This window comes from Streptomyces sp. NPDC048370 (assembly GCF_043200825.1).
Lineage (GTDB): Bacteria > Actinomycetota > Actinomycetes > Streptomycetales > Streptomycetaceae > Streptomyces.
The window spans coordinates 1-115,343 of record NZ_JBICYI010000018.1 but is presented as its reverse complement, the minus strand read 5'-3'; the positions used below and the strand labels follow the sequence as shown (position 1 = coordinate 115,343).

Here is a 115,343-nt window from a genome sequence, read left to right as displayed (position 1 = left end):
GCGACGCTGTACATGGCCCTGCTGGCCGCCTTCGACATCGTGCTCTCCCGCTACGCGCGGACCGACGACGTGGCCGTGGGCTCGCCCACGGCGGGCCGTACGCACGCCGAGGTCGAGGCGCTGATCGGCTTCTTCGTCAACGTCGTCGTGGTCCGCACGGACACCTCCGGCGACCCGACGTTCCGCGAACTCCTCGGCCGCGTACGGGAGGCGGCCGTCGGCGCCGTCGAGCACCAGGACGTGCCCTTCGAGCACCTGGTGGAGCGGCTCCGCCCGGAGCGCGACCTCTCCCGCAACCCCTTGGTGCAGGTGGCGTTCCAGCTGCTCACCGGCGCCCCGGGGTGGCCCTCGTGGGCGGACGCCGAGGTCGAGCACTTCGACCTCGACCACGCGTACACCCGGATGGACCTCGAAGTGCACGCCGTCGAGGTCGGCGACGACGTCACCGCGACCGTGCTCTACGCGGCCGACCTGTTCGACGCCGACACCGTCCGCCAGCTCATGCACCACGTCACCGTGGTCCTCGGCCAGGTGCTCGCCGACCCCGACCGGCCGATCTCCGCGGCGACGATGCTCGACGACGCCGACCGGCACCGCGTGCTCGTCGAGTGGAACGACACCGCCGCGCCGCTCCCGGACGGCTCCGTGCCACGGCTCTACGCCGAGCAGGCCGCCCGTACGCCCGACGCCGTGGCCCTGGTCTGCGGCGACGAGCGGGTGACGTACGCCGAACTCGACCGGCGCGCCAACCGGTTCGCGCATGTCCTCCTCGCCCACGGCGTCGGCCCGGACGAGCCGGTCGGCGTGGCCACCGGCCGCTCCGTCGACATGGTCGCGGCCGTCCTCGGCATCCTGAAGGCGGGCGGCGCCTACGTGCCGCTCGACCCGCGCAACCCCTCGGGCCGCACCGAGCGGATCGTGGCCACCTCCGGTCTGCGCGTCGTCGTCGCCGACCGGCCCGTGCCCGGCACCGCCGGCGTGACGGTCCTCGACGCCGCCCACCCGGGCGACGCGCCCGACACCGACCCCGGCATCGACCCGGACCGCGACGCGACGGCGTACGTGATCTACACGTCCGGATCGAGCGGCGAGCCCAAGGGCGTCGCGGTGACCCACGACAACATCGTGGTCCTCGCCGCCGACCGCCGGTGGCGCAACGGCAACCACGAACGGGTGCTGCTGCACTACCCGCTGGCCACCGACATCTCCACCTACGAACTGTGGCCGTTCCTCCTCGCGGGCAAGCAGATCGTCATCGCCGCCGACGAGCACGTCGAGCCGCAGACCTTCGACCGGCTGATCCGCGAGCACGGCGTCACCGCGATGTGCCTGCCCGCGCCGCTCTTCAGCCTCCTCGTCGAGGAGTGCCTGCCCTGCTTCGAGGGCCTGCGCGAGGTGCTGACCGGCGGCGAGGCCGTGTCGGGCGAGACCGTCGCCCGTGTCATGGCCGCCCACCCGAAGCTGACCGTGGTCGACGCCTACGGCCCGACCGAGGCGACCGCGTTCGCCACCCTCTTCCCGATGGAACCCGGCTTCACCCTGGCGGGCTCCCGGGTCCCGATCGGCGCGCCGATCGACAACACCCGCGTGTACGTCGTCGACGGCGACCTGCGTCCTGTGCCGCTGGGCGTCGCGGGCGAGCTGGTCATCGCCGGGCCGCGCGTGGCGCGCGGCTACGTGGGGATGCCCGAGCTGACCGCGGAGAAGTTCGTGCCCGACCCGTGGGGCCCGGCCGGCGCGCGGATGTACCGCACCGGCGACGTCGTGCGCTGGCTGCCCGGCGGCGCCCTGGAGTTCCTGGGCCGCGGCGACGCGCAGGTGAAGATCCGCGGCTTCCGGGTGGAGCTGGGCGAGATCGAGGCCGTACTGCTGCGCCACCCCGTCGTCTCGCAGGTGACCGTCGCCGTCCGCGAGGACGTGCCCGGCGACAAGCGCCTGGTGGCGTACGTGGTGCTCGAACCCGGCCACGGCGAGGACGTGCTGCCCGCGCTCCGCGCCCACGCGGTCGGCGGCGTGCCGGACTACATGGTCCCCTCGGCGTTCGTCGCCCTCGACGAGTTCCCGCTCTCCACCACCGGCAAGATCGACCGCCGGGCGCTGCCCGCTCCCGACGCGCGCTCCGTCGCCGAGGCCGCGTACGTACCGCCGACGACCGAGCCCGAGAAGGCGCTCTGCGAGATCTTCGCCGAGGTCCTCGAAGTGCACCCGATCGGCGCCGACGACGACTTCTTCGCCCTGGGCGGCCACTCGCTGCTCGCCACCCGGGCGATCGCGAAGATCCGTGCCCGCTTCGGGCCCGACGCCGAGCTGAAGTCGCTGTTCGAGCTGCGCACCCCCCGCAGGCTCGCCGAGGCGGTGGGCGAGCTCGCCGCCGAGGTGGACGTGATCCGGCCCGTGCCGCGCGATGGCGCGCTGCCGCTCTCCTTCTCCCAGCAGCGGCTGTGGTTCCTCGACCGGCTCACCCCGGACAGCGGCTTCTGGAACGTGGCGATGGGCGTCCGCGCCCGCGGCGCGTTCGACGTCGACGCCTTCCGCTCCGCCCTGTCGGTCGTCGTCGCCCGGCACGAGGCGCTGCGCACGGTCTTCCCCGACGACGGGGGCGGCACGCCGGTCGCCGTCGTCCAGGACGTACGGGAGATCCCCCTCGCCGTCACCGACATCGCCGACGAGGCCGAGGCGCTGGCGCTCGCCGCCGCGGACGCGGCCCTGCCGTTCGACCTGGCGCGGGGCCCGCTGCTCCGCGCCCGCGTGCTGCGGCTCGCGCCGCGGGACCACGCCGTCCTGATCACCGCGCACCACGCCGTCACCGACGGCTGGTCGCACGCGGTCTTCTGGGGCGAGCTGGCCGAGGCGTACACCGCCGCGCTCGAAGGGCGCGAGCCCGTCCTGCCCGAACTGCCCGTGCAGTACGGCGACTTCGCCGTCTGGCAGCGCGCGCACCTCGACGGTGCCGTGCTCGACCGGCACGTGGAGTACTGGCGCGACCGGCTCGCAGGCGTACGCCCGCTGGAACTGCCGCTCGACCACCCGCGTCCCGCCCTGGCCACCTCGGCCGGCGCCTCCCAGTCGTGGGAGCTGCCCGAGGACCTGGTCCGCGCCGCGCGGGCACTCGGCGACGACGAGGGCGCCACGCTCTACATGACGCTGCTCGCCGCGTTCTCCCTCACCCTCGCGCGCTTCGCCGGCACCGAGGACGTCGCCGTCGGCACGCCCGTCGCGGGCCGCACCCGCGCCGAGGTGGAGCGGCTGATCGGCTTCTTCGTCAACATGCTCGTGCTGCGGACCGACCTGTCCGGCGACCCGACCTTCCGGGAACTGCTCGGCCGGGTACGCGAGTCGGCGGTCGGTGCCATGGAGCACCAGGACCTGCCGTTCGAGAACCTGGTGGAGGCGCTCGCACCCGAGCGCGACCTCTCCCGCAACCCGCTGGTGCAGGTGGTCTTCCAGCTCATGCGGGCCCCCGGCGACAAGGGCGACCGGCTCGGCGGGGCGCGGCTCGAACCGCTGCTCGACGAGCACGCGTTCACCCGCGTCGACCTGGAGGTGCACCTGACCGAGGACGGCGACCGCGTCCGCGGCACGGTCCTGCACGCCACGGCGCTCTTCGAGGCCGAGACCGTACGCAGGCTGCTGCACCACCTCACCGTCGTCCTGCGCGCCGCGCTCGCCGACCCGGACGCGCCGCTGTCCACGGTCTCCCTCCTGGACGACGCCGACCGCCACCAGCTCCTGGAGGGCTGGAACGACACGGAGGTGCCGTACCGGGACGCGTCGCTCGCCGAGCTCTTCGACGAGCAGGTCGCCCGCACGCCGGACGCACGCGCCGTGGAGTACGGCGAAGACACCCTCACCTACGCCGAACTGGGCCGCGCCGCCGACCGGGTCGCCCGACGGCTGCGCGCCCGAGGGGTGCGCCCGGACGACCTCGTCGGGCTCTGCCTGGACCGGAGCACCGCGATGATCGTGGGGCTCGTCGGCATCCTGAAGGCGGGCGCGGCGTACGTGCCGATCGACCCGACCCACCCCGCCGAGCGGGTCCGGCTCATCGTGGACGACGCGGGGATGGCCGTGGCCGTCACCGAGCGCGCCCACGCGGGCGTGTTCGCCGACGACACCGCGCTGGTCCTGCTGGACGGGCCGGACGGCCTGTCCGAGACCGGCACCGACGCCGAGCCGGGTGCCGTCCCCGGGCCCGACTCACTCGCGTACGTCGTCTACACCTCGGGCTCCACCGGCACCCCCAAGGGCATCGCCATGCCCGCGCGGTGCGTGGTGAACATGCTGGCCTGGCAGAAGAAGGCCGTCCCCGGCGGCCCCGGCACGCGCACCGCGCAGTTCACCGCCCTCACCTTCGACGTCTCGGTGCAGGAGGTCCTCTCCGCGCTGCTCTACGGCGAGACGCTGGTCATCCCCGCCGACGAGGTGCGCCGCGACCCGGCACGCTTCGCCCGCTGGCTGGACGAGCGGGCCGTCGAGCAGGTCTTCGTACCGAACCTGATGATCCGCGCGCTCGCCGAGGAGGCCAACGCGGGCCGCGCCCGGCTGACCTCCCTGCGGCACATGTCGCAGGCCGGCGAGCCGCTGTCGCTGGACGCCGCGCTGCGGGAGTTCTGCGCCGCCCGGCCGGAGCTGCGCATCCACAACCACTACGGCTCGACCGAGATCCAGGTCGTCACCGCCTTCACCCTGCCCGCCGACGTCGCCGACTGGCCCGACACCGCCCACCTCGGGTGGCCGGTCGACAACTCCCGTGCGTACGTGCTCGACCGCGAGCTGCGGCCCGTGCCCGTGGGCGTGGCGGGCGAGCTGTGCTTCGCGGGCCCAGGCCTCGCGCGCGGCTACGTCGGCAAGCCGGAGCTGACCGCGGCGAAGTTCGTGCCCAACCCCTTCGGACCGGCGGGATCCCGCCTCTACCGCACGGGCGACCTGGGCCGTTGGCGGGCGGACGGCAGCCTGGAGTTCCTGGGCCGGCTCGACCACCAGGTCAAGGTCCGCGGCTTCCGGGTGGAACTCGGCGAGGTCGAGGCCGTGCTGCTGCGCCACCCCGAGGTGGCGCGCGCCGTCGTCGTCGCCCGCGAGGACGCCCCGGGCGTCAAGCGGCTCGTCGGCTACGTCGTACCCGCCCCCGGGGTCGACCGCGACCTGCCCGCGCGGCTGCGCGCGCACCTCGCCGAGGCCGTACCGGACTACATGGTGCCGTCCGCGTTCGTCGCGCTCGACGCGTTCCCGCTGACCACCACCGGCAAGGTCGACCGTGGCGCGCTGCCCGCGCCCGACCTGCGCACCGCCCTCGACGTGGGCTTCGCCGCGGCGGGCAGCCGCGAGGAGGAGGCCCTCTGCGGCATCTTCCGCGAGGTCCTCGAAGCCGAACGGGTCGGTGTCGACGACGACTTCTTCGCCCTGGGCGGGCACTCGCTGGTCGCGGCCCGCACGGTCGCCCGCATCCGCGAGGTGCTCGGCGTCGAGGTGTCCCTGCGCGAGCTGTTCCACCACCGCACGCCGCGCGCGCTCGCCGAGGTCGCGGCCACCGCGCCGCGCTCGGCCGTGCCGCCGCTGGTGCCGGTGGAGCGGGACAGGCCGCTGCCGCTCTCGCTGACCCAGCGCCAGCTGTGGAGCCTGCACGAGGCGGACCCGGACGACGCGATGTGGACGATCCCGCTGGCCGTACGGATCCGGGGCGCCCTGGACGTGGAGCTGCTCGGCCGCGCGGTGACCGAGGTCGTCCGCAGGCACGAGGTGCTGCGCACGGTGTTCGTACCGGGCGACGAGCCGACGACGGTCGTGCTGCCCGCCGTCGGGATCGAACTCCTCGCCGTGGACGTACCGGACGAGGCGGCCGCGCGCGCCGCGGCGGGCGAGGAGGCCGCCCGGCCCTTCGACCTGGTCAGGGGCCCGGTGCTCCGGCCGTCGCTGCTGCGGATCGCTCCCGACGACCACGTCCTGATGCTGACGGTGCATCACATCGCCACGGACGGCTGGTCGCAGGGCGTGCTCTGGTCGGAGCTGTCCCGGGCGTACGAGGCGCTGCGCGAGGGCCGCGCACCGGAACTGCCCGAACTGCCTGTCCAGTACGGCGACTTCGCCGCATGGCAGCGGTCCTGGCTGACCGGAGCCGTACTCGACGAGCAGCTCGACCACTGGCGCGACCGGCTCGGTGGGCTTCGGCCCCTCGTGCTGCCCGGCGCCCGGGCCGTGACGGCCCGGGACGACGCCGGTGTGCTGACCGAGTGGCGGCTGCCCGCCGAACTGGTCGACACCGCCCGGCAGGTCGGCGCCGCGCACGGGGCCACGCTCTACATGACCCTGCTCGCCGCGTTCACCGCGACGCTCGCACGGCACACCGGCTCCGACGACCTCGCCGTGGGTTCGCCCGTGGCGGGCCGCACCCGGGCCGAGGTGGAGGGCCTCATCGGCTTCTTCGCCAACTTCGTGCCCCTGCGCGTCGGCTTCGGCGGCGACCCGACCTTCGCCGAACTCCTCGGCCGCGTCCACACGACCTCGGTCGACGCGTACGCCCACCAGGCCCTGCCGTGGGAGCGGGTCGCCGAGGGCCTGGGCCTCGACCCGGAGCAGCCGCTGGTGGACGTGGTGTTCCAGCTCGTCAACGTCGAGCTGGGCGAGCTGCGCCTGCCCGGAGTGCGCGTCGAGCCGTTCGCCGGCGAGCGCGTGTACGCCCGCTGGAACCTCGAAGTACACCTCGTCGAGGACCCCGACGGAGGCCTCACCGGGCACGTCGTGCACCGCGCCGCCGTACTCGACCAGGCCACCGTCGACGTCCTCCTCGCGGACACCGCCGCGCTGCTTGCCGCCGCGCTCACCGATCCCGCCCTGCCCGTTTCCACTCTCCCGATCTCGGACCCGCTGGAGGGGACCACCCATGCCTGAGTCGCTGGACGCCTCACCGGCCGGTCAGTTGCCCGCACTCGCCCACCGTCTCGGCGGTCTGCCCGAGCCCGAGCGGCGCCGCCTCGTGCTCGACCTCGTACTGGCCCAGGTCGCCGAGGTGCTCGAGATCGGCACCGCCGATGACGTGCACCCCGACCGCGCCATCCGCGAGCTGGGACTGCGCTCCCTGACCGCCGTACAGCTGCTGCTGCGGCTCAGCCGGATCACCGGCGTCAAGCTGCCGACGACGGCCATCTACGACTACCCGACCGCGCGCGCCCTTGCGGACGTGCTGGTCGACGCGGCGGGCGGGAAGCACGTCGCCCTCGCCGACGACGACGAGCCCGTGCGGCGCGCCGACGACGACGATCCGATCGCGGTGGTCGGCATGGCCTGCCGCTACCCGGGCGGGATCACCACGCCCGACGAGCTGTGGCAGGTCGTCGCCGAGGGGCGCGACGCGATCTCGTCCTTCCCCGAGGACCGAGGCTGGGACCTCGCCGGGCTCGCCGACCGGTCGGGACCGGCGGCCAGCCTCACCCGGCACGGCGGCTTCCTGGAGGACGTCGCCCTCTTCGACGCCGGGTTCTTCGGCATCAGCCCGCGCGAGGCGCAGCTGATGGACCCGCAGCAGCGGCTGCTCCTGGAGACCTCCTGGGAGGCGCTGGAGCGCGCGGGCGTCGAGCCCGGCTCGTGGCGCGGCGGCAAGGTCGGCGTGTTCGTCGGCGCCAACGCCCAGTCGTACTCCTCGCTGCTCTCGGGCATCCCCGAGGGCGGCGACGGCCACGCGCTGACCGGCCGTCTCTCCAGCGTCCTCTCCGGGCGCATCGCCTATGTGCTGGGCCTGGAGGGTCCCGCGGTCACGGTCGACACGGCGTGCTCGTCCTCGCTGGTGGCCATCCACATGGCCGTACGCTCGCTGCGCTCGGGCGAGTCCACGATGGCGCTCGCGGGCGGCGTGACCGTCATGCACACCCCCGAGCTGTTCGTCGACTTCACCAAGCAGGGCGGCCTCTCCGCCGACGGCCGCAGCCGCTCCTACGCCAAGGCCGCCGAGGGCCTGGGCTGGTCCGAGGGCGTCGGCGTGCTGCTGCTCGAACGCCTCTCCGACGCGCGCCGCAACGGACACGAGGTCCTGGCGCTGCTGACCGGCAGCGCGACCAACCAGGACGGCGCGTCCAACGGCCTGACCGCGCCGAGCGGCGCGGCCCAGCAGCGCGTGGTGCGGCAGGCGCTCGCCGACGCGGGCCTGCGCGCCGCCGACGTGGACACGGTCGAGGGCCACGGCACCGGCACCAAGCTGGGCGACCCGATCGAGGCGCAGGCACTGCTCGCCTCGTACGGGCAGGACCGCGACCGGCCGCTCTGGCTGGGCTCGCTCAAGTCCAACCTCGGCCACATGCAGGCCGCGGCGGGCGTCGGCGGCGTCATGAAGATGGTCCTCGCGCTGCGGAACGGCGTGCTGCCGAAGACCCTGCACGTGGACGCGCCGTCGCCGCACGTGGACTGGGTGTCGGGTGCGGTGGAGCTGCTGACCGAGGCCCGGGACTGGCCGCGCACCGACCGGCCGCGCCGGGCGGGTGTGTCCTCGTTCGGCGTGAGCGGGACCAACGCCCATGTGATCGTGCAGGAGGCCCCGCAGCCCGTACCGGCGGAAGCGCCCGAGACCCCTGAGGCCGGAGCTCCCGAGACCGGCGCGGGGGCGGAGGCCGTGACCGTGCCCGTGCCGTGGACGCTGTCCGCGCGCACCGAGGACGCGCTGCGCGCCCAGGCCGCCCGGCTGCGCACCTTCGTCGCCGCCGACCCCGAGCTGACCCCCGCGGACGTGGGCCTGTCGCTGGTGACCCGACGCACGGCGTTCGACCACCGCGCGGCGGTCGTGGGCCGTGACCGCGCCGAACTCCTCGCCGGCCTCGACGTGCTGGCCTCCGGCGGCGCCGACCCGGCCGTCGTGCGCGGCACCGCGGGGGCCGACGGCCGCGTGGTCTTCGTCTTCGCCGGCCAGGGCGGGCAGTGGCTCGGCATGGGCGTGGAACTCCTCGACACCTCACCGGTGTTCGCCGAGAAGATGGCCGCGTGCGAACGCGCCCTCGCCCCGTACCTCGACTGGTCGGTCGTCGACGTCCTGCGCGGCGTCGAGGGCGCGCCGCCGCTGCGCCGCGTGGACGTGGTGCAGCCGGTGCTCTTCGCGCTGATGGTGTCGCTGGCCGAGGTGTGGCGGGCCCATGGTGTCGTGCCGTCCGCCGTGGTCGGGCACTCGCAGGGCGAGATCGCCGCCGCGTGCGTCGCCGGCGCCCTCACCCTGGAGGACGCGGCGAAGATCGTCGCCCTGCGCGCGAAGGCCGTCGTCGACCTGCCCGGCCGCTGCGGCATGGGCTTCGTGTCGGCGCCCGCCGCCGACGTCGAGAAGATGGTGGAGCGCTGGGCGGGCCGGCTCGGCGTGGCCGCGGTCAACAGCCCCCGGTCCCTGGTGGTCGCGGGCGAGCGCGAGGCGCTGGAGGAGCTGCTCGACCTCTGCGACGACGAGAACCTGCGCGCGGGCCGCGTCGCCGCCGACTACGCGTCGCACTCCCCGCAGGTCGAGGCCGTCCGCGAGCGGCTCCTCGGCGAGCTGAAGGGCATCAGGCCCCGCGACAGCGAGATTCCGCTCTACTCCACGGTGACCGCCGACTGGGTCGACGGCAGCGAGCTGGACACCCGCTACTGGTACCGGAACCTGCGCGAGCCCGTGCGCTTCGCCGACGCCGTACAGGGACTCCTGGCCGAGGGCTACCGCGGCTTCGTCGAGGTGAGCCCGCACCCCGTCCTGACCGTCGCCATGCAGCAGACCGCCGAGGCCGAGGGCGTGGAGCTGCACGTCGCCGCGACCCTGCGCCGGGACGAGAGCGACCAGCAGCGGTTCACCCTGTCCCTGGCCGAGGTGGCCGCGGCAGGCGTGCCGGTCGACTGGCGGCCGCTGTTCGACGCCTCCGGCGCGCGACCGGTCGAGCTGCCCACGTACGCCTTCCAGCGCGAACGCTACTGGCTCACCCCCGGGACGGCGGGCGCCGGCGACCTCGCCGCCGTCGGCCTCGTCGCGGGCGGACACCCGCTGGCCGGTGCCGAGGTCGAACTGCCCGACGACGGCGGCCTCGTCCTCTCCGGCCGGATCACCCCCGACGCGTACCCGTGGCTGGCCGACCACGCCGTCCTGGGCACGGTCGTCGTGCCGGGCACGGCCGTCCTCGAACTGGTCGCCCACGCGGGCGCCCGGCTGGGCTGCGGCCGGATCGAGGAACTCACCCTCGCCGCCCCGATCGGCGTGCCCGCCGACGGGCTCGCCCTGCGCGTGACCGTCCGCGGCGCCGACGAGGGCGGCCGGCGCGCCGTCGCCGTCCACGCGCTCGCCGACGGCGACTGGACCCCGCACGCCTCGGGCGTGCTTGCCCAGGACGAGCCGCTCGCGGCCGTCGAGGGACCGTGGCCGCCCGCCGACGCGCAGCCCGCGTCCCTGGACGGGGTGTACGACCGGTTCGCCGGACGCGGCTTCGGCTACGGCCCCGCCTTCCGCGGGCTGCGGACGCTGTGGCGCCGCGCCGCCGAGAACGTGGAAAGCCCTGAGAGCGCCGAGGTCTTCGCCGAGGTCGAGCTGCCCGAGGGCGTCGACGCGGCGGGGTTCGCGGTCCACCCGGCGCTGCTCGATGCCGCCACCCAGGCCGTCCTCGCCGCCGAGCCCGACGACTCCCCGGTGCTGCTGCCGTTCTCCTGGAGCGGCGTGACGGTGCGGCCGAGCGCCGCCCGCGTGCTGCGGGTGCGCGCCGCACGCGTCGGCGGCGACGAGGTACGACTCACCGCGACCGACACCGACGGCACGCCCGTCGTGGAGCTGTCCGCGCTGCGGCTGCGGCCCGCGTCGGCCGACCAGCTGCGCGCCGCGACGGCCGCGGGCACCCGGGACGCGCAGTTCCGCGTGGACTGGGTGGCCGCCGAGCCGGGCACCGCGACGAGCCGCGCCGTGGTCGGAGCGGACGCGGCGGGCCTCGAAGGCCCCCTGCACGCCACGCTCGCCGACCTCACCTCCGTACCGGAGCTCGTCCTCGCTCCCGTGACGACCGGCGCCGATGCGGTCGGTGACACCCACCGGGTGACCGCCGAGGTGCTCGGCCTGTTGCGGGAGTGGCTCGCCGACGAGCGGTTCGCCGCCGCCCGGCTCGCCGTGGTGACGCGCGGCGCCGTCGCGGTCCTGCCCGGCGAGGCGCCCGACCCGGCCGCCGCCGCCGTCTGGGGCCTCGTACGGTCCGCGCAGACCGAGCACCCCGACCGCTTCCTGCTCGTCGACACCGACGGCGCGGCCGACTCGCTACGCGCCGTACCGACCATCGGCGACGAGCCGCAGTCCGCGCTCCGTGAGGGGCAGCTGTCCGTCGCACGCCTGGCCCGCGCGGCCGACGACACGCTGCGGCCGCCCACCGGGGCGGACGCCTGGCGCGTCGACGTCGTGCGGCCCGGCTCCATCGACGGCGTCGACGCCGTCGCCGCGCCCGACGCCACCGCCCCGCTCGCACCCGGTCAGATCCGCATCGCCGTACGGGCGGCGGGCCTGAACTTCCGCGACGTGCTGTGCGCCCTCGACATGTACCCCGACGAGGTCGACGCCATCGGCTCCGAGGCCGCGGGCACCGTGCTCGAAGTCGGCGCCGACGTGACCGACCTGGCCGTGGGCGACCGCGTACTCGGCATGGTGCCGGGCGGGTTCGGACCGCTGGCCGTCGTGGACCGCCGCCTCGTCGTACCGGTCCCCGAGGGCTGGACCTGGGTGGAGGCCGCGGCACTGCCGTCCGCGTACGCCACCGCCCGCTACGCCCTGGTCGACCTCGCCGACGTACGGCCCGGGGACCGCGTCCTCGTGCACGCCGCCGCAGGCGGCGTCGGTCTGGCCGCGGTCCGGCTCGCCCGGCTGCTCGGCGCGGAGGTCTTCGCCACGGCGAGCCCGGCCAAGCACGGGGTGCTGCGCGCGGAAGGCCTGGACGAGGAGCACATCGCGTCCTCGCGGACCACCGAGTTCGCCCAGCGGTTCCCGGCCGTGGACGTCGTGCTCAACTCGCTGGCGGGCGAGCTCACCGACGCCTCCCTCGAACTGCTCGCCGACGGCGGCCGGTTCGTCGAGCTCGGCAAGACCGACCGCCGCGACCCCGCGGCCCTGCCCGGCATCACGTACCGCGCCTTCGACCTGATGGAAGCGGGCCCCGAGCGCATCCAGGGCCTGCTGACCGAGGTCGTCGCCCACGTCGCCGCCGGCGAGGTGCGCGGCCTGCCCACCCGCACCTGGCCGCTCTCCGACGCCCGCGCCGCGCTGCGGTTCATGGCGCAGGCACGCCACACCGGCAAGATCGTGTTCACCGTCGCCCCCTACGCCGACGGCACCGTGCTGCTCACCGGCGCGGGCGTCCTCGGCGGCATGCTGGCCCGGCACCTGGTCGCCGAGCACGGCGCACGGCACCTGGTCCTCGCCAGCCGCCGGGGCGCCGACGCGCCGGGAGCCGCCGAACTGGTCGCGGAACTGGCCGAGTCGGGCGCCACCGCCCGGTTCGCGCGGTGCGACGTCACGGAGCGCGCCGACGTCGACGCGCTCCTGGCGAGCCTGCCCGCCGAGCAGCCGCTGACCGCCGTCGTGCACACCGCCGGCGCCCTCGACGACGGCGTGCTCACCGCGCTGACCGCCGAACGGCTGCCCGCCGTACTGCGCCCGAAGGTCGACGCCGTCCAGCACCTGCACGAGGCGACCCGGGACCGCGGCCTGTCCTCGTTCGTCCTGTTCTCCTCCGCGGCCGCCACCCTCGGCACGCCCGCCCAGGCCAACTACGCGGCCGCGAACGCGTTCCTCGACGGCCTCGCCGAGCGCCGCCGCGCCGAGGGACTGCCCGCGACCTCGCTCGCCTGGGGCCTGTGGGCCGACGCCACCGGCCTGACCGGTCACCTCGACGCCGCCGACGTGGCACGGGCGGGCCGGGGCGGCATCGTGGCGATGGCCTCGGCCGAGGGCCTGGCCCTCTTCGACGCGGCCACCCGCACCGGGGACGCGGTGACCGTCACCGCGCGACTCGACCTCGCCGCCCTGCGCGCCGGAGCGGCGCCCCGGCTGCTGCGCGGCCTGACCGGAGCCCCGGCCGGGCCGGCCGCCTCCCAGGCCGCACGCCCCGTCGACGACGCCGCGGCCCTCGTCGCGCGGATCGCCGCGCTGCCGGAGACCGAGCGCGCGCACGCCCTGCTCGACGTCGTCTGCGGCCACGCCGCCGACGTACTCGGGTACGCGGGACCGGGCGCCGTGGACTTCGCGCGCGGCTTCAAGGAGCTGGGCTTCGACTCGCTGACCGCCGTCGAGCTCCGCAACCGGCTCGGCGCGGCCACCGGGCTGCGCCTGGCGACCACGCTGGTCTTCGACCACCCGACGCCGGCCGCGCTCGCCGACCACCTGCTCGCGTCCCTGATGCCGAGCGAGGCCGAAGGGGCGGCCGCCGACCGGCTCATCGCCGAACTGGCCCGCCTGGAGGGGGCGTTCGCCGCGCTGCCCGCCGACGGAGCCGACCGGACGCGCGTCGCGGAGCACCTGCGCCGACTGGCCTCCCGCTGGGACGCCGCCGAGTCCGCAGAAGCATCCGACGCGGCCGCGCTTGACGCCGCCACCGCAGACGAGTTGTTCGACCTGATCGACCGGGGGATCGCATGACCGAGCAGACCGACCGACCTGGGGGTGCGCCCAAGGCCGACGAGGCGAAGCTGCTCAGCTACCTCAAGCAGGTCACCGGTGACCTGCAGACCACCCGGCGCAGGCTGCGGGAGGTCGAGAGCCGCGACAGCGAGCCCATCGCGATCGTCGGCATGGCCTGCCGCTACCCCGGCGGCGTCGCGTCCCCCGAGGACCTGTGGGAGCTGATCGCGAACGAGACCGACGCGGTCTCGGCGTTCCCCACCGACCGCGGCTGGGACATGGCATCGGTCTACGACCCGGACCCCGACCGGCCGGGCACCTCGTACGCCCGTGAAGGCGGCTTCCTCACCGACGCCGCCGGGTTCGACGCGGGCTTCTTCCGGGTCAGCCCCCGCGAGGCGCTGGCGATGGACCCGCAGCAGCGGCTGGTCCTGGAGACCGCGTGGGAGGCGCTGGAGCGCGCCGGGATCGACCCCGACGGCCTGCGCGGAACCGCGACCAGCGTGTACGTCGGATTCAGCAGCGAGGACTACTCCGACATCGCCGGTGCCGCCGGCACCCAGCTGGAGGGCTACGTCGTCACCGGCACCTCGCCCAGCGTGCTGTCCGGCCGACTCGCCTACACCCTGGGCCTGGAGGGCCCGGCCGTGTCCATCGACACGGCCTGCTCGTCGTCGCTGGTCGCGCTGCACCTCGCGGTGAGGTCGCTGCGCTCCGGCGAGTCCACGATGGCGCTCGCGGGCGGCGCGACCGTCCTGTCGACCCCTGCCGTGTTCACCGAGTACAGCCGCCAGCGCGCGCTGGCCGCCGACGGCCGCTGCAAGGCGTTCGCCGCGGCCGCCGACGGCTTCGGCTTCGGCGAGGGCGTCGGACTGCTGGTCCTGGAACGGCTGTCGGACGCGCGCCGCAACGGCCACCCCGTCCTGGCCGTCGTGCGCGGCAGCGCCATCAACCAGGACGGTGCGAGCAGCGGCCTCACCGCCCCCAACGGCCCCTCCCAACAGCGCGTGGTGCGCCAGGCGTTGGCGGACGCGGGTCTCGCGTCCTCGGACGTGGACGCGGTGGAGGCGCACGGCACGGGGACGCGCCTTGGCGATCCCATCGAGGCGCAGGCGTTGTTGGCCGCGTACGGTCAGGACCGGGAGCGGCCGTTGCTGCTCGGCTCGGTGAAGTCGAACATCGGCCATGCGCAGGCTGCTGCGGGTGTGGCGGGTGTGATCAAGATGGTGCAGGCGATGCGGCATGGTGTGCTGCCTCGGACGCTGCATGTGGACGAGCCGTCGCCGCACGTGGACTGGTCTGCGGGCGCGGTGGAGCTGCTGACCGAGGCGCGGGAGTGGCCCGAGACGGGAGCTCCGCGTCGGGCGGGTGTGTCGTCGTTCGGTGTCAGCGGCACGAACGCGCATGTGGTGCTGGAGCAGGAGCCGCCGTTCGAGGCTCCGCCCGTGGAGCCCGCGGTGCGGGATCTGCCGGTGGTGCCCTGGATCCTGTCGGCCGATTCGGCCGCGGGTCTGCGTGCGCAGGCGGAGCGTCTTGCCGCGCACGGCTCGGCGCTCGATGCCGATCCGCGCGATGTGGCGTTGGCGCTGGGTACGACGCGTTCGGTGCTGGGGCATCGTGGTGTGGTGCTCGGTGGGGGCCGGGCCGAGCTGTTGGCCGGTCTTTCCGCGCTGGCATCGGGTGTTGAGGCGCCTGGTGTGGTGCGGGGTGTCGCGGGCGGCGATGGCCGGGTGGCGTTCGTCTTCCCTGGTCAGGGTTCGCAGTGGGTGGGTATGGGGGCGGAACTCCTCGATTCCTCCCCGGTGTTCGCCGCCCGGATGGCGGAGTGCGCCGAGGCCTTGGCTCCGTACGTCGAGTGGTCGCTGCTCGATGTGGTCCGGGACGGGGTCGACCTGGACCGGGTCGACGTCGTCCAGCCGGTGTTGTGGGCCGTGATGGTGTCGCTGGCCGAGGTGTGGCGGGCGCACGGTGTGGTGCCGTCGGCCGTGGTGGGGCACTCGCAGGGTGAGATCGCCGCCGCGTGCGTCGCCGGCGCCCTGTCGCTGTCGGACGGCGCGCGGGTCGTGGCCCTGCGCGGGCTGGGCCTGGTGAGCCTCGCGGGTTCGGGCGGGATGCTGTCCGTCGCCGCGCCGGAGGCCACGGCGCGGGAGCTGCTGGAGCCCTGGGCGGGCCGCGCGGTGGTCGCGGCGGTGAACAGCCCGGGTTCCGTCGTCGTCGCGGGCGAGGCGACCGCCCTCGACGAACTGGCCGCCCTCTGCGGGGAGAAGGGGGTGCGTGCCCGGCGCATCGCGGTGGACTACGCCTCCCACTCGCCCGCCGTCGACGTGCTGCGCGACCGTTTGATCGCCGACCTCGCCGACGTCGTCCCCACGGCGGGAACCGTCCCGCTGTTCTCGACCGTGACGGGCGGCTGGATCGAAGGCACGGCGCTGGACGCCGAGTACTGGTTCCGGAACCTGCGGGAGCCGGTGCGGTACGCCGACGCGGTGGCGGGCCTTCTCGCCCAGGGCTACCGGGGCTTCGTCGAGTCCAGTCCCCACCCGGTCCTTGCCGTCGGCACGCAGGAAGCCGTCGAGGCCGCCGACGCCACCGCTGTCGTGGTGGGCTCGCTGCGGCGTGACAGCGGCGGCCTGCCGACCCTCCTCGGCAATCTGGCCGAGGCCCATGTCGGCGGCGTACGGGTCGACTGGGCCGCGTTCCACGCCGGTACGGGCGCGCGGGCGGTCGAGTTGCCGACGTACGCCTTCCAGCGCGAGCGCTACTGGCCTCCGGTCGACGGCATCGTCCGCCCGACGGCCGTGGCCGCCCCCGTGGAGCTGCCCGCCGAAGCCGACTCCACCACGACCTGGCGCGACGGCCTCGCCGGGCTGCCCGCGGCCGACCGCCGCCGCAAAGCGCTCGACCTGGTGCGCGCCCGGACCGCCGTGGTGCTCGGCCACGCCGACCCGGCGGCCGTCGAGCCGCAGCGCGGCTTCAGCGACCTCGGCTTCGACTCCCTGGCCGCACTGCGCCTGCGGACCGCGCTGAACGAGGCGACCGGCCTGAGCCTGCCGACGACCGTCGTCTTCGACCACCCCGACCCCGCCGCGCTCGCCGCGCACCTGCTCGCCGAGCTGGAGAGCGCCCCGGCGACGCCGCCCACCACGGCCCGTACCCCCGTACGCACCGCCGTTCCCGCGCCTGCCGTTCCCGCGCCCGCCGCCACCCCGGTACGCGCCTCCGTTCCCGCCCCCGTCCGCGCGACCGCCACGGACGAGCCGCTGGCCGTGGTCGCCATGGCCTGCCGGTTCCCCGGAGGCGTCGAAGGCCCCGACGACCTGTGGCGCGTACTGGCCGAGGGCCGCGAGGTCATCGGCGACTTCCCCGCCGACCGGGGCTGGGACCTCGACGGCCTCTACGACCCCGATCCCGACAAGGCGGGCAGCAGCTATCTGAGCAAGGGTGGATTCCTCGGCGGTGCCGCCGACTTCGACGCCGCGTTCTTCGGCGTCAGCCCGCGCGAGGCGCTGGCGATGGATCCGCAGCAGCGCCTGTTCCTGGAGATGGCGTGGGAGGCGTTCGAGCGCGCGGGCATCGACCCGCTCGGGCTGCGCGGCTCCGCCACGGGCGTGTTCGCCGGCGTCACCGACCAGCGCTACGACACGCGTCACGGCGTGGTGCGCAACGGCGTGGACGAGGGGCTGCTCGGCACCGGCAACTACGCCAGCGTGCTGTCCGGACGGGTCTCCTACACCCTCGGACTCGAAGGCCCGGCGATCAGCGTCGACACCGCCTGCTCCTCGTCGCTGGTCGCGCTGCACCTCGCGGGGCAGTCGCTGCGCAGCGGCGAGTCCTCGCTCGCGCTCGCCGGCGGCGTGATGGTCATGTCGACCCCGCGCGCGTTCGTGGAGTTCTCGCGGCAGCGCGGTCTCTCCCCCGACGGCCGCTGCAAGGCGTTCGCCGCTGCGGCCGACGGCATCGGCTGGTCCGAGGGCGCGGGTGTCGTGCTCCTGGAACGGCTCTCGGACGCGCGCCGCAACGGCCACCCCGTCCTGGCCGTGGTGCGTGGCTCTGCGATCAACCAGGACGGCGCGTCCTCCGGGCTCACCGCGCCCAACGGCACGGCGCAGCAGCGGGTCATCCGCGCCGCGCTCGCAGCCTCGGGCCTCGCCGCGTCCGACGTGGACGTCGTCGAGGCACACGGCACCGGTACGACCCTGGGCGACCCGATCGAGGCCAACGCCCTGCTGGCCACCTACGGGCAGGACCGCGAACGGCCGCTGCGACTCGGCTCGCTCAAGTCCAACATCGGCCACACCGGCCCCGCCGCCGGAGTGGCGGGAGTCATCAAGATGGTGCTCGCGCTCCGCGAGGGCGAGGTCCCGAGGACGCTGCACGTGGACGCGCCCTCCCCGCACATCGACTGGGCGTCCGGTTCCGTCGAGCTGGTGACCGAGGCCGAGTCGTGGACCCGGTCCGACCGGCCGCGCCGCGCGGGCGTCTCGTCCTTCGGCGCCAGCGGCACGAACGCGCACCTGGTCCTCGAAGAGGCCCCCGAGGAGCCGGCCGCGCCGGCCGAGCGTGATGTCGCCCCGCGCTGGGTGCCCTGGACCCTGTCCGCGCGGTCGGACGCGGCCCTGGCCGCGCAGGCCGCCCGGCTCGCCGAGCGGATCGACGCCGAGCCCGGGCTCGAACCGGTGGACGTGGCCTGGTCGTTGGCCGCCTCCCGGGCGTCGCTGCCGCGCCGCGCGGTCGTCGTCGCCGCCGACCGCGCGCAGGCGCTGCGCGGCCTGACCGCGCTGGCGGCCGGGGAGCCCGCGGACTCCGTGGTCACCGGCACCGCCGACGCCGCGGACCCGGGCGTCGTGTTCGTCTTCCCCGGACAGGGCGCGCAGTGGCGCGGCATGGCCGTGGACCTGCTCGATTCTTCCCCGGTGTTCGCGGCGCGGATGGCGGAGTGTGCCGCCGCGCTGTCCCCGTTCGTCGACTGGTCGCTGCTGGACGTGGTCCGGGAGACCGAGGGAGCACCCGGCTTCGACCGCGTCGACGTGGTGCAGCCGGTGTTGTGGGCCGTGATGGTGTCGCTGGCCGAGGTGTGGCGGGCGCACGGTGTGGTGCCGTCGGCCGTGGTCGGTCACTCGCAGGGTGAGATCGCCGCCGCGTGCGTCGCCGGTGCCCTGTCGCTGTCCGACGGCGCTCGGGTCGTGGCCCTGCGGTCGAAGGTGATCGGTGAGCGGTTGGCCGGTCAGGGCGGCATGTTGTCGGTCGCGCTTTCGGCCGACGCCGTGGCGGAGCGGATCGTGCCGTGGGCCGGTCGTGTCTCGGTCGCCGCGCTCAACGGGCCCGCCGCGACGGTGGTGTCGGGTGATCCGGACGCGTTGGACGAGCTGACGGCCGCCTGTGCGGCCGAGGGTGTGCGGACGCGACGGATCCCGGTGGACTACGCGTCCCACTCGGCCCACGTCGAGTCGATCGAGGCCGAACTCCTGACCGTCCTCGCGGACGTGCGGCCGAGCTCCTCCGACGTCCCCTTCCACTCGACGCTGACCGGTGGACCGCTCGACACGGCCTCGCTCGACGCGGGCTACTGGTACCGGAACCTCCGTGAGACCGTCCGGTTCGAGCCCGTCGTCCGCGCCCTGCTCGACGACGGCCGTACCGTCTTCGTGGAGGTCAGCCCGCACCCCGTGCTGACCTCGGCCGTCCAGGAGACGGCGGACGCCGTCGACGCGTCCGCCACGGCGATCGGTTCGCTGCGCCGCGACGAGGACGGCCCGCGCCGCTTCCTCACCTCGCTCGCCGAGGCCGCCGTACGCGGTGTACCCGTCGACTGGGCCACCGTCTGCCAGGGCGGCCGCCACGTCGAGCTGCCCACGTACGCCTTCCAGCGCCGCCGCTTCTGGCCGGAGGGACCGGTGGCGGCGGGCGATGCCTCCGGCCTCGGCCTGGCCGACGCCGGACACCCGCTGCTCGCCGCCGCCACCGCCCTCGCGGACCTCGGCGGCCAGGTGTTCACCGGCCGGGTGGCCTCCGGCACCACGCTGTCCGCCGCCACGTCGGTGGAGCTCGCGCTCTGGGCCGGCGGGGGTCGTGCACTGGCCGAACTCGTCGAGGACGCGCCCCTGGCGGCGACCGACGGCGCCCTGCGGCTGCAGGTCACCGTGGGCACCGAGGAGGCCGACGGTACGTGCTCGGTCGCCGTGTTCTCCCGGCCGGAGGACGCCTCGGACGACCGGCCCTGGACCCGGCACGCGACCGGCGCGCTCACCGGCCGAACCGCCGCCGGAACCGCCGTCGGAACCGCCGTCGACGCGGCCGGGGAACCGGCACGCGCCGATGACGTCGTCGCCGAGGTGACCGCCGAGGGCGCGGGCGACTGGGGCGTGCACCCCGCACTGCTCGACGCCGCCCTCGCGGAGGTCCGCCCCGGCCTGGTGCCCGGTGCCTGGCGCGGTGTCACCCTGCACGCGGTCGGCGCGAGCCGACTGCGCGTACGGCTCTCTCCCAAGGGCCCGGACACGTTCGCCCTGTACGCCACCGACGGCACCGGGGCACCCGTACTGACGGTCGACTCCGTCGAGTTGCGGCAGCCCCGCGCCACGGAGTCGGCCAGGGACCGCGAGCTGTACCGCGTCGAGTGGACGCCCGTACCGCTCCCCGCCGCCACCGCCGACGGGATCGCCGTCCTCGGCGATCTCCCGCTGCCCGGCTTCCGCCTCCACGCGGACGTCGCCGCCGTCGCCGCCCTGGACACCGTCCCCGACGTCCTGGTCCTGCCGTGCAGGCCGCCGCAGGTCGAGGACGTCGTCGGCGCCGCGCACGCCGCGACGCACCGCGTGCTCGCCGTGCTCCAGGAGTGGCTCGCCGAGGACCGGCTGGCCGCCACACGGCTCGTGGTCCTCACCCACGGCGCGGTCGCCGTGGGCGAGGAGGACGTCACCGACCTGGCGCACGCACCCGTCTGGGGCCTGATCCGCTCGGCCCGCGCCGAGCACCCCGGCAGGCTCGTCCTCGTCGACGTGGACAGCCCGGACGCCCTGCAGGAGCTGCCCGGGACGCTCGCCGTCGACGAGCCGGAGATCGCCGTCCGGGCGGGACGCGCCTCCGTACCCCGCCTGGTCCGCGCCCCGCTGACCGACGCGCCCGCGCCCGCATGGGACCCCGAGGGCGTCGTCCTCGTCACGGGTGGCACCGGCACCCTCGGCGCCCTGTGCGCCAGGCACCTGGTGACCGTCCACGGCGTGCGCAGGCTCGTGCTCGCCGGCCGGCGCGGCGCCGCCGCGCCCGAGGCCGTCGCGCTCGCCGAGGAGCTGCGCGCCCTCGGCGCCGAGGTGTCCGTCGCCGCGTGCGACGCCGCCGACAGGACGGCCCTTGCCGCGCTCATCGCGGAGATCACCGCGGAGCGGCCGCTGACCGGAGTCGTCCACACCGCCGGCGTCCTCGACGACGGCGTCATCGCCTCCCAGACCCCCGAGCGGGTCGACCGCGCGCTGCGGCCCAAGGTCGACGCCGCCTGGCACCTGCACCGGCTGACCCAGGGTCACGACCTCGCCGCGTTCATCCTGTTCTCCTCCACCTCAGGCCTCTTCGGGGCGCCGGGCCAGGGCAACTACGCGGCGGGCAACGCGTTCGTGGACGCGCTCGCCGAGCACCGCCGCGCCCTCGGCCTGCCCGCCGTCTCCCAGGTCTGGGGCCTGTGGGCGCACGCCAGCGGAATGACCGGCCACCTCGGCACCGCCGACCTGCGCCGCGCCGCCCGTGACGGCGTGGTGCCGCTGCCCACCGCCGACGCGCTGTCCCTCTTCGACCGGGCAGCCACCGGCGGCGCCGACCCCGTCCTCGTGCCCGCGTGGCTGGACCTGACGTCGTTCGCCACGGGCGGCACGCCCGTCCCCGCGCTGCTGCGGGGCCTCGTCCGAGGGCCCGCGCGCCGCGCCGCCGACGCCGCTTCCGGGCAGGACACGCTCGCCCAGCGGCTCGCCGGGCTCGGCGCCGCCGAGCGCGACCGGCTCCTGCTCGACCTGGTCCGCAGCCACGCCTCCGTGGTCCTCGGCCACGCGGACGGCGACGCCGTGACACCCGGTCACGCCTTCAAGGAGCTGGGCTTCGACTCGCTGACGGCGGTGGAACTGCGCAACCGCCTCGCCGCCGCGACCGGTCTGCGGCTGCCCGCGACCCTGGTCTTCGACCACCCGAACCCGCGCGCGCTCGCCGAGCACCTGCGCGGGGAGCTGCTGGGCGAGCGGGTCGCGCCGGTCGCTGCCGTCGCCGTCGGCACGGCGGGCGACGACCCGATCGCCGTCGTCGGCATGTCCTGCCGCCTCCCGGGCGGCGTGGAGACGCCGGAGGACCTGTGGCGGCTGCTCGCGGAGGGCCGTGAGGCGCTGTCCCCGTTCCCGGGCGACCGGGGTTGGGACACCGAGGGCCTGTACCACCCGGATCCGGAGCACGCGGGTACGTCGTACGTGCGTGAGGGCGGGTTCCTCGAGGGCGCGGCGGAGTTCGACGCCGGGTTCTTCGGGATCTCGCCGCGTGAGGCGCTCGCGATGGACCCGCAGCAGCGGCTCGCCCTGGAGACCGCGTGGGAGGCCGTGGAACGGTCGGGCCTCGACCCGAAGTCGCTGCGCGGCAAGGACGTCGGCGTCTTCCTCGGCACCAACGGCCAGGACTACGTGTCCCTGCTGCGCCCGAGCGTCGAGAGCGCCGAGGGCTACGTCGGCATCGGCAACTCCGCCAGCGTGCTCTCCGGCCGCATCTCGTACGTCCTCGGCCTGGAGGGCCCGGCCGTCACGGTCGACACCGCGTGCTCGTCCTCGCTCGTCGCCCTGCACTGGGCCGTCCAGTCGCTGCGTACCGGCGAGTGCTCGATGGCGCTCGTCGGCGGTGTCACCGTCATGGCGACCCCGGACGTGTTCGTCGACTTCTCCCGCCAGCGCGGCCTGGCCGCCGACGGCCGGTGCAAGGCCTTCTCCGGCAGCGCCGACGGCACGGGCTGGTCGGAGGGCGCGGGCATGCTGCTCGTCGAGCGGCTCTCGGACGCGCGCAGGAACGGACACCAGGTCCTGGCGGTCGTCCGCGGCACGGCGATCAACCAGGATGGCGCCTCCAACGGCCTCACCGCGCCGAACGGCCCCTCGCAGCAGCGGGTCATCCGCCAGGCGCTGGCCAACGCCGGCCTCGAACCGTCCGACGTGGACGCCGTCGAGGCGCACGGCACGGGCACCACGCTCGGCGACCCGATCGAGGCGCAGGCGCTCCTGGCCACGTACGGCCAGGACCGCGCCGAACCCGCGTGGCTCGGCTCGGTCAAGTCGAACCTGGGCCACACCCAGGCCGCCGCCGGTGTCGCGGGCGTCATCAAGATGGTGCTCGCGCTGAACGCGGGCGAACTGCCGCGCACCCTGCACGTCACCGAGCCGTCCCCGCAGGTCGACTGGTCGGCGGGCGCGGTACGGCTGCTCACCGAGCCGCAGCCCTGGCCGGCGGGGCAGCGTCCCCGCCGCGCCGGTGTGTCGTCGTTCGGCGTGAGCGGGACCAACGCGCACGTCGTGATCGAGGAGGGCGAGCCGACCGGGCCCACCGAGCCGACCGGGCCCACGGAGCCGACCGGGCCCACCGAGCCGACCGGGCCCACCGAGCCGACCGGGCCCACCGAGCCGGTCGCACCCGTGGCGGCCGAACCGCCGCACGGCGATGCCGTGGTGCCGTGGCTGCTCTCGGCGCGTACGGAGCCGGCCCTGCGGGCGCAGGCCGAGCGGCTGCACGCCTTCGTGACGGCCCACCCCGAGGTGCGTCCGGCCGACATCGGTCTGACCCTCGCCACCGCGCGGTCCCGCTTCGAGTACCGCGCCGTGGTGACGGGCGCCGATCACCACGGGCTGCTGGCCGGTCTGGCCGACCTCGACCCGGTCGCGGCCGGGGAGGACGGTTCGACGGCGTTCCTCTTCACCGGCCAGGGCGCGCAGCGCGCGGGCATGGGCGAGGAACTGGCAGCCGTGTACCCGGTGTTCGCGGAGGCGTTCGACGCGGTGTGCGCCGAGTTCGACGCGCTCCTCGACCGTCCGCTGCGCGAGGTGATCGCCTCGGGCGAGGGCCTGGACGACACGGAGTACGCGCAGCCCGCGCTGTTCGCCGTCGAGGTCGCCCTCTACCGGCTGCTGGAGTCGTGGGGCGTACGCCCCGACTTCCTGGCCGGCCACTCGATCGGCGAGCTGGTCGCCGCGCACGTCGCTGGTGTCTGGTCGCTGCGTGACGCGGTGACCGTGGTCGCCGCGCGGGGTCGGCTCATGGGAGCGCTGCCCCAGGGCGGCGCGATGGTGGCCGTGGAGGCCTCCGAGGAGGAGATCGTCCCGACGCTCGTCGAGGGCGCGGGGATCGCGGCGGTCAACGGGCCGTCGTCGGTCGTCGTCTCCGGCGACGAGGACGCGGTCCTGGCCGTGGCGGCCCACTGGTCCGAACTCGGCCGCAGGACCAAGCAGCTGACGGTGAGTCATGCCTTCCACTCGCACCGGGTGGAGCCGATGCTCGCCGAGTTCGCGCGCGTCCTCGACACCGTCGCCTTCGCCGCGCCCGGTATCCCCGTCGTGTCCACCGTGACCGGGGCCGCCGAGGACATGGGTGCGCCCGGGTACTGGCTGCGCAACGCGCGGGAGGCCGTACGGTACGCCGACGGTGTCGCCGCGCTGCGGGACGCCGGGGTCACCACCCTCGTCGAGGTCGGCCCGGACGGTGTGCTCGCCGCGCTGACCGAAGGTGCCGTGCCCCTGCTGCGCAAGGGCAGGCCCGAGGCGCTCGCGCTGGTCGACGGGCTCGCCCGGTCCGGCGTGGCCGTCGACTGGCCGGCCTTCTTCGCCGGCGCCGGGGCGCGCCGGGTCGACCTGCCGACGTACCCGTTCCAGCGCACCCGCTTCTGGCCGGAGACCCCCGAGCGGCCCTCGGCCGACCCCGTCGCGTCGTGGCGCTACCGCGTGCGCTGGGAACGGGTCGACGGAGTGGCCGACAAGCCGCTGCTCGGCCGCTGGGCGGTCGCCGTCCCGGCCGCCCGCGCGGATCACCCGCTCGTACGGGCGTCACTGCGCGGTCTCGCCGAACGGGGCGTGGACGCCGTCGAGTTGGTCGTACCCGAGGCTCCCGAGCGGGCCCGGCTCGCCGAGCAGGTCGCGGGTCCCGTGGACGGTGTCCTGTCGCTGCTCGCGCTCGGCGGGGACGGCACCGCCGCCACCCTCGTGCTCGCGCAGGCGCTGGGTGACGCCGACACGTCCGCACCGCTGTGGTGCGTGACCGCCGACGCCATGGGCGTGGCCGAAGGCGATGTCGCCGACCCGGCTCAGGCGCAGGTCTGGGGCCTCGGCCGGGTGCTGTGCCTGGAGGCACCGCACCGCTGGGGCGGCCTGGTCGACATGCCCGCCGACCCGGACGCCCACGCCGTCGGCCTGCTGTGCGACGTGCTCGCCGGGATCGAGGGAGAGGACCAGGTGGCCGTGCGCGCCACCGGCGTCCTCGGCCGCAGGCTCGTCCGCGCGACCACCCCCGCACCCGAGGGATGGCGTCCCACCGGCACCGTCCTCGTCACCGGCGGCACGGGCGCCCTGGGCGGGCACGTGGCCCGCTGGGCGGCCCGCTCGGGCGCCGACCGTGTCGTCCTGGTGAGCAGGCGCGGACCGGCCGCCGAGGGCGCCGCCGAGTTGGTGGCGGAGCTGACCGCGCTCGGCACCCAGGCCGTGGCCGAGGCCTGCGACGCGGCCGACCGCACCGCGCTCGGCGCGCTGCTCGACCGGATCGCCGCCGACGGGCCGCCGTTGACGGCGGTCGTGCACACGGCGGGCGTCCTGGACGACGGCGTGCACGATTCCCTGACCCCGCGGCGTCTTGCCACGGTGCTGCGCGCCAAGGCCGACGCCGCGACCGCGCTGCACGAGCTGACGGAGGGTCTGCCCCTGGACGCCTTCGTGCTGTTCGGCGCGCTCGGGGGTGTCGTCGGCGGCGCGGGCCAGGCGAACTACGCCGCGGCCAACGCCCACCTCGACGCCCTCGCCGAGCGCCGCAGGACCGCGGGCCTGCCCGCCACCTCGGTGGCGTGGGGCGCGTGGGCGGGCGGCGGCATGGCCGACGCGGACGAGGTGCGCAGGCGCCTGGACCGCGACGGCCTGCGCTCCATGGACCCCGAGCGGGCCATCGAGGCGCTCAGCCGGGAGATCGCCGGCGGCGACCCGGCCGTGGTCCTCGCGGACGTGGACTGGGCGCGGCTCGCGCCCTCCCTGCACGCCGTGCGGCCCAGCCCGCTGATCTCCGGCATCCCCGAGGCCCACCGGGCCGTCGCGCCGGGTGCGGGGGCGGCCCCCGCCGAGGCGGAGCTGCGGCAGCGCGTCGCGGGCCTGTCTGCCGCCGAACGCGGTCGGGTCGTCCTCGACCTCGTCCGTACCTCGGTCGCCGCCGTACTCGGGCACCGGGACGCGGCGGCCGTAGACACCGAACGCGGCTTCCTCGACCTCGGGTTCGACTCGCTCACCGCGGTGGAGCTGCGCAACCGGCTGACCCGGGCCACCGGGCTCACGCTGCCGCTCACGCTGGTCTTCGACCACCCCACGGGGGACGAACTGGCCGCGCACCTCGCGGCCGGGCTCGCCCCCGCGGAGACGGCGCCGTCGGTGGCCGACCTCGACCGGTTCGCCGGGCTGGACCCGGCCGGGGCGGACGAGTCGACCCGCGCGAAGGTCACCGCCGAGCTGCGCCGCCTGCTGGGCGAGTGGACGCCGGTGACCGCCGGTTCCTCGGCGGCCGCCGCCGACCAGCTGAGCACGGCATCCGCCGACGAGATCTTCGATTTCATCCAAAACGAGCTCGGGAAGTCCTGAACGTGGAGAACGAGAGCAAGCTGCTCGACCACCTGCGGTGGGTCACGGGCGAGTTGACCCAGGCGCGCCAGACGCTGCGCGAGACGGCCGAACGCGCCGCCGAACCCGTCGCGGTGGTCGGCGCGGGCTGCCGCTTCCCCGGCGGCGTCGCGTCCCCCGAGGACCTGTGGCGGCTGCTCGCGGACGGCCGAGACGCGCTCTCCCCGTTCCCGGACGACCGGGGCTGGGACGTGGAGGGCCTGTACCACCCGGACCCGGAGCACGCGGGTACGTCGTACGTGCGTGAGGGCGGGTTCCTCGACGGCGCGGACGAGTTCGACGCCGGGTTCTTCGGGATCTCGCCGCGTGAGGCGCTCGCGATGGACCCGCAGCAGCGGCTCGCCCTGGAGACCGCGTGGGAGGCCGTCGAGCGCGCCGGGATCGACCCCAAGTCGCTGCGCGGCAAGGACGTCGGCGTCTTCCTCGGCACCAACGGCCAGGACTACATCTCCGCCGCGCGGCCCGTCCTCGACCGCGTCGAGGGGTACGCCGGCACCGGGAACGCGGCCAGCGTCCTGTCCGGGCGCCTCGCCTACGTCCTCGGGCTCCAGGGCCCGGCGGCCACCGTCGACACGGCCTGTTCGGCGTCGCTCGTGGCGCTGCACCTCGCGATGCGGTCCCTGCGGTCGGGGGAGTGCGCGATGGCCCTCGCCGGCGGTGTGACGGTCATGTCCTCGCCCGCCACGTTCGTGGAGTTCTCCCGCCAGCGCGGCCTCGCCCCCGACGGCCGGTGCAAGCCGTTCGCGGCCGCCGCCGACGGCACCGGCTGGGGCGAGGGCGCGGGCGTCCTCCTCCTCGAGCGGCTCTCCGACGCCCGCCGCCTCGGCCACCCGGTCCTCGCCGTGCTGCGCGGCTCGGCCGTCAACCAGGACGGCGCGAGCAGCGGCCTCACCGCCCCGAACGGCCCGGCACAGCAGCGGGTCATCAAGGCGGCGCTCGCCGACGCCCGGCTCTCGCCCGCCGACGTGGACCTCGTCGAGGCGCACGGTACGGGCACGGTCCTCGGCGACCCGATCGAGGCGCAGGCGCTGCTCGCCGCCTACGGCGCCGACCGGGCCGAGCCGCTGTGGCTGGGCTCGGTGAAGTCCAACCTCGGCCACACGCAGGCCGCGGCGGGTGTCGCCGGCGTGCTCAAGGCCGTACTCGCGCTGCGTCACGGCGTGTTGCCGAAGACCCTGCACGTGGACGCCCCCACGCCGAAGGTCGAGTGGTCGGCGGGCAACGTACGGCTGCTGGCGGAGGCCCGCGCCTGGCCCGCGGGCGACCGTCCGCGTCGGGCCGGTGTGTCCGCGTTCGGCGTCAGCGGCACCAACGCGCACGTCATCGTGGAGGAGGCGCCCGCCGCCGAGCCGGAGCCCGAGCGCGCGGCCGCGGCCGGGCCGGTGCCGTGGGCGCTGTCCGGCCGCACCGAGGACGCCCTGCGCGGCCAGGCCGCCGCGCTCCTCGCGCACCTGGCCGAGCGGCCCACCGCCGAGCCGCGCGACATCGCCCTCGCCCTGGCCACCACCCGGTCCTCCTTCGAGCACCGCGCCGTCGTCGTCGGCGCGGACCGGGCGGAGCTGCTGCGCGGTACCGCCGCCCTCGCTGCCGGGAACCCCGCCGCGGGCGTCGTCCGCGGCCTCGCGGGTGGACCCGGCCGGGTCGCCTTCGTCTTCCCCGGGCAGGGGGCGCAGTGGGTCGGCATGGCCCTCGAACTGGCCGCCTCCTCGCCCGAGTTCGCCCACCGCCTCGACGAGTGCGCCGCCGCGCTCGCCCCGCACGTGGACTGGTCGCTGCGCGAGGTCCTCGCCGACCCGGCCGCGCTGGAGAACGTCGACGTCGTCCAGCCCGCCCTGTGGGCCGTGATGGTGTCCCTCGCCGCGCTCTGGCGCGCCCACGGCGTCGAGCCCGCGGCCGTCGTCGGCCACTCGCAGGGCGAGATCGCCGCCGCCTGCGTCGCGGGCGCGCTGTCCCTGGAGGACGCCGCCCTGCTGGTCACCGCCCGCGCGCGGGCCCTGCGCGCGGTCGCGGGCCTGGGCGGCATGGTCGCGCTGCCGCTCGCCCAGGACGCCGCGCGCGAGCTGCTGGCGCCGTGGGGCGAGCGGCTGTCGGTGGCCGCGGTCAACGGCCCCGCCGCCACCGTCGTGTCCGGCGACGCCGCGGCCCTGGACGAACTGATGGCCGCGGCCGAACGCGACGGACTGCGGGCCCGGCGGATCCCCGTCGACTACGCGTCGCACTCCGCCCAGGTCGAGGCCGTACGCGCCGAGGTCCTCGCCGCCACCGCCGCGATCCGGCCGCGCGCCGCCGACGTCGCGTTCGTGTCGTCGGTGACCGGCGGCTTCCTCGACACGACCGGTCTCGACGCCGCGTACTGGTTCCGCAACCTGCGGGAGCCGGTCCGCTTCGACACCGCCACACGCACCCTCCTCGACGCGGGCTTCGGTACGTTCGTCGAGGTCAGCCCGCACCCCGTGCTCACCGCCGCCGTGCAGGAGGCCGACGAGAGGGTCCTCGCCTTCGGCTCCTTGCGCCGTGACGCCGGGGGCCCCGCCACGTTCCTCGCCTCGCTCGCCGAGGCCGCGGTACGGGGCGTGCCGGTCGACTGGACGGCCGCCCTGCCCGACGCGCGCCCGGTGCCCCTTCCGACGTACGCCTTCCAGCGCGAGCGCTACTGGCTCGACGTACCCGCCCAGGACCAGGGCGGGGACGCGGAGTTCTGGACCGCCGTGCGCGGCTCGGCCGACGACCTCGCCGCTGCGCTCGGCGCGGGCGACACCGACCGGGAGCCGCTCGCCGCCGTCCACCCGCTCCTCGCCGCCTGGCACGAGCGGCACGCGGACGAGACCGCCGTCGACTCGTGGCGCTACCGCGTCGACTGGACGCCCCTGACCGTCTCCGGCGCCCCGGCCGGCCGCTGGCTCGCCGTGCTCCCCGAGGGCGACACCTGGGCCGACACCGTGGCCACCGCCCTGTCCGCCCGCATGGACCTCGTCCGTACGACGGCCGAACTGCCGGCCGACGTGGGTGACCTGGCCGGCTACGCGGGCGTCCTGCTCCTTGTCGCGCCCGGCGATCCCGAGCCGCTTCCCGGGGTACTCGCCCTGGTACAGGCCCTCGACGGCGTTCCGCTGTGGTGCGTGACCAGCGGCGCGGTCGCCGTCGGGCCCTCCGACGCCGTGGGGGACCCGGCGACGGCGCAGGTCTGGGGTCTCGGCCGGGTGGCCGCCCTGGAGCGGCCCCGGGCCTGGGGCGGCCTCGTCGACCTGCCCGCCGACGTCGACGGACGTGTGGCCGACCGGCTCGCGGCCGTCCTGGCAGGCGACGAGGACCAGGTGGCCGTCCGCGCCTCCGGCGCGTTCGGCAGGAGGCTGCGCCGCGCCCCGGGCGGCCCCGTCGGCGCCGAGTGGCGACCCGAGGGGACCGTCCTGGTCACCGGCGGCACCGGCGGCCTCGGCGCGCAGGTCGCCCGCTGGCTCGCCGGCGCGGGCGCCGAGCGGCTCGTGCTCACGAACCGGCGCGGCCCCGACGCGCCCGGCGCCCGGGACCTCGTCGCCGAACTGACCGCGCTGGGCGCGGCGGTCGACGTCGTCGCCTGCGACGCCGCCGACCGTGACGCGCTGGCCCGGCTGCTCGCCGAGCACCCCGTCACCGCCGTCTTCCACCTCGCGGGCATCGAGCGGTACAAGGCGCTCGCCGACGTGACCCCGGCCGACCTCGCCGAGGTCGCCGCCGCCAAGGTCGCGGGCGCACGCCACCTGGACGAGCTGACCCGCGATCAGGAGCTCTCGGCCTTCGTGCTCTTCACCTCGGGCGCGGGCGTCTGGGGCAGCAGCGGCCAGTCCGCGTACGCCGCCGCCAACGCCCACCTCGACGCGCTGGCGCTGCGGCGCCGCGCCGAGGGCCTGCCCGCCACCGCCGTGGCCTGGGGCCACTGGGGCGGCGCGGGCATGTCCGATGGACCCGCACGTGAGCAGATGGCCCGCTGGGGCCTGCCCGCCATGGCGCCCGAGCGTGCCGTCGCGGCGCTGCGCGGGGCCCTCGGCCGGGACGAGACCGTACTGGCCGTCGCGGACATCGACTGGCCGGTCTTCGCCTCGACGTTCACCGTGGCCCGCCGCAGCCCCCTCCTCGCCGACCTGCCGGAGGCCGCCGAGCCCGCCGCGCCCGAGCCGGCGCAGGACGGCCCCGTACCGCTCGACCGGGCGGGGCTCCTGGAGCTGGTGCTCGGTGAGACCGGGGCCGTACTGGGCCACGCGTCGGCCGCGTCGCTCCCCGAGGGCCGCGCGTTCCAGGAGCTGGGCTTCGACTCCCTGACCGCCGTCGAGCTGCGCAATCGCCTGCGTGACGCGACCGGTCTGAAGCTGCCCGTCACGCTCGTCTTCGACCACCCCACGCCCGAGGCGCTCGTCGACCACCTCCTCGACCAGCTGCCCGGCGCCGACACCGTCGTCACCGGCGCTGTCGCCGGCGCCGCCGAGCCGGTCGCCCGGACCGCCGCCGAGGACGACCCGGTCGTCATCGTCGGCATGGCCTGCCGCTTCCCCGGCGGCGTCGACTCGCCCGAGCGGCTGTGGGAGCTGGTGCTCCAGGGCCGCGACGCGATGGGCGGCTTCCCGGCCGACCGAGGATGGGACGTCACCGACGCGGGGTACGCGAAGGTCGGCGCCTTCCTCGACTCCGCGGGCGCCTTCGACGCCGGGTTCTTCGGCATCAGCCCCCGCGAGGCCGTCGGCATGGACCCGCAGCAGCGGCTCCTGCTGGAGACCGCGTGGGAGGTCCTGGAGAACGCGGGCATCGACCCCCGCTCGGTACGGGGCAGCAGGACCGGTGTGTTCGTCGGCTACGGCGGCCAGGACTACCTGACCAGCCTCTACGGCACACCCGACGAGCTGCAGGGCCATCTGCTCACCGGCACGTCCGGCAGCGTGGTCTCCGGCCGACTCGCCTACGTACTGGGCCTGGAGGGCCCCGCGGTCACCCTCGACACCGCCTGCTCCTCGTCGCTCGTGGCCCTGCACTGGGCCGCCGCCGCGCTGCGCTCCGGCGAGTGCGACCTCGCCCTCGCCGGCGGCGTCACCGTGATGGCAACCCCCGGCGTCTTCGTCGAGTTCGGGCGGCAGGGCGGCCTGGCCGCCGACGGGCGCTGCAAGGCGTTCGCCGACGCCGCCGACGGCACCGGCTGGGGCGAGGGCGTGGGCCTGCTGCTCGTCGAGCGGCTGTCCGACGCACGCCGCAGGGGCCACGAGGTCCTCGCCGTGCTGCGCGGCTCCGCCGTCAACTCCGACGGCGCCTCCAACGGGCTGACCGCGCCCAACGGCCCGTCGCAGCAGCGCGTCATCCGCGCCGCCCTGACGGGTGCAGGACTCGCGCCGTCCGACGTCGACGCCGTGGAGGCCCACGGCACCGGCACCGCCCTCGGCGACCCCATCGAGGCGCAGGCGCTGCAGGCGGCGTACGGGCAGGACCGGGACCGTCCGCTGCTGATCGGCTCGGTGAAGTCCAACCTCGGCCACACGCAGGCCGCGTCCGGCGCCGCCGGCGTCATCAAGACCGTGCTCGCGCTCCGCCACGGCACCCTGCCCGCCACCCTGCACGTCGACCGCCCCTCCACGGCCGTCGACTGGACCAGGGGTGCCGTCTCCGTCCTCACGGAGGAGACACCGTGGCCCGAGACGGGTGCGCCGCGCCGCGCGGGCGTGTCCTCGTTCGGAGTCAGCGGCACCAACGCGCACGTCATCCTCGAACAGGCCCCGCCCGTCGAGGACCTCACGCCCGCCGCGCCGGCAGGGGACGGCGGGGACGTCCCGTGGGTGGTGTCCGGCCGGTCGCCCGAAGCGGCGCTCGCCCAGGTCGAGCGGCTGCGGGCCCACGTCGCCGCGCACCCGGACGCCGACCCGGTGGCGGTCGCCCGTGCGCTCGCCACCACCCGTACCGCCTTCGAGTACCGCGTGGCCGCCGCCGGTTCCCGCTCCGACGACCTGCTCGCAGGACTCGCCGGAGCCCGGCCCGTCGCCGCCCGCCAGGGGCGTACGGCGTTCCTGTGCACCGGCCAGGGCGCGCAGCGCGTGGGCATGGGCGCCGACCTCTACACCGCCCACCCCGCCTACGCCGACGCGTTCGACGCGGTCTGCGCGGAGTTCGACCGGCTGCTCGACCGCCCGCTGCGTGACCTGGTCCTGACCGGCCCTGCCGAGGTGCTCGACCGCACGGAGTACGCGCAACCCGCGCTGTTCGCCGTCGAGTTCGCGCTCGCCGCGCTGCTGCGCTCATGGGGCGTCGTCCCCGACCTGCTCGCAGGACACTCGCTCGGCGAGATCACCGCCGCGACCCTGGCGGGCGTGCTCACGCTGCCCGACGCGGCGGTGCTCGTGGCCGCGCGGGGGAAGCTGATGGGCGCGCTGCCCGAGGGCGGCGCGATGATCGCCGTGGAGGCGACCGAGGAGCGGCTGCGGCCCCTGCTGAGCGACGAGGTCGCCCTCGCCGCCGTCAACGGACCGCGTGCGCTCGTCCTGTCCGGCGCCGAGGCCGCCGTCTCCGACGCGGCCGCGCGGCTGGCCGCCGAGGGCAGCCGGACCAGGCGCCTGCGCGTCTCGCACGCCTTCCACTCGCCCCTGATGGAGCCGATGCTGGCGGAGTTCCGTTCGGTCGTGGCGGGCCTCGAGTTCCGTACGCCGACGGTGCCCGTGGTCTCCGCGCTGACCGGTCGCCCGCTGACCGCCGACGAGGTCCGCTCGCCCGACCACTGGGCGCGCCACGTGCGGGAGACCGTGCGGTTCCACGACGCGGTGCTCGGTCTGCGCGCGGCGGGCGCCGTCCGCCACCTGGAGATCGGCCCGGACGGTGTCCTCACCGCGATGGCACAGGGCACCCTGGCCGAGCCCGGCTCGGACTCCTCCGCCGTCGACGGTGCCGGCGAGGAGCGCGAGCCGCTGACCGTGCCGCTGCTGCGCGCCGGCCGCCCCGACACGACCGCGCTCACCGACGCGCTTGCCCGCGCCCACGCCGACGGTCTCCCGCTCGACTGGGCCGCGTACTTCGCCGGCCGGGGCGGCGCCCGCGTCGCCCTGCCGACGTACGCCTTCCAGCGCGAGCACTACTGGCTGCCCGCCGCTCCCGCCGCGGACCTCCGGAGCGCGGGCCTGTCCGCCGCCGGGCACCCGCTGCTGGCCGCCGCGGTCGACCTGCCGGACGGCGGCGCCGTGCTCACCGGACGGCTGTCCCCGTCGGCGCGGCCCTGGCTGGCCGAACACGTCGTGCGCGGCACCGTGCTGCTGCCCGGCACGGCCCTCCTCGAGCTCGCGCTCGCCGCCGCCGACCGGACCGGCGCGGGCGGTGTGGAGGAGCTGACGCTCGAAGCGCCGCTCGCCCTGCCCGTGGACGGCGCGGTGGAGGTACGCGTCACCGTCGGCGCCGCCGAGGACGACGGCCGCCGGTCGGTCGCCCTGCACGCGCGCACCGACGGGGACTGGACCCGCCACGCCACCGGCGTGCTGGGCGAGGTGGCGGAGACCGCGCCTGTGGCGGGGGAGTGGCCGCCCGCGGGCACCGAGCCCGCCGACGTCGCCGCGATGTACGCGGGTCTCACCGACGCCGGCTTCGGCTACGGGCCCGCGTTCCAGGGCCTGCGCGCCGCGTGGCGACGCGGCGAGGGCCCGGCGGCCGAGGTGTTCGCCGAGGTCGAGCTGCCCGCCGGGGTCGCCGACGCGGACCGCTGCGCGGTCCACCCGGCCCTGCTCGACGCCGCCCTGCACGCCATCGGCGTCGGCGGCCTGATCACCGACCCCGCGCACGGCGGCCTGCCGTTCGCGTGGACCGGCGTGCGGGTGTTCGCGCGTGGCGCCCGGGCCGTCCGCGCCCGTCTCTCCCGTACGGGTGACGCGGGCGCCCTCGCGGTGGAACTGTCCGACGCCGACGGTCTGCCGGTGGCCGCGATCGGGTCGCTGCGCCTGCGGCCCGCAGCGGCGCCCGCCGTGCCCGACGCGCTCTTCGAGACCCACTGGGTGCCCGTCGAGCCCACCGGTACCCCGGCCCGTCGCTTCTCCCTGACCGGCACTTCGGCAGGTACGTCGACCGACGTCACCACCCTCGTGGAGGGACTGCGGGCCGCGGGAGCCGAGGTCGGCGCACAGGCGCCCGACACCGTACTCCTCCCGGTCACGACGGAGCCCGGTGCCGAACCCGTGGCCGAGACGCACCGGGTGACGGCCGAAGTCCTCGCGGTCCTGCGGGACTTCCTCGCCGACGAAGGGGCCGGCGCCCGGCTCGCCGTGGTCACGCGCGGCGCCGTCGCCGTCTCCGCCGACGAGCCGGCCGACATCGCCGCGCGCGCCGCGTGGGGCCTCGTGCGGTCCGCCCAGACGGAACACCCCGACCGGATCGTCCTCGCCGACCTCGACGGCACCCCCGAGTCGGCGCGCGCCCTCGCGGGCGCCCTCGCCTGCGGGGAACCCCAGGTCGCCGTCCGGGCGGGCGCGGTCTCCGCGCCGAGGCTCGCCCGCGCGGGCTCCGACGCGATCGTCCTGCCCGCCGGCGGGTGGAGCCTGGAGCCCGGTGCGAACGGGACGGTCGACGCTCTGACCGCCGCCCCCTGCCCCGAACCGCCGCTCGCGGCGGGCGAGGTACGGGTCGCCGTCCGGGCCACCGGCGTCACCTTCCGCGACGTGCTCACCGTGCTCGGCCTCTACCCGGGCGACCCCCAGCCGCTCGGTGTCGAGGCGGCCGGCGTGGTCACCGAGGTCGGGCCGGACGTGGACGACCTGGCCCCGGGCGACCGGGTGTTCGGCCTGCTGCCCGGATCCATGGGCTCCTCCTGCGTGGCCGACCGGCGACTCGTCGTGCCGGTCCCCGCCGGGTGGGGCTTCGCCGAGGCGGCCGCCGTGCCGTCGGCGTTCCTCACCGCCTGGTTCGGCCTGCGCGACGTCGCCGACGTACGCCCCGGGGACCGGGTGCTCGTCCACGCCGCCGCCGGCGGTGTGGGCATGGCCGCCACCCAACTCGCCACGCTCTGGGGCGCGGAGGTCTTCGGCACCGCGAGCCCCGGCAAGCACGACGTGCTGCGCGCCGCCGGTCTCGCCGACGACCACATCGCCTCCTCGCGTACGACCGACTTCGCCGAGCGGTTCAAGGCGGCGACCGGCGGACGCGGGATGGACGTCGTCCTCAACTCGCTCGCGGGCGAGTTCGTGGACGCGTCCCTGGGCCTGCTCGCGCCGGGCGGCCGGTTCGCGGAACTCGGCAAGACCGACATCCGTACCGGTCTCGACGTCTCCTACCGGGCCTTCGACCTGGTGGACGCGGGACCCGACCGCATCCAGGAGATCCTCGCCGAGGTCGTCGAGCTCTTCGCGGCCGGCGCCCTGACGCCGCTGCCGGTCCGTCAGCTGCCCTTCGGCCGCGCCAAGGAGGCCTTCCGGCTGATGGCGCAGGCCCGGCACGTCGGCAAGGTCGTGCTCACCACCGCCCCCTACGGCGACGGCACCGTCCTCGTCACCGGCGGCACCGGCACGCTCGGCGGGCTCGTGGCGCGCCACCTCGTCGCCGAACACGGCGTACGGAACCTCGTCCTCACCGGCCGACGGGGCGCGACCGCCCCCGGCGCCACCGAGCTCGCGGCCGACCTGACCGCCCTGGGCGCCGACGTACGCCTGGCGGCCTGCGACGTGGCCGACAGGGACGCGCTCGCCGCACTCCTCGCGGACATCGAGCCGCCGCTGACGGCCGTGGTGCACGCGGCGGGCGTCCTCGACGACGGCGTCGTCGGATCGCTCACCCCCGAGCGGCTCTCCGCCGTGCTGCGGCCGAAGGCGGACGCCGCCTGGCACCTGCACGAGCTGACCCGTGCGGCGGACCTCTCCGCGTTCGTCCTCTTCTCGTCGGCCGCCGGCACCTTCGGCGGCCCCGGCCAGGGCAACTACGCCGCCGCCAACACCGCCCTCGACGCGCTCGCCGAACACCGCAGGGCCCTCGGACTGCCCGCCGTCTCCCTGGCGTGGGGCCCGTGGGCCGCCGAGAGCGCCATGACCGGCGGTCTCGGCGACGGCGACCGCGCGCGGATGTCCCGCGGCGGGATCCGTCCGCTGGCCTCCGCCGAGGCGCTGGCGCTCCTCGACGCCGCCTGCCGCACCGGCTCCGGCGCGCTCGCCGCGATCCGCCTCGACACCGCGGCGCTGCTCCGGCAGGCGGGCCCGCTGCCCGCCCTCCTCGGCGGCCTGGTCCGCCCGCCCGCACAGGCGCCGCGCACCGACGCGGCCGCACTGCCCGCGCGCCTCGCCGGACTCGGCGAGGAGCAGCGACGGCGAGCGGTGCTCGACGTCGTCCGCGGCCACGCGGCGGCGGTGCTCGGCCACGCCCGGGCCTCGGCCGTGGACAGCACCCGCGGATTCCTCGACGCGGGCTTCGACTCGCTCACCGCCGTCGAGCTGCGCAACCGGCTCAAGGACGCCACCGGCCTGCGGCTCGCCGCGACCGTGGTGTTCGACCACCCGACCCCGGACGCCCTGGCCCGGCACATCCTGGCGGAACTCGCGGTGCCGCCGCAGGCCGACCGGACACCGGCCGGCGCGGGTCGAGGTGCCGGTGGAGGCACCGCCGGCGGCGAAGGGGACGGCGACCCGGACGGCGCGGTGCGCCGCGCCATCGCGGCCATCCCGCTCGACCGGCTCCGATCGGCCGGACTCCTGGACGAGTTGGCCCGTCTCGCGGGAGTCACGGTGCCGCCGCCGTCCCGCCCGGCCGACCCGGACGGCACGCAGGGCGGCACGCAGGACGACCCCGCCGCGCTCCTGGACTCGCTGGACTCCATGGGCATCGACGACCTGCTCAAGATCGCGAACGACAATCAGCTCCGCAGGGATTGAGGGACAAGCACCAATGAGCACCAACAACGAGGAACTCGTCTCTGCACTGCGCGGATCCCTGCGTGAGGCCGAGCGGCTGCGGCAGCGCAACCGCACGCTCGTGGAGGCGGCGGCCGAGCCGATCGCGATCGTCGGCACCGCCTGCCGCTTCCCCGGCGGCATAAGCTCCCCCGAGCAGCTGTGGGCCGCGGTCGAGGCGGGTACGGACCTGGTGTCGGGCTTCCCCGAGGACCGGGGCTGGGACCTCGACGTGCACGACCCCGACCCCGAGCGGTCCGGCCGCAGCTACACGGACCGGGGCGGATTCCTCACCGGAGCGGCCGACTTCGACCCGGCCTTCTTCGGCATCTCGCCGCGCGAGGCGCACGCGATGGACCCCCAGCAGCGGCTGCTCCTGGAGACCTCGTGGGAGGCGTACGAGCGGGCGGGCATCGACCCGCACAGCCAGCGCGGCAGCCGCACCGGCGTGTTCGCCGGCACCTGGGGCCAGGGGTACGGCCTCGGCGCCCGCGCCCCCGAGGACGCCGAGGGCTACCTCGTGACCGGCGCCGCGACCGCCGTCGTCTCCGGCCGCGTCGCCTACGCCCTGGGCCTGGAGGGCCCGGCCGTTACGGTCGACACCGCCTGCTCCTCGTCCCTGGTGGCCCTGCACTGGGCGGTGCGGTCGCTGCGGGCGGGCGAGTGCACGATGGCCCTGGCGGCCGGCGTGACCGTCATGGCCACGCCCGGCGTGTTCGTCGAGTTCTCCCGCCAGCGCGGCCTCGCCGCCGACGGCCGCTGCAAGGCGTACTCGGCCGACGCGGACGGCACCGGCTGGGGCGAGGGCGTCGGCGTCCTGCTCCTGGAGCGGCTCTCCGACGCGCGCCGCAACGGCCACCGCGTCCTCGCCGTCGTCCGCGGCTCCGCCGTGAACTCCGACGGCGCGAGCAGCGGCCTGACCGCGCCCAACGGCCCCTCGCAGCAGCGGGTCATCCGGCAGGCGCTCGCCGACGCCCGGCTCTCGCCCTCCGACGTCGACGTCGTGGAGGGACACGGCACCGGCACCCGGCTCGGCGACCCGATCGAGGCCCAGGCGCTCCTGGCGACCTACGGGCAGGAGCGGGACCGGGAGCGGCCGCTGCTGCTCGGCTCGGTCAAGTCCAACCTCGGGCACACGCAGGCCGCGGCGGGCGTCGCGGGTGTCATCAAGATGGTCGAGGCGATGCGGCGCGGCGTCGCGCCCAAGACCCTGCACGTCACGGGGCCGACACCGCAGGTCGACTGGTCGGCGGGGGCGGTCGAGCTGCTGACCGAGGGCCGCGACTGGCCTGTGACCGGCGCGCCGCGCCGCTCGGCGGTCTCCGCGTTCGGCGTGAGCGGCACCAACGCCCACGTGGTCCTGGAACAGGCCCCGGAGACCACCGGCGTGCCCGAGGATGCTCCCGAGTCCGGGCGGCTCGCGCACCCGAGTGTGCCGTGGCTGCTGTCCGGTCATACCCCGGCCGCGCTCCGCGCGCAGGCCGAGCGGCTGGCGGCCGGTCTGCCCGACGACGCCGAACTCCTCGACGTCGCCTCGGCGTTGGCCACCGAGCGGGCCGCGCTGCCCTTCCGCGCGGCCGTCGTCGGCGCCGACCGCGAGCGCCTGGTCGCCGGTCTCGCCGCGCTCGCGGCCGGAGCGCCCGCCGCCGTCGCGGGCGAGGCGCGGCCCGACCGTACCGTCGCGATGCTCTTCACCGGCCAGGGTTCCCAGCGTGTGGGCATGGGCGAGGAACTGGCCGCCGCGTACCCGGCGTTCGCCGCCGCCTGGGCCGAGGTGTGCGCCGAGTTCGACACCGTACTTCCCCGGCCGCTGCGCGAGGTCGTGGCCGAGGGCGGCGACGACCTCGACCGGACCGTCCACGCGCAGGCGGCCGTGTTCGCCTTCGAGGTCGCCCTGTCCGCGCTCCTCGACTCCTGGGGCCTGCGTCCCGACCTCGTCCTCGGCCACTCCGTCGGTGAGCTGGCCGCCGCCCACGTCGCGGGCGTGCTGTCGCTGCGGCACGCCGTCGTCGTGGTCGCCGCGCGCGGCAGGCTCATGCAGGCGCTGCCCACGGGCGGCGCGATGGTCGCCGTCCAGGCGAGCGAGGCCGAGGTCGCGGGCGACCTCGGCCCGGCGGTGGCCCTCGCCGCCGTGAACGGTCCCACGTCGGTCGTGCTCTCGGGCGACGAGGACGCCGTGCTCGTCGCCGCCGAACGGTTCGCCGCGCTCGGCCGCAAGACGCGGCGGCTGCGGGTCAGCCACGCGTTCCACTCGCACCGGATGGAGCCGGTCCTCGACCGCTTCCGGCAGGTCCTGGGAGCGGTGGCGTTCACCCCGCCCCGGGTGCCGTTCGTCTCCGCCGTGACCGGAGCACCGGTGGGCGAGGAGCTGTGCGACCCCGAGTACTGGGTGCGCAACGTCCGCGACACGGTCCGCTTCGCCGACGGCGTCCGCGCGTCGGCCGACACCGGCGCGGACACCTTCGTCGAGGTCGGCCCCGACGCGGTGCTCAGCGCGCTGGTCGCCGACGCCCTGCCGGAGGACTCCGACCGGCCCGAGGTCCTCGCCGTGGCCGCCGCCCGCGCCGAACGGCCCGAGGCCGAGAACCTGGTCACCGCGCTCGCCCGCGTGCACGCCCACGGCGGACGCGTGGACTGGGCCGCCTTCTTCGGCCCCGGCACGCTCCCCGTGGACCTGCCGACGTACGCCTTCCAGCACGAGCGCTACTGGCTGGCCGCCGAGCCCGCCGACGACCTCGGCACCGCCGGTCTCGCCGCCGCCGGCCACCCGCTGCTGCGGGCCGCCGTGGAGCTGCCCGCCGACGACTCCGCCGACTCCGACCGGCCGGACGCCCCGGGCGCCGTGGTGTTCACCGGTACGTTCTCCCTGCGTACCCACCCGTGGCTGGCCGATCACGCCGTCCTCGGCACGCCCCTGGTGCCCGGCACCGCGTTCGCCGAACTCGCCGCCGCCGCGGGCGACCGGATCGGCTGCGGCACGGTCACCGAACTCGTCCTGACCGCCCCGCTGGCCCTCCACGGCTCCGGCACCGTCCGTCTGCGGGTCCGCGTCGACTCCCCCGACCGTGACGGCCTGCGCGCGGTCACGATCCACTCCCGGCCCGACGACGCCCCCGGCGACGGCACCGGCTGGACCCGCCACGCGACCGGCACGCTCGCCCCCGCCGACCCCGAGCCCGCCGCCGTCCTCGCGACGTGGCCGCCCGCCGGCGCGGAGCCGGTCGCCGTCGACGCGCTCTACGACGACCTCGCGGCCGCCGGCTTCGGCTACGGCCCCGCCTTCCGGGGCGTGCGCGCCGCCTGGCGCCACGACGGCGCGATGCTCGCCGAGGTCGACCTGCCCGAAGGCACCGACGAGGCCGGATTCGGCCTGCACCCGGCCCTGTTCGACGCCGCCCTGCACGCCCTCGGCCTCGGCGGTGTGGTGGAGCGCGGCGGGCTGCCCTTCACCTGGACCGGCGTACGGCTGCATGCCGTCGGCGCGCGGTCCCTGCGCGTGCGGCTGACGCCGACAGGACCGGACGCCGTCGCCGTCACCATGGCCGACGCCGAGGGCAGGCCGGTCGCCACCGTGGCCGACCTCAGGCTGCGCCCCGCCGTCGAGGTCGGCGGCAGCACGGGCGCCGACGCCCTGCACCGCGTGCAGTGGGAGCCGCGCCCTGCCGGGCAGTCGACCGCCGCCCGCTGGACCGTCCTCGGCGCCGACGCGGACGGCATCGCGGCCGCGCTGACCGACGCGGGAGCCGAGGTCACCGGCGCGGACCTCGCCTCCGTCGACACCCTCGACCTCCGCGAGACCCTCGCCACCCTCGACACGACCGGCACGGACGCCGTCGTGGTCACCGTCTCCAAGCCCACGGCCAAGGCCACGGCCGGGTCCGCGGCCGGGTCCGTTCCCGAGGAGGTGCGGGCCGCGACGCACGAGGCCCTCGCGCTCGTCCGCACCTGGCTTGCCGAGGACCGTACGGACGTCCCGCTCGTCGTGGTGACGCACGGATCGGTCACCGCCGACCACGGCGACACCGTGCCCGACCTGGCCGGCGCCGCCGTGTGGGGCCTGCTCCGCAGCGTCCAGTCCGAACACCCCGGCCGGGTCGTCCTGATCGACCTGGACACCCCCGAGGCCGCCACCGCCCTCCCCGGCGCGCTCGCCACCGGCGAACCCCAACTCGCCGTACGGGGCGGAGCCCTGCGCGTTCCCCGGCTCGCCAGGGCCGCCGCACCGGAGGACGGCACCGTCGGCTTCGACGGCACCGTGCTCGTCACCGGCGGAACCGGTGCGCTGGGCCGCCTCGTCGCCCGGCACCTGGTCGAACACCACGGCGTACGCGGGCTCCTGCTGCTCGGCAGGCGCGGCGCGGACGCTCCGGGCGCCGCCGAGCTCGTGGCCGAGCTCGCCGCGCTCGGCGCCACCGCCGACGTCGTCGCCTGCGACGTGACGGACCGCGAAGCGCTCGCGGGCGCCCTCGCGACCGTCCCGGCCGAACGCCCGCTGACCGCCGTCGTCCACGCGGCGGGCCTGCTCGACGACGCCACAGTGGAGTCCCTGACCCCCGAGCGGCTCGACACCGTGCTCCGCCCGAAGGCCGACGCCGCCTGGCACCTGCACGAGCTGACCGCCGACCTCGACCTGCGCGCGTTCGTCCTCTTCTCCTCCCTCGCCGCCACCGTCGGCAGCCCGGGCCAGGGCAACTACGCCGCCGCCAACGCCTTCCTCGACGCCCTCGCCGCCCACCGGCGCGCCCTCGGCCTGCCCGGCACCTCGATCGCCTGGGGCCCGTGGTCCGACGGCATGGCCGGCGGCCTCGACCGCGTCGACACGGCCCGCCTCGCCCGGGGCGGCGTCGCCCCGCTGCCGCCCGCCGACGGCCTCGCCCTGTTCGACGCGGCCTGCGCCGCCCCCGCCTCGCTGACCGTCGCCGCGCGCCTGGACCTTCCCGTACTGCGCGCGCAGCACGGGCTGTTGCCGGCCGTCCTGCGGGGCCTCGTCCCCGCCCCCGACCGCCGTACCGCGGCGGCCGCACGGACCGGCGACTTCGCCGACCGGCTCGCCGCGCTCCCCGAGGCCGACCGGCGCCGCGCGGCGGTGGAACTCGTCCGCGAGAACGCGGCCGCCGTCCTCGGCCATGCCGGCTCCGACGCGATCGCCGTCGACCGGGCGTTCCTGCAGCTGGGCTTCGACTCGCTGACCGCCGTCGAGCTGCGCAACCGGCTCGGCGCCGCGACGGGCCTGCGGCTCGCGGCGACCGTCACCTTCGACCACCCCACCCCCACCGCCCTGGCGGACCACCTGCTGGCCGAGACGCTCGGTACGGGCCGAGGGGCACCGCAGGTCGTGACGGCCGGCGCACCGGTCGACGAGCCCATCGCGATCGTCGGCATGGCCTGCCGCTACCCCGGCGGCGTCGCGTCCCCCGAAGACCTCTGGCGGCTCGTCCTCGACGGCACCGATGCCGTCACCGGCTTCCCCGAGGACCGCGGCTGGGACCTCGGCGGCGTCTACGACCCCGACCAGTCCCGCGCGGGCACCAGCTACACCCGCGAGGGCGGCTTCCTGCTCGACGCCGCCGAGTTCGACGCGTCCTTCTTCGGCATCTCGCCGCGCGAGGCCCTGGCGATGGACCCGCAGCAGCGCCTGCTCCTGGAGACCTCCTGGGAGGCGATCGAGCGCGCGGGCCTGGACCCCGCGACCCTGCGCGGCAGCGCCACGGGCGTCTTCGCCGGCCTGATGTACCACGACTACGGCAGCGGCGCGGGCACGCTGCCCGAGGGCGTCGAGGGCTACCTCGGCCTCGGCACCGCGGGCAGCGTGCTGTCCGGCCGCGTCGCCTACACCATGGGCCTCGAAGGCCCGGCGGTCACGGTCGACACGGCGTGCTCCTCGTCCCTGGTCGCGCTGCACTGGGCGATCCAGGCGCTGCGCTCGGGCGAGTGCTCGATGGCGCTCGCGGGCGGCGTCACGGTGATGGCCACCCCCGGCACCTTCGTGGAGTTCTCGCGGCAGCGCGGCCTCTCCCCGGACGGCCGGTGCAAGTCGTTCGCGGCATCGGCCGACGGCGTCGGCTGGGCCGAGGGCGCGGGCGTGCTCCTCGTCGAGCGGCTGTCGGACGCCCGCCGCAACGGCCACCCCGTCCTCGCCCTCGTGCGAGGCAGCGCCGTCAACCAGGACGGCGCCTCCAACGGCCTGACCGCCCCGAACGGCCCCTCGCAGCAGCGGGTCATCGGCCGCGCGCTGGCGGACGCGGGTCTCGCGTCCTCGGACGTGGACGCGGTGGAGGCCCACGGCACCGGCACGACGCTGGGTGACCCGATCGAGGCGCAGGCACTGCTCGCGACCTACGGTCAGGACCGGGAGCGGCCGTTGCTGCTCGGCTCGGTGAAGTCGAACATCGGCCATGCGCAGGCTGCTGCGGGTGTGGCGGGTGTGATCAAGATGGTGCAGGCGATGCGGCATGGTGTGCTGCCTCGGACGCTGCATGTGGACGAGCCGTCGCCGCACGTGGATTGGTCTGCGGGCGCGGTCGAGTTGTTGACGGAGGCGCGGGAGTGGCCCGCGACGGGAGCTCCGCGTCGGGCGGGTGTGTCCTCGTTCGGTGTGAGCGGCACGAACGCGCACGTCGTTCTCGAAGAGCCCCCGCTCGCGGCCGAACCTGAGGCCCGGCCCGCGGAGAGGGATCTGCCGGTCCTTCCCTGGATCCTGTCGGCCGATTCGGCGGAGGGTCTGCGTGCGCAGGCGGAGCGTCTTGCCGCGCACGGCTCGGCGCTCGATGCCGATCCGCGCGATGTGGCGTTGGCGCTGGGTACGACGCGTTCGGTGCTGGGGCATCGTGGTGTGGTGCTCGGTGGGGGCCGGGCCGAGCTGTTGGCCGGTCTTTCCGCGCTGGCATCGGGTGTTGAGGCGCCTGGTGTGGTGCGGGGTGTCGCGGGCGGCGATGGCCGGGTGGCGTTCGTCTTCCCTGGTCAGGGTTCGCAGTGGGTGGGTATGGGGGCGGAACTCCTCGATTCCTCCCCGGTGTTCGCCGCCCGGATGGCGGAGTGCGCCGCCGCGCTGTCCCCGTTCGTCGACTGGTCGCTGCTCGACGTGTTGAGGGAGGCCGAGGGCGCCCCCGGCCTGGACCGGGTCGATGTCGTGCAGCCGGTGTTGTGGGCCGTGATGGTGTCGCTGGCCGAGGTGTGGCGGGCGCACGGTGTGGTGCCGTCGGCCGTGGTGGGGCACTCGCAGGGTGAGATCGCCGCCGCGTGCGTGGCAGGCGCTCTGTCGCTGTCCGACGCGGCCCGTGTGGTCGCCCTCCGCTCCCAGGTCATCGGTGAGGTGCTGGCCGGTCAGGGCGGCATGTTGTCGGTCGCCCTTTCGGCCGACGCCGTGGCGGAGCGGATCGTGCCGTGGGCCGGTCGTGTCTCGGTCGCCGCGCTCAACGGGCCCGCCGCGACGGTGGTGTCGGGTGATCCGGACGCGTTGGACGAGCTGACGGCCGCCTGCGCGGCCGAGGGTGTGCGGACGCGACGGATCCCGGTGGACTACGCGTCCCACTCGGCACACGTCGACGTACTGCGTGAGCGGCTGCTCGCCGACCTCGCCGACGTCGTCCCCACCGCCGGAACCGTTCCGCTGTTCTCCACGCTGACGGGGGACTGGATCGGGGGCACGGCGCTGGACGCCGAGTACTGGTTCCGGAACCTGCGGGAGCCGGTGCGGTACGCCGACGCGGTGGCCGGTCTTCTCGCCCAGGGCTACCGGGGCTTCGTCGAGGTCAGCCCGCACCCGGTGCTGACCGTCGGCACGCAGGAGACGGTCGACGCGGCCGACGCCACGGCCGTGGTCGTGGGCTCGCTCAGGCGCGACCAGGGCGGCGTGGCCACTCTCCTCGGCCACCTGGCCGAGGCCCATGTCGGCGGTGTACGGGTCGACTGGGCCGCCTTCTACGCCGGTACGGGCGCGCGGGCGGTCGAGTTGCCGACGTACGCCTTCCAGCGCGAACGCTTCTGGCTCGCGCCGACCGGACCCGCCCTCGGTGACCTCGCGAGCGCCGGTCTGGCCGCCGCGGGGCACCCCTTGCTCGGCGCGGCCGTCGACCTCGCGGAGGACGGCGGACTCGTCCTGACCGGGCGTCTGGCCCCGGGCACGCCCGCATGGTCGGCCGACCACGTCGTCCTCGGCGCCGTGCTGCTGCCCGGCGCCGCGGTGGCCGAGATCGTGCTCGCCGCGGGCGACCGGCTCGGCTGCGGAGTCCTCGACGAGCTGGTGATCGGCGAGCCGCTGGCGCTGCCCGAGCACGGCACCGTCCAGCTCCAGGTCCGGGTGGGCCCCGCCGAGCCCGACGGCCGCCGTGCCGTCGGCGTCCACACCCGCCTCGCCGGCGACGACGGCCCGTGGACGCGGCACGCCACCGGCGTCCTCGCGCCGACGGGCACCGACACCGGTACGCCGCTGACCGAGTGGCCGCCCGCCGGCGCCGAGCCGGTGGACGTGTCGGAGCTCTACGCCGACCTGGCCGACCGCGGTCTCGACTACGGCCCCGTCTTCCGGGGCGTGCGCGCCGCGTGGCGGCGGGGGACAGGACAGCGCGCCGAGGTGTTCGCCGAGGTCGAGTTGGAGGCGGAGGACCCGGCGGGCTTCCTGCTGCACCCCGCCCTGCTCGACGCGGCCCTGCACCCCATCGGCCTCGGCGGTCTGGTCGGCACGGGCGGGCTGCCCTTCGCGTGGCAGGGTCTGCGCGTGTACGCCGTCGGTGCCCGCGCGGTGCGGGTCCGGCTGGCCGCCCTCGGCGGTGACGCCGTGTCGGTCGACCTCGCCGACGGCACCGGCGCGCCCGTCGCGGGCGTCGAGGCGCTGCGGCTGCGTGCCGTCACCGCCGCGCAGGTCGCCGCGGCCCGCACGGCGGGCGACCCCCTTCTGCACCTCGACTGGCTCCCGGTGTCCACGCCGGAAGCGCTCGAAGCGTCCGGAGCGTCCGAGGCGCCGGGAGCGCCCGAAGCGCCCGCCGACGCCGATGCCGACTTCGTACTGCTGCGTCTCGACGAGGCCGACAGGTCCGGCGAACCCGGCGACGTCCGCCGCGCCGTGCGTGAGGTGCTCGCCGAGGTCCAGCGCTGGATCGCCGACGACAGGGCCGAGCGCCTCGTCGTCGTCACCCGCGCCACGGACCTGGCCGGTGCCGCCGTCGGCGGTCTGCTGCGTGCGGCCCAGGCCGAGCACCCCGGCCGGTTCGGCCATGTCGAGATCGACGAGCACGCCGACTCCTCGGGGGCCGTGGAGACCGCGGCGGCCCTGGCGGAGGAGCCGCGGGTCGCCGTGCGCGCGGGCGAGGTGTTCGTCCCGCGCCTGGCTCGCACCACGGCCTCCGACGACACCGGTTCCGTCCCCTTCGGACCGGACGACACCGTCCTCGTCACCGGCGCGGGCGGCACGCTCGGCGGCCTCGTCGCCCGGCACCTGGTGACCGCGCACGGCGTGGGCGGCCTCGTCCTGGTCGGCAGGCGGGGCGCGGAGGCGCCCGGCGCCGCCGACCTGGTGGCCGAACTGACCGCGCTCGGCGCCCGGGTCTCCTTCGCCGCCTGCGACGCCGCCGACCGCGACGCGCTCGCCCAGGTGCTCGCCGCGCACCCGGTCACCGGTGTCGTCCACGCGGCGGGCGTCCTGGACGACGCGACCGTGGAGTCCCTCACCCCCGAGCGGGTGGACGCGGTGCTCCGGCCCAAGGTCGACGCCGCCTGGCACCTGCACGAGCTGACGGCGGAGCTCGGTCTCCGCTCCTTCGTGCTCTTCTCGTCCCTCGCGGGCGTCCTCGGAGGCCCCGGCCAGGGCAACTACGCCGCCGCCAACGCCTACCTCGACGCGCTCGCCGAGCACCGCAGGACCCTCGGCCTGCCCGGCGTCTCGATCGCCTGGGGCCTGTGGGCCCCGGCCAGCGCCATGACGGGCCGCGCCGACACCTCGCGCATGGCGCGCGGCGGCGTCCTGCCGCTGCCCGCCGACCGAGGCCTGGCCCTCTTCGACACGGCCGTCGCGGGCGGCGGCCTGACCGTCGCCGCCCGGCTCGACCCGGCCGCCCTGCGCGACCAGGGGACCCGTCTGCCCGCCGCGCTCCGAGGCCTGGCGGGCGCGCCGCGCCGCCGGGTCGCCCGCGACGGGGACCCGGGCGGGCTGCGCGCCCGCCTCGCTGCCCAGCCGACCGCCGAACGCACCCGGACCGTACTGGACCTGGTGCGCGGTCAGGCCGCCGCCGTACTCGGGCACGGCTCGGCCGACGCCGTCGCCGCCGACCGGCCGTTCCTCGAGTTCGGCTTCGACTCGCTGACCGCCGTGGAGCTGCGCAACCGGCTCGGCACGGCCACCGGCCTGCGGCTGCCCGCCACGACCGTCTTCGACCACCCGACGCCGGCCGCGCTCGCCCGGCACATCCTCGCCGAGCTGCTCGGCGCCGCCTCGGCCGACGGGCCCACGGCCCCGAGCACCCTCGCGCGGCTGGACGAGCCGATCGCCATCGTCGGCATGGCGTGCCGGTTCCCCGGCGGCGTGGCGTCGCCGGAGGACCTGTGGCGCGTCGTCGCCGATGGCCGCGACGTCATCTCCGCCTTCCCCGCCGACCGGGGCTGGGACCTCGACGCGCTCTACCACGCCGACCCGGACCACGAAGGCACGAGCTACACCCGCGAGGGCGGCTTCCTCGCCGACGCGGGCGAGTTCGACGCCGGGTTCTTCGGCATCTCGCCGCGCGAGGCCCTCGCGATGGACCCGCAGCAGCGGCTCCTCCTGGAGACGGCGTGGGAGGCCGTGGAGCGGGCGGGCATCGACCCCACCGCGCTGCACGGCAGCCGGACGGGCGTCTTCGCCGGAATGATGTACCACGACTACGCGGCGCGCCTCGGCACGACGCCCGAGGGCCTCGAGGGCTACCTCGGCATGGGCAACTCCGGCAGTGTCGCGTCCGGCCGCATCGCCTACACCCTCGGTCTCGAGGGCCCGGCGGTCACCGTCGACACAGCCTGCTCGTCCTCCCTGGTCGCCCTGCACTGGGCGACCCGTGCGCTGCGCTCCGGCGAGTGCGACCTCGCGCTCGCGGGCGGTGTCGCGGTGATGGCCACCCCTGGCACCTTCGTCGAGTTCTCCCGTCAGCGCGGCCTCGCCCCCGACGGCCGCTGCAAGTCCTTCGCGGGCGCCGCCGACGGCGCGAGCTGGTCCGAGGGCGTCGGCATGCTGCTCGTGGAGCGGCTCTCCGACGCGCGCCGCAACGGCCACCGCGTCCTCGCCGTCGTCCGCGGCTCCGCCGTCAACCAGGACGGCGCGTCCAACGGCCTCACGGCACCGAACGGTCCTTCGCAGCAGCGGGTCATCCGCAGCGCGCTCGCCGACGCCGGACTTGACGCCGCCGACGTGGACCTGATCGAGGGCCACGGAACGGGTACGACGCTGGGCGACCCGATCGAGGCCCAGGCGATCATCGCCACCTACGGGCAGGACAGGGACCAGGACCGGCCGCTGTGGCTGGGCTCGGTCAAGTCGAACCTGGGGCACACCCAGGCCGCCGCCGGCATGGCGGGCGTGATCAAGGCCGTCGAGGCGATGCGGCACGGCGTGCTGCCCAAGACGCTGCACGTGGACGAGCCGTCGTCGCACGTCGACTGGTCGGCGGGCGCGGTCGAGCTGCTGACCGACGCACGGGAGTGGCCGGAGACCGGCGCGCCGCGCCGAGCGGGCGTCTCGTCGTTCGGCGTCAGCGGAACCAACGCGCACGTCGTCCTGGAGGCCGCACCGGACGCCCCCGAGGGCCCGGAGCCCGCGCGGGCACCGGGCGCCGTGCCGTGGGTGCTCTCGGCCCGCACCGAGACCGGGCTGCGGGCCCAGGCCGCGCGGATCCTGGACTGGGTCCGCGACGACACCGACGTCCTGGGCACCGGCTTCTCGCTGGCCACCGGCAGGGCCGCGCTCCCGCACCGCGCCGTCGTCGTCGGCGCCGACCGGGACGAGCTCGCCGACGGCCTGGCCGCCCTGGCTGCCGACCGGCCCGCCGCGCACGTCGAGTCCGCGCGGGCCCGCGCGGACGCGGTCACCACGCTCCTGTTCACGGGGCAGGGCGGCCAGCGGATCGGCATGGGCGAGGAGTTGGCGGCCGCGCATCCGGTGTTCGCCGAGGCCTACGACGCGGTGTGCGCCGAGTTCGACGCGGTCCTCGACCGTCCGCTGCGTGAGGTGATCGCCTCGGGCGAGGGTCTGGACGACACGGAGTACGCGCAGTCCGCGCTGTTCGCGGTCGAGGTCGCCCTCTACCGCCTCTTCGAGTCCTGGGGCGTACGTCCGGACTTCCTGATCGGCCACTCCGTCGGCGAGTTGGCGGCCGCGTACGTCGCCGGTGTCTGGTCGCTGCGTGACGCGGTGACCGTGGTCGCCGCGCGGGGCCGGCTCATGGGCGCGCTGCCCGAGGGCGGCGCGATGATGGCCGTGGAGGCCTCCGCGGAGGAGATCGTTCCGACGCTTGTCGAGGGCGCCGGGATCGCGGCGGTCAACGGGCCGTCGGCCGTCGTCGTCTCCGGCGACGAGGACGCGGTCCTCGCGATCGCCGCCCACTGGTCCGAACAGGGCCGCAGGACACGCCGACTGACGGTGAGTCACGCCTTCCACTCGCATCGCATGGAGCCGATGCTCGCGGAGTTCGCACAGGTCCTGGAGTCGGTGGGCTTCGCCGCGCCGAGCATCCCGGTCCTGTCGACGGTGCCCGGTGGGGGTGACCTCACCGAGCCCGGCCACTGGCTGCGCAACGTCCGCGAGGCCGTACGGTTCTCCGACGCCGTGCGGACCGCCGCCGAGGCGGGCACCACCCTGTTCCTCGAACTCGGCCCCGACGCCGTGCTGTCCGGCCTGGTCGCCGACTCGGCCGGCGCGGATGCCGTGGCCGTCGCCGCCCAGCGCGACGGCAGGCCCGGCGAGCGTACGGCCGTCGCCGCGCTGGCCCGCCTGCACGCCGAGGGCGTCCCGGTCGACTGGTCCGCGTTCTTCGCGGACAAGGGCGGCCGATGGGTCGACCCGCCGACCACCGCCTTCGAGCGCACCCGCTACTGGCTCGACGTCCCGGCGCCGCAGACCGCCCTCGCGGACGACACGTTCTGGGCCGCCGTCGAGCGCGGCGACGTCGCCGACCTGCTCGGCGTCTCCGCCGACGCGGGCCTCGACGCGCTGCTGCCCGCCCTGTCGTCCTGGCGCGACCGGGACCGTACCGCCGCGACCGTCGACGGCTGGCGCCACCGGGTCCGGTGGACGCCGTCGGCCGACCGGTCCACCGCGACGCCGACCGGCCGCTGGCTGCTCGTCGTCCCGGAGGGCGACCTGCCGCTCGCCGCCGACTGCGCGGCCGCGCTGCGCGAGCACGGCGCCGACGTCACGTACGTCGCACTGCCCGAAGGCGCCGACCGCGCGACCGTCGCGGCTCTGCTGAACACACCCGATGCCGCCGGTGTGCCGGACGCGTCCGACGTCGCCGGTGCGCCGGACACGTCCGATGTCGCCGGTGTGCCGGACACGTCCGAGATCGCGGGTGTGCTCTCCCTGCTCGGCCTCTCCGCCGACCCGGTACGGGCCACCCTCACCCTCGTCCAGGCCCTGGGAGACGCCGGGGTGGGCGCGCCGCTGTGGTGCGCCACCTCGGGCTCCGTCTCCGTGGGTTCCTGGGACGGGATCCCGGACGCCGCCGTCGCCGCCGCGGGCGTGTGGGGGCTCGGCCGGGTGGTCCGCCTGGAGGCCCCGGACCGCTGGGGCGGCCTGGTCGACCTGCCGGGCGCCCTCGACGAGCGCGCCCGACGCCGCCTCGCCACCGTCCTCGCGGGGACCGAGAACGAGTGCGCGGTCCGCGCGAGCGGCACCTTCACCGCCCGGCTCGTCCACGCCGCCGACAGCCCCCGCCACGAGTGGCGGCCCCGGGGCACCGTCCTGGTCACCGGTGGCACCGGCGCGCTGGGTGGCCACGTCGCCCGGGGCCTCGCCGAGCGCGGCGCCGCCCACCTGCTGCTCGTCAGCAGGCGCGGCCCCGCCGCCGAGGGCGCGGACGAACTGGTCCGCGCCGTCGAGGCCGCGGGCGCCCGGGTGACCCTCGCCGCCTGCGACGTCGGCGACCCGGCCGATCTGGCCGCCCTGCTGGCCCGGTTGCCCGAGGACGAACCGCTGACCGCCGTCGTCCACGCCGCCGGCGTCCTGGACGACGCGCCGCTGGACTCCCTCACCCCCGACCGCGTCGCCGGCGTGCTGCGCGCCAAGGCGGACGCGGCGCTCGCGCTCCACACGGCGACCGCCGGTCTCGACCTCGACGCGTTCGTGCTGTTCTCCTCGCTCGCGGGCACCCTCGGCAACCTGGGCCAGGGCGCCTACGCCGCCGCGAACGCCGTCCTCGACGCGCTCGCGGCCCACCGCCGCGCCCTCGGCCTGCCCGGCACCGCCGTGGCATGGGGCCCGTGGGCGGGCGGCGGAATGCTCGACGCGGCGGCCGCCGGACGGATGCGCCGCGCGGGCCTGACCCCGCTCGACCCCGACCGCGCCCTCGTCGCGCTCGACCTCGCCGTGGGCGGCGACGACGCGCACCTCGTCGTGGCCGACGCCGACTGGGACCGCTTCGCGGCCGCGCCCCTGCTGGCCGAACTGGCCGCGCCCGCGCCGGTCGAGCCGGCCGCCGAGCTCCTCGGCCCCGACCGCGAGCGGGCCGCGCTCGACCTGGTCCGCGCGCACGTCACCGCCGTCCTCGGCCACGCCGGCGGCGCCGACGTCGACCCCGACGCGGCCTTCCGCGACCTCGGCTTCGACTCGCTCGCCGCCGTCCAGTTGCGCAACCGGCTCACGGCCGCGACGGGCGCTTCGCTCGCCACGACCGCCGTCTTCGACCACCCGACCGCCCGCGCCCTGGCCGCGCACGTCCTCGCCCTCCTGGCGGGCGGCGCCGCCGACCCGGTGCGCCCGACCCCGCCCGTGGCGTCCACGGCCACGGCCACGGACCTCGACGAGCCGATCGCCATCGTCGGTCTGGCCTGCCGGTTCCCCGGCGGCGTCGAGTCGCCGGAGGACCTGTGGCGGCTGCTCGCCGACGGCGTCGACGCCGTCGGCCCGATCCCCGCCGACCGGGGCTGGGAGACCGCCGACGCCTACGCCGAGGGCGGCTTCCTCACCGACGCGGCAGGGTTCGACGCCGACTTCTTCGGCATCTCGCCGCGCGAGGCCCTCGTCATGGACCCGCAGCAGCGGCTCGCCCTCGAGACGGCGTGGGAGGCCTTCGAACGTGCGGGCCTCGACCCGCACGGGGCGCGCGGCACCTCGGTCGGCGTCTTCCTCGGCACCAACGGGCAGGACTACGCGGCCCTGCTCGGCGGGGTCACCGAGGCGCACGAGGGCCACATCGGCACCGGCAACTCGGCCAGCGTGCTCTCCGGCCGCGTCGCCTACGCGCTCGGCCTCCAGGGCCCCGCGGTCACCGTGGACACCGCGTGCTCCTCGTCGCTCGTGGCGCTGCACTGGGCGATCCAGGCGCTGCGCTCGGGCGAGTGCTCGATGGCGCTCGCGGGCGGCGTGACCGTCATGGCGACGCCGGGCGCGTTCGCCGAGTTCGCCCGGCAGAGCGGCCTCGCGGCCGACGGGCGCTGCAAGGCCTTCGCCGCCGGGGCCGACGGCACCGGCTGGGGCGAGGGCGCGGGCGTCCTGCTCGTGGAGCGGCTCTCCGACGCCCTCAGGCTCGGACACCCGGTGCGCGCGGTCGTACGCGGCTCCGCCGTGAACTCCGACGGCGCCTCGAACGGCCTCACCGCGCCCAACGGGCCCGCGCAGCAGCGGGTCATCCGCGCCGCCCTGGACGCCGCCGGGCTGCGAGCGTCCGACGTGGACGCCGTCGAGGCGCACGGTACGGGCACCTCCCTCGGCGACCCGATCGAGGCGCAGGCGCTGCTCGCGACCTACGGTCAGGACCGGGACGAGCCGCTGTGGCTCGGTTCGGTGAAGTCCAACATCGGCCACACCCAGGCCGCCGCCGGCGTCGCCGGTGTGATCAAGATGGTGCTCGCGCTGAACGCGGGCGAACTGCCCAAGACGCTGCACGTGGACGAGCCGTCGTCGCACGTCGACTGGTCGGCGGGCGCGGTGGAGCTGCTGACCGAGCGTCGGGAGTGGCCGGAGACCGGCGCGCCGCGCCGGGCGGGCGTCTCGTCGTTCGGCGTCAGTGGAACGAACGCGCACGTGATCATCGAAGAGGCCCCGGCCCACGCCGACGCCCCCGTCGAGGCCGCCGTCCCCACGGCGCCCTCCGACACCGCCCCCGCGCCCGAGCGGCCGACCGGACCGGTGCCCTGGCTGGTGTCCGGGCGTACGGAGGAGGCGCTGCGGGCCCAGGTCGAGCGGCTGCGGGCGTTCGTCACCGCGCACCCGGACGCCGACCCCGCCGACATCGGCCTCAGCCTGGCCACGGGCCGGGCCGCCCTTGCGCACCGCGTCGCCGCCGTCGGCGTACGGACGGACGAGCTGCTCGCCGCGCTCGACGCGGCCGTGCCGACAGTGGCCAGGGAAGGCCGTACGGCGTTCCTCTTCACCGGCCAGGGCGCGCAGCGCGCGGGCATGGGCGAGGAACTGGCAGCCGTGTACCCGGTGTTCGCGGAGGCGTTCGACGCCGTGTGCGCCGAGTTCGACACGGTTCTCGACCGTCCGCTCCGTGAGGTGATCGCCTCGGGTGAGGGCCTGGACGACACGGCGTACGCGCAGCCCGCGCTGTTCGCGGTCGAGGTCGCCCTCTACCGGTTGGTCGAATCCTGGGGCGTGGTCCCGGACATGCTGATCGGTCACTCGATCGGCGAGCTGGTCGCCGCGCACGTCGCTGGTGTCTGGTCGCTGCGTGACGCGGTGACCGTGGTCGCCGCGCGGGGTCGGCTCATGGGAGCGCTGCCCCAGGGCGGCGCGATGGTGGCCGTGGAGGCCACGGAGGAGGAGATCGTCCCGACGCTCGTCGAGGGCGCGGGGATCGCGGCGGTCAACGGGCCGTCGTCGGTCGTCGTCTCCGGCGACGAGGACGCGGTCCTGGCCGTGGCGGCCCACTGGTCCGAACTCGGCCGCAGGACGAAGCAGTTGACGGTGAGTCATGCCTTCCACTCGCACCGGGTGGAGCCGATGCTCGCCGAGTTCGCCGAGGTCCTGGCCTCGGTACGGAGCGAGGCGCCGACGATCCCGATCGTGTCCACCGTGGCCGATGACGACGACGTCACCGAGCCCGGCTACTGGCTGCGCAACGCCCGGCAGGCCGTACGGTTCTCCGGCGCCGTGCGGACCGCGCGCGCCGCCGGCGTCACGACGTTCCTCGAACTGGGCCCGGACGCCGCGCTCAGCGCGCCGACCGCCGAGACCCTGGACGACGTCCTGGCCGTCCCCGTCCAGCGGGCGGGGCGGCCCGGTGCCGCGACCGCCGTGGCGGCCCTCGCCGCCCTGCACGCCGGCGGCGCGCGGGTCGACCGGGCCGCGTACTTCGCGGGCCGGGACGCCCGCCGCGTCGACCTGCCCACGTACGCCTTCCAGCACGCGCGGTTCTGGCTCACGCCGCCCGCGACCACCCCGGCCGGTCTGGCGGGAGCGGGCCTGACCACCGTCGGGCACCCGCTGCTCGGCGCGGCCGTCGAACTGCCCGGCGCGGACGGGGTCGTCTTCACCGGCAGCCTGTCGCTGCGCACCCACCCCTGGCTGGCCGACCACGCCATCCTCGGTCCCGCGCTGCTGCCGGGCACCGCCTTCCTCGACCTCGCCCTCGCGGCCGGCCGCCACATCGGCTGCCCCCGCGTGGACGACCTCGGCCTCGAGTCCCCGCTGCCGCTGCCCGCGCAGGGCGCGGTGCGCCTGCAGGTCCGGGTGGAGGCCCTGGAGGCCGACGGCCGCCGCCAGATCGGCGTCTACTCGCGGCCCGAGGACGACGAGCACGCCTGGACCCGGCACGCGGCGGGCGTCCTCGCCCCCGACAGCGGCCCGGCCCCCGAGGCGCTGACCGCGTGGCCGCCCCCGGGCGCCGAAGCGCTCCCGATCGGCGACCTGTACGAGGACCTGGCCGCCGCGGGCTTCGGCTACGGCCCCGTCTTCCGCGGCCTGCGCGCCGTATGGGGGCGTGACGGCGCCGTGTACGCCGACATCGCGCTGCCCGACGACACCGGGTCGACCGACGAGTACGGCGTGCACCCCGCGCTGCTCGACGCCGCCCTGCACGCGCTCGGATTCGGCGACCTGGTCGCCGACTGGGGGCGCGGGCAGCTGCCGTTCGCCTGGACCGGCGCACGGGTGCACGCCGTCGGCGCGCGGGCCCTGCGCGTGCGGCTCACCGCCGAGGGCGGCGGCATCACGCTGACCGCCGCCGACCCCACCGGGCAGCCGGTGATCACGGTCGAGGGCGTCCGCCTGCGACCCGTGGCCGACGAGCCCACCACCCGTAGGACCGCGCGACCGCACCGGATCGAGTGGACACCGGTCGCGACCGACATCGTCACCTCCGGAACCGCGGCGGCCGACGACGTCACCGAGCTGCTCGTCCCCGGCGGGACGCCCGGCGGTGACGTGGTGGCCGAGACGCACGCGGCCGTCGTCGACGCGCTGGCCCGGATCCGGGCCTGGCTCGACGAGGACCGCCCCGGACGCCTGGTGTTCGTCACGCGCGGCGCCGTCGCGGCGGGCGCCGACGAGGCGCCCGACCCGGTGGCCGGCGCCGTGTGGGGCCTGGTGCGCTCGGCCCAGTCCGAGCACCCCGACCGGTTCACGCTCGTGGACCTGGCCCCGGACGGCGACCGCTCCGACGTGGCCACCGCGCTCCGCACGGGCGAGGCGCAACTCGCCGTACGCGGTGCGGCCGTCCTGACGCCCCGACTGGCCCGCGCGCTGCCCGCGTCCGCCCCCACGGCGGTCTTCGACCAGGACGGCACCGTGCTCGTCACGGGCGGCACCGGCACTCTCGGCGCCGTCGTCGCCCGCCACCTCGCCGTCGAGCACGGCGTACGGCACCTGGTCCTGACGGGCCGTCGTGGCCCGGACGCCCCCGGCGCGGCCGAGCTCGTGGCCGAACTGGCCGAACTCGGCGCCACGGCCCGGGTCGTGGCCTGCGACGCCGCCGACAGGGACGCGCTCGCCGACCTGCTCGCCGGCATCGAGCCGCCGCTCACCGGTGTGGTGCACGCGGCGGGCGTCCTCGACGACGCGACCGTCGAGTCGCTGACCCCCGAGCGCGTACGGACGGTGCTCCGGCCCAAGGTCGACGCCGCCTGGAATCTGCACGAGCTGACGGCGGGCCTCGACCTGACCGCGTTCGTGCTGTTCTCCTCGGCCGCCGGCGTCCTCGGCGCCCCCGGCCAGGGCAACTACGCCGCAGCCAACGCCTTCCTCGACGCCCTCGCCGCCCGGCGCCGCGCCCAGGGCCTGCCCGGCGTGGCCCTCGCGTACGGACTGTGGGAGGCGCGCGGCGGCATGACCGCGGGCCTCGGCGACGCCGATGTGCGCCGCGTCGGCCGCGCGGGCATGCGGCCGATCGGCGCCGAGGACGGTACGGCCCTGTTCGACGCCGCCGTCCACGGCGGCGACGCCCTGTCCGTGGCCGCGCTCTGGGACCTCCCCGCGCTGCGGGCGGCCGGCGACGCGCTCCCGCCGCTCCTGCGCGGCCTCGTCGGGCAGCCCGCCCGCCGGGCGGCCGCGAGCGCGGGGACCGGCGCGGGCGCCGACCGGTTCGCCGGTCTGTCCCAGGTGGAGCGGGAGCGCGCCGCCGTCGACCTCGTACGCGAGCACGTGGCGGCGGTCCTCGGCCACGCGTCCGCCACGGCGGTGGCCGCCGACCGCGCGTTCCTCGACCTCGGCTTCGACTCGCTGACCGCCGTGGAGCTGCGCAACCGGCTCGGCGCCGCGCTCGGCCTGCGGCTCGGCACCACCGCCGTCTTCGACTACCCGACCCCGGCGGCCCTGGCGGCCCACCTCCTGGAACGCGTCCTCGGCACCACGCCGCCCGTCGAACGGGTCGCGGCACCGCTCGCCCCGGCCGACGAGCCGATCGCGATCGTCGGCATGGCGTGCCGCTACCCCGGCGGCATCGCGTCGCCCGACGAGCTGTGGGCCACGGTCGCCGCGGGCGTCGACGCCGTGTCCGGATTCCCCGCCGACCGCGGCTGGGACCTCGCGACGCTCTTCGCCGAGGACCCCGACCGGCCGGGCAGCAGCCACACCCGCGAGGGCGGCTTCCTGCACGACGCGGGCGAGTTCGACGCCGGCTTCTTCGGCATCTCGCCGCGCGAGGCGCTGGCGATGGACCCGCAGCAGCGGCTGCTCCTGGAGACCTCCTGGGAGGCCGTGGAGCGGGCCGGCATCGACCCGGCCTCGCTGCGCGGCAGCCGTACCGGCGTGTACGCGGGAGTGATGTACCACGACTACGTGGCCGGGGTGGGCACGCTCCCGGCGGGCGTCGAGGGCTACCTCGGCACCGGCAACTCGGGCAGCGTCGCCTCGGGCCGCGTCGCCTACACCCTGGGCCTGGAAGGGCCCGCGGTGACGGTCGACACGGCGTGCTCCTCCTCGCTGGTCGCGCTGCACTGGGCCATCCAGTCGCTGCGCTCGGGCGAGAGCGACCTCGCGCTCGCTGGCGGTGTCACCGTGATGGCGACCCCGGGCGTGTTCGTCGACTTCTCCCGGCAGCGCGGCCTCGCCGCCGACGGCCGCTGCAAGTCCTACTCCACCGGCGCCGACGGCACCGGCTGGGCCGAGGGCGCGGGCATGCTGCTCGTCGAGCGGCTCTCCGACGCGCGCCGCAACGGCCACCCCGTCCTCGCCGTCGTACGCGGCTCCGCGGTGAACCAGGACGGTGCGTCCAACGGCCTGACCGCGCCCAACGGTCCCTCCCAGCAGCGGGTCATCCGCAGCGCGCTCGCCGAGGCCGGTCTGCGGCCGACCGACGTGGACGCCGTCGAGGGCCACGGCACCGGCACGTCGCTGGGCGACCCGATCGAGGCCGAGGCCCTGCTGGCCACGTACGGCCAGGAGCGGGACCGGCCGCTGTGGCTCGGCTCGGTGAAGTCCAACCTCGGGCACACCCAGGCCGCCGCGGGCGTGGCCGGCGTGATCAAGATGGTCCAGGCCATGCGGCACGGCGTGCTGCCCAAGACCCTGCACGTCGACGAGCCGTCGACGCACGTGGACTGGTCGGCGGGCGCGGTGGAGCTGTTGACCGAGGCCCGGGAGTGGCCCGAGGGCGAAGGACCCCGCCGCGCCGCGGTGTCGTCCTTCGGCCTCAGCGGCACCAACGCCCACGTGGTGCTCGAACAGGGCGAGCCGCAGCCACGGCCCGCCGAAGAGCCCACGGAGGCTCCGTCGCAGGGAGACGACGGGCGGACCGCCGTCGTCGTCCCCGTGACCCTGTCGGCACGGACGGACGAGGCGCTGCGCCTGCAGGCCGACCGGCTCGCCGCCGCGCTGACCGCCGACCCGGCGCTCACCCCGCTCGACATCGCCTACTCCGCCGCCACCGGCCGCGGACGCCTCGGACGCGGCGCCACGATCGTGGCGAGCACCCGCGCCGAGCTGCTCGCCGGCCTGGCGGCGCAGGGCGGTCCGGCCACCGAACAGGGCACGGGCCGTACGGCGTTCCTGCTGACCGGCCAGGGCGCCCAGCGCGCGGGCTCGGGCGAGGAACTGGCGGCGGCGTACCCGGTGTTCGCCGAGGCCTACGCCGAGGTGTGCGCGGAGTTCGACACCCGGCTCGACCGGCCCCTGCGGCAGGTCGTCGCCTCCGGCGAGGGGCTGGACGACACCGCGTACGCGCAGCCCGCGCTCTTCGCCCTCGAGGTCGCCCTCGCGCGGCTGCTCGGCTCCTGGGGCGTGGCGCCCGACTTCCTGCTCGGCCACTCGGTCGGCGAGCTGGCCGCCGCGCACCTGGCGGGCGTGTGGTCGCTGCGCGACGCGGTGACCGTCGTCGCCGCGCGGGGCCGCCTGATGGCCGCGCTGCCCGTCGGCGGTGCGATGGCCGCGATCGAGGCACCCGAGGCCGAGGTCGCCGCCGAGCTGGTGGCCGGGGCGGTCGTCGCCGCGGTCAACGGCCCGACGTCGGTCGTCGTCTCCGGCGCCGAGGACGCCGTCCTCGCCACTGCCGCGCTCTGGGCCGAACGGGGGCGCAGGACACGGCGGCTGAAGGTGAGCCACGCGTTCCACTCGCCGCTGATGGAGCCGATGCTCGCGGAGTTCGCGGAGGTCCTCGCCTCCGTCGGGTTCCGGCAGCCGCGCATCCCCGTGGTGTCCACCGTCACCGGTGAGGTCGCCGGTGAGGAGTTCGCCGGCCCCGCCTACTGGGTGCGGCACGTGCGGGACGCCGTGCGCTTCGCCGACGGCGTGCGCGCCCTCGACGCGGCGGGCGTGGACACCGTGGTGGAGCTGGGCCCCGACGCCGTCCTCACCGCGATGGCCGCCCAGCTGCTGCCCGGCACCACCGCCGCCGTACCCGTGCTGCGCGCCGGACGTCCCGAGGTGCCCGCCGCGGTCACCGCGCTCGGCACCCTGCACCACCGGGGCGCCGACGTGGACTGGGCGGCGTTCTTCGCGGGCCTCGGCGCCCGGCGCGTCGAACTGCCCACGACCGCCTTCCGACGCACGCGCTACTGGCTGGAGTCCGCGCCGCGCGTCGGCGACCTCTCCGCCGCCGGGCTCGCCGTCGCGGACCACCCGATGCTGGGTGCCGTCGTGGAGTCCCCCGACGGCGTGACGCTCACCGCCCGCCTCGGCGCGGCGACCCACCCCTGGCTGGCCGACCACGCCGTGCTCGGCAGCGTCCTGCTGCCCGGGACCGCCTTCGTCGAGCTCGCCGTCGCGGCGGGCGGGCACGTCGGCTCGCCCCGGGTGCGCGAACTGACCCTGGCCGCACCGCTGGTGCTGCCGGCGGACGGCTCGGTGCTCGTGCAGGTCCAGGTCGGCGCTCCCGCCGACGGCGAGCGGCCGGTCACGGTGTCCGGTCGCGCCGACGGCGCGCAGGAGTGGACCAGGTACGCGACCGGTGTCCTCGCGGCGAGCGCCCCGGCGCCCGCCCCGGGCGCGGGGGAGTGGCCGCCGGCGGGCGCAGAGCCGGTGCCGACCGACGGCGTCTACGACGACCTGGCCACGGCCGGGTTCGGCTACGGTCCTGTCTTCCGAGGCCTGCGCGCCCTCTGGCGGCGCGGTACGGACGCGACGGCCGAGGTCTTCGCCGAGGTCGAGCTGCCGTCCGTGGCCGAGCCCGCGGGCTTCGGCGTGCACCCGGCGCTCCTGGACGCGGCGCTGCACGCGATCGGCGCCGGTGAACTGCGCGCCCAGGGCGTGCCGTTCTCCTGGACCGACGTCACCGTGCACGCCACGGGCGCCCGCTCGGTGCGGGTACGGCTCGCACCGGTCGGCGCCGAAGAGGTGTCCCTGCACGCGTGGGACCACGACGGCCGACCGGTGGTCGGCGTCGAGTCGCTGCGCCTGCGGCCGCTCGGCCCGGACGACCTGCGCGCCGCGCCCGCCGTGGCCGACGCGCTCTTCGACCTCGACTGGGTGCCCGTCGCCGCCACCGGCGCCACCCCGGGCCGCTGGGCGCTGCTCGGCGGGGAGGAGCACGGTCTGTCCGACGCGCTGCGCCCGGTGGCCGACGTCGAGGAGCGTCAGGACCTCGACGCCGTGGGCGAGGGCGTGGCCGTGGTGGTCGCCCCGCTGCCCGCGAAGAGCTCCGGGGACGTGCCGTCGGCCGTACGGGACGTCCTCGGCGACACGCTGGAGCTGGTGCGGTCGTGGGTGACGGGCGACCGCGCCACCGACGCGCGCCTGGTCGTCCTCACCCGCGGCGCCGTGGCGGCCGAGGACGGCGAACGGCCCGACCTGGCGGCAGCGGCCGCCTGGGGCCTGGTCCGCGCGGCGCAGTCCGAACACCCGGGCCGGATCGTCCTCGTCGACACCGACGACGCCCCGGCGTCGCTCGCGGCCCTGCCCGCCGCCCTTGCGACGGCGGAGCCCCAGCTCGTGGTCCGCGCCGGCGGCGTGCGGGCGGCCCGCCTGGTCCGCTCCGCCACCACCGAGCCGGCCGCGCCGCTGGGCGCGCGCGGCACGGTCCTGGTGACCGGCGCGACCGGTGCGCTGGGCGCGCTGGTGGCCCGCCACCTCGTGACGGAACACGGCGTACGCAGGCTGCTGCTGGTCAGCCGGTCCGGGCAGAACCCGGAACTGGCCCGGGAGCTGGCCGAGTCGGGCGCGGTCGCCGAGTTCGCCGCGTGCGACGTCGGCGACCGGACGGCCCTGGCCGCCCTGCTCACGGGCGTCGACCCCGAGCACCCCGTGACGGCCGTGGTGCACGCCGCGGGCGTGCTCGACGACGGCGTGGTGGAGTCGCTCACCCAGGACCGACTCGACACGGTGCTGCGGCCCAAGGCCGACGCCGCCTGGCACCTGCACGAACTGACCCGCGACCTGGACGCGTTCGTGCTGTTCTCGTCCGCCGCGGGCCTGCTCGGCGGGCCCGGCCAGGGCAACTACGCCGCCGCCAACGCCTTCCTCGACGCCCTCGCGGCGCTCAGGCGGGCCGAGGGCCTGACCGCGACCTCGATCGCCTGGGGCCCGTGGGCCGAGGGCATGGCGGGCCAGGTCGACACGCGCAGGGCGGCCCGGGCGGGCATGCTGCCGCTCGACGCCGCGCAGGGCCTGACCCTGTTCGACGTCGCCCGGGGCGGGGCTCCGGTCACGCTCGCCGCACGCCTCGACCTGCCGGGGATGAGGGCCCGCGCGGCGGAACTCCCGCCGGTCCTGCGGTCCCTGGTCCCCGCACCCGCGCGGCCGGTGAACGAGGCGGCCGAGCCGCTCATGCGGACGCTCGCCGCGCTGCCCGCCGCCGAGCGGGAGCGGGCGGCGCTCGACGCCGTGCTGCGGCACACCGCCGACGTGCTCGGCCACGCGGCGCCCGAGGGCGTCGACCCGGGCCGCGGCTTCCAGCAACTCGGCTTCGACTCACTGATGTCGGTCGAGCTGCGCAACCGCCTCAGCGCCGCGGCCGGGCTGCGGTTGCCCGCCACGACGATCTTCGACCACCCGACCCCCACCGCGCTCGCGGCGCACCTGATGGCCGGTCTCACCCCCGGCCGGGTCACCGTGTCCTCGCTGCGCACCAGCACGCTCGCCGAACTGGAGGGCGCATCGGCCGAGTTGGCCGCCGACCTGGAGCTGCGCGACGCCGTGCGGTCCCGGCTGCGCGCGCTGCTGCGGACGCTGGAGGGCGACGGGGGCGACACGGTCGACGACGCGCGCGGCGACGACGCGCTCGACGAGGTCAGCCTCGACGAGCTGCTCGACCTCGCCGACCAGGAGCTGAGGGACCTCTAGATGACCGACCACGACCGCCCGGACCGTGCTCACGGCACGGCCGACGCCCACCCCACAGACCGTACGAACCGCACAGACCGCAGGGTACGAGGAGCAGAAGCGTTGTCCAACGAACAGAGCGGCGACCAGAAGGTCCTGGAGACGCTGAAGCGGCTCACCACCGACCTCCGCCGCACGAAGCAGCGCCTGCGCGAGGCCGAGGACCGGGGCCACGAGCCCATCGCGATCGTCGGCATGGCGTGCCGCTACCCCGGCGGCACGGCCTCCCCCGACGACCTGTGGCGGCTCGTGGCCGAGGGCCGCGACGCGGTGGCGGGCTTCCCCACCGACCGCGGCTGGGACCTCGGCGCGCTCTTCGCCGACGGCCCCGACCGGCCCGGCACCTCGCACGCCCGTGAGGGCGGCTTCGTGCACGACGCCGGCGAGTTCGACCCGTCCTTCTTCGGCATCTCGCCGCGCGAGGCCCTGGCGATGGACCCGCAGCAGCGCCTCCTCCTGGAGACCGCGTGGGAGGCGATCGAGCGGGCCGGCATCGACCCGGCGTCGCTGCGCGGCAGCCGTACCGGCGTGTACGCGGGAGTGATGTACCACGACTACGGCACGGGCGCGGACCCGCTGCCCGAGGGGGTCGAGGGCTACCTGGGCCTCGGCACCGCCGGCAGCATCGCCTCCGGCCGCGTCGCGTACGTCCTGGGCCTCGAGGGCCCGGCCGTCACGCTGGACACGGCGTGCTCGTCGTCCCTGGTCGCGCTGCACTCCGCCGTACGGGCGCTGCGCGCGGGGGAGTGCACGATGGCCCTCGCGGGCGGTGCGACCGTGCTGTCCACCCCGGCCGTCTTCGTGGACTTCTCCCGGCAGCGCGGTCTCGCCGCCGACGGCCGCTGCAAGCCCTACTCCGCCCAGGCCGACGGCGTCGGCTGGTCCGAGGGCGCGGGCATGCTGCTCGTCGAACGGCTCGCCGACGCCGAGCGGCTCGGCCACCCGGTCCTCGCGGTCCTGCGCGGCTCCGCGGTGAACCAGGACGGCGCCAGCAGCGGCCTCACCACGCCCAACGGGCCCGCGCAGCAGCGGGTCATCCGGCAGGCGCTCGCCGACGCCCGGCTCGACCCGGTCGACGTGGACTTCGTGGAGGGCCACGGCACCGGTACGGCCCTGGGCGACCCGATCGAGGCGCAGGCGCTGCTCGCCACCTACGGCCAGGACCGGGACGAGCCGCTGTGGCTCGGCTCGGTGAAGTCGAACATCGGCCACACCCAGGCCGCCGCCGGCGTCGCGGGGATCATCAAGGCCGTCATGGCCCTCCGCCACGGCGTGCTGCCCGGCACCGTGCACCTGTCCGAGCTGTCCCCGCAGGTCGACTGGGCCTCCGGCGCGGTCGAGCCGCTGCGCGAGGCCCGCCCCTGGCCCGAGGTCGACCGGCCGCGCCGGGCTGCGGTGTCGTCGTTCGGCATCAGCGGCACCAACGCCCACATCGTCCTGGAACAGGCCCCGGCCACCCCGGCCCCGGCGGCCCCCGCGCCGTCCGCACCCGCGTCGGCCACAGTCCCCGCCGCACGTGCCGAGACCCCCGCGTCCACCGAGTCCACCGCGTCCGCCCCGGAGCGGGACGAACCCGTCGCGGTCCCGGTCGTGTTGTCGGGCGCGACGGAGCCCGCGCTGCGCGCGCAGGCCCGACGCCTTGCCGCGCACCTCGCGGACCACCCCGACCTGGCCCCGGTGGACGTGGCGTACAGCGCCGCCACCGGCCGTACCGCCCTGTCGAGCCGCGCGGTCGTCGTGGCCGACGACCGCGCCGGGCTGCTCGAAGGGCTCACCGCGCTCGCCGAGCAGCGGCCGAGCCCGGCCGTCGTCACCGGCACCGCCGGGGTGGGCGTCCGGCGGACCGCGTTCGTCTTCCCCGGCCAGGGCGCCCAATGGGCGGGCATGGCCGTGCCGTTGCTCGACTCCTCGCCCGCGTTCGCGGCCCGCTGGGCCGAGTGCGGCCGCGCGCTCGCCCCGTACACGGACTGGTCCCTCGACGAGGCGGTCCGCTCGCCGGAGGCGCTGGAGCGCGTCGACGTCGTCCAGCCCGTGCTCTGGGCCGTCATGGTGAGCCTGGCCGAACTGTGGCGTACGGCGGGCGTACGGCCCGACGCCGTCCTCGGCCACTCGCAGGGCGAGATCGCCGCCGCCTGCGTCGCGGGCGCACTGTCCCTGGAGGACGGCGCGAAGGTCGTCGCGCTGCGGGCGAAGGCCCTGCTCGCGCTCGCGGGCCGGGGCGGCATGCTGTCCGTACCGCTGCCGGAGGCCGAAGTGCGGGCTCGGCTCGCGCAGTGGCCCGGTCTGGGCGTGGCCGCCGTCAACGGCCCCTCGGCGGTGGTCGTCTCCGGTGCGGTGGCCGCCCTCGACGCGGCCCAGGCCGCGTGGGAGGCCGAGGGTGTCCGGGTGCGCCGCGTACCCGTCGACTACGCCTCGCACTCGCCGCAGGTCGAGGAGATCCGCGAGCGTCTCGCCGCCGACCTGGCCGGCATCACCCCGCGCCGCACCGAGGTCGCCTTCCTCTCCACCCTCACCGGCGAGCCCCTCGACACCACCGGGCTCGACGCCGACTACTGGTACCGCAACCTGCGCGAGCAGGTCCGCTTCGAGGAGGCCACCCGCCGGGCGATCCAGGACGGCTACCGCGTCTTCGTCGAGGCGAGTCCGCACCCGGTGCTCACCGTCGGCGTGCAGCAGACGGCCGACGCCCTCGACGTCCCCGTCGCCTCGGTGGCCACCCTCCGCCGCGACAAGGGCGACCTGGTCCGGTTCCGTACGGCCCTCGCCGAGGCCGCCGTGCTCGGCACGCCCGTCGACTGGGCGGCCGAACTGGCCCCGTACGCCCCGCGCCGCGTCGACCTGCCCACGTACGCCTTCCAGCGCGAGCGGTTCTGGCTCACGCCGCAGCGCCGCGCCGCCGTGGCCGCGGCGGCGGGCGCCGACCCGTGGGAGGCCGGGTTCTGGGACGTCGTGGACCGCGCAGACGTCGAGGCGCTCTCCCGCGCCCTCGGCGTCGACACGGACGAACCGCTCAGCGCCGTCGTGCCCGCGCTGTCCCAGTGGCACAGGGACCGGCACGGACGGTCGACCGTCGACACCTGGCGGTACGCGGTGGAGTGGGAGCGCGGCACCGTCCCCGACGACGCGCGCCTGACCGGCCCGTGGCTCCTCGTCGTGCCCGAGGGGCACACGGGCCCGCTGCCCGCCGACTGCGCCCGCCTGCTCGCCGCACGGGGAGCCGACGTCACCACCCTCACGCTCACCGACGGCGACACCGGACGCGACGCGCTCGCGACCCGCCTCGCGGAAGCCCGCCGCGCCGGATCCCGCGGCGCGGACGTCCACGGCGCGGACGCCGACGGCACGGACACCGGCCCCGCTGATGTTTGCTTCGCCGGCGTGCTGTCCCTGCTCGCCCTCCACGACGAGCCGCACCCCGAACACCCCGCCCTGCCGGTGGGCCTGGCCCTGACGGTCGCGCTCGTGCAGGCCCTCGGTGACGCGGGCGTCGACGCCCCGCTCTGGTGCGCCACCAGCGGCGCGATCGCGGCCGGCCCCGCCGAGCGCGTCACCGCGCCCGCGCAGGCCCAGACATGGGGCCTCGGCCGCGTCGTCGCCCTGGAACACCCCGACCGCTGGGGCGGCCTCGTCGACCTGCCCGCCGCACTGGACGACCGCGCGGCCGGCCGGCTCGCCGCCGTCCTCGCGGGCGACGCCGGCGACGAGGACCAGGTGGCGCTGCGCGACACCGGCCTCTCGGTGCGCCGCCTCGTCCGCGCACCGCTCGGCGCCACCCCCGCCCCCCGCCAGTGGCGGCCCACCGGCACCGTGCTGCTCACCGGCGGCACCGGCGCGCTCGGCCCGCACCTGGTGCGCTGGCTTGCCGCCCACGGCGCCGAGCGCGTCGTGCTGCCCAGCCGGCGCGGCGCGGCCGCCCCGGTCGCGGCGGAACTGACCGCCGAACTCGCCGGTTCCGGCACGGCCCTGGAGTTCCCGGCCTGCGACGTCGCCGACCGCGACCAACTTGCCGCACTGGTCGGCGAATTGGCCGAGGCCGGTACGCCCGTACGCAGTGTCCTGCACGCCGCCACCGCGCTGGAGCTGCGCCCGCTGGCCGACACCCCGGTCGGCGAGTTCGCCGACGAGGTGGCCGCCAAGGTGCTCGGCGCCCGCCACCTTGACGAGCTCTTCGGGGCCGACGCCGACCTCGACGCCTTCGTCCTCTTCTCGTCCATCGCGGGCCTGTGGGGCAGCGGCGAACACGCCCCCTACGCCGCCGCGAACGCCTACCTCGACGCGCTCGCCGAGGACCGCAGGGCCCGTGGCCTGACCGCGACCTCGGTCGCCTGGGGCATCTGGGCCGCCGTCAACGACTGGGACGGCATCCGCGAGGGCGTCGACCCGGAGCGCGTCCGCAGGCAGGGCCTGCCCTTCCTCGACCCCGACCTGGCCGTCGCGGGCCTGGCGCAGGTGCTCGACCACGACGAGACCACCGTGGCGCTCGCCGACGTGGACTGGACCCGGTTCGTGCCGGTGTTCTGCTCCGCGCGGCGCCGGCCCCTCCTGGAAGGCGTACCGGAAGCCGCGGCCCTGCTGCGCGACGCCGTCGTCGACACCGGTACGGCCTCCGCGCTGCGCGAACGGCTCGCCACGCTGCCCGAAGGGGAGCGCACGCGGGCCGTGACCGAGCTGGTCCGTGAGCACGCGGCCGCCGTCCTCGGCCACGCCTCGCCGTCGGCGCTCCCCGCCGACCGGGCCTTCCGCGACGTCGGCTTCGACTCCATCACCGCCGTCGAGCTGCGCAACAGGATCGGCGCGGCCACCGGACTGACGCTGCCCGCGACCCTGGTCTTCGACCACCCCTCGCCCGCCGCGCTCGCCGAACACCTCCTCGCCGAGGCCTTCGGAGCCGCGACGTCCGCGCCCGTCCTCACCGCACGGGCCGACGCCGACGACGACGACCCGATCGCCATCGTCGGCCTCAGCTGCCGCTACCCGGGCGGCGTCGAGTCGCCGGACGACCTGTGGCGGCTCGTGGTGGCGGAAGGCGACGCGGTCGGCGACCTGCCCACCGACCGGGGCTGGGACCTCGACGCGCTCTACGACTCCGACCCGGACGCCCGGGGCCGCAGCTACGTCCGAAACGGCGGTTTCCTGCCCGGCCTCGCCGAGTTCGACGCCGCGTTCTTCGGGATCTCCCCGCTGGAGGCCCGCGCCACCGACCCGCAGCAGCGCCTCCTCCTCGAAGCGGCGTGGGAGGCGTTCGAGCACGCCGGCATCGACCCGGCCGGCCTGCGCGGCAGCCGTACGGGCGTCTTCGCGGGCGCCAACGTCGGTGACTACGCGTCCAGCCGCGGCCCCGGCGCGGGCGGCTCCGACGGACAGCTGCTCACCGGCAACGTGCCGAGCGTGGTCTCCGGCCGGATCTCCTACACCCTCGGCCTGGAGGGCCCGGCCGTCACGGTCGACACGGCCTGCTCGTCGTCGCTGGTCGCGCTCCACCTGGCCTGCCAGTCGGTGCGCCGCGGCGAGAGCGACCTCGCCCTCGCGGGCGGCGTCGCCGTGATGTCCAGCCCTGCCGCCCTGATCGGCTTCTCCGCGCAGCGCGGTCTGTCCGGCGACGGCCGCTGCAAGGCCTTCGCCGACGCGGCCGACGGCACAGGACTGGCCGAGGGCGTCGGCCTCGTCCTGGTCGAGCGGCTGTCCCGGGCCCGGGCCCAGGGCCACCGCGTGCTCGCGCTCGTCCGCGGCTCCGCCATCAACCAGGACGGCGCGTCCAACGGTCTCACCGCGCCCAGCGGCCCGGCCCAACAGCGCGTGATCACCGCCGCGTTGGGCGACGCCGGTCTGCGGCCGTCCGACGTGGACGCCGTGGAGGCGCACGGCACCGGTACCCGCCTCGGCGACCCGATCGAGGCCCAGGCGCTGCTGGCCACGTACGGCCGCGACCGGACCGAGCCGCTGTGGCTCGGCTCGGTGAAGTCCAACGTCGGCCACACCCAGGCCGCTTCGGGCGCCGCGGGTGTCATCAAGATGGTGCAGGCCATCCGGCACGGACTGCTGCCGAGGACGCTGCACGTCGACGCGCCCTCCACGCAGGTCGACTGGACGACCGGCGCCGTCTCGCTGCTCACCGAGCCGCTGGAGTGGCCCGCCGTGGACCGTCCGCGCCGCGCGGGCATCTCGTCGTTCGGCCTGTCCGGCACCAACGCCCACGTGATCATCGAGCAGGCGCCGGAGGAGGACGCACCCGTCGCGGAGGCGCAGGAGCCCGTCGCCGACGCGCCCGAGCCGGTCGTGGCGTGGCCGCTGCACGGCCGTACCGAGGCCGCCCTCCGCGCCCAGGCGGCGCGGCTGCGTGACCATGTCGCCGCCGTTCCCGACGCCCGCCCGGCGGACGTCGGCTGGTCCCTCGCGGCCGGCCGCGCCGCCTTCGACCACCGGGCCGTCGTGCTCGGCGCCGACACGGCCGAGCTGCTGAGCGGCCTCGACGCCGTCGCCGGCGCCACCGCCCACCCGGCGGCGGCGCAGGGCGTCGCCGCGGGCGCCGACCGGGTCGCGTTCGTCTTCCCCGGCCACGGCGCCCAGTGGCCCGGCATGGCCAAGGGGCTCCTGGCGGAGTTCCCGGTCTTCCGGGAGAGCGTGCACGCCTGCGCCGAAGCGTTCGCCGAGTTCGTCGAATGGGACCTGCTCGACGTGCTCCACGACGTCGAGGGCGCGCCGCCGCTGCACCGCGTGGACGTCGTGCAGCCCGCGCTGTTCACGATGATGGTCTCCCTCGCCGCGCTGTGGCGTTCGCACGGCGTGCACCCCTCCGCGGTGGTCGGCCACAGCCAGGGCGAGGTCGCCGCCGCGTACGTGGCGGGCGCCCTGACCCTGCGTGACGCGGCCAGGATCGTCGCCACCCGCGGCAAGGCGTGGCTGACCCTCGCGGGCACCGGCGGCATGGCGGCCGTCGCGCTGCCCAAGGCGGAGGCGCTCCGGCGCCTCGAACCGTGGGGGACGCGCCTCGACATCGCGGCGGTCAACGACCCCCGCTCCGTCACCGTCGCGGGCGACCTCGACGCGCTGGAGGAACTGCTCGTGGGCCTTGAGGGCGAGGGCGTACGGGTGCGCCGCGTCCGGCAGATCGTCGGCGCGGGCCACACCGCGCACGTGGACGTCCTGCGCGACCACCTCGTCGAGACGCTGGCGCCGACCGCCCCCCGCTCGTCCGCGATCCCGTTCTACTCCACGGTGACCGGCGGCCTGCTCGACACCGCGGGCCTCGACGCGGACTACTGGTACGAGAACGCGCGCAGGACCGTGGAGTTCGAGCAGGCCGTGCGCGCCATGGCCGAGCAGGGCCACGGACCGTTCCTGGAGGTCAGCGGGCACCCGATGTTCACCGTGGCGCTCCAGCAGACGCTGGAGGACGCGGGCAGCGGGGCCGCCGCGCTCGGCACCCTGCGCCGGGACGAGGGCGGCCGCGAGCAGTTCCTGCGCGCCGCCGCCGAGGCCCACACGGCGGGCGCCACCGTCGACTGGCGGCCCGTCTTCGAGGGCACCGGTGCGGCCACGGTCGAACTGCCGACGTACGCGTTCCAGCGCGCCCGGCACTGGCTGGAGCCCTCGGTGGGCACCGGCGACATGACGGCGGCCGGGCTCGCCTCCGCCGGGCACCCTCTGCTCGGCGCCGAGGTCGACCTCGCGGGCGGCGGGCTCGTCCTCACCGGCAGGCTCTCCGCCGCAGCCCAGCCATGGCTGCCGGGCGAGGTGCCCGGGGCGGCCCTCGTCGACCTCGTCCTGGCCGCCGCCGACCGGGTCGGCAGCGCGGGCATCGGCGAACTGACCGCGTACGCGCCGCTCGCGCTCGCGGAAGGCGGCGTCACCGTGCAGGTGCGCGTCGGCGAGCCCGACGGAGAGGGCACCCGATCGGTCGGCGTGCACGCCCGGACCGACGGCGCCTGGGTGCGCCACGCCGAAGGCACGCTCGTGGCCCACACCGCGCCCGGCGCCGCACCGACCCCCTGGCCGCCGACGGGCGCCGAGCCCGTCGACGACCTCTACGCCGAACTCGACGCGGTCGGCGTCGGTCCCGCCCCGGCCTGGCGTGCCGTACGGGCCGCGTGGCGGCGCGGCGACGACGTGTTCGCCGACGTGGCGCTCGACGCCGACGCCGCCGAACGGGCCGACGGCTTCGCCCTGCACCCCGTGCTCCTCGACGCCGCCCTGCACACCGTCCTCGACACCGACCGGGCGCCCGTCGCCTGGTCGGGCGTGCGCCTGCACGCGACCGGCGCGCGGGCCGTGCGGGTACGCGCCGAGCGCACGGGCCCGGACACCGTGGCCCTCACCCTGGCCGACCCCGCGGGCGACCCGGTGCTCACGGTCGACGCGGTCCGGCTCGGCGCCGTGACGGACCGCGCCGCCACCGGGCGGATCGGCCGCGACGCGCTGTTCCGCATGGACTGGGTGCCGCTGGCCGCGACCGACGCCGGGGCCACGCCCGGCCGGTGGGCGGTCCTCGGGGCCGATCCGCTGGGCGCGGCCCAGGAGTTGCGCGGCCTCGGCCACACCGTGCTCGGCGCGCCGGACCCGGAGGCCCTGCGCGAGATCCCCGACGCCGTCCTGGTCACCGCCGTGGGCGGCGAGGGGGACGTGCCCGCCGAGGCGCGCTCCGTCGCGCACGCCACCCTTGCGGCCGTCCAGGCGTGGCTGGCCGACGACCGGTTCGCCGCCGTCCCGCTCGTCGTGCTCACGCGCGGCGCGGCCGCCGACCGGGCGTCCGACCTCGCGGGCGCCGCCGCCTGGGGCCTGGTGCGCTCGGCCCAGTCGGAGCACCCCGACCGGTTCGTCCTGGTCGACACCGACGGCGAGCCCGAGTCGTGGCGGGCGCTGCCCGCCGCGTCGGCCGCCGGGGAACCCCAGCTCGCGCTGCGCGGCGGCGCCGCCCTGGTGCCCCGCCTCGCCCGCCTCACCGAACCGGAAGGACCCGCGCCGTGGGACCCGGCCGGCACCGTCCTGGTCACCGGAGCCTCCGGCGACCTCGGCGCGCTGGTCGCCCGCCACCTGGTGACCGAACACGGCGTCCGGCACCTCGTGCTGGCCTCCCGGCGCGGCCAGGCCGCCCCGGGCGCGGGCGAGCTGAGCGAGGAGCTCGGCACGCTCGGCGCCCGGGTCACCCACGCGGCGTGCGACGTCGCCGACCGCAAGGCGCTCGCGGAGCTGCTCGCGGCGATCCCGGACGAGCACCCGCTGACCGCCGTCGTGCACAGCGCCTCGGTCCTCGACGACGGCGTCGTCGCCGCGCTCACCCCCGAGCGGATGGACACGGCGCTGCGCCCGAAGGCCGACGCCGCCTGGCATCTGCACGAGCTGACCCGGCACCTCGACCTGGCCGCGTTCGTGCTGTTCTCCTCGATGGCGGGCACGCTCGGCGGCCTCGGCCAGGGCAACTACGCGGCGGGCAACGCCTTCCTCGACGCCCTGGCCCGGCACCGCAGGGCCCACGGTCTGACGGCGACCTCCGTGGCCTGGGGCTGGTGGGCCGAGCGCGCCACCAAGAGCGGCCACGAGGTGGCCCAGGACGAGACCGCCGTCATCAACGGCATGGTGCCGCTGACCGAGGAGCGCGGCCTCGCGCTCTTCGACGCGGCGTGCCGGGGCGACGAGCCCTTCGTCGCGGCGAGCGCGCTGGACCTGCGCTCGCTGCGGGCCGCCGCCGACGAACTGCCCCCGATGCTGCGCGCGCTGTCGGGCGTACCCGCCCGCAGGGCCGCGGCGCAGGCGGAGACCGCGACCGCGCCCACCCTGGGACGCGATCTCGCAGGACGTCCGCGCCCGGAGCAGGAGGCGCTCCTGCTGGATCTGGTCCGCGCCGAGGCCGCACTGGTGCTCAGCCACCCGAGCGGCGACGACGTCCAGGTCCACCACCGGTTCCTGGAGCAGGGGTTCGACTCGCTGGCCGCGCTGAAGCTGCGTAACCGGATCGCCGCGGTCACCGGGCTGCGGCTGCCGCCGACACTGGTGTTCGACCACCCGACCCCGGCGGAGCTGGCCCGGTACCTCCTCGCCGAACTGGCACCGGCCGACGGAGAGGCGCCGGCGGAGTTCGCCGACGAGGACGCCGCGACGGCAGTACTCGTCCTGGAGGAGCTCGGCCAACTCGACGAGGCCATCACCCGACTGCCCGCCGACGGCCCGGAACGGGCACGGATCGCGGAGCTGTTGGACGGCCTCGTGGCGAGGTGGAACCGCTGATGATCAACAACGCGGACGTCCTGATAGCGTCGACCTCAGGCGCAGGACGGCTCGTCACGTCCACAACCTGCACGCACATCTGGGGGAGTTGATGGAGACAGTCAAGGCATGGGTTCTGCCCGCAGGACCGGAGGACCGTTCGAAGGGGCCGGTGCGCGGTGAGTTGACCCTCAGCCGTATCCCGATCGCGTCGCCCGGCGAACACGAGGTGCTCGTCGAGCCCCTCGTGGGCTGCTGGGAGGCGAACATGGAACACGCGCTCGCCCGCACCCCCGTCGACATCGTCCGCCAGCGCGGCGAGGAGCAGATCACGGTCGGCACGTGCGGCGTGGTGCGCGTGCTGTCCGTCGGCTCCGCCGTGCGCGGGCTCCGCGAGGGCCAGGACTGCCTGTGGATCCCGTTCGGCCGGATCGACCGCAACGGCTACGCGGAGACCATCTCGGCCTACGACGCGCCGGGTTCGCCCGGCCTGCTCGCCGAGCGCATGGTCGTGCCCGCCGACCGGCTCGTACCGCTGCCGGAGGACGGCCGGTACCCCGTGGAGCGCTGGGCTCCGTTCGCGCGCTACTTCACCGCCTGGGACAACTGGCGGGTCACCAGCCGCTGCTGGCGCAGCCAGCTCGACGACGCCTGGGACGAGCAGCCGCTCGTCCTCGGCTGGGGCGGCGGCGTGGTCTACGCCGAGCTGGAACTGGCCCGCCGCGAGGGATTCCGTACGGCGATGGTCTCCGGCCGGGACAGCAGGCTCAAGGACATCGCCGCCTCGGGCGCGATCCCGGTCGACCGCCGGGAGTTCCCCGACCTGGACTACACCTGGGCCAAGGAGTCCGGTGAGCCCGACGCGATGGACCGCTACCGCGCCTCCGAGGCACGGTTCCTGGAGATCGTCGGCGAACTCTCCGGCGGCCTCGGCGTCTCGGTCTTCCTGGACAACCTCGGCGGCGGCCTCCACCGGGCCACGCTGAAGAGCCTGGCGCGCGAGGGCGTGGTGTCCACCGTGGGCTGGAAGACCGGCATGCGGCTGTGGAACCTGCGCGCCACCGAGTGCATCACCCGGCACATCCACGTCCACACGCACGCGTGGCGGTTCCAGGACGGCCCCCGCATCCGTGACGTGATGCAGGAGACCGGCTGGCTGCCCGACATCGCCGATGGGCCGGTCACGCCGTTCGACCGGATACCCGAACTGGCCGAGGCCTACAGCCGCGACGACCTCGACGGGTACTTCCCGTTGTTCTCCGTCGCCGGGAGGAACTGACCCGATGAGCGCCCGATCCTTCGACGTCGCGGTCGTCGGCATGGCCTGCGCCTTCCCCGGCGCGCCCGACCTCGCCCAGTACTGGGCGAACGTCGTCGCCGGCGTCGACTCGGTCACCGAGGTCGACGCCGAGCGCTGGCCGACCGAACGCCACTGGGCGGGCGCCGAGGCCCCGTCGGGGGAGCGGTCGCCGTCGAAATGGGGCGGTTTCCTGCCGCCCCTGCCCTTCGACGCGCTGAGCCACGGCGTGCCGCCCGCCTCGCTCGGCGCCATCGAGCCCGCCCAGCTGCTGGCCCTGGAGACCGCCACCCGGGCGCTCGCGGACGCCGGCTACGCCGACCGGCCCTTCGACCGGGAGGCGACGTCCGTCGTCTTCGCCGCGGAGGCGGGCGCCGACCTCGCCTCCGCGTACGCGATGCGGTCGCTGCTGCCGCTGCACCTGGACGAGCTGCCCGCCGAGCTCGACGCGCGGCTGCCGCACCTCACCGAGGACTCCTTCCCCGGCACGCTGGCCAACGTGATCGCGGGACGGGTGGCCAACCGGCTCGACCTCGGCGGACCGAACTACACTGTCGACGCCGCGTGCGCGTCCTCGCTCGCCGCGCTCGACCAGGCCTGCAAGGAACTCCTCGCGGGCACCAGTGACATGGTCCTGTGCGGGGCCGTCGACACGCACAACGGCCTGCACGACTACCTGATGTTCGGCTCGGTGAAGGCGCTCTCGCCGACGGGACGCTGCCGTCCCTTCGACGCGTCCGCCGACGGCATCGTGCTCGCCGAGGGCGTGGCCTGCCTCGTCCTGAAGCGTCTCGAGGACGCCGAGCGGGACGGCGACCGCGTCTACGCCGTGGTCAAGGGCGTCGGCGCGGCCAGCGACGGGCGCGGACTCGGTCTGACCGCGCCCCGCCCCGAGGGCCAGCGGCGCGCCCTGGAGCGCGCCTACGCCACCGCCGGGATCTCACCGCGCGAGGTCGGCCTCGTGGAGGCCCACGGCACCGGCACGGTCCTGGGCGACCGGACCGAACTGGAGACGCTCACCGGAGTGTTCAGCGAGGCGGGCGCCGAACCCGGCGCGTGCTCGCTGGGTTCGGTGAAATCGCTCATCGGCCACGCCAAGTGCGCCGCGGGCATGGCCGGGCTGATCAAGGCCGTCCTCGCCGTGCACACCGGCGTACGGCCGCCGACACGGCACGTGAAGGCCCCCAACGCCGCCTGGTCCGCCGGGACCAGCCCCTTCGCCTTCGACACCGCCGCCCGCCCGTGGACCGACACCGAACGGGTCGCCGGAGTCAGCGCGTTCGGCTTCGGCGGGGTCAACTACCACGCGGTCGTCACCGCCGCCGAGCCGCGCACCAACGCCCCCGCGCCCGCCGGTTCGCACCCCCGACTGCTGCAGTTCCGAGGCACCGAGGACGAGGTACGCGCCTCCCTTGACGCCCTCGCCGCCCGGCAGGCCGACGGCGCCGCGCTCCGCGACCTGGCCGCCGTCACCGGCACCGGCCCGACACGGGTCGCGATCGTCGCCGAGGACGCGGCCGGTCTTCGCGAACAGATCGACCTCGCGCTGCGCCTCCAGGACGCGCCCGAGCGCGGCGTCCACGTCGGCGACGGCACCCGCACGCCCGTCGCGCTGCTCGTCCCCGGACAGGGCAGCCAGCGGCCGGGGATGCTCGCCGACCTGTTCCTGGCCTTCCCCCGGCTGCACCGCTTCCTGCGCACCGACCCGGCCCTCGCCGACGCCGTGTTCCCGCCCGGCGTCTTCGACGGCGACGCCCCGCGCCTGGTCGACACCCGCCTCGCGCAACCCGCCCTCGGCATCGGCGGCCTGGCCGCCCTCGACCTGCTGCGCGCCTGCGGCGTCGAGGCCGACCTGCTCGGCGGTCACAGCTACGGCGAACTCGTCGCCCTCGCCGCCGCCGGCGTGCTCCCCGAGGACGCCGTGCTGCCGCTGAGCGGCGCCCGCGCCGAGGCCATGCACGCCGCCGCCGGTACGGACGCGGGCGCCATGGCCGCCGTCGCAGCGCCCGCCGACGCCGTCGCCGCCCTGCTCACCGAGCACGGCCTGGCCGATGACGTCGTCCTCGCCAACCACAACGCGCCGGACCAGGTGGTGCTCGCCGGGTCCGCCGCCGGGATCGACGCGGCCGTCGCCGCGCTGCGTACCGCCGGGCTCACGGCCAAGCGGCTCCCGGTCGCCGCCGCGTTCCACAGCCCCAGGATGGAGCCCGCCGTCGAGGCGTTCGCCGAGGCGCTGGCGGCACAGGAGTTCCGCGCGCCCCAGGTGCCCGTGTGGTCCGGGGCCACCGCCGAGCCGTACCCGGCCGAACCGGACGCCGCACGGGCGCTGCTGGCCGACGCGCTCGCGCGGCCCGTCCGGTTCGCCGAGCAGATCGAGCGGATGTACGCCGCCGGGGCCCGCGTCTTCGTGGAGGCCGGGCCCGGCACCGTGCTGACCCGCCTGGTCGGTGCCGTCCTCGGCGCCCGGCCGCACACGGCCCTGTCCGTGGAGGCGCCCGGCCGCCCCGGCGTGCCCCACCTGCTCGGCACCCTCGCCGCCCTCGCCGTACGCGGGGTACCGGTGCGGCCGGACGCCCTGACCGGGGAGACGGCGGAGGCACCGCAGCCGACGCCTCCCGTGCGGTGGACGGTGGACGGCCACCTGGTCCGTACGGCGGACGGCGAGCCCGTCCCTGGCGGCCTGCGACCCGCCGAACCGCCCGTCGCGCTCACCACCACCGGCGGCGAACGCGACGAGACCGTCATCGAGTTCCTGCGAGGCACCCAGCGCATCGTCGCCGCGCAGCAGGAGGTCATGCTCCGCTACCTCGGCGGCGAAGCCTCCACGAGCACTCCCGCGCCCGCCCCCGCACCCGTCGCTGCACCTGCTGTGGTGAAGCCGCCCACCGAGTCCGCATCCGCGCCGACCGTCCTGGAACTGATCGCGGGGCGCACCGGGTACCCGGCCGACATGCTCGACCCGGACCTGGACCTGGAGGCCGCGCTCGGCGTCGACTCGCTCAAGCGCACGGAGATAGCCGCCACCCTCCTCGGCGGAACCCCGCACGCGGAGTCCGTGGGCGCCCTCGCCGACCTGCGCACCATCCGGGAGATGACCGAGTGGCTGGCCGCCCGCACCGACGGCGGCTCCGACGGCGGCTCCGACGCCCGCACCGACGGCGGCACGCGTCGCCATGTGGTCGAGCTGGTGCCGGCGCCCCACGTCCCGGGGGAGTGGCGGGCCGAGCGCGCCGCGATCAGCGGAGCCGGCGAGGTCGCCGCCGAACTGGCCCTGCTGCTCAAGGAGCGCGGCACCGAGGTCGTGGACGACCCCGCCGACTGCGACACCTTCCTGCTGCTCGACGCGCTCGACGCGCCCGGCGGCGACGGCGGTGACCCCGTCCTGCCCGGCCGCTTCGCCGCCGTGCGCGCGGCGGTCCTCGCGGGCGTACGCACCCTGCTCCTCGCCACCTGTCACGACGAAGGACCGGCGGGCGCGGGCCTGCACGGCTTCGCTCGCGCGCTCTCCCGTGAGTACCCCGACCTCGCCGTGGCCGCGGTCGACCTGCCCGGCGGCCGCTCGCCCTCCGAGGCCGCGCGGGCCCTTGCCGACGAACTCGACGCGCCGCAGCCGTCCGTCGGCCACCTCGAAGGCCGCCGCGCCCTCTGGCGTACCACCGCCGCCGAACTGCCCGCCGCGCCGCCCACCGGCGTCACGGCGGCGGAGCTCGGGCTCGACCGCGACAGCGTCGTCCTGCTCACGGGTGGCGCCCGGGGCATCACCGCCCGCCTCGCGGCCGCCCTGGCCGAACGCACCGGCTGCCACGTCGAGTTGGTCGGCCGCAGCGAACCCGCCGCCGACGCCGCCCTGGACGGGGCCGCCCTGCGCGCCCGTCTGATCGCCGAGGGCGGGCGCGCCCCCGCCGACATCGAGCGCGAGGTGCGCGTGTACGGAGCCTCCCGCGAGGTCCGGCTCTGCCTGGACGCCCTCGCAGGGAGGGCCGCGTCGGTGCGGTACCACCGCGCGGACGTGACGGACCCGGAGCGGCTGCGCGCCGTCCTCGACGACGTGTACGCCCGGCACGGACGCCTCGACACCGTGGTGCACGCGGCGGGGGTCGTCCACGACCAGATGCTCCCCGACAAGTCCCCGGAGTCGTTCGCCGAGGTCTTCGGGACCAAGGTCGCCGGCGCCCGCGCGCTGGTCGAGCACCTGCGCCCAGGCCTGCGTCACCTGGTGCTCTTCGGCAGCATCGCGGGCGTCCTCGGCAACCGGGGCCAGAGCGACTACGCCGCAGCCAACGACGCCCTCGACACCCTGGCCCGCCAGTGGTCCGGCCACGTGGCCGACCGGGTGCTCGCCCTGGACTGGGGCCCGTGGGCGGCGGACGCGGGCGGCATGGTCACCCCCGAGCTGGAGCGCGCGTACACGCGGAGCGGCATCGGCCTGATCGACCCGGACGAGGGCGTGGAGGCGTTCCTGCGCGAGCTGGCGTTCGGCCGCGACCTCCAGGTGCTGCACGCCGTCGGCGACCCCACCGCCTTCGGGGGCGACCTTGACTGACATACTCCTCCACGCGTGTCGGAGGCGAGCGTGACGGACGTGCTCCTCGCCGCCGCGCGCACGCCCGCCGAGCTGCTCGACGCGCTGCGCTCGCGCCGCCCCGCCGGCACCGGACCCTGCCGGGTCGCCGTGTTCGACCCCACGCCCGAGCGCGTGGAGCAGGCGGCGCGGATCGTCGCCAGGGGCGAGCCCTGGCGCGGCGGCAACGACCTCTGGTTCACCCCGGGCCCCGGGCTCGGGGGCGGTGTCGTCTTCCTCTTCCCCGGCCTCGACGGCCGCATGGGGCCGGCCCCCGACGACGTCCGGGGCTGGTTCGGCCTGCCCGCGGAACCGAGGACCGACGACGACTCCCTCGGCGCCCGCACCCAGGCCGCGCTGCGGCTGAACCGGGTCCTCGACACCGCGCTGCGCCGCATCGGCATCACCCCCGACGCCGTGGCCGGCCACAGCGCGGGGGAGTGGAGCGCCCTGTTCGCGGCGGGCACGTTCCCCGCGCGGGCCTTCGAGGCGACGGCCCGCGACATGGGCACCTCGCCCGTGCCGGACGTGGTCTTCGCCGCCGTCGGCCTGCCCGCGGCGGCCGCCGCCCGACTCGCCGAGGGCGAGCCCCGCGTGGTGCTCTCCCACGACAACGCCCCCGACCAGAGCGTGCTCTGCGGGGACGAGGACGCCGTGGAGCGCTGCCTCGACCGGATCGCCGACCCGGCGGTCCCGCGCCGGGTCCTGCCGTTCCGGTCCGGTTTCCACACGCCGATGCTGGCCCCGTACCTGCCCGGCTTCGCCGAGGTGTTCGACCGGATCCCGCTGGAACGGCCGACCGTGCCCGTCTGGTCCGCGACCACCGTCAGCCCCTACCCGGACGACGAGGCGACGTTACGCGCGCTCCTCGAACGCCACCTGCTCGAACCCGTCCTCTTCCGGTCGGTGGTGGAGCGCCTCCACGACGACGGCGCCCGCGTGTTCGTCCAGGTCGGCTGCGGAAGCCTCCTCCGCTTCGTCGCGGCCACGCTCGCCGACCGCCCCCACGCGGTGGTCGGCGCCGGGTCCACGACCCGGCCGCAATTCGACCAACTGCGCTGGGCCGCCGCCGCGCTGTGGGCGGAGGGCCGCGCCCCCGACCTGGGCGCGCTCGGCCTCGCGCCGCCCGGCGGCGACACCGTGGCCGCCGTCTACGAGGCGGCCATGGCCACCGTCAGCGCCTCCATCGACGAGGTCTACCGCAACTGGAAGGGACGGGCGTGAGCGAGCAGCGACGAGCAGTCGTGACGGGCGCGGCCAGCGGGATCGGCGCGGCCGTCGCCGAACGGCTGGTCAGGGCAGGCTGGGCGGTCACCGGCTGGGACCGCAGACCGGGCACCGGGACCGGCATCGACTGGCACACCGTGGACGTCCGCGACGCCGAGGACGTCCACGCCGCCGCCGCGGCCGTGCCCGAGGCCGACCTCCTCGTCAACAGCGCCGGCGTGGGCGCCATCGCGCCCTCGGCCGAACTGCGTCCGCAGACCTGGGAGCGCGTCCTCGGGGTCAACCTCAGCGGCACGTTCTACTGCGCCCAGGCGCTGTTCCCCGCCCTCGCCGCGCGCGGCGGACTCGTCGTGAACGTCGCCTCCGTCATGGCGCACCGCGCCGTCCCCGGCCGCGCCGCCTACTGCGCCTCCAAGGCGGGCGTCGTGATGCTCACCGAGGTGCTCGGCGTGGAGTGGGCCGAGCACGGGGTGCGCGTCCTGGCCGTCAGCCCCGCCTATGTGCGGACGCCGCTGGTGGAGAAGGGCTTCGAGAACGGCAACCTCGACGAGGCCGCCATCGCCGCCCGCACCCCGCTGGGCCGGCTCGCCACGCCCGGTGAGGTCGCCGACCTCGTCCTCGACCTCACCGGCGAGCGATACGCGTACATGACCGCCACCACCCTGCGCTTCGACGGCGGCTGGGTCGCCGACGGCGTGTTCCCCCGCTGAGCAGCCCACGATGAAGGAGTACCGACCGACCATGCCTCCCGCCGACTTCGGGATCCTCGGCCTCGCGCACGCCCTCGGCGACCCGAGGGACGTCGCCGCCACCGCGGCCGACTACGTCGACGACCCCGACCGGGTCCTGCTCTGGGGCTACCGCACCTACCACCGCTCGCCCGAGGGCACCACGCCCACCGCGCTCGCCGCCCGCGCCGCCACGAAGGCGCTCGCCAAGGCGGGCGTCGACCCCAGGGACCTCGACCTCGTCGTCGTCGCGGACAGCAGCGTCCCCGACTACCTGCTCTGGGACGCCTCCACGGCCCTCGCGCGCGAGATCGGTGCCACCGCCTCCCCCACGCTGCTGCTCACCCAGGGCTGCGCCTCCGGCGTCACCGCCTTCCAGCACATCGCCGGCACCTTCGCCACCCGCGAGGACGTCGACACCGTGCTGCTCGTCGCCGTGAACCAGGCGAGCGAGGCGCACACCAACCGCATGCGCAGCAACACGCTCCTCTCCAGCGACGGAGCGGCGGCCGCCGTCCTGCGCCGGGGCCACGGCAGGCTGCGCTGGCTGGCCACCGAGCAGATCACCGACCCGACGTACAACGACTTCTACCGCGTCGAGTACGGCGGCGCCGCCGCGCCGTTCCCGCCCGAGGGCACCGCCAACCTCGACGTCGACCCGCTCGCCCTGGTGTACCGGCACTTCCGCCGCGAGCCCGAGCACCTGGCGAAGTTCGTCCGCACCCTCAACACCCGGGTGCGCACGGTCTACGAGCGCGCCTGCGACCGCGCGGGCGTGGACACCGACCAGGTGGCGAAGTTCCTCTTCCTCAACGACAACCAGGACAGCATCGCCGACATCGCCAAGGCCGTCGGCGTACCGCTGGAGCGCACCAACGCCGCGCTCGGCGCCGACCTCGGCCACTGCGGCGGGGCCGACCAGCTCATCTGTCTCGACACCTACCTGGAGCGCGGCGACCTCGTCGAGGGCGACGTGGTCGCCCTCGCGGGCATCTCCATCGGCATGCACTGGTACTGCACGCTCCTCACCGTCTGACCGACGACTCAGCACACGACACCACAAAGGAAAGCGCTATGGCGGAAATGACCATCCCGGACCTGATCGACGTCTTCAACCGCAGCATCGGCGACCAGGACCCGGTCGAGCCGGAGGGCGACCCGTCGGACCTGACGTTCGCCGCGCTCGGCTTCGACTCGCTGACCACGCTCAACGCCGTCCGGCGGATCGAGCGCAAGCACGGCATCGAGCTCGGCGAGAACGTGGTCAGCGAGGCGAGGACCCCCCGCCAGCTGCTCGACCGCGTCAACACCGCCCTCAGCGGCGTTTGAGGAGGACACGGGGATGTGCGGAATTACAGGATGGGTGGCGCACGGCGAGGAACTCGCCCGGCACCGCCCGGTCGTGCAGGCGATGACCGACACCATGGGCTGCCGAGGCCCTGACGCCGAAGGGGTCTGGATCGACGGGCCCGTCGCGTTCGGCCACCGCAGGCTCTCCATCATCGACCCGGCGGGCGGGGCGCAGCCCATGGTCGCCGAGCGCGAGGGCCGGACGCTCGCCGCGCTGACGTTCTGCGGCGAGATCTACAACTACCAGGAGCTCCGCGAGGAACTGGCGGCGCTGGGGCACGAGTTCCGCACCCGCAGCGACACGGAGGTCGTGCTCACCGCGTACCTCCAGTGGGGCATGGACTTCGCCGCCCGGCTCAACGGCATGTTCGCCATCGGGCTCTGGGACGCGGCCACCCGCGAACTGCTGCTCGTGCGCGACCCGATCGGCGTCAAGCCGCTGTACTACGCGCGCACCGCCAACGGCGTCCTGTTCGGCTCGGAGCCCAAGGCCGTCCTGGCCAACCGCGCCGTGCCGCGCCGTGTCGACGCGCAGGGCCTCGCCGAGATCCTCGACATGGTCAAGACCCCGGAGATCACCCCGTTCGCCGACCTCTCCGAGGTCAGGCCCGGCCAGATCGTGCGGGTGACCGAGGGCGGTCTCACGAAGACGAGGTACTGGCAGCTCACCGCGCGCGAGCACACCGACGACCTCGACACCACCATCGGCACCGTCCGCGGCCTGCTGGAGGACATCGTGTCCCGCCAGCTCATCGCGGACGTCCCGGTCGCCACGCTGCTCTCCGGCGGCCTGGACTCGTCGGCGATCACCGCCCTCGCCCACCGCGCGCTCACCGCCGAGGGCCGCGGCCCGGTGCGGTCGTACTCGGTGGACTTCCAGGGCGCGGCCGACCAGTTCGAGCCCGACGCGGTGCGCGGCACGGCCGACGCGCCGTACGTGCGCGACTTCGTCGCCCAGGTGGGGACCGACCACCTCGAGGTGCTCCTCGACAGCGCCGAGCTGGCCGACCCGGCCGTACGGGCGGCGATCCTCGCCGCCACCGACCTGCCGCCGGGGTACTGGGGCGACCTGTGGCCGTCGCTGTACCTGCTGTGCCGGGAGATCCGGAAGCGGGCGACCGTGGTCCTCTCCGGCGAGTCCGCCGACGAACTGTTCGGCGGCTACCGGTGGTACCAGCGGGACGAGGCGGTCAACGCGCCGACCTTCCCGTGGCTCACCCCCGGCTCGGCCCGCATCTTCGGCGGCAGCTCGCTGATCGACCAGGGCCTGCTGGCCAAGCTGGACCTGGAGGGCTACCGCCAGGACCGCTACGCCGAGGCCGTCGCCGAGGTGCCGGTGCTCCCCGGCGAGAGCGCCGTCGACCGGCGGATGCGCGAGGTCACGTACCTCAACATCACCCGGTTCATGCAGGCGGTCCTCGACCGCAAGGACCGGATGAGCATGGCCGTCGGCCTAGAGGTCCGCGTCCCGTTCTGCGACCACCGGCTGATGGACTACGTGTTCAACGTGCCCTGGGCCATGAAGTCCTTCGACGGCAGGGAGAAGAGCCTGCTGCGCGCCGCCGCCCGCGACGTGCTGCCGACCTCGATCCTGGAGCGCACGAAGACGCCGTTCCCCGCCACCCAGGACACCCGCTACGAGCAGGCGCTCCGCGCCGAGCTGCGCGCGGTGCTCGCCGACCCGGACGCCCCGGTGCGGCCGCTCCTGAACACCACCAGGGTCACCCGGGTCCTCAACCGCGAGCTGGACGACGTCAGCCTCCCGCACGATCGCGGGGGCCTGGAGATGGCGCTCTGGCTCAACCGGTGGCTGACCAACTACGACGTGACCGTGGACGTCTGAGCCGACGTCCGCGGCTCCGTCCGCGCCACCGCGGTGCCGACCGGTCCGAGAGACCGGCCGGCACCGCACCGGTACGGAGAGCGGGAGCCGTCCCGCTCTCCGTACCGTTCGATCCGACCGCACGTGTTGAAACAAGGGGAACTGATGGCGAACCGGTCCAGCGACGAACACAAGCTGTGGATGCGGAGCTTCCATCCCACGTCGACCGGCGCACCGCGCCTTCTCTGTCTGCCGCACGCGGGAGGCTCCGCGAGCTTCTTCTTCCCCGTGTCGGCGGCCCTGGGGCCCGAGGTCGACGTCCTCGCGGTGCAGTACCCCGGCCGTCAGGACCGGCGTGCGGAGCCCGCCGCCGACTCCATCGAGGCCCTCGCCGACGAGCTGTTCCGGGTCCTCGACCCCCACGACGAGTCGCCCCTGGCCCTGTTCGGGCACAGCATGGGCGCCGTCGTCGGCTTCGAACTCGCCCGCCGTCTCGAGGCCGCCGGGCGCCCGCCCGCCGTCCTCTTCGCCTCCGGCCGCCGCGGCCCGTCCCGGGTCCGCACCGAACTGGTCCACCAGCGCGACGACGCCGGTCTCGTCGAGGAGATGAAGAAGCTCAACGGCACCGACCTCACCCTCCTCGACGACCCGGAGATGCTGCAGATGATCCTGCCGGCGATCCGCGCCGACTACCGGCTCGTGGAGACCTACCGGCGCGGCCCGGGAGAGCGGTTGAGCTGCCCGGTCGTCGTGATGACCGGTGACGCCGACCCGCGGGTCACGCTCGACGAGGCGCGCAGTTGGGACGAGGAGACCACCGGCGCCTTCGAGCTCCTGGTGCACCCCGGCGGCCACTTCTACCTCGTGCCGCAGCACCGCGCCGTCAACGCCCAGATCAAGGAGTACCTGCGCAAGCTCGCCCCGCGAGCGGAAGCCCAGGTGTGAGACCCATGACCGACCGAGGGACCGAAAGGACCGAAGGGTCCGGCCGCCTGCTCGCCGTGAGCGACCTGCACGTCTCCCACGCCGAGAACCGGCGCATCGTCGAGGACATGAAGCCGGAGAACGACGGCGACTGGCTCATCGTCGCCGGTGACATCGGCGAGCTGACCACGGACATCGAGTGGGCCCTGACCCTGCTGCGCGACCGGTTCGCCGAGGTGGTGTGGGCGCCGGGCAACCACGAGCTGTGGACCCACCCGTCGGACCCGGTCCAGCTGCGCGGCCAGGCCCGCTACGACCACCTGGTCGCCTTCTGCCGGACCCTGGGCGTCCACACGCCCGAGGACCCGTATCCGGTCTGGCGGGGAGCGGGCGGACCGGTGACGGTCGCCCCGCTGTTCCTGCTGTACGACTACACCTTCCGCGCGCCCGGGCTCACCCAGGAACAGGCGCTGGCCCGCGCCTACGACGCCGGTGTGGTCTGCAGCGACGAGTTCCTGCTGCACCCGGACCCCTTCCCGAGCCGCGAGGCCTGGTGCCGGGCCCGCGTCGGCGCCACCGAGGAACGGCTCGCCGCCTGCGACCCGGAGATCCCCCTGGTCCTCGTGAACCACTTCCCGCTCGTACGGGAGCCCACGTCCGTGCTGTGGTTCCCCGAGTTCGCGCAGTGGTGCGGCACCGAGCTGACCGCCGACTGGCACCGCAGGTTCCGTACCGCGGCCGCCGTCTACGGACACCTGCACATCCCCCGCGACACCACCTACGACGGGGTGCCCTTCATGGAGGTCTCCCTCGGCTACCCCCGCGAGTGGAGCAGGCGGGGCCTGCCGCGGACGCTGCTGCGCCCGGTGCTCCAGGAGGAGGCGCGCGGATGATCGGCGACATCCTCCCGGCCGGCGTACGGTACGCGGACTCCCGCACCGACCTGACGCACGAGCCGCTCCACCCGGAAGAGGAACAGCACATCGCCCTCGCCGTCGACACCCGTCGGCGGGAGTTCACCACGACCCGCGCCTGCGCCCGCAAGGCGCTGGCGGGCCTGGGCATCCCCTCCGTACCGATCCTGCCGGGGCAGCGGGGTGCGCCGCAGTGGCCGACGGGCGTCGTCGGCAGCATGACGCACTGCGTCGGCTACCGCGCCGCGGCGGTGGCCCGCGCGGGGGAGGCCCTGACCATCGGCATCGACGCCGAACCGAACGAACCCCTGCCGGACGGCGTCCTGGAGGCCATCGCCTTCCCGAAGGAGAGCGCGGCCGTCGACGCGCTGGGGCGCGCGAACACGGGCGTGTGCTGGGACAGGCTGCTGTTCAGCGCGAAGGAGTCCGTGTACAAGGCGTGGTTCCCGCTGACCGAGCGGTTCCTCTCCTTCGAGGACGCGACGATCACCTTCGACGTCGACGGCGACAGCCGGACCGGCACCTCGGGCGGCTTCCACGCCGAGCTCCTCGTCGAAGGCCCCTGGCCGACGGGGCGCCGGATGGCCGGCCGCTGGAGCGTGCGCGACGGACTGCTCGGCACCTCGATCGTCCTGCTCCACAGCTCAGTTCAGACGAGGAGAGACACGTGAAGGACATTGCCGGCGCCATCCTCTCGGGGGAGGCGACCGCCGACGACATCCGCGCCCTGCCGATCCCCGAGAGCTATCGGGGAGTCGTCGTCCGCAAGGACGAGGCCGAGATGTTCGCGGGCATGGACTCCGCGGACAAGGACCCCCGCAAGTCCCTCCACCTGGACGAGGTGCCGGTGCCCGAGCTGGGGCCCGGCGAGGCGCTGGTGGCGGTGATGGCCAGCTCGATCAACTACAACACCGTGTGGAGCTCGATCTTCGAACCCCTGCCCACCTTCGGCTTCCTGGAGCGCTACGCCAAGCAGCAGCCGCAGGGCCGACGCCACGACCTGCCGTACCACGTCCTCGGCTCGGACCTCGCGGGTGTGGTCCTGCGCACCGGGCCGGGCGTGAACGCCTGGCAGCCGGGCGACGAGGTCGTCGCCCACTGCCTCTCGGTCGAGCTGGAGTCGCCGGACGGCCACGACGACACGATGCTCGACCCCCAGCAGCGCATCTGGGGCTTCGAGACCAACTTCGGCGGCCTGGCCGAGATCGCGCTCGTGAAGTCCAACCAGCTGATGCCCAAGCCCAAGCACCTGACCTGGGAGGAGTCCGCCTCCCTCGGCCTGGTCAACTCCACCGCGTACCGCCAGCTGGTCTCCCGCAACGGCGCCGGGATGAAGCAGGGCGACAACGTGCTGATCTGGGGCGCGAGCGGCGGACTCGGCTCGTACGCCACCCAGTTCGCGCTGGCCGGCGGCGCCCACCCGGTCTGTGTCGTGTCCTCCCCGGAGAAGGCGGAGATCTGCCGGGCGATGGGCGCGGAGGCGGTCATCGACCGCAGCGCCGAGGGGTACCGGTTCTGGAAGGACGAGCGCACCCAGGACCCCAGGGAGTGGAAGCGCTTCGGCAAGCGCATCCGCGAGCTCACCGGTGGCGAGGACGTGGACATCGTCTTCGAGCACCCCGGCCGCGAGACCTTCGGTGCCAGCGTCTACGTCGCCCGGAAGGGCGGCACGATCGTCACCTGCGCCTCGACCTCGGGCTACAACCACGAGTACGACAACCGCTACCTGTGGATGTCGCTGAAGCGGATCGTCGGCTCGCACTTCGCCAACTACCGCGAGGCGTGGGAGGCCAACCGGCTCGTGATCAAGGGCAAGATCCACCCCACCCTCTCCAGGACCTACTCCCTGGAGGAGACCGGCCAGGCGGCCCACGACGTCCACCGCAACGTCCACCAGGGCAAGGTCGGCGTCCTCGGCCTCGCCCCGGAAGAGGGCCTGGGCGTCCGCGACCCGGAGATGCGCGCGAAGCACATCGACGCCATCAACCGCTTCCGCCCCCCGACGGAGCAGCCGGAGGCCCCGGCCGTCAGTTGAGCGCGTCCTCCATGCTGTGCTGCCAGTACGTCACCCGGAGCGAGGAGTCGACGTACACGCCCTTCCCGGCGAGCGAGGGCTGCGCCACCGTGCCGTTCTTGAAGCCGACGGCGAGGCTGTTGGTCGCGTAGCCGTGCGTCCCGCTGCCGTCGGCGGCCGAGAGCCGGACACCCGCGTACCCGGACTCGCCAGGGGCGAGGGTGACGACCGCCTGGGGGTGGGTGGACTCGTCCACCGGGGGCACGGCCTGGGCCTCGCCGAAGCGCGCGTACGGGTGGCCGAGGAGGTCGCAGTGGCGGGAGCCGGTGTTGGTGACGGTGATCAGGAGGTGGTTCAGGGGGCGGGCGACCGGGGTGGCGATGGTCTTGACGGTGCCTGCGCCGCACTGCGGGTTCCTGGACTCGCCGCCCTTGCCGCCGCTCTCCTGGCTCCCGCTCTCCTTGCCGCCGGACTTCCCGCCGTTCCCACCGTTTGTGGTGGACCCGGCCGACGAACCCGACGAACCCGACGGACTCTTGGTGGCCGCCGCCGTCGGGCTCTTGGTCGACGGTTGCGCGGTGGAGTCGGTGGCGTCGGCGGACGGGGTGGGCTGCGTGGAGGCGGAGGACGTGGCCTCGCTCCGTACGGAAGAGGCGTCGGTGCCGCCGCACGCGGTCAGCGAGAGCGCGGCGATCGCGACCGTCGTCGCGGCGAGGAGTCGGGTTCGGGTGATGCGTCCGGACATGACAGGTCCCCCTGGGTATGGGTGGGTCGGGTGCAGGCCGGCGGTCCGACGGCTGCGGCGTGCTTGGATGACCACAGCGTGTGTGAAGATCCGTCCCGCCCGCCACAACCGCCGGGTGGTTCGGGACGCTGGGACGATGTCAGGTCGCTGACCTGGGGAGATGTCGATCCCTGGGATGCGGGGGCGGGATGTGGGAGAGGGTGAAACGGTGGTCGGGGACGAGTTCGCGACGCTGCTGGGACGGCTCAAGGAACGGTCGGGCCTGAGCTATGGCACGTTGGCGAAGCGACTGCACCTGAGCGGTTCCACACTCCACCGGTACGTCACCGGGGAGGCGCTGCCGACGGACTACGCGCCCGTGGAGCGGTTCGCCCGGCTGTGCAAGGCGACGCCCGACGAACTCGTCGAGCTGCACCGGCTCTGGGTGCACGCGGACGTCACGCGCCAACGCAAGAACACGGCGCCCGAGCCGACACCGGCCCCGGCGGAAGTACCGGCTCCGGCTCCGACACCGGCTTCGGCGGAAGCACCGGCCACGGAGCCGGAGACGGCCGCCTCGACCCCGAGCACCCCCGCTCCCGACGGCGAACTGGTCGTCACCGGCCCCGGGCCGGAGGCCGAGCCCCGCCCCCGGCGCGGGTGGCGTCGGCGTACCGTCGCGATCGCCGGCGCGGCAGTCGTCGCGGCCGTCGTGTCGGTGGCGCTCGTGCTGAACATCCCCACCGGCGCGGACGGCGACGACAAGCGGCGGACCACGGGCGCCTCGTCCGTCTCCGAGGGCCCGGAGACCGCCCCCGCCACCACGGTCCCCACCCCGTCGGCGTCGGGCAGGAGCGGCAGCGCAGGCCCGACCCCCTCCACGTCGAAGAGCACGGGCGCGGGAACGGGAAAGGGCCCGGGTACGGGAACGGGTGAGGCCGAGGCCACCGCGCCGACCGTCGCCACCAACCCGTACAAGTGGGACGGCCCGTGCAGCCAGCACTACCTGCTGAACCGGGAGCCCGCACAGGTCCCCCCGCCGCCCGTCGAGGCGGAGGCGCCCGGTTGGGTCTCGGCGCTCGGCGGCGTGGCGGGCGGCGACCACATGCTCGCGCTGACGGTGCAGGGCACAGGGAAGCAGACCGTCGTCGTGGAGGCCCTCCACGTCCGCGTCGAGAAGAAGGGCGCGCCGCTCGCCTGGAACGACTACAGCATGGGCGTCGGCTGCGGCGGTGACGTGGCCACCAAGTCCTTCGCCGTGGACCTCGACTCCCCGCGCCCCGACATCAGCCCCGTCGCCGGTCAGCGGGACTTCCCGTACAAGGTCAGCGAGTCTGACCCCGAGGTCTTCTACGTGACGGCGCGCGCCCAGGCGCACGACGTGAGCTGGTACCTCGAACTGGACTGGTCCAGCGGCAAGCAGCGCGGGACGGTCCGGATCGACGACAACGGCAAGCCGTTCCGCACGAGCGGCAATGTGGGCCGGCCCGGCTACGACCGTCCGCTGGGCTGGAACGAGTGGATCGACCGTCCCGTGGAGGACAACAGCGAACAGACGCCGTAGGGCGGCAGGAAGGGCAGGAAGGGCAGGAACGGCAGGAACCCCGCGCCTCGTGCGAGGCGCGGGGTTCCTGGATGCCCGGCGGAGACGCGTCAGTTGACGGAGTCGAGCTTCGTCCGCTGCTCCTCGGTCAGTTCGAGGTCGACCGCGCCCAGGTTCTCGTCGAGCTGGGCCACCGAAGAGGCGCCGACCAGCGGAAGCACCGGGATGTCGCCGCCCATCAGCCAGGCCAGCACCACCTGGTTGACCGTCGCGCCGGTCTCCGCCGCGACCTCGCGGACCGCCTTCAGACGGGGCTCGGTGCCCGCGTGCTCGAAGCCCGCGCCGAGCGGCTTGTCGTCCCGTACGTACGCGCCCGAGATCAGCGGCGAGTACGAGACCTGGGTGAGCTCGGGGTTGGCGCGCAGGTAGCTGAGCAGGTCGCCGCTGACCAGGCCCTGGTTGCCGTCGGGGGAGCGCAGGCTCGGGATGTCCATGCGCTGGCGCAGGTAGCTGTGGTGGTGCTGGAGCACCTCGTAGCCGGGCACGCCCGCGGCGGCGGCCAGGGTGCGGGCCCGCTCGACGCGCCAGGCCCAGTGGTTGCTGGCGCCGAGCAGACCGGCCACACCGTCGGCGACGACGTCGGCGAAGCCCTGGACGGTCTCCTCGAGCGGGGTGTGCTCGTCCATGATGTGCGCGTACAGCAGGTGGATCTTCTCGATGCCGAGGCGCTCGCGACTGCGCTCCGACGACTCGCGGATGACCTTGGCGGAGAGGCCCTCGACGTCCAGGCTGAAGCCCGAGGTGGGCTGGTTGGGGCGGGCGCCCAGCTTGGTGGCGATGGTGATCTCGTCGCCGATGCCACGGCTCTTCAGCCAGCGGCCGACGAGCTCCTCGCTCTCGCCGCCCTGGGTGCCGTTGACCCAGAACGCGTAGTTGTTGGAGGTGTCGATGAACGTGCCGCCGGCCTCGACGAAGCGGTCGAGGATCGCGTAGGAGGTCGCCTCGTCGACCGTGGTGCCGAAGGTCATGGCACCGAGGCTCAGCACACTGACCTCGCGGCGCGTGGCGGGCGAACTTCCGATGACGCGGTACTTCATGACGGTCCTTTCGGATCAGGGGTGGGTGGGTGCGCCGGTGCTGACGGCGTCCGTGGTGCCGGCCGGCAGATCGGCGAGCAGCTCGGACACGATGGCGTCCAGGTGGGGTACGAGATAGAAGTGGCCGCCCGCGTACGAACGCAGCCGGAACGCGCCGGTGGTGTGGGCGTGCCAGGCCAGCGCCTGCGGCTCGTCGACGCGGGGGTCGATGTCGCCGATCAGCGCGGTGACGGGGCAGTCCAGCGGGGTGGCGCCACGGAAGCGGTACGTCTCCGTGGCCACGTAGTCGCTGCGGACGGCCGGCAGGATCGCGGCGAGCAGCTCCGGGTGGTCGAGCATCCGTTCGTCCGTGCCGCCGAGCAGCTTCATGTCCGCGATGAGCCGCTCGTCGTCGGCGAGGTGCACCGCGCCGGGGGCGGGGATCGACGGGGCGCGCCGTCCTGAGACGGCGAGCGCGGCGGGCGGGTGGCCCGCGTCGCGGAGCCGGCAGGCCACCTCGAAGGCGAGGGAGGCGCCCATGCTGTGCCCGAAGATCGTGAACGGCCGGTCCAGGAAGGTCTCCCGGGCGCCGAGCAGTTCGGCGGTCACCAGGTCGGCAAGGTCGTGCAGCGACTCCACGCACGGCTCGCCGAACCGCTCCTGACGGCCCGGGTACTGCACCACGAGCACCTCGGCGTGGCTCGCCAGGGCGGCCGAGAGCGGGAAGTAGTACGAGGCGTTGCCGCCCGCGTGCGGGAAGACCAGCAGGCGCGGGGCGCCGGCCGGGGCGGTGTGGAAGCGGCGCAGCCACGGCGTCCTGGTCGGCGCGACCGCAGTCCTGGCGGGGGGCGTCGGGCCGGGGGTGGTCACACCGGGGGACGTCACGCCGGGGGGCGTCACGCCGCCCTCCTCGCCCGGCCGTCGCCGCCGCGCGCGGGCCGGGCCGTGATCGGGATGTGCTTGTAGCCGGAGACGAAGTTGGAGCGCAGCCGCTCGGGGGTGCCGGCGGGCCGGAAGTCCTCGAAGCGGGTGAACAGCTCGTGGTACAGCGTCTTGAGGGTGACGCGGGCGACGCTGTGGCCGATGCAGTAGTGCGGGCCGATGCCGAACGCCAGGTGCTTGTTGGGCTTGCGCCGGATGTCGAACTCGGCTCCGCGCGTGAAGACCCGGTCGTCGCGATTGGCGGAGCCGAGCCAGACGACGACCGCGTCCCCGGCCTTGATCCGCGTGTTGCGGATCTCGATGTCGCGGGTGGCGTACCGCAGGAAGTGGTTGACGGGGGAGGCCCAGCGCAGCGACTCCTCGAGACCGGTGGCGTCGGCCTCCGGGTGGGCGGCCCAGTCCTGCAGCACGCCGGACTCGATGAACTCGGCCATCACGAAGTTCGGCGCGTGCGGGGTGGTGACGTTCGCGCCGAGCAGCAGGCTGTAGCAGTTGGCGACGACCTCGTCGGGCGCCATGTGCCGGCCTTCGAACTCCGTGGAGATCAGGACGCTCAGCAGGTCGTCGCCCAGGTTGTTGCGGCGGAACCGGACGAGGTCCTGGAAGTAGGCGAACAGGTCCCGGTGGGCCGCCTTCAGCGTGGTGTTCCGGCCGCCCGCCTCCTGGTACTCGGGGTCGTCGGCGGCGATGCACACCGTGGTGAGCCGGTTGAGCCAGGACCAGTCCGAGGTGGGCAGGCCCATCATCGTGCCGGTGACCGACATCGGCATGGCGAGCATGGCCTGCGCGAAGTCGAACGTGCCGCCGTCGCCGAGCGGTTCGATGAGCGGTACGACGAGGTCGCGGATCATCTCGCGCTGCCGGTCGACCGACTTGATGGCGAGGGCCTTCTTGAGCCGGCCCTGCATCTCGGTGTGGCGCGGCGGGTCGGTGGCCGCGAGCTGCTTGCCGCTGGCCGGGTCGTCCTGGCCCAGCAGGTCGAGCATGGTGCCGCGCTCGGAGGTGAAGGTCGCCGTGTCACGCAGGACGCGGTCGGAGTCGTCGAAGCGGACGACGTTCCAGAACCAGCGCTCGGCGTCGACCTCGTGGCGGGTCAGGGTGTCGAGGGCGCGCATACGGGCCCAGACCGGGTGCGGGTCGCCGTCGCTGTAGAGCTTCGGGTCGACCAGGTCGAGGGCGTCGGCGGGGCCGGTGGCGGCCGCGTGCATCGGGCAGCCGGGCGGCGGGACGAGCGGGGCTGCGGCGGAGGTGGATGCGGACGTGGACGGTGTGGTGGCGTGGACGGTCAAGACCCGTCTTCCTTTCGCCGGGGCGGGCGGTGGGAACGCGCCATGACACGCGGGCTCGCGGCGTACGGAAAGGACGGCGCGGGGCGCGTGCGGAGAGACGGACCACAGGCCACCGGGATCGACGACCCGGGGCAGGGTCCTGCGTGGCGCGACGGGGAACCAGCCGGTCTGCGCTGTGCTGCGGCCGGAGACGGCCGCGCGGGGGGTGGTGCTGATGGCACAACGTACATGACACCGCGCCGAACGTGAAGCGCCCCCCGGCGCCCCCAGGCCCCGGCACCACCCCACCCCCTCGACCGTCCCGTCACTCCGGGGCGTCGTCCAGGAAGCCGCTCTTGGCGATCAGATAGGCCAGCTGGGCCCGGCTGCGGCTGCCGAAGAGCTCCGCCGCCCACCGCATGTGGTTGGCCACGCTGCGGGTGCTCATGCCGAGGCGGGCCGCGATCGCGTCGTCCGTGTAGCCGTTGACCATGTGCCGCAGGATCGCCCGCCGCACCTCGTCCGTCAGGAGCGGAGGCAGCCGGGTGCTGGGGAAGTTGCGCAGCGGCGAGGCTCGCTGCCAGGCGTGCTCGAAGATGCCCACCAAGTACCGGACCACGCCCGGATGCTCCACGGCGAGCGCGATCTCGCTCCGCTCCGAACTCGGGTCCGGGATGAAGGCGATCTTCCGGTCGCAGACGATCAGCCGGTCGAAGACCTCGTCGAGCGTCCGGACCTCGCCGCCCGCCCGCGCGATGTGCTCCACGTACGTCAGCGTGGGCTGGTGGGAGCGGATCGTGTGCTGGTAGATCGTCCGCTGGGCGACACCCCGCCCGATCGCCTCCAGATCGCTGGCGAGCGCCTTGTCCAGGAGTTCCTGCGGCCGGCCCCCGCCCGGCTGCGCGGTCAGCAACTCCTCTTCGCAGGCGTGTACGGCCGCGGAAAGCGTTGCGCTGATCGCGTCGGCCCCCTGAACGACGCGAATCAGATGGGAATCCCCTTGGCCATAACTGTCGAGATAGATCTCCTGCGCCTGGGCGATGGACGCGCGCATGGTCGCGAGGGCGTTCTTCTTCTCCTCGATGACGCGTTCCATACGGTCCATCTGCGCCCCGGAGGCCAGCCGAGGCGGTATCGGGGCGAGTTCCCCGTCCGGTACCCGCTGGACAAGCCCCAGGTCAAGCAGGCATTGAGGACATTCGCCCGCAGTGGGCCGGTTCGCCAGGGCGTCCGCGTAGTACTGAAGTCCGTTCGCGCAGATCTCGACGGTGCGATCTTCGCTTCCTATGTCCGCTCTCGTGCACATTTCCCCACCCTGCTGGTTTCCGCATTGCAGGATCATCCTCCCCGATCACGGGTGACCCGGCGCGTCAGTACAACGCATGATTCCGGACGGGGAACCACACAGGTCTAAACCATGCACCGTCACTCCGACCACAGTGAAAAGGCAAGGTATAGAGATGTTCAAGCACGCTTCCGTCCGCGCTCTGGCTGCTCTCGCGCTGACGATTCCGGCCATCGCGGGACTGGCCGTCACGACCACCACCGCTCCCGCCACCACCGTCCTGGCCGACTCCCAGTGGGGCCCGACCCCGCCGCCGTCGCCCGTGGCTCCACTCGGCGAGGACGACTCCCAGTGGGGCTGAGACCCCGCGCAACCTGAGCCGCCCCGGTTGACCCGAACGGGTCCCCGGCCGGCGCGGGCCGGCCCGCCGGGCCCTGACCCGGCGATCGCCGCCCCACCCCATCCACCGCTCCCGCAGATTTCGGAGGTCCATTCGTGCTGCCCGCAGCGCCGTACGGTACGTCACCGACCGGACACGTCTGGTATCCGGCCACGAGGGTGCAGCAAGGCATCTGGGTCCTGGACCGGGACGAGCTGCTGCGCCCCACCCAACTGGTCCCCACGGTCGTCGAGTTCACCGGCCCCGTGGACCACGCGGCGCTGGTCTCGGCGGTCGGACGGTCCCTCTCCCGGCACCCCTCGCTCCGCGCCCGCTTCCGGCTCGACGTCAAACGCCGCCAGGTCGAGTACACGACTGACGGCCCGCCGGCCGAGCCCGGCTTCCTCGACGCCGAGGCCGAGGGCTGGGCCGAGGAGGAGGTCGACAACCTCGTACGGGCCCTGTGCTCCGCGCCGTTCGACCTCGCCAAGGACGCGCCCGCCCGGGCGGAGGTCGTGCGCCTCGGACCCGAGCGCACCCTCCTCGTCGTCAACGTGCACCACATCATCTTCGACGGTGTCTCCCGCGGCATGCTCCTCGACGACATCGTCGGCCTCTACCGGGCCGCCGTCGACGGGGTGGAACCGCTCCTGACCACCCCACCGCACCCCGCCTCCGTCGTCGCCGAACGCGACCCGGACGCCATCGCCGAGCAGGTCGCCGAGGTCGTCGACCGGCTGCGCGGCGCACCCGCCGAGGTGCGCCTGCCCTTCGCCCGCACCGCCCACGACGGCACCGAGGAGTCGCTCCTCGGCGCCACCGTCACCACCTCGCTCGACCCCGGGACCACCGCCCGGATCATGGAGGTCGCCGCCCGGGAGGGCTGCACCCCCTTCATGGTCGGCGTCGCGCTCCTCGCCGCCACCCTCGCCCGCACCGGACCCCAGCGGGACTTCCTCATCGCCTTCGCCTGGCCGGGCCGCGACGACCCCGCCACCGCCGATGTGATCGGGATGTTCATGACCACCGTCGTGCTCCGGGTCACCGTCGGGCCCGAGGACACCTGGCACGAGCTGCTCGGCGGCGTACGGATCGCCGGCATGGAGGCCTTCGTCGACAGCGACGTCCCCCTCGACGCGGTCTCCGCCGCCCTCAACCCCGACCGCAACGTCCTGTGGCCGCCACTGTCGCCGGTCCTGGTCAACCTCGACGAGGCGCCCCGGTCCCTGGACCTGGTCCCCGGCACCACCGGCCGACTGCGCCCGCTCGACCCGATGTTCATCAAGTACGACCTGGCCCTGTTCGTCCGTCTCGAGGACACCCCCGACGGACGGCGGCTCGGGCTGTCCCTCGACTACCCGGTCCACGTGTTCGGCACCGGCGACGTCAAGGACTTCCTCAACGATCTGCGGCGCAGCGCCGCGGACCTCGCCACCTTCCCGGAGAATCCCGTGCTCGAAGAGTCCGTACGCCCCCACGCCACCGCCCCGGCCGTCGACCTGGACGACCCGGACGCCCGCCTCGAACTCGTCCGCTCCATCTGGCGCGAGGTCCTGGAGACCGACGAGGTCGCGGACGACGTCAGCTTCTTCGAGTCCGGCGGCGACTCGCTGCTCCTCGTCCTCCTCGTGGAGCGCCTCGGCCAGGTCTCCGGCCGTGAGGTCCGCACCATGGACCTCTTCCGCCAGCCCACCGTCGAGGGCCAGGCCGAGCTGATCGCCGCCGCCGCTGCCCCGGCCGCCGCCCCCGGCGCCGGCGGCGACCGCGCCGCGCTCCTCGCCGCCGCCCGCACCCAGTCCACCGGAGCCGCCCGATGACGGCCCGCGCGCTGGCCGCCGAGGTCCTGGACCTCCCGGACGGCCCGGACGCCTTCGGCGACGAGAGCTTCATCGCCCTCGGCGGCGACTCGCTGCGCGCGATGCGCCTCGCCGCCGTCCTGCAGGAGAAGCTCGGCCTGCGCGTCGCCATCATGGACCTCCTCGGCGACGCCCCCCTCGGCCAGGTGCTCGACGGCGCCACGCCCGTCGCACCCGTAGGGACGGCCCCCACCGAGCTCCTCACCGGCAGCGCCGAACAGGCCCTCACCCCCGCCCAGCGCGGCATGTGGCTCATCGAGCGGGTCGCCGGCGGCTCCCCCTACAACCTCGTCTTCCACTGCTTCACCGAGGGCGCCAGGCTCGACTGCGACCTCCTCACCAAGGCCATCGCCGCCACCGTCGCCCGCCACGAGGGGCTGCGCACCGTCTTCCGCGAGACCGCCGACGACGTGGTCCAGGAGATCCTGCCCGCGCACACCCCCGAACTCGTCGAGCACACCTACGTCGGCCCGGCCGAGGCCTTCGAGAACCAGGTCCGCCGCGAGGGCGCCGACCTCGGCCGCGAGCCCTTCGACCTGGCCGCCGCCCCCGCCTACCGGTTCGGCCACTGGGCCCCCGCCGCCGCCGAGGACGAGCGCGGCGCCCTGGTCCTCGCCGCGCACCACATGGTCCTCGACGGCTACGCCGTCGGACACCTGCTGCGCGAGATATTCGAGACCTACGCCGAACTCGTCGCCGAGGCCGCCCAGGTCGGCCAGGCCGCCCCCCGCGACCTCGGCACCCCGCTGGCCGCCCTCCGCCACCACCAGGAGGAGGCCCGCGCCCGCGGCGCCTGGGACGAGCAGGCCGCGTTCTGGCGCTCCCACCTCGACGGCGTGCCGTCCGTCCTCGAACTCCCCGCCGACCAGCAGCGCCCCGCCGTCCAGGACGGCGCAGGCGACCGCCTCGGCCTCGACCTCGGCCCCGGCGTCACCGATCGGGTCGCCGCACAGGCCCGCGCCCTCGGCATCACCCCGTACGCCTTCCTGCTCGGCGCCTTCGGCCTCACCCTGGCCCGCCGCACCGGCACCCGCCGCCTCCTGGTCGGCGTACCCCTGCTCGGCCGCGGCTCCTCCGAACTGCGCCGGCTCGTCGCCGTCGCAGGCAACCTCGTACCGGTCCGCGTGGACGTCGACGACGACCTCGACGTCGCCGACTACCTGCGCGGGGTGCACCGTTCGCTCGGCGCCGCCATCGACGCCGGCGACCTGCCCTTCGAGGAGCTCGTCGCCCGCCTCGGCGTCGAGCGCAGCCTCGGCTGCCACCCGCTCGTCCAGGTCTGCTTCGGCATGCACGACCAGCTCGTCCCGCGCGAACTGACCGCCGGACCGCTGCGCGTACGCGTCGAGGAGGGCCACGGCGGCGGCTCCCAGTTCGACGTGACGATGCTCATCGGCCACGCCGACCCGTCGTACGCGGGCCACCTGGAGTACGCCACGAGCGTCTGGCGCCAGGCCGAGGCGGAGGCGTTCGTCGCCGACTTCCGCGCCGCCGTCGCCCAGCTCGCCGACGCCCCCGAAGCCCGGCTCGAAGACGTCCGGGGCATCTCCGTGGAGAGCCGCGCGCTCCTGGACGAGATCAACGAGAGCGGCCGGGACTTCCCCGTCACCTCCCTCGACGCCCTCTTCCGCGAGGTGGCCGCGCGCGAGCCGGGCGCCGTCGCCGTCCGCGACGCCACGCACACCCTGACGTACGGTCAGCTCGAAGAGGCCGCCGCCGAACAGGCCCGGCTGCTGCTCACCGCCGGCGTACGGCCGGGGGACCGGGTCCTCGTCGGCGTGGAGCGCTCGGTGGCCGAGGCCGTCGCCGTCCTCGGCGTGGCCTGGGCGGGCGCCGCGTACGTCGGCATCGACCCCTCGCTGCCCGACAGCCACGTGACGAAGATCCTGGAGCGGGCGCGGCCGACCGCCGCCCTCACAGGACCCGTCGACTCCACCGTCGCCGAGCGCTTCGCAGGCCTCGGCGTCCCCGCCGTCGCGACCTGGGAGCCCGACTGGCGGCCAGGCCCTGCCGACGCCGTGCCCATCCCGCCCGCCGACCCGGCGCGCCTCGCGTACGTCGCCTTCACCTCCGGCTCCACCGGCCTGCCCAAGGGCGTGTGCGTACCGCACCGGGCCGTCATCCGCCTGGTCCACGAGGCCGGTTACGTCCGCCTCGGCGCGGGAGAGCGGATGCTGCGGCTCTCCCCGCTCTCCTTCGACGCCTCCACCCTGGAGCTGTGGGGCGCCCTGCTCACCGGCGCCTCCCTCGAAGTGCACCCGGCCGGCCTCGCCTCACCGACCGAGCTGGGCGCCTTCCTCCAGGAGCGCGGCGTCACCGTCGCCTGGCTGACCGCCGGACTCTTCCGCCTCGTCGAGGAGTTCGCCCCGGACTCCCTGGGCGGCCTGCGCCAGCTCCTGACCGGCGGGGACGTGGTGCCCCACGAGCACACCGCCCGTCTGCTGGCCCGGCACCCCGGCATCGTCCTCACCAACGGCTACGGACCGACCGAGAACACCACCTTCACCACCACCCACTCCGTGGCGCGCGTGGAGGACGTCGACGGACCGCTGCCCATCGGCCGCCCGGTCCCCGGCACCCGCGTGTACGTCCTCGACGCCCGGCGCCGCCAGCTCCCGCCCGGCGCGGTCGGCGAGCTCTACACCAGCGGCGCCGGCCTCGCCGACGGCTACCTCGGCGACGAGAAGGAGACGGCCCGCGTCTTCGGGAACCTCTCCCCGGACGTGCCCGAGCGCCTCTACCGCACCGGCGACCTCGTCCGCGTCGACACCAGCGGCCGCGTCCGCTTCCTCGGCCGCGCCGACGACCAGGTCAAACTGCGCGGCTACCGCGTCGAGCTGAGCGCCATCAGCGACGTCCTCGCCGCGCACGCCGAGGTGCAGGACGCCGTCGTGATCGTCACCGACGGCGACGGCGCCGAGAAGCGGCTCGTGGCCGCCGTGGTCCTCGCGCCGGGTGCGGCCGTCGACGCGGCGGGCCTGCGCGAACTGCTCGCGCAGACGCTGCCCTCCTACATGGTCCCGAACCTGTGGGCCGTGGTGGACCGACTGCCGGTCACCGCCAACGGCAAGGTCGACCGGCGCGCGCTCGCCGCGGTGGCGGGCCCGGCGAAGCGATCCTCTTCCGCCGCACCGGCAGTGGAGGAGGCCGCCCCGGCACCGGTCGTCCCGGTACCCGCGGGTGTGTCCCTGGGGCGCATCGCCGAGCTGTTCGACGGCGTCATCGAGGGCGAGCCCCTCACCGACGTCACCGAGGACACCGACTTCTTCATGATCGGTGGCAACTCCCTCGGCGCCGTACGCCTGATGCGCAAGGTCAAGCAGGAGCTGGGCGCGAACGTACGGCTGCGGGACTTCCTGCTGTCGCCCACGCCCGCAGGCCTCGGCGCGCTCATCGAGAAGGCCGCGGAGTGATGACCCGTACCGCGGCACCGGTCCCGGCGCCGTCCCTCGCGGACGGCGTCCGGGCGCCGGAGTGGGACGAAGGACTCGACTGCTGGGTCGTGGCCGACCCGCGCCTGGCCCAGCAGGTCCTCAACCACCCCGGCTTCGCCTCAGGGACCTTCGAGCGCTCCTTCCAGCTCTACATGACGGACGCGGCCCGCGCCGAGTACCGGGAGCTCACCGAGTTCCTGCGGCTGTGGTTCGTCCAGGCCGACGCCCCCGAGCACATGGCGCTGCGGCGCCCGGTCCAGCGCATGCTGTCCGCCTCGTACGTACGCTCGCTCGCGCCGCGCATCGAGGAGATCACGGACGAGTGCCTGACCGAACTGGCCGCCGCCGACCGCCCGCAGGACCTCGTGCCGGCCGTGGCCGAGGGCATCTCGGGCAAGGTCATGGCGCACGTCGTCGGCGTCGACGTGCCCCCGCCCGTCCTGCACCGCTGGTCGCGGACCCTGTCGCTGTTCATCGGCGCCATGTACCGCCGCGACCACGCGCTGGCCGCGCACCGGGTGATGGAGGAGATGTCCGAGGCGCTCGTCGGCGCCCGGGCCCTGGAGGGCTTCCCCACCGACACCCCCGAGGACCGGGCCAGGACCACCGCGACCTGGGCCATGTGTCTCTTCGGCGGCCTGGAGACCACGGCCTCGCTGCTCGGCTCCACGGTCCTGACCGCCCTCGGTGACCAGAACCTCTGGGAGACCGTCAAGCGCGACGAGCCGGGCGCGGTCACCGACCTCGTCGAGTCGGTGCTCGTCCGCAAGCCGCCGCTGCGGCACCTCGGCCGGGTCGTCGCGTACGACCAGGAGTTCGCGGGGGCGCGGCTGAGCGAGGGCGACCTCGTCCTTGTGAGCCTGACGGGGCAGGGGCCGCTCGACGAGGTCGAGGAGGAGGTCCCGGAGACCGGCCCGGCGGTCTGCCCGGTGACCGGAGCGGTCGCGGGTGCGGCCGACACGCCTGCCGCGACCCCCGCGACTCCCGCCGCGCTCGCGGCGGGCGAGCGGAACCTCGTCTTCGGTCACGGCCCGCACTACTGCGTCGGCGCGCCGCTGGCCCGCCTGGAGGCGGCCGTCCTGCTGCGCCGCCTCGCCGCGCGGTTCCCGCACGCCCGCCTGTCCGACGAGGCCGCCGTCTGGGGTCCCAACCTCAGCTACGTCGGTCTCGACCACCTGTACGTCGACCTGGGCGGAGAAGTCTGACATGTCCCTCGAAGACGCCGTCGCCGTCGTCGGCATGGCCTGCCGGCTGCCCGGCGCGCCCGACGTCCGCGCCTTCCGCGCGCTGCTGCGGAAGGGCCGGGACGGCATCAGCCGCCCCACCCGCGACGAGGTGCTCGCGCGCGGGGTGGACCCCGCGTACGCGGGCCGGGAGAACTTCGTACCGGCCATGGGCGTCATCGAGGACTCCCGCCGCTTCGACTGGTCCTTCTTCCGGTACAGCCGGGCGGAGGCGGCCGCGATGGACCCGCAGCAGCGGGTCTTCCTGGAGTGCGCGGCCACGGCCGTCGACGACGCCGGGCTCGACCCCGTACGGTTCCGCGGCCGGATCGGCGTCTACGCGGGCGCCGACCGCTCGGGGCCGGGCCGCAACGACGCGGCCCTGAGCGAACTGGCCCGGTACATCGGGCGGGAGAAGGACTTCGTCGCCACCCGGGTGGCGTACAAGCTCGGCCTGCGCGGGCCCGCGATCACCGTGCAGACCGCCTGCTCCACCTCGCTGACCGCCGTCCACCTCGCGGTGGGCGCGCTGCGGGGCGGCGACTGCGACGCGGCCCTCGCGGGCGGCGTCACAGTGATGCCGGCCGGCGAGTGGGGCTACCTCTTCGAACCCGGCGGGATCCTGGCGCCGGACGGGCACTGCCGTCCGTTCGACGCCAGGTCCGCGGGGACCGTGCCCAGCGAGGGCGTGGGCGTGGTCGTGCTCAAGCGGCTCGCCGACGCGCTGCGCGACGGCGACCGGATCGCCGCCGTCATCGCGGGCACGGCCGTCAACAACGACGGCGCGGACAAGATGGCGTACACCGCGCCCTCCGCCGGCGGCCAGAGCGAGGTCATCCGCGCCGCCCTGGACGCGGCCGGGCTGCCCGCCACCGCGATCGGACACGTGGAGGCGCACGGAACGGCCACCCAGCTGGGCGACCCCATCGAGGTGCAGGCGCTCACCGAGGTCTTCGGGCCGGCGAGCGAGGGCACCGGCTGGTGCGCGCTCGGCGCCGTCAAGGGCCACGTCGGCCACACCGGGGCGGCGGCCGGCGTGACGGGCCTGATCAAGACGGCCCTGATGCTGGAACACCGCGAGATCTACCCGACGGCCCACTACACGAGCGCCAACCCGCTCCTCGAACTGGAGCGTTCGCCGTTCAAGGTCGCCGAGTCCCTCGGCCCGTGGGAACTCCGCACGGGCCAGGAGCGGCGGGCCGGAGCGGTCAGCTCGTTCGGCGTCGGCGGCACCAACGCGCACGCGGTGCTGACCGAGGCGCCGACGGTCCCGCCGTCGCGTCGGCGCGCCGGGGGGCGCGTCGACGGGGCCGCGGGGCGAGTCGGTGGGGCCGCGGTGCCGGTCACCGGGCCGCGTCTGCTGCCGCTGTCCGGGTACACCCCGGCCTCCCTCGCGCGCCTGGACGACGCTCTGGCGGATCGTTTCGCCGAAGCGACCACCGATCCCGACAGCCCCGAACTCGGGCACGAACTCGAACTCGACGCGGTGGCCCTGACCCTGGCCGGCCGTCGCGTCCACCGACACCGTCAGGCCGTGGTCGTACGCGACCACGCCCACGCGGCGGAGGCGCTGCGCGCGGCGAGCGGTGCGGCCGAACGGCTCGGCACCCCCGGGCGGTTGGGCAAGGTGGCCTTCCTCTTCCCGGGGCAGGGCACCCTCAAGAGCGCCGCGGGCGAGGCCGCGTACCGGCTGCTGCCGGAGTTCCGCGCGGCCTTCGACGAGATCCGTAAGATCGCGTACGACGACTGCGGCGTGGACCTGGATCCGGTGATCGTCCCGGTGGAGGTGGACGAGCCGGCCGAGGCCCCGGACGCCGACGACTGGTACGCGGACACCGTCCACCAGCAACTCGGCCTCTTCGCCCTCGGCTTCGCCTTCGGGCGCCAGCTGGCCGCGTGGGGCGTCACCCCGCACGCCATGCTCGGCAACAGCATCGGCGAGTACGCCGCCGCCGCGCTCGCCGAGGTGTGGCCCCTGCCCGACGCCGTCGGCCTGGTCCATCGCCGGGCCGTGGCCATGCGCGACGCGGGACCCGGCCGGATGGCCGTGGTCGAGGCGGCCCCCGCCGACGTCGAGGCCAGGCTGCCCGTCGACAGCGGTGTCACCGTCGCCGTACGCGGAAACGGTTCGGCGGTCCTCTCGGGCCCCGAAACCGCCATGGACTCCCTTCTCGCGGGGGACGCGCTCACCGGACTGCGCGTCACCCCCGTCCACACCCGGCGGGCCTTCCACTCGCCGGCCATGAACTCGGCAGCCGAGGCGGTGCGGGACCATCTGTCGTCGATGCCCGCCCGCCCGCCACGGCTGCCGTACATCTCCAACACCACGGGCGACTGGGCCGATCCCGAGTCCGTGGTCGCCCCCGGCCACTGGGCCGCGCACCTGCGCGAGCCGGTCAGGCTCGACGCCGGTACCGCCACCCTGCTGGCCGCCGGCTGCACGACGTACCTGGAACTGGGCCCCGGCGGCTCGATGACCGGCTCCCTGCGGGTCGCGCCCGGCTGGAACCCCCGCCACCGGACCGTACGGCTCGCCCCCGGCGGGCGGGTCGACGCCGAGACAGGGCTGCTCGACGCGATCGGCGCCCTCTGGGAACTCGGCGTGGACCGCGCCCTGGACCCGGTCCTGGAGACCCGGTACGCCGACCCCGAGTCCCGGCCCGTACGGTGCTCGCTGCCCGCGCACCCGCTCCTGGGCGGGGACCCGGACCCGGATCCGGAACCGGCACCGGGTGCGGGCCGGGGAACGGGCGCGCACCGGGAAACGGGCGCGCACCGGGGAACGGGTGCGCACCGGGAAACGGGTGCGCGCCGCCCGGGGGGTCCGGCGACGCCCGGTCGGGCCAAGGACCCGGCGGCGCGCGGAGCCCTGCGGCCCGTCCTGGAAGAGATCTGGCGTCAGACCCTCGGCGTGGCCGCCGTGGGCGACGGAGACGACTTCTTCGTCCTCGGTGGCGAGTCGTTGCTCGCCCTCGCGCTCACCACCGCCGTCCGCGAACGGCTCGGCGCGGAGGTCTCCGTCACCGAGTTCGCCCTGAAGGGCACCTTCGCCGGACTCGTCGAGCTCGTCGAGCGACGGATGCCCGGCCGGACCGACGCCGTCACCGCGCTGCCCCCCGGCGTGGTCACCCTGCGGGAGGGCGCCGGACGCCCTGTCTTCCTCGTCGTGGACGCCCTCGGAAACGCCCTGCCCTACCGGGAGTTGGCGGCCAGGCTCGCCCTCGACGGCGACCGCCCGGTCCTTGCCCTGGAGCGGGACGCGTCCCGGGGCGGCACGATCCGCACCCTCGCCGCCGCGCACGCCCGCACCCTGCTGCGGGCCCAGCCGACGGGGCCGTACACGCTCGGCGGCTGGTCCTTCGGCGCCGTCGTCGCGCACGAGACCGCCCGGCTGCTCATCCGCCAGGGGCGGGAGGTGGACCTGCTGGTCTCCCTCGACGGCTACGTACCCGACACCCGCCCGCTGCCCGTCGCCGCCGCCCCGGACTTCCTGCTCGGCGGGGTACGGGCCGGCCTCGACACCCTGCTCGGCGTCGGCCCGACGGCGGGACCGTTCCGCCGCGACCCCCAGGCGCGCCGCCGGTTCCTCACCGGCCAGGCGGCCGTACTGGCCCACCGGCCGGTCCCGGTGACCTGCCCGGCCGTGCTGTTCAAGGCGGACGCGGACCCGGAGGCGGCCGCCCGGCTCGCACGACGCCTGGCGGGCCTCTACCCGGCGGGGCTGCGCGTGGTCCCGGTCGCGGGCGACCACTGGTCGATGCTCCGGCCCCCGTACGTCGACGAGCTCGCGGCACGCCTCGACGAGGCACTCACAGCGGACGAACACAAGGAGAGGGAGGACTCATGACGGTCTCGCAGACACCGCCCGGCAGTACGGCGGACGAGGAGAAGGTCGTACCGCCGGACGGAGGACAGGACGCAGGGCAGGACGTACGGCAGGACAAGGAGCCGGGCGAGAAGCAGGCCGAGAAGCCGGGCGAGAAGCCGCTCCTGAAGAACCGCGACTTCCAGGCGCTGTGGACCAGCGAGGCGTTCGCCGCGCTCGCCAAGGAGACCGCGGAGGTGGCGTACCCGCTGCTCATCCTGGCCTCCACCGGCTCCGCCTTCTACGCGGGCGCGGTCGGTTCGGCGCAGCTCATCACCGCCAGCCTGCTCTCCATCCCCGGCGGCACGCTCGCGGACCGCATGGACCGCCGGCTGCTGATGATCATCTGCAACCTGGTCCGGGTCGTGCTGCTCGGCGTGTTCAGCCTGCTGATCTTCGCCGACCAGACCCACCCCGTCCTGGTCTTCGCCGTCGCGGTCGGCTCGGCCGCCTGTCTCGGCATCTCCAACCCCACGGGACTCGCCGCCATCAAGCAGCTCGTCCCGCCCTCCCAGCTCACCCAGGCCACCGCCCAGAACCAGGTCCGCTACTTCGCGGCGACCATGGGCGGCCCGCCCGTCGGCGGCGCCCTCTTCGGCGTGGCGCGCGCGTTCCCGTTCCTGAGCGCCTCGATCGGCTTCCTCGTCTCCACCGTCCTGCTGCTGTTCATCCGCAAGCCGATGAAGGTGGAGCAGATCTCCCCGGGGGAGAAGCGCAACACCGCCGAGGGCTTCAAGATCCTGGCCAACCAGCCGGTCCTGCGCCTGCTGATCGTCTGGATCATGGGCTCGAACATGGCGTTCACCCACTCCGGCGTCTTCCTCGCCCTGATCGCCACCGCCGAGAGCCGGGGCGCCTCCGCGAGCTTCACCGGCATGCTGCTGTCCATCGCCGGTATCGGCGGCCTTGTCGGCTCGCTCGTCGCGGGACCGGTCATCAAGAAGGTCGCCCCGGCGAAGCTCTTCCTGGCCGCCGCCTGGATCGGGCCCGTGGCCGCGATCCTGCTCGCCAACGTCTCCGGGCTCATCCCCCTCGGCATCATCGTCGCCTGCGTGTTCCTGCGCGGTCCCATCACCAGCGCGCTCTTCCTCGCCTACCTCGCGGCGATGGTGCCCGACAAGGCGCAGGGCCGGGTCCTGGGCGCCGTGATGTTCATGTCGATGATCGCCGCGCCCGTCGGCGTCTTCGCCATCGGCACCGTCTTCGACACGGCCGGCCCGGTCTGGGTGTTCACCGTCATGGCCGTCGTCTCCGGCCTGGCCGCCCTGCCCACCCTCAGCCCGCGCATCCGCAACCTCGCGCCCCCGGAGGCGTACGCGGACACGGCGCAGGCCGACGCGGCACCCACCGCTGAAGCGTCGGACTCCGACACCAAGCGTTCCGACACCAAGCGTTCCGACACCAAGCGTTCCGACGACAAGCGTTCCGACAAGGAAGGAGAAACCCGATGACCACCGAGCTGCCCCGCACCACGGACCAGCTTCCCCCCGAGTTCTTCACCGCCCCCGAGGGCAACGACCTCCACACCGGCAACGCCAAGCTGCGCGCCAGTGGTTGCCCGGTCCACGCGATCAACTACCCGGTGGGCGGCGAGGGTTACGTCGTCTCCGACTACGAGACCACGCTCAAGGCCTTCAGCGACCCCCGCCTCTCGAAGCAGATCGACAACGCCCCGGCCTGGTTCCGGGACCTCGTCAAGGACGCAAGTCCCGTACTGATCCGCAACATGCTCACCGCCGACCCGCCGGAGCACACCCGGCTGCGCAAGCTCGTCAGCCGGGCCTTCGTACCGCGCCGGATGGAGCTGCTCCGCCCGCGCATCCAGGAGATCACCGACGAGCTCATCGACGCCCTGCCCGAGCACGGCGAAGCGAACCTGATGGAGTTCGCCTTCTCCCTGCCGATGCGGGTCATCTGCGAGTTCCTCGGCGTCCCGGTCGCCGACCGGCCGCAGCTGCACAGCTGGGGCAACTGGCTCAGCGGCGCCCCGTACCCGGACGCCGAGTCCAACGAGAAGCTCAAGGACGCCAGCGAGAACATCGAGCGCTACCTGCTCGACCTGCTCGCCGACCGGCGCGCCGACCTCGGCGACGATCTGGTCAGCATCCTGCTGCGGGCCGCCGACGAGGAGGGCCGCTTCACCAACGACGAGCTGGTCTCCACCCTCGTCCTGCTGATCATCGCCGGTCACAAGACCACCGCCAACCTCATCGGCAACGGCGTCCAGGCCCTGCTCACCCACCCCGACCAGCTCGAACTGCTCCGCTCCCGGCCCGATCTGGCCGGCTCGGCGGTCGAGGAGTTCCTGCGCTTCGAGTCCCCGGTCTACCGGGGCACCCTGCGGGTCGCCGCCGAGGACATGGAGATCGGCGGCTGCCCGATCCCCAAGGAGGCCTTCGTCCACCTGCTCATGGGCTCCGCCAACCGCGACCCCGAGGCGTTCGAGGACCCGGACCGGCTCGACATCACCCGCAGCGCCAACCGCCACCTCGCCTTCGGCCAGGGCCCGCACTTCTGCGTCGGCGCGCCGCTCTCCCGGGTCGAGGGCCAGATAGCCTTCACGACCCTTCTGCGCCGCCTCCCCGGGCTGCGCCTGGCCGTGCCGGCCGAGGAGCTCGAGTGGCTCTTCGACAACTCCACCAGCCGTGGCCTGGTGAAGCTTCCGATCACCTACGACGTCCGCCTGCCGGCCGACGCACCCGAGCCCGAGGCCGCCGACGCCACCGTCGACGCGACCGCCACGGCGACCGTCGACCAGATCGGGGAACGCTGACATGTCCGACCGCACCACGCTCGTCTGCCTGCCCTTCGCCGGCGCCGGAGCCTCCTTCTACCGCCCCTGGCAGCGTCACGCCGAGCCGCTCGGCCTCGACGTCCTGCCGCTTCAGCTCCCTGGCCGCGAACGCCTCATCGACGAGGAGCCGTTCCGCGACGCGCACGCCGCCGCCGACGCCCTCCACGCCGACCTCCTGACGGCCCTCGCCGCCCTGCCCGACGAGGCTCGTCCGCGGCGGGTCGCCCTGTTCGGCCACAGCCTCGGCGCGGTCCTCGCGTACGAGCTGGCCCGCCGCCTCGCGACCACCCCGGACGTACGGCTCGTCCGGCTGTTCGCCAGCGGCTCCCCGCACCCGGCCGAGCCGCGCGCCGCCCGCGCGACCGGCCTCGACGACGACGCGTTCCTGGCGCGCGTCAACGAGTTCGCCGGCTACGCGGACGAGGCCCTCGACGACCCCGAGCTGCGCGAGCTGGTCCTGCCCACGCTCCGCGCCGACGTGGAGATGCACGAGTCGTACGTACCCGCCGACGACCGGCTCCTCGCGGTCCCGGTGACCACCCTGCGCGGTACGGCGGACACCCTCGTCCGCCGCTCCGAGGCCGAGGCGTGGGACCGCACCACGGACGCCGGCCACCGCCACGTCGAACTGGACGGCGGCCACATGTACCTCACCGAGTCGGCGCCTGACCTGCTCCGGATCGTCGCCGAGGAGCTGGCGAAGTCGGCCGAGGAGGCGGAGCTGTGCGTCTGACCGGCAAGACCGTCCTCGTCACCGGCGCCGCCCGTGGCCTCGGGCGGGCGACCGCCGTCGCCTGCGCCGCCGAGGGCGCCGACCTCGCGCTCCTGGACCTCTGCGAGGACCTCGACGGCGTGCCGTACCCGCTGGGCACCCGTGGCCAGCTGGAGCACACCGCCACGCTCTGCCGCAAGAACGGCGCCGCCGTGCTCACCGCCGCCTGCGACGTCCGCGACCTGTCCTCCGTGGAGGCCGCGGTGGCCCTCGCCGAGGAGCGCTTCGGCCAGATCGACGCCGCCGTCAACAACGCGGGGATCGCGGCCCCTTCGGGCCGTCCCGCGCACGAGATCGGCGAGGACGAGTGGGCGTTGATGATCGACGTCGACCTGTCCGGCGCCTGGCGGGTGATCCGTACGGTCGCGGGGGCGATGAGCGCCCGCCGCTCCGGCTCCATCGTCAACATCGCCTCGACCGCAGGACTGGTCGGCTACCGGCACTTCGCCGGTTACGTCGCCGCCAAGCACGGCCTGGTCGGCCTGACGAAGGCCGCGGCGCTCGACTACGCGCCCACCAAGGTCCGGGTCAACGCCGTCTGCCCCGGCTCGGTGCGCGACGACTCGACCGCCGAGGGCCGGATGCTCGCGGAGATCGCCCGCGCCCTGGAGGTCGAGGTGGGCGAGCACGAGCAGACGTTCACCGAGGCGCAGCCGATGAACGCCCTGATCGAGCCGGAGGACGTCGCCGCCGCCGTCGTCTACCTCGTCTCGGACGACGCCCGCCAGGTGACCGGCTCCGTGCTGACCGTGGACGGCGGGTTCACCGCGCGCTGACCGTGCGGGACCAGCAGTTGTGACCGTTGTGAGAGTTGAGAGGGAGGACACCCCATGGTGGGTGAGCGTTGCCACGCCCTACGGGTCCGGCTGAGCAGCCGGGTGACCGCCGCCGAGCTGACCGCCCGGCTGGGCGCGGTGGGCCCCTGGCGGCTGTGGGTGGAGGACGTCGCGGCAGGCTCGGACGAGCCGGCGGCCCTGCGCCGCAGGCAGACCGAGCTGAACCGGCCGACCCCGGCCGTACGGTGCGTGCTGCTGCGCCACGCGGACGGCGTCGAGGACCTGGTCGTCGTCGCCGACCGTTCGGTACTCGACCGGAACGCCCTCACCGGCCTGGCCGCCGTCCTGGCCGCCGGGGCGGCGGCCGAGGGTGTCACGACGGCCGGTTCCGAGGCCGCCACCACCCAGTCCGCGACCACCCAGTCCGCGACCACCCAGCCCGTCGCCGCGGGCCCGGCACCGGACTGGGGCGGCGGCACGAGCGGCTCCGGCGCCTGGGGGACCCGTTCCCTCGACCTGCCCGCCGGGGCCGACCCGTCCGCGCTGCTCGCCGCCCTCGCCCTCACCCTGCACCGCTACGAGGGCCACGGCGCCACCGGCGACATCACGCTCGCCACCGACCGGCGCGGAGCCCTCGCCTGCGCGATCCCGGCGGACACCACGCTCGCCTCGCTGCTCGCCGCCGTACCGTCACCGACGGACCGCCCGGTGACCGCGGGTCTCCTCGAACCGGCGGTGGGGGAGGGGCCGTTCCCTTACGCGGGGGCGTCTTCGGGGGAGTACCTGCCCTGCCTCGCACCGCCGTTCCCGCTCACGGTCACGGTGCTGCCGGGCGGGGGAGAGGGCGGCGGCCGGCTCTGGGCCGCGTACCGCCGCAGTCACTTCTCACCCGAGATCGTCGACGGCTTCCTGCGCCATCTCGCCCATGTCCTCCGCCAGTTCGGCGAGACCCCGGCTCTCCCCGCCGACGACGCCGAACTCCTCGACGCCGCCGAGCGCGAGCGCGTCGCCGCCCTCGGCCGACCGGACGCCGTCCTGTCCGGCACCCCGGAGCGGCTCACCGACGTCTTCGCGCGGATGGCCGCCGCCCGCCCGGACGCCCCGGCGGTCGGGGACGGTACGACGACCCTCACGTACCGCGAACTCGACCGCCTGGCCGACCGGTTGGCCCACGGCCTCGTGGCGCGCGGGGTGGCGCCGGGCGACCGGGTCGGCATCTGCCTGGAGCGCACCAACGAGATCGTCGCGGCCATGCTCGGCGTACTCAAGGCGGGCGCGGCCTACGTGCCCACCGACCCTGCCTACCCGGCCGACCGCCTCGCCCACACCGCGCAGGACGCCGGCCTGGAGCTCGTGATCACCCGGCACGCGGAGTACCCGGCCGACGCGGGCACGCCCGTCACGCCCGACGACCTCCTGACGACCGTACCGGCCGGGTCGGTCGAGTCGGTCGAGTCTGATGGGTCGGTCGAACTGCCGGGGGTCGGCGGCCCGGACGACCCGGCGTACGTCATCTACACCTCCGGCTCCACCGGCCGCCCCAAGGGCGTCGTCGTCCCGCACCGCAACGTCGTCGCGCTCATCGACGCGACGCGTGCCGAGTACGGGCTCGGCCAGGACGACGTCTGGACGTTCTTCCACTCCGGCGCGTTCGACTTCTCCGTCTGGGAGATCTGGGGCTGCCTGCTGACCGGCGGACGGCTCGTCGTCGTCCCGTACGTCGTCTCCCGTGAGCCCGAGGAGTTCCGCGACCTGCTTCGGCGCGAGCGCGTCACGGTCCTGAGCCAGACGCCCTCCGCCTTCTCCCAGCTCCTGGAGACCGACCACGCCCCGCTCGCCGTACGGCTCGTCGTCTTCGGCGGCGAGCCGCTGGACGCCCGCATGCTGCTGCGCTGGTTCGACCGGCATCCCGAGGACGAGTGCCGCATGGTCAACATGTTCGGCATCACCGAGACGACCGTGCACGTCACCGCACAGACGCTCACCCGCGAACTGTCCCTCGCCGGTTCGAGGTCCGTCGGCCCCGCGCTGCCCGGCTGGCACCTGTACGTGACCGACGCGCGCGGCAGGCTCGTCCCGCCCGGCGTCACGGGCGAGATCCGCGTCGGCGGCGCGGGCGTGGCCCTCGGCTACCTCGGTCAACCCGAGCTGACGGCCGCCCGCTTCACCGCCGACCCGTACGCGGAGGGCCGCCAGTACCACAGCGGCGACCTCGGCCGGCTGCGCCCCGACGGCACCCTCGAACACCTCGGTCGGATCGACAGCCAGGTCAAGATTCGCGGCTTCCGCATCGAGCTGGACGAGATCCGTTCCGTACTCCTGGAGGACTCCGACGTCCGCGCGGCGGCCGTGGTGGTGCGGCGCGACGACCCGTCGGACCCCGCGACCGCCCGCCTCGACGCCTATGTCGTCCCGGCGGACCTCGACCCCGTAGGGGTACGCAAGCGGGCCGCGACCGTCCTGCCCGCCTACATGCTCCCGGCGACCGTCACCCCGCTCGACTCCCTGCCGCTGACCACCAACGGCAAGCTGGACGCGGACCGACTGCCGGAGCCGACGCGGACGGCGACGCCCCCGCCGGTCGCCGCGGCGGCGGCGGGCGAGGCCGAGGGCGAGGGCAAGGCGGCGGTGCTCCAGGAGGTCTGGTCGGCGATGCTCGGCACGCCGGTCGGCCTGGACGACGACTTCTTCGAGCTCGGCGGCAACTCCCTCCTCGCGGTGCGGATCAGCGCCGCGCTGCGCGGTCGCGGACTGCCCGCCGTACCGCTGCGGGACCTGTTCCGCACGCCCACGATCCGCGAACTCGCCGAGGTCGGCGGGGCCGGTGGGGTTAGCGGGACCGGTGGGGCCGGCATGGCCGGTGGGGTCGGCGGCGTCGATGGCTGAGATCCTCGGCGTATCCCGTCCCGTCTTCCCCACCCTCCACATTCCGGAGGGCACCCTTCCGGAGCCGGGCCGGCCGCCCAGCGGCGGCGAGGTGGCCCTGTGGTGGCTGGACACGGACCGCGAGATCGTCGGCGGCCACCCGGTGGCGGCCGAGGAGGTGCCCCTGAGCCCCGAGGAACGGGAACGGTCGGCCCGCCTGCGCCGTCCCGGCGACCGGCACCGCTACCGGGCCGCGCACATCGGGCTGCGCCTGGTCCTCGGCGGGTACACGGGGCTCGCCCCGGAGGCGCTCGGCCTGGTCCGTGAGGAGTGCCCGTGCTGCGGCGCGCCGCACGGCCGGCCCGCGCTGGCCGACGGCGGCCCGCACTTCTCGCTCTCGCACAGCGACGGGCTCGCCCTGATCGCCGTCTCGGGGCTCCGGGTGGGCGCCGACGTCGAGGGCCTCCCGCGCCCGGCCATCACCGACGAACTCCTGCCCTCCCTGCACCCGCGCGAGCAGAGCGCGCTGCGCGCCATGCCGGACGCGGTCCGCCCCGGGGCGCTGGCCCGGGTGTGGACGCGCAAGGAGGCGTACCTGAAGGCGACAGGTGTCGGCCTCGCGTACGGCGTCGCCGACCCGTACGTGGGCGTGTCCGACGTACCGGCCGAGGTGGGCGACTTCACCCTCCACGACGTACCGACCCCCTTGCCGTCGTACGCGGCGGCCATCGCCCTCGCCGCGGCCGACTGAGCGGGCAAGCGCCGCTCTCCCCACCTCGTTCTCCCTCCTCATCTCCCCTAAGGACATCCCCATGACGCTTCTCGACCCGGCGGACGCCGGTGTGTTGAGCGAGCGGGCACCGATCCACAAAGAGGTGCGCCGACTCGATCGGGTGATCATCCGGTTCGCCGGTGACTCCGGTGACGGTATGCAGCTGACGGGTGACAGGTTCACCTCGGAGACGGCGTCGTTCGGGAACGACCTGTCCACGCTGCCGAACTTCCCGGCCGAGATCAGGGCTCCTGCCGGCACGCTGCCGGGTGTTTCCTCGTTCCAGCTGCACTTCGCCGACCACGACATCCTGACCCCGGGGGATGCCCCGAACGTGCTGGTCGCGATGAATCCGGCCGCGTTGAAGGCGAACATCGGCGATGTGCCGCGTGGCGGCGAGATCATCGTGAACACGGACGAGTTCGCCAAGCGCGCGATGGCCAAGGTCGGCTACGACACCTCGCCCCTGGAAGACGGCTCCCTGGACGCCTACCACGTCCACCCGGTGCCGCTCACGACCCTCACGATCGAGGCGCTGAAGGATTTCGGGCTGTCCCGGAAGGAGGCCGAGCGCTCGAAGAACATGTTCGCGCTCGGGCTGCTGTCCTGGATGTACCACCGGCCCACCGAAGGCACGGAGAAGTTCCTGCGGCAGAAGTTCGCGAAGAAGCCGCAGATCGCGGAGGCGAACATCGCGGCCTTCAGGGCGGGTTGGAACTTCGGCGAAACCACCGAGAGCTTTGCGGTGTCCTACGAAGTGGCCCCGGCGACGAAGGCGTTCCCGGCCGGCACGTACCGCAATATCTCAGGCAACCTGGCTCTCTCGTACGGGCTCATCGCGGCGGGGCAGCAGGCGGACCTACCGCTGTATCTGGGGTCGTATCCGATCACTCCGGCGTCGGACATCCTGCATGAGCTGAGCCGGCACAAGAACTTCGGTGTGCGGACGTTCCAGGCCGAGGACGAGATCGCCGGTATCGGCGCCGCGCTGGGCGCCGCCTTCGGTGGTTCGCTGGCCGTCACGACCACGTCGGGGCCGGGTGTGGCGCTGAAGTCGGAGACGATCGGTCTGGCGGTGTCGTTGGAGCTGCCGTTGCTGATCGTGGACATCCAGCGTGGTGGGCCTTCGACGGGTCTGCCGACGAAGACCGAGCAGGCGGACCTGCTGCAGGCGATGTACGGCCGTAACGGCGAGGCCCCGGTGCCGGTGGTGGCGCCGAGGACTCCGGCGGACTGCTTCGACGCGGCCATCGAGGCCGCCCGGATCGCCCTGGAGTACCGCACCCCGGTCTTCCTGCTCTCCGACGGCTACCTCGCCAACGGCTCCGAGCCCTGGCGGATCCCCGACACCGACGAACTCCCCGATCTGCGGGTCCAGTTCGCCACCGGCCCCAACCACGAACTCGCCGACGGCACCGAAGTCTTCTGGCCCTACAAGCGCGATCCGCAGACCCTGGCCCGCCCGTGGGCCGTCCCCGGCACCCCCGGCCTCGAACACCGCATCGGCGGCATCGAGAAACAGGACGGTACGGGCAACATCTCCTACGACCCGGCCAACCACGAGTTCATGGTCCGCACCCGCCAGGCCAAGATCGACGGCATCACCGTCCCCGACATCGAGGTCGACGACCCCGACAGCGCCACAACCCTGGTCCTCGGCTGGGGTTCCACCTACGGGCCGATCACCGCCGCCGTCCGCCGCCTGCGCCGCGAGGGGCACCCCATCGCCCAGACCCACCTGCGCCACCTCAACCCCTTCCCGAGGAACCTCGGAGACGTACTCAAGAGGTACGAGAAGGTCGTCGTGCCGGAGATGAACCTCGGCCAGCTCGCCACACTCGTACGGGCGAAGTACCTGGTCGACGCCCGCTCGCACACCCAGGTCAACGGCATGCCGTTCAAGGCCGAGCAGCTCGCTTCGGCGCTCAAGGAGGCCATCGATGAGTGAGACGCTCCTGAACCTCGTGCCGAAGGCCGAAGCCAAGCAGTCGATGAAGGACTTCAAGTCCGACCAGGAAGTCCGCTGGTGCCCCGGCTGCGGCGACTACGCGGTCCTCGCCGC

The 115,343-nt window shown here is 75.3% G+C and carries 33 protein-coding genes and 3 pseudogenes (1 of these 36 running past the window's edge); 31 read left to right on the top strand and 5 right to left on the bottom strand.

The genetic code is table 11. The features are described from left to right. The 17 genes and pseudogenes from ACGFYP_RS30470 to ccrA all read left to right on the top strand — a co-directional run. Window positions 1-6,885, top strand: partial view of an amino acid adenylation domain-containing protein gene (locus ACGFYP_RS30470; protein ID WP_393500341.1) — the 3' portion only. The gene continues 3,945 nt to the left of window position 1, outside the view; only the last 6,885 of its 10,830 coding nucleotides appear in the window; its start codon lies beyond the left edge, outside the window; the stop codon is at window positions 6,883-6,885. A 37-nt stretch (window positions 6,886-6,922) separates the two neighbouring features. Beyond that, window positions 6,923-13,591: pseudogene (locus ACGFYP_RS30465) on the top strand (SDR family NAD(P)-dependent oxidoreductase); the annotation flags it as partial. Further along, window positions 13,588-26,406, top strand: coding sequence for an SDR family NAD(P)-dependent oxidoreductase (locus ACGFYP_RS30460; RefSeq protein ID WP_393500338.1), 12,819 nt, complete (start codon window positions 13,588-13,590; stop codon window positions 26,404-26,406). The pseudogene ACGFYP_RS30465 and the gene ACGFYP_RS30460, both read left to right, overlap by 4 nt. Beyond that, a complete protein-coding gene (locus ACGFYP_RS30455; RefSeq protein ID WP_393500428.1) occupies window positions 26,355-37,283 on the top strand; it encodes a type I polyketide synthase in 10,929 nt (3,642 codons plus the stop codon). Before ACGFYP_RS30460 ends, ACGFYP_RS30455 begins: the two co-directional genes overlap by 52 nt. A gap of 13 nt (window positions 37,284-37,296) precedes the next feature. After that, window positions 37,297-62,631, top strand: coding sequence for a type I polyketide synthase (locus ACGFYP_RS30450; protein ID WP_393500335.1), 25,335 nt, complete (start codon window positions 37,297-37,299; stop codon window positions 62,629-62,631). 213 nt (window positions 62,632-62,844) lie between these two features. Next, a pseudogene (locus tag ACGFYP_RS30445) lies at window positions 62,845-72,891 on the top strand (type I polyketide synthase); the annotation flags it as partial. Between the two features lie 91 nt (window positions 72,892-72,982). Continuing rightward, on the top strand, window positions 72,983-74,149 hold the full coding sequence (locus tag ACGFYP_RS30440; protein WP_393500332.1) for a zinc-binding alcohol dehydrogenase family protein: 1,167 nt from the start codon (window positions 72,983-72,985) through the stop codon (window positions 74,147-74,149). A 4-nt stretch (window positions 74,150-74,153) separates the two neighbouring features. After that, a complete protein-coding gene (locus ACGFYP_RS30435) occupies window positions 74,154-78,710 on the top strand; it encodes an SDR family NAD(P)-dependent oxidoreductase (protein ID WP_393500329.1) in 4,557 nt (1,518 codons plus the stop codon). A gap of 15 nt (window positions 78,711-78,725) precedes the next feature. Further along, a complete protein-coding gene (locus tag ACGFYP_RS30430; protein WP_393500326.1) occupies window positions 78,726-79,952 on the top strand; it encodes an ACP S-malonyltransferase in 1,227 nt (408 codons plus the stop codon). Beyond that, window positions 79,949-80,665: an SDR family NAD(P)-dependent oxidoreductase gene (locus tag ACGFYP_RS30425; RefSeq protein WP_393500323.1), complete on the top strand. Its 717-nt coding sequence runs from the start codon at window positions 79,949-79,951 to the stop codon at window positions 80,663-80,665. Before ACGFYP_RS30430 ends, ACGFYP_RS30425 begins: the two co-directional genes overlap by 4 nt. Before the next feature lie 31 nt (window positions 80,666-80,696). Next, window positions 80,697-81,719: a 3-oxoacyl-ACP synthase III family protein gene (locus ACGFYP_RS30420; protein WP_393500320.1), complete on the top strand. Its 1,023-nt coding sequence runs from the start codon at window positions 80,697-80,699 to the stop codon at window positions 81,717-81,719. A gap of 38 nt (window positions 81,720-81,757) precedes the next feature. Continuing rightward, window positions 81,758-82,012, top strand: a complete 255-nt coding sequence (locus ACGFYP_RS30415; protein WP_361963758.1) for an acyl carrier protein — start codon at window positions 81,758-81,760, stop codon at window positions 82,010-82,012. Between the two features lie 13 nt (window positions 82,013-82,025). After that, entirely contained in the window at window positions 82,026-83,876 is a 1,851-nt protein-coding gene (asnB, locus tag ACGFYP_RS30410; RefSeq protein ID WP_393500315.1) for an asparagine synthase (glutamine-hydrolyzing), read from the top strand. 144 nt (window positions 83,877-84,020) lie between these two features. Further along, window positions 84,021-84,800 carry a thioesterase II family protein gene (locus tag ACGFYP_RS30405; protein WP_393500312.1) on the top strand — a complete coding sequence of 260 codons (780 nt, stop codon included), beginning with the start codon at window positions 84,021-84,023 and terminating at the stop codon, window positions 84,798-84,800. Window positions 84,801-84,805: 5 nt separating this feature from the next. Continuing rightward, window positions 84,806-85,672: a metallophosphoesterase family protein gene (locus ACGFYP_RS30400; protein ID WP_393500309.1), complete on the top strand. Its 867-nt coding sequence runs from the start codon at window positions 84,806-84,808 to the stop codon at window positions 85,670-85,672. Continuing rightward, window positions 85,669-86,364, top strand: a complete 696-nt coding sequence (locus ACGFYP_RS30395; RefSeq protein WP_393500306.1) for a 4'-phosphopantetheinyl transferase — start codon at window positions 85,669-85,671, stop codon at window positions 86,362-86,364. The genes ACGFYP_RS30400 and ACGFYP_RS30395 overlap by 4 nt, the downstream gene beginning before the upstream one ends. After that, entirely contained in the window at window positions 86,361-87,728 is a 1,368-nt protein-coding gene (ccrA, locus tag ACGFYP_RS30390; RefSeq protein ID WP_393500303.1) for a crotonyl-CoA carboxylase/reductase, read from the top strand. Before ACGFYP_RS30395 ends, ccrA begins: the two co-directional genes overlap by 4 nt. Here ccrA and ACGFYP_RS30385 read toward each other — a convergent pair. Beyond that, on the bottom strand, window positions 87,721-88,452 hold the full coding sequence (locus ACGFYP_RS30385) for a DUF4232 domain-containing protein (RefSeq protein WP_393500300.1): 732 nt from the start codon (window positions 88,450-88,452) through the stop codon (window positions 87,721-87,723). The two genes, ccrA and ACGFYP_RS30385, sit on opposite strands and share 8 nt — an antisense overlap. 208 nt (window positions 88,453-88,660) lie before the next feature. Here ACGFYP_RS30385 and ACGFYP_RS30380 point away from each other — a divergent pair, with 208 nt between their 5' ends. Continuing rightward, window positions 88,661-89,995 (top strand): helix-turn-helix domain-containing protein, encoded by a 1,335-nt coding sequence (locus tag ACGFYP_RS30380; RefSeq protein ID WP_393500297.1) that lies wholly within the window; start codon window positions 88,661-88,663, stop codon window positions 89,993-89,995. Window positions 89,996-90,084: 89 nt separating this feature from the next. Here the strand turns inward: ACGFYP_RS30380 and ACGFYP_RS30375 are convergent, their stop codons facing one another. The 4 genes from ACGFYP_RS30375 to ACGFYP_RS30360 all read right to left on the bottom strand — a co-directional run bounded on the left by ACGFYP_RS30375 (window position 90,085) and on the right by ACGFYP_RS30360 (window position 94,356). Then, on the bottom strand, window positions 90,085-91,071 hold the full coding sequence (locus ACGFYP_RS30375; RefSeq protein ID WP_393500294.1) for an aldo/keto reductase: 987 nt from the start codon (window positions 91,069-91,071) through the stop codon (window positions 90,085-90,087). Between the two features lie 15 nt (window positions 91,072-91,086). Beyond that, window positions 91,087-91,920: a thioesterase II family protein gene (locus ACGFYP_RS30370; RefSeq protein WP_393500425.1), complete on the bottom strand. Its 834-nt coding sequence runs from the start codon at window positions 91,918-91,920 to the stop codon at window positions 91,087-91,089. 26 nt (window positions 91,921-91,946) lie between these two features. Beyond that, entirely contained in the window at window positions 91,947-93,281 is a 1,335-nt protein-coding gene (locus ACGFYP_RS30365) for a cytochrome P450 (protein ID WP_393500291.1), read from the bottom strand. A 304-nt stretch (window positions 93,282-93,585) separates the two neighbouring features. Continuing rightward, complete coding sequence (locus tag ACGFYP_RS30360; RefSeq protein WP_361963779.1) at window positions 93,586-94,356, bottom strand: LuxR C-terminal-related transcriptional regulator; 771 nt, start codon at window positions 94,354-94,356, stop codon at window positions 93,586-93,588. 364 nt (window positions 94,357-94,720) lie between these two features. On the opposite strand from ACGFYP_RS30360, the gene ACGFYP_RS30355 reads away from it, so the two are divergent. The 13 genes and pseudogenes from ACGFYP_RS30355 to ACGFYP_RS30295 all read left to right on the top strand — a co-directional run. Then, window positions 94,721-94,906 carry a hypothetical protein gene (locus ACGFYP_RS30355; RefSeq protein WP_393500287.1) on the top strand — a complete coding sequence of 62 codons (186 nt, stop codon included), beginning with the start codon at window positions 94,721-94,723 and terminating at the stop codon, window positions 94,904-94,906. Between the two features lie 134 nt (window positions 94,907-95,040). After that, the gene (locus ACGFYP_RS30350) at window positions 95,041-96,741 is read left to right on the top strand and encodes a condensation domain-containing protein (protein ID WP_393500284.1); all 1,701 of its coding nucleotides are present in this window, start codon (window positions 95,041-95,043) and stop codon (window positions 96,739-96,741) included. Continuing rightward, a complete protein-coding gene (locus tag ACGFYP_RS30345; RefSeq protein ID WP_393500281.1) occupies window positions 96,738-100,193 on the top strand; it encodes an amino acid adenylation domain-containing protein in 3,456 nt (1,151 codons plus the stop codon). The genes ACGFYP_RS30350 and ACGFYP_RS30345 overlap by 4 nt, the downstream gene beginning before the upstream one ends. Further along, window positions 100,193-101,419 carry a cytochrome P450 gene (locus ACGFYP_RS30340; RefSeq protein WP_393500278.1) on the top strand — a complete coding sequence of 409 codons (1,227 nt, stop codon included), beginning with the start codon at window positions 100,193-100,195 and terminating at the stop codon, window positions 101,417-101,419. The genes ACGFYP_RS30345 and ACGFYP_RS30340 overlap by 1 nt, the downstream gene beginning before the upstream one ends. A gap of 1 nt (window position 101,420) precedes the next feature. Further along, complete coding sequence (locus ACGFYP_RS30335; protein ID WP_393500275.1) at window positions 101,421-105,284, top strand: type I polyketide synthase; 3,864 nt, start codon at window positions 101,421-101,423, stop codon at window positions 105,282-105,284. Next, complete coding sequence (locus ACGFYP_RS30330) at window positions 105,281-106,753, top strand: MFS transporter (protein WP_393500272.1); 1,473 nt, start codon at window positions 105,281-105,283, stop codon at window positions 106,751-106,753. The genes ACGFYP_RS30335 and ACGFYP_RS30330 overlap by 4 nt, the downstream gene beginning before the upstream one ends. Continuing rightward, a complete protein-coding gene (locus tag ACGFYP_RS30325; protein ID WP_393500269.1) occupies window positions 106,750-108,075 on the top strand; it encodes a cytochrome P450 in 1,326 nt (441 codons plus the stop codon). The genes ACGFYP_RS30330 and ACGFYP_RS30325 overlap by 4 nt, the downstream gene beginning before the upstream one ends. A gap of 1 nt (window position 108,076) precedes the next feature. Continuing rightward, window positions 108,077-108,829: a thioesterase II family protein gene (locus ACGFYP_RS30320; RefSeq protein ID WP_393500266.1), complete on the top strand. Its 753-nt coding sequence runs from the start codon at window positions 108,077-108,079 to the stop codon at window positions 108,827-108,829. Continuing rightward, the gene (locus ACGFYP_RS30315; protein ID WP_361963797.1) at window positions 108,820-109,644 is read left to right on the top strand and encodes an SDR family oxidoreductase; all 825 of its coding nucleotides are present in this window, start codon (window positions 108,820-108,822) and stop codon (window positions 109,642-109,644) included. The genes ACGFYP_RS30320 and ACGFYP_RS30315 overlap by 10 nt, the downstream gene beginning before the upstream one ends. A gap of 54 nt (window positions 109,645-109,698) precedes the next feature. Then, window positions 109,699-112,530: an amino acid adenylation domain-containing protein gene (locus ACGFYP_RS30310; protein ID WP_393500262.1), complete on the top strand. Its 2,832-nt coding sequence runs from the start codon at window positions 109,699-109,701 to the stop codon at window positions 112,528-112,530. Next, window positions 112,523-113,260, top strand: coding sequence for a 4'-phosphopantetheinyl transferase family protein (locus tag ACGFYP_RS30305; RefSeq protein WP_393500259.1), 738 nt, complete (start codon window positions 112,523-112,525; stop codon window positions 113,258-113,260). The genes ACGFYP_RS30310 and ACGFYP_RS30305 overlap by 8 nt, the downstream gene beginning before the upstream one ends. 61 nt (window positions 113,261-113,321) lie before the next feature. Continuing rightward, window positions 113,322-115,229: a 2-oxoacid:acceptor oxidoreductase subunit alpha gene (locus tag ACGFYP_RS30300; RefSeq protein WP_393500256.1), complete on the top strand. Its 1,908-nt coding sequence runs from the start codon at window positions 113,322-113,324 to the stop codon at window positions 115,227-115,229. Continuing rightward, a pseudogene (locus ACGFYP_RS30295) lies at window positions 115,222-115,343 on the top strand (2-oxoacid:ferredoxin oxidoreductase subunit beta); the annotation flags it as partial. The gene ACGFYP_RS30300 and the pseudogene ACGFYP_RS30295, both read left to right, overlap by 8 nt.

What these genes read in the sequence shown, in the direction of transcription:
- ACGFYP_RS30415 (WP_361963758.1), top strand. Translation starts at nt 81,758, where the DNA reads ATGGCGGAAATGACCATCCCGGACCTGATCGACGTCTTCAACCGCAGC.
- ACGFYP_RS30440 (WP_393500332.1), top strand. Translation starts at nt 72,983, where the DNA reads ATGGAGACAGTCAAGGCATGGGTTCTGCCCGCAGGACCGGAGGACCGT.
- ACGFYP_RS30305 (WP_393500259.1), top strand. Translation starts at nt 112,523, where the DNA reads ATGGCTGAGATCCTCGGCGTATCCCGTCCCGTCTTCCCCACCCTCCAC.
- ACGFYP_RS30330 (WP_393500272.1), top strand. Translation starts at nt 105,281, where the DNA reads ATGACGGTCTCGCAGACACCGCCCGGCAGTACGGCGGACGAGGAGAAG.
- ACGFYP_RS30435 (WP_393500329.1), top strand. Translation starts at nt 74,154, where the DNA reads ATGAGCGCCCGATCCTTCGACGTCGCGGTCGTCGGCATGGCCTGCGCC.
- ACGFYP_RS30400 (WP_393500309.1), top strand. Translation starts at nt 84,806, where the DNA reads ATGACCGACCGAGGGACCGAAAGGACCGAAGGGTCCGGCCGCCTGCTC.
- ACGFYP_RS30375 (WP_393500294.1), bottom strand. Translation starts at nt 91,071, where the DNA reads ATGAAGTACCGCGTCATCGGAAGTTCGCCCGCCACGCGCCGCGAGGTC.
- ACGFYP_RS30450 (WP_393500335.1), top strand. Translation starts at nt 37,297, where the DNA reads ATGAGCACCAACAACGAGGAACTCGTCTCTGCACTGCGCGGATCCCTG.
- ACGFYP_RS30360 (WP_361963779.1), bottom strand. Translation starts at nt 94,356, where the DNA reads ATGGAACGCGTCATCGAGGAGAAGAAGAACGCCCTCGCGACCATGCGC.
- ACGFYP_RS30340 (WP_393500278.1), top strand. Translation starts at nt 100,193, where the DNA reads ATGACCCGTACCGCGGCACCGGTCCCGGCGCCGTCCCTCGCGGACGGC.
- ACGFYP_RS30405 (WP_393500312.1), top strand. Translation starts at nt 84,021, where the DNA reads ATGGCGAACCGGTCCAGCGACGAACACAAGCTGTGGATGCGGAGCTTC.
- ACGFYP_RS30335 (WP_393500275.1), top strand. Translation starts at nt 101,421, where the DNA reads ATGTCCCTCGAAGACGCCGTCGCCGTCGTCGGCATGGCCTGCCGGCTG.
- ACGFYP_RS30420 (WP_393500320.1), top strand. Translation starts at nt 80,697, where the DNA reads ATGCCTCCCGCCGACTTCGGGATCCTCGGCCTCGCGCACGCCCTCGGC.
- ACGFYP_RS30460 (WP_393500338.1), top strand. Translation starts at nt 13,588, where the DNA reads ATGACCGAGCAGACCGACCGACCTGGGGGTGCGCCCAAGGCCGACGAG.
- ACGFYP_RS30310 (WP_393500262.1), top strand. Translation starts at nt 109,699, where the DNA reads ATGGTGGGTGAGCGTTGCCACGCCCTACGGGTCCGGCTGAGCAGCCGG.
- asnB (WP_393500315.1), top strand. Translation starts at nt 82,026, where the DNA reads ATGTGCGGAATTACAGGATGGGTGGCGCACGGCGAGGAACTCGCCCGG.
- ACGFYP_RS30300 (WP_393500256.1), top strand. Translation starts at nt 113,322, where the DNA reads ATGACGCTTCTCGACCCGGCGGACGCCGGTGTGTTGAGCGAGCGGGCA.
- ACGFYP_RS30395 (WP_393500306.1), top strand. Translation starts at nt 85,669, where the DNA reads ATGATCGGCGACATCCTCCCGGCCGGCGTACGGTACGCGGACTCCCGC.
- ACGFYP_RS30355 (WP_393500287.1), top strand. Translation starts at nt 94,721, where the DNA reads ATGTTCAAGCACGCTTCCGTCCGCGCTCTGGCTGCTCTCGCGCTGACG.
- ACGFYP_RS30345 (WP_393500281.1), top strand. Translation starts at nt 96,738, where the DNA reads ATGACGGCCCGCGCGCTGGCCGCCGAGGTCCTGGACCTCCCGGACGGC.
- ACGFYP_RS30385 (WP_393500300.1), bottom strand. Translation starts at nt 88,452, where the DNA reads ATGTCCGGACGCATCACCCGAACCCGACTCCTCGCCGCGACGACGGTC.
- ACGFYP_RS30320 (WP_393500266.1), top strand. Translation starts at nt 108,077, where the DNA reads ATGTCCGACCGCACCACGCTCGTCTGCCTGCCCTTCGCCGGCGCCGGA.
- ACGFYP_RS30325 (WP_393500269.1), top strand. Translation starts at nt 106,750, where the DNA reads ATGACCACCGAGCTGCCCCGCACCACGGACCAGCTTCCCCCCGAGTTC.